Consider the following 84,680-nt stretch of genomic DNA (forward strand, 5'->3'; position numbering starts at 1 on the left):
GACTCACCCACGACGCTGGCCGAGCTGGCAGAGATCACCGGCCTGCACGACAACACGTTGCGCGGCCACCTCGATGCGCTCCATCAGGCCGGTCATGTCTCGCGTGTGCGGGTCACGCCGACCGGGCGCGGTCGCCCCGCCTGGTCGTATGTGGCCCGCGAGGCGCCCTACGCCGCCCTGGCCCTCGCCCTGTCCCGCGGCCTCGAGAACACTCCCGGCGGCACCGCCCGCGAGGCCGGCGAGTCCGGGGGGCGAGCCTGGGGTGAGCAGCTGCGCGAGCTGTTCGACATCGACGACCGGCCACCGCAGGAGCGACTCATGCTCGCCCTCGAGCACGTGGGTTTCAGACCCGAGATCTCAGCCGGCCGGACGTCCGTCAGATTGACCCGGTGTCCCTTCATCGACACCGCCCGCGTCCATCCGGAGGCCGTCTGCAGCGTGCACCTCGGGCTCATCCAGGGGGTGTTGGGTCAGTCCCTCGAGCGAGCCGCGTTGCAGCCCTTCGCCGAGCCGGGTGCCTGCCTGGTCACGCTCGCGGAGCCGGTGACGCGGGCATGACAGCAGCACGCCTCCCCGCGGCGCGAACGCTGTTCGCGCTCCCTGCCGGTCTGGCCCTGCTGGTCGGGACAGACGCCGGCCTCGGTCTCCTGGACGCGTGGCCCCCGGTGGGCTCCGGTCGCCTCGGCGAGATCCACGGCATCCTCATGGTGCTCGGCTTCGTCGGCACCCTGGTCGCCCTGGAGCGGGCGGTCGCGCTCCGCCGTCCGATCGGCTACGCGGCCCCCGCCCTGCTGGGGCTCGGGGCACTGCTGCTCGTCCCCGGGCCCACCGGCGAGATCGGCGCCTCCCTGATCACCGCCGGCGCGCTCGCGCTGTGCCTGCTCTACGTCCCGCTGTGGCGGCGCAACCGTGATGAGGCGGTCCTGGTGTCCGCCCTCGGCGCGGTGTGTGCCCTGGGCGGTGCGTTGTTGTGGCGCGGCGGGGCGGACGTCTCCCAGACCCTTCCGTGGCTGGCCGGCTTCGTGGTCCTGACCATCGGCGGCGAACGCCTCGAGCTGGCGCGCCTGGCCATGCCACCGACTGCCGGGCGCGACCTGGTCCTGCTCGGCAGCGGCCTGGCGGGCGCCATCGTGGCGGCGACACTGTGGCCGGCCGTGGGAACGCCGCTGCTGGGCGCCGCACTCCTCGCGCTGACCTCGTGGCTCGTACGTCACGACGTGTCCCGACGCACGATCAACAGTGCGGGCCTGCCCAGGTTCGCCGCCAGCTGCATGCTCGCCGGCCAGGCCTGGCTCGTCGTCGCCGGGACCATCTGGCTGCTGGCCGGCGCGACCGTGGAGGGAGCGACCTACGACGCCGTGGTGCACGCGGTCTTCCTGGGCTTCACGATATCGATGATCATGGCCCACGCCCCCTCGATCCTGCCCGCTGTGACCCGGGTGGCGCTGCCCTATGGTCCGGTGATGTACGCCCCGTGGTTGCTGCTCCAGCTCTCGCTCGTCCTGCGGCTGTGGGGCGGGGACGCCCTGGGCAGCGAGCTGGCGCGCCGCATCGGTGGTGCCGGCAACGCGATCGCGCTGCTGCTTTTCCTCGCCGTCGTGATCGTCAGCGCGATCCGCGGGGTACCCGCGAAGCCGACGGCCCCGCCGGCCGTCAGGACCGGCCCGTCGAGCGGCCTCTCGACGGGCTCGTCAGCCGAGTCGACGACCCAGGCGGTGCCGTGGTGAAGATCGCGATCGGCGCACGGGCGCCCGAGGTCGAGACCGGCTCGCGGGGGTTCTGGCCGTTGCGCGACCTGCCCGTCGTGTTCTGGCTGCTCGGTGTGACCGTCGTGTCCTTGGCCCACCCCTTCCTCCCGGTACCGCGCTGGCTGATGATCCACCTGCTCGTGCTCGGCGCGGCCGGCCACTCGATCCTGGTGTGGAGCCGCTACTTCGCCGATACCCTGGTGCGCCTGCCGGCCACCCCTCGGCGGGAGCAGTCCCAGCGCCTGCTCCTGTTCAACGCCGGCGTGCTCCTGGTCGCCATCGGCGTGCCTGCCACGCTCTGGTGGCTGGTGGTCGTCGGCGCGCTCGGCATCGCGGCCGCGGTCGGCTGGCACGTGGGGAGCCTCCTCAATGGTCTGCGCACCGGGTTCGCGTCGCGCTTCTCCAGCACCATCTGGTTCTACATCGCCGCCGGGGCCCTGCTGCTGGTCGGCATCACGCTCGGCACCTGGCTGGCGGCCCACCCGGGCGAACCACTCCACACGCGGCTGCAGCTCGCCCACGTCACGGTCAACCTGCTCGGCTGGATCGGCCTGACCGTCCTCGGCACCGTGGTGACGCTCGGCCCGACGATGCTTCGCACCCGGATCGTCGAGGGGGCGGAGAAGCACTCCCGACAGGCCTTGCCCGTGCTGCTGGGCGGCATTGCGCTGGTGGTCGCCGCGGTCTGGGCGGACGTCGTGCTCGTGGCGGCTGCCGGGCTCCTGATGTACGCCGTCGGCGTCGTGCTCGTGGTGTGGCCCCTGGTGCGAGCGGCCCGGCGCAAGCCCCCGGTCTCCTTCCCCGCGTGGTCGCTCGCCGCGGGCATGGTGTGGCTGGTCGTCCTGTTGGCGGCGCTCGTCGCGCAGGTGGCGTGGGGGGTGCTCCACTCCGGCTCGTGGCTCGAGGTCGGCAGGATCTTCGAGCAGTACACCCCTTACCTGGCCGCCGGCTTCGTGGCCCAGGTCCTGCTCGGCGCCCTGTCGTACCTCATCCCGGTGGTCATGGGCGGCGGCCCGGCCGCCGTGCGGGCCACCAACCGCGACCTGGACGCGGGCGGTGCCCTGCGCGTGAGCCTGACCAACCTGGGCCTGGTCGTCTGCGTGCTGCCGGTCCCGAGCCTGGTGCGCGTCGCCGCGTCCGTGCTCGTCCTGGCCGCGCTGGCATCGTTCGTCCCGATCCTGCTGCGGGCCATCCGACGTCGACGTACGGCGCCCGCTGGGGCCCGCGAGACCACACCGCGTCCCCCCGGCCAGACCACCGGCATGGCCGTCGTCGGCCTCGCCCTGGTCATGACCGCGGTGGCCGTCGGCGGCTCCCTGGATCCGGCCAGCCTGGGCGGACTGCCGCGGTCGGCTGCCGGCGGAGTCACTGCGACCGGGCACACGACCACCGTCACGGTCGAGGGCAAGGACATGCGCTTCACGCCCTCGAGCATCGAGGTGAGGGTCGGTGACCGGCTGGTGATCACGGTCGAGAACACCGACCCGACCGACGTGCACGACCTCGTCCTCGAGACCGGCCACGACACCGGACGGCTCGCGCCCGGGGACTCCGCGGTCATCGACGTCGGGGTGATCGGACGCAACCTCGACGGCTGGTGCTCGGTCGTCGGGCACAAGCAGATGGGCATGGTGCTGGCCATCGAGGTTGTCGGGTCCGCGGTCGCCGCCACCGACGCCGCCACGCCAAAGGGGACCGACGACCCGGCGCTCGGCGACCTCGGGTCCGACGTCCACGGCGCCGGCCACGAGATCGCGACGGGTGAGCCCGCCGACGGCACGGTCATCCCCGATCCCGTGCTGCCGCCGCTGGAGCCCGGACGCGTCCACCGACACACGTTCACCGTCACCGAGCAGGGCATGGAGGTCGCTCCGGGCGTCACCCAGGAGATGTGGACCTACGACGGGTCTGCTCCCGGACCGACGCTGCACGGCCGGGTCGGGGACACCTTCGTCATCCGGCTTGTCAACGAGGGGGCGCTGGGCCACTCCATCGACTTCCATGCCGGTCAGCGCGCGCCGGACAAGGTGATGGTGACGATTCCGCCGGGGGAGTCGCTCACCTACCGGTTCACCGCGACCCGCGCCGGCATCTGGATGTACCACTGCTCGTCGATGCCGATGAGCGCCCACATCGCCGCCGGCCTGTTCGGCGCCGTCGTGATCGATCCGCCGGATCTGCCCGCCGTCGACGCGTCCTACGTGCTGGTGCAGTCCGAGCACTACTACGGGCCCGAGGGCCAGCCGGTCGACATGGACAAGCTGCTGACCGAGGAGCCCGACGTGGTGGCGTTCAACGGCTACCACAACGCCTACGACCACGCGCCACTCCAGGTGAAGGTCGGCGAGCGGGTGCGGATCTGGCTGCTCGACGCCGGGCCCAACCGTCCGTTGTCGTTCCACGTCGTCGGCGGCCAGTTCGACCGGACCTGGTTCGAGGGCGACTGGCTGCTCGGCTCCGCCGCTGCACCCGCCCGCACCGGAGGCTCGCAGGCGCTCTCGCTGGCACCGGCCCAGGGAGGGTTCGTGGAGATGGTCTTCGACGAGCCCGGGCGCTACCCCCTGGTCAACCACGTGATGATCGACGCCGAGCGCGGCGCCCACGGCGTCATCGAGGTCACGCGCTGAGACCCCCGTCTTCCACGCGCGTCGCCCTTCGCGTGCGTGGCACTCCCCAGGCGCGGTCATCCCGGCACTGAGCCAACCGTGCTGACGAGGTCGGGACCTTCGGCCCGACCGGCTGGGCATGAGGCCACTGCTCGACTGCACGTGGGTGAGGTGTGCTGTACGGGAGGGATTGCGTCATGAGGACGATGGACAGGTCGAAGGGGTCGCAGCGGCCGCTCACGTCGACGTCGCAGACGAGCCGACGGCGGTGGGCGCTGCTCGCTCGACGCATCGGCACCGACCAGGAGATGCAGACATGAGCGCGCGCAACGTCGTCACCACCGCTCGAACCTCCCACCACAGCCCACGGCGGCTGCACCGGTGGGTGGTCGCCCATCCGGTGGCCGCCTACGCCGTCCTCGCCTACGCGCTGTCGTGGATCCTGTGGGCGCCCACGGTGATCGGCGGCGGGGGACCAGTGGTCGTCGCCCTGTTCTTCATCGGAGCGCTCGGCCCAGCGTGCGCCGCCGTGATCGTGACCCGGGCCATCGGCTCATCGCTTCGCCCATGGGCGCGGCAGGTCGTGAAGTGGCGGGTGCCGCTCAGGTACTACGTCTACGCCCTCGGGCTGCCCGCGCTGCTCCTCGGCATCGTGAACGTCGTACTGGTCCTGGCTGGCCAGGACGTCGACCTGTCCCTGCTGGGCGAGCGGCTGCCGGCCTACCTCGGGACCTTCCTGCTCGTCGTCACCATCGGTGGCGGCTTCGAGGAACCCGGCTGGCGCGGCTTCGCGCTCCCACGGCTGCAGGCCCAGCGCAGTCCGTTGAAGGCGACGTTGATCCTCGGCCTCGTGTGGGGTGGCTGGCACCTTCCGCTCTACGGACTGGGCGCTGTCGGCCCCTTCCTCTTCGTCTTCTTCTACACCTGGCTCTACAACCGCACCGGCAGCGTGCTGCTCTGCATCCTCCTGCACGCCAGCTTCACCCCCGCACTGGACCACCTGATCCTGCGCGACGACAACCTCGGCGTCGACCTCGCCATCCTGGCGACCCTCACGGCCGCCGCGGCCGCGCTCGTGGCACTCACGAAGGGTCGTCTCGGCTACGACCCGGCCACCTGCACCGACCTCGATCGAGACGAAGGGGAGGAGTCACCAGGCACCAGCTGAAGAGGGGATCGGTCAGGGCGCTGACCAGCGACCACGGGGGTGGCGTCGAGCAGCAGGGTGGGCGCTCACCATGTTCGCCGGACCGAGCCCCGGACCTACGTGGCCAGCGTCCCGTGAGGATCCCGTCCACGAGGAACGTGGGAACCGCCGCGGCCACCACCACGCCCAGGGCGACGCACAGGCGGCGGGTTGGGGGGCTCACCCCCTCGGCCGTGGCACTCGAGCCGCCGAACAGCAGCCGATGGGAGCAGGACCCTGCTCTGGCTGCTCATCGCGCCTCCCTGGGTGCGGGCTCCGGAGATGAGGAATCCCTCCATGACGCCCGTATCGCCAGTCCGCACACTCGTCATCGGCCTGAGTCGCAGGCAGTGCCGAAGGTCCCCACGCAGGCACCCGTCGGCCTCTGGGCTCGGGTTGCCGATGCGACGAGGGTGGAGGTGACTCGGAAAGGGGCCCTCGCCATGACCAAGACACGGATCAGGACAATCTTCTGGGGGAGTTTGCTCGCGGCTGCCGCCGGACTCGTCATGCTCGTGGTGACCGGTGGACTCGCGTACGCGAGCGACAGCTTCGAGATGGACGGCCCCGACGTCGTGGGGATCAGGTCGACGCCCTTCGGCTGGACCATGATCATCCTGGCGGCGACGTCGCTGCTGGTGATGCTCGCCGGCGCCGTGGGCCAGTTCGTGGCGTGGGTCGGTGCCGTGCTCAACACCGCCCAGCTCGACGACAAGACCTGGTTCGTCGTGCTGCTGGTCACCGGGGTCCTCAGCTTCGGCTTCGTGGCGATGATCGCCTACCTGATCGCTGGGCCGGACGACCGCCCGACCGCACACCGACCGCAACGACCCGACCACCATGACACGGTGACCCCCGGCCGCGCTGCCTAGCTCCGGCAGGGCGTGTCCCAGGCCTGCCCGGGTCGCCTCTCCTCCGACGGTCTGGTGTCCGTCCGGTCCCAGGACCCTGCCCACCGCTGCGGCGCGCACCATCTGGCGACCGCCGGAAGGCGGTTCACCTGACCCCGCAACGCTACGCGGGGGCCGCTGGAGCGGGTCGGGTCATCCCGCGCTGTCGTAGGCCTCGCGCAGCCAGGCCCGCACCTCGCTGTCGACCCCGCCGGGGCGCCGCAGCTCGAGGTGGTGCATCCACACCGCCGGGCTCGGGTGGGCCACCTGCTTCCACCGCGGGCTCGGCCGCTCGGTCGGCAGCGCGATCGACAGCACGGCGGGCACGTCGGAGCGCACGTACTGCCCGGGACGCCACAGGTAGGCGAACCCGCGCCGGCGTCGGAACGCGACCTGGCTGCGCGCCACCCGCACGTCGTGCGGCCCCAGCGCGTCCACCGCCGCGACGACGGCCGCCGCGACCGCAGTCCCGCCGGGCTCGCCCTCGAAGAACGCCTGGACGTCCGGGTCCACGAGATCCATGGTGGCACCGAGCCGGGCTGTTGTGCCGCGCGCGGACGGGGAGGCAGGCTTGTCCCATGGCCACCTACGACGTCAACCCGGCGGCCGTCACCCACGCGCGCAAGCTGATCGACGCCCGGCAGTACGTCCTCGACAGCGACTGGGGTCAGGTGCAGCCGCGGGCGGAGGCGGAGAACGCCTTCCTCGAGCGCCACTCGTGGGACGACTACGCGGCCTGGCACCTCGGCCTGACCGAGGGCGCGAGCGACGGGACCAAGGCGCGCTACGCGTTCGTCTACGGCGACCTGCGACGGGTGCACCGCTCGGGCCTGATCGCGTGCGTCTACCGCGCCTCGGAGTGGCGGCACAAGGCCGTCGAGCTGGCCGCCCACGACCTGCTGCAGCGCCTCGACCAGATGGCCGGGATCGACTGACCGGGGCGCTCAGCCGCGAGCGACGAGGGCGGCGAGGGCCGTCAGCGCCGCCTCGCGCTCGGTCGCGTCCACGACCGTCCAACCGTGCTCCTGCGCGAGGTCGAGCAGCTGGCGCCGTCCCTCCAGCACCAGGTCGTCGCCGCCGCGCTCCTCGATGATGCGCGACACGACGTCGGTGACCGGGGTCCGCGTCCGCTCCCGCAGCCGGGGGAGCAGCAGGTCGGGGGCGACGTCGAGCACCACGCCGACGTACGACGCCCCTGCCGCCGCGGCGGCGGCCTCGAACCGCTCGACCTGGGCCGGCGTGACGATCAGCTGGGGGAGCACCACGTCGCGCCCGGTGCCGAGGTAGGCGGTCAGCAGGGCGAGCGCGGACGCCCGGACGGCCTCGCCGGTGCCCACGAAGTCGTGCTCCCAGCCCGAGACCCACGACCGCAGCTCGTCGATGTCGCAGACGAGCATCCCCGGGTGGCGCGCGGCGTGGGCGCGAGCGAGCGTCGACTTGCCGACGCCCGAGGGACCGTTGAGGTGCAGGAGCGTGGGCACCGCCGGAGCCTACGACGCGGCGAGGCGACGTCGGCCGGGACACGCGCGGCGTACGGTTGGCCCACCCCTCGACATCGTGTATCTTGACGTCGAGACAAGTTGACGCCGGAACTAACGGTCGCCCTGCCTTCCCGTGCCTCACGGTGCGACGGCAAGATGGTGGCGAACTTAGCGATTCTTCTGAGGAGATGTGGCTGATGGGCCAGGACAGCTTCGGTGCCAAGGGCACCTTGGACGTGGACGGACAGTCCTACGAGATCTACCGACTCGACGCGGTCGAGGGCGAGGGGCTCGACGTCCAGAGCCTGCCCTTCTCGCTGAAGGTGCTGCTGGAGAACCTGCTCCGCACCGAGGACGGCGCGGACATCACCGCCGACCACATCAAGGCGATCGCCGGCTGGGACGCCAGCGCCGCGCCCGACCAGGAGATCCAGTTCACGCCTGCCCGCGTGATCATGCAGGACTTCACCGGCGTCCCCTGCGTCGTCGACCTCGCCACCATGCGCGAGGCGATGGCCGAGCTCGGCGGCGACGCCACCAAGATCAACCCGCTCGCCCCCGCCGAGATGGTCATCGACCACTCGGTGATCGCCGACGTCTTCGGCTCCGCCGACGCCTTCGAGCGCAACGTCGAGATCGAGTACGAGCGCAACCGGGAGCGCTACCAGTTCCTCCGCTGGGGCCAGGGTGCCTTCGACGACTTCAAGGTCGTCCCCCCGGGCACCGGCATCGTCCACCAGGTCAACATCGAGCACCTCGCCCGCGTGGTCATGGTGCGCGACGGCGTGGCCTACCCCGACACCTGCGTCGGCACCGACTCCCACACCACGATGGTCAACGGCATCGGCGTGGTCGGCTGGGGCGTGGGCGGCATCGAGGCCGAGGCCGCGATGCTCGGCCAGCCGGTCTCCATGCTGATCCCGCGCGTCGTCGGCTTCAAGCTGTCGGGCGAGCTGCCCGCAGGTTCGACGGCCACCGACCTCGTGCTGACCATCACCGAGATGCTCCGCGAGCACGGTGTGGTCGGCAAGTTCGTCGAGTTCTACGGCGAAGGCGTCTCCGCGCTGCCGCTGGCCAACCGCGCCACGATCGGCAACATGAGCCCGGAGTTCGGCTCGACGATCGCGGTCTTCCCGATCGACGACCAGACGATCGACTACCTGCGCCTGACCGGCCGCACCGACGAGCAGCTTGCCCTCGTCGAGGCGTACGCCAAGGAGCAGGGGCTGTGGCACGACCCGAGCGCCGAGCCGCGCTACAGCGAGCGCCTCGAGCTCGACGTCTCCACCGTGGTGCCGTCGCTCGCCGGCCCGAAGCGTCCGCAGGACCGCGTCGAGGTCAGCGTGGCCAAGGACTCGTTCCGCGCCGCGCTCGCGGACTACGTCGACGAGGGCGACTCCGACCCGGACGACGCCGCCGAGGCCACGGGCTACGACGAGGCGGTCGAGGAGTCCTTCCCGGCCTCCGACTCGCCGAGCCACGAGGGCGGCAACGGCAAGCCCGTGCACGCCGACGCCCCGAAGGACGCCGGTCGGCCCACGAAGCGGACGAAGGTCTCGCTCGACGGTCAGGAGGTCGAGATCGACCACGGCGCCGTGGTGATCGCCGCGATCACGTCGTGCACCAACACCTCGAACCCGAGCGTGATGATCGGTGCCGCGCTGCTGGCCAAGAAGGCCGTCGAGAAGGGACTGACCCGCAAGCCGTGGGTCAAGACCTCGCTCGCGCCCGGCTCCAAGGTCGTCTCCGACTACTACGACCGCTCGGGACTGACGCCCTACCTCGACAAGCTGGGCTTCAACCTCGTCGGCTACGGCTGCACGACCTGCATCGGCAACTCCGGGCCGCTCATCCCCGAGGTGTCCGCGGCCGTCAACGAGGCCGACCTCGCGGTGGTCTCGGTGCTGTCCGGAAACCGCAACTTCGAGGGCCGGATCAACCCGGACGTGAAGATGAACTACCTCGCGTCGCCGCCGCTCGTCGTCGCCTACGCGCTGGCCGGGTCGATGGACGTCGACCTGTTCGGCGACCCGCTGGGCCAGGACACCGACGGCAACGACGTCTTCCTCGAGGACATTTGGCCGACCCCGCAGGAGATCGAGGAGACGATCGCCCAGGCGATCACCTCCGACATGTTCGGCGACTCCTACGCCGACGTCTTCAAGGGTGACGAGCGCTGGCAGTCGCTGCCTACCCCGGAGGGCAACACCTTCGAGTGGGACGAGGACTCGACCTACGTCCGCCGTCCTCCCTACTTCGACGGCATGCCCGACGAGCCGGAGCCGGTCAGCGACATCGTCGGCGCCCGCGTGCTGCTCAAGCTGGGTGACTCGGTCACGACCGACCACATCAGCCCGGCCGGTGCGATCAAGAAGGACAGCCCCGCGGGCCGCTACCTCGCCGAGCACGGCGTGGAGCAGCGCGACTTCAACTCCTACGGCTCGCGGCGCGGTAACCACGAGGTCATGATCCGCGGCACGTTCGCCAACATCCGCCTGCGCAACCAGATCGCGCCGGGCACCGAAGGTGGCGTGACCAAGGACTTCACCAAGGACGGCGAGGTCACCAGCGTCTACGAGGCCAGCCAGAGCTACCAGGAGGCCGGCACCCCGCTGGTCGTCCTGGCCGGCAAGGAGTACGGCTCCGGGTCCTCGCGCGACTGGGCCGCCAAGGGCACCGCTCTGCTGGGCGTGAAGGCCGTCATCGCCGAGTCCTACGAGCGGATCCACCGCTCCAACCTCATCGGCATGGGCGTCATCCCGCTGCAGTTCCCCGAGGGCAAGACCGCCGACGACCTGGGCCTCACCGGTGCCGAGATCATCTCGATCAGCGGCATCACCGAGCTCAACGACGGCACCACCCCGAAGACCGTCACGGTCAAGGTGGAGCCCGCGCCCGGCACCGACCAGGCGCACGGCGAGGCCAGCGAGTTCGAGGCCACCGTCCGGATCGACACCCCGGGCGAGGCCAACTACTACCGCAACGGCGGCATCATGCAGTACGTCCTGCGCAACCTGCTGCGGGGCTGACCGGTGGGGGACTTCCTCGACCGCGCGGGGGCGGCCGTCGGTGACGACGGCCGCCTCCCGCTGGGGTCGATGCCCGGCTGGGACGTCTTCCCGTTCGAGCGCGAGGGCCTGCGGGCCCGCGCGCTGACGGAGTACGCCGACCCCGAGCCCGACCGCCGCAAGGCCCGGGACGACTGTCGTACGTGCTCGGCGCTCGAGGACGCGGCGCAGCTCCTGCACACCGGCGACCGGCTCGCAGTGGTCCGGCCGGCGGCGACCAGCCTGCCGTTCGTCGCCAACGTCGTCACGCGGGAGCACGTGCTGATCGACGACCTCGACGACGACGGCCACGTCGAGCTCGGCCGCCTCGTCGCGCGCACCTACGCCGCGGTGCAGGCGCTCGACGGCGTCGGCAACGTGCACATCACCAAGTGGGAGAACGGCAGCGGCCACTTCTCCATGAACGTCATGGCGCGCCCGCGCGGCGTCCTGCAGCTGCGCGGCTCCAACCTGCCGGTCTGGGCCGACATGCTGCCCGACATCCCGCAGGACGAGTACGACGAGCGTGCCCGAGCCGTGCGCGCCGCGTTGTCCTGAGAAAGTCCTCGGCCGGACCCCACCGGATCCCGCCCTCGTGTCGTGTGGACGTGTGAGGCTGTCCCGCACCCGAGGAGCACCGCATGCCCGCACCATCCGCCGACGTCGTCGACCGGCTCGAGCGCCTTGCCGCGCACGCTCCCGGCGGCGCGATCGACCCGGACGCCGTCTGGACGCACGGTCGGCGTCGGCAGCGGGCCCGCCTCGGTGCCGCCCTCGCGGCCGTCGTGGCGGTCGGTCTGCTGGGCGCGACGACGACGACGCTGCTCGTCGAACGCGCGCAGCGGGTGGAACCCGCGGGCACCAGCGAGCGGATGGTGCTTCCCGACGTGATCCGCCAGCCTGGCGGATGGGAGCCGGCCTTCCCGGCGGCCCCGGGCCGGCTGTCCGCGGTCGGTCTGGGCACGAGGTCCGGCCTGTGGTCGGACCGCAACGCCTGGTGGGGCGTCTCCGCGACCACGGGGGAGTCGCGCTTCCTCGATCTGCCCGACGCGCTCGAGCTCGGCCAGGTCGCCCTGTCGCACGACGGCTCGCGCGTGGCGTACTGGATCGCGACGCGCGCCGGCGTCGAGGCGCTCGGGCAGGCGGGGGAGAGCGCGATGCTCGCCGACGGGGTCGCCGTGCTCGACCTCGAGACCGGCGAGCGCGACGTCTGGACCATCGAGTCCGACCACGGGTTGTGGATCGGCGGCCTGGCCTGGGCGGGGGACGTGCTGTGGTGGTCGGCCGGCCCCGCGCAGGAAAGGGAGGACGGTGCGCTCACCGCACGGGCCCGGACCCACACGTGGGACCTGGGCACTGACGAGCGTGAGGACGCCACCAGCCCGGCCGCGCGCCGCGTCAGCGCCAACGGCGTCGGCGACGCACCCGGCGGCTTCGTCGAGCCGCGCGGCTCGCAGCGCCTGACCCTCGTGACCGGTGGGGAGGACCCGGCGACCGTACGGCTCGCGCTGCCGGCTGACGCGCCCTCGGCGGCCGGGACGACGGACGCGACCGTGAGCACCGACGGCTCCCTCGTGGCGGCCCTGCTGGCGCCCGACGCAAGCACCTACGACGAGTCGCCCAAGGCGGTCGTGGTCGGCGACCTCGGAAGCGGTGACGTCGCCCTGCGCCGCGTCGGCCACGAGTCGGCGCAGTCCATCGTCGGGTGGCGCTCGCCGGACGAGGTGCTCGTCGGGGGTCTCGACGACGTGGGCGACGGCCGCCCGCGTCGGGTGAACCAGGTCTGAGCGCTCGACGTGGCCACCGGTGAGCGCGAGGCGCTGCTGGAGTTCTCAGGCAACTTCCCGCAGGTCGCAGCCGAGGCGTGGACGGCGGACGTCGTCCCCGCACCGGGCGCCGCGTTCGCCCCGGACCCCCGGCTGGTCGGCCTCGGCCTCCTTCTCGCCGCGTTCGCGGGGTGGCGCGTCGCCGTAGGGCTCAGGAGGCGCCGTGACCACGCCTGACGGCTTCGCTGAGTTCGTCCTCGCCCGGCAGGCCGCACTGCTGCGGACGGCGTACCTCCTCACCGGGCACGCCCAGGACGCTGAGGACCTCGTCCAGACGACCCTGGTCAAGGTCGTGCCGCGATGGAGGCACATCCAGGACAACCCCGAGCCCTACGTCCGGCGCGTGATGGTCAACGAGAACGTCTCGCGCTGGCGTCGTCGCCGCTGGCGCGAGGAGAGCACCGACGTCCTGCCCGAGCAGCTCGCCCACGACGTCGACCACGACGAGCTGCTCGCCGTACGTTCCGCGCTGGTCGGCCTCGCGCCGCGCCAGCGTGCTGTTCTCGTGCTTCGCTACTACGAAGGGCTGTCCGAGGCCGAGATCGCCGCGGCGCTCGGGATCGCACCCGGCACCGTGAAGTCGCAGGCCCGCGACGGCCTGGCGAGGTTGAGGCAGGCGCTCCCCGCCGAGGAAGGCGCCGGTAGCCTGACGCGGTGACCGACCGCGACGGGCTGCCCGACGGCCTGACCTCGACCGCGCCGGAGCGTCCGGGGGAGCCCAGGGGCGGGGCGGGGCCTCGTCGACTGCCGCTGGTGCTCGCCGGTGTCGCGTCGGCCCTGGTGCTCGGGGCCGCCCTCGTCGCGCCGCTGGTGGACCGGGCGATCCGTGGCGACGAGCAGGACCAGCGGGCCCTCGACCTCACCCTGGTGCAGACCTGGGAGATCACCGACCGCGCGCACACCACCGAGGACGTGACCTACCCGCAGGACCCGCCCGTCGGTGGTGCCCATGCGCCGATCTGGCTCGCGTGCGGTGTCTACGACGAGCCGGTGCGCGAAGAGAACGCGGTGCACGACCTCGAGCACGGCACCGTCTGGATCACCCACGACCCCGACCTGTCCGACGCCGACCGGCAGCGGCTCGCCGACCAGCTGCCCGACAACGGCATCATGTCGCCGCGGGACGGACTGCCCTCGCCCGTCGTCGTGACGGTGTGGGGCGCGCAGCTGCAGCTCGACGGGGCGGACGACCGCCGGCTCGGGCTCTTCCTCGAGGAGTACGGCGACGGGCAGACCGCTCCGGAGTTCGGCGTCAGCTGCGCGGGCGGCACGCCGGACCCCCAGGGCGAGCTGCCGGGCCGGGGCGCCGATGCATGACTCGGTGTGTCCCTCTCGGCGGCGACGCCAGTTGTCGGATCTGTTGATGTCCGGGTGGTCGGCCTCGCTCACTGCGGTGTCGACCCGCGTCGAGGCTAGACTCGTCAAGCGTGACGCCACACGAGCTCGCGGCCGCGCTCCATGCGGCACTGATGGCCGGTCAGCATGGTGAAGACATCCGACATCTCTTCACCGACGACGCGGTCACCATCGAGCACCCGAATGCGCTCCAGCCCCGCGGTGGGCGCAGGCACCTGACGGAGATGCTGGCTGGCTCGACGGCTGGGGCTCGCTTGTTGGAGCGGCAGGAGTTCGACGTTCATCAGACGGTCGAGGCTGGCGATGAGGTGGTGTTGCGCTTGACGTGGACCGGAGAGTTGAACGAGGCCGTCGGCCCGTTCGCGGCGGGGCAGCAACTGCGCGCGCACATCGTTCAGTTCATCCGCACCACGGGTGGGCGGATTTCCGAGATCGAGACCTTCGACTGCTACGAGCCCTTCGCGTAGATCCGCGCGACACGACCTGGCCAGGAGGCAGCACCATGACGACGGAACGCACCGAACGCGTCCGGGAGCTGTATCAGGCGTTCAACGAGCGGGACCTCAACGCTGTCATCGGTGCGATGACGTCGGACGTCGAATGGCCCAACGGTTGGGAAGGCGGTCAGTTGATCGGGCGCGACAGCGTTCGCGACTACTGGGAGCGGCAGTGGGCTCAGATCCGCCCGATGACCACGGTGAGGAGCATCGGCCAACGCCCCGACGGAACGGTGGAGGCCAAGGTTCGCCTCACAGTGCGTGATCCTGCCGGCACGGTCCTGTCCCGGACCGACGCCACGCACGTCTACGTCTTCGACGGAGATCTCGTTCAGCGCATGACGGCGGTGTAGAGCAGTCCTCATCAGTCGCCCATGACTCGCGGCTCACGTCTGCTCCTGCTGGATGGAGGCAGGTGCGCGCGCCGCGACCTGCCGCCGACTGACCGTCCAGACCTACCCCGACCCTTGCGTCCGACCAGGGCGAGGTGAGTGTGTCGCTCGACAAGGACTTCACCCGCCATGACCCGGCTCCCAGTCCATGGACGCCACTGCATCGACGTCATCGTGGGCAAGGAGGCCGAACAACCGTCGCACCTCTGTGCGGTCCACCGATCGCCGGTGCGCGGCCGGGCCATCGCCGTCGACGTTCTCCCAGACAACGAGACCGCTGGGGAAGGCGCTCAGCGCCCAGCCGGACTCGTGGTGACCGACACATCAGGGTGTTCCGTATCGCTCGACGTATCCAGCTCGGCCATCAGGCTGTCCAGGTCGGCGTCCACGAAGTGCTCGCTCATCTGTCCGTTCCGATGAGCCAGCGCTGCAACCATGTGAGGCAGCATGCCTGATCGCATGCAGATACGGGGCGAACGTCCGCATCAGCGGGCCAGGAAGTCCAGCAGTGCGCTGTTGAACTCGGCGGCGTGGCTGACGTTGAAGCCGTGGGGGGCGTCCTGGACGACGACGAGCCCCGAGCCTGCGACCGCCTCGTGCGTGCGCCGGCCAGAGCCCTCGAACGGGACCGTGGCGTCGCTGTCGCCGTGGATGACGAGCGTGGGCACCGTGACCTGGGTGAGGTCGTCGCGGAAGTCGGTCGTGCCGAAGGCTTCCATGCAGCCCAGCGCCGCCTTCTGGTCGCTCTGGTGGCACAGCGCGATCGCGTCCTGGCGCTGCTCCTCGGTGACCTTGAGCTCGCCGCCGGCGGAGAAGAAGTCACGGGTGAAGCCGTCGAAGAACGTCGTGCGGTCCTCCTCCAGCCCCTTCGTCATCTCGGCGGCCGCCTCCTCGGTCAGCGGGCCGTCCGGGTTGTCGTCCCCCTTCAGCAGGTAGGGCGGCACGGCGGCCGCGAACACCACGGAGTGCAGGCGGTCCTGGCCGTGGCGGGCGATGTAGCGGGCCACCTCGCCGCCGCCCATCGAGAAGCCGACCAGGGTGACGTCCGTCAGGTCGAGCTCGGACAGCACCCCGTCGAGGTCGTCGGCCAGCGTGTCGTAGTCGTAGCCCTTGGACGGCTTGTCGCTGCGTCCGAAGCCACGGCGGTCGTAGGCCACGACCCGGTAGCCGGCGGCGCTCAGGGGGCCCACCTGCTCGCTCCAGGACTCGGCCGAGAGCGGCCAGCCGTGGATGAGGACGACGGGTCGGCCGGAGCCGCCCGAGTCCTCGACGTGGACCTTGGTGGAGCTCAGCAGGCCGGAGCTTGCGGTGACGTCAGGCACGTGGTGGTCCCTTCGTTGGGGCCCTCGACGGGAGGGCCGTTCGCTGGTGCTTCGAACGTAGGCACGAGCGCGGATGGGTCGTTCCACCCGCTGGGGTGGCCGGAGCGACGCGGCGGCCCCGTGCCCTAGCGTGGCGACATGATCGTCGCCTTCTCCCTGTCACCGATGTCCAGCGACCCGAGCGGGTCGGTCACCGACGCCGTCGCGGCCGCCGTCCGCGTGGTCCGCGAGTCCGGGCTCCCGCACGAGACCAACGCGATGTTCACCAACATCGAGGGGGAGTGGGACGAGGTGATGGCCGTCGTGAAGCGTGCCGTCGACGTCGTCGCCGAGGCGTCCCCGCGCGTCGGGCTGGTGCTCAAGGCCGACATCCGCCCCGGCTACGACGGCCAGCTGACCGCGAAGGTCGAGCGCATCGAGGAGGCATTGCGCGATGCACAGTGAGACGCGCACGTATCGCACCGGGAGCGAGGAGGTCGTCCTCGACCTGACGCAGGACGCCGTCGAGTTCGTCGCCGACCGCGGTGACGGGCTGCTGCAGGTCTTCGTGCCCCACGCGACGGCCGGCATCGCGGTGATCGAGACCGGGGCCGGGTCGGACGACGACCTGCTGGCGGCGCTGCGCGACCTGCTGCCCCTCGACGACCGCTGGCGCCACCGCCACGGCTCGCCGGGCCACGGCCGCTCGCACGTGATGCCCGCGCTGGTCCCGCCCCACTGCACGGTCCCGGTCCTGGGTGGCCGCCTCCTGCTCGGCACCTGGCAGAGCATCTGCCTGGTCGACCTCAACGTCGACAACGACGAGCGCCAGGTGCGCTGGTCGTTCCTGGAGGGCTGACCGCGTGGCGGTCGAGGTGCGCGAGGCGGGCGACGTCGACACCCCGGCCCTGGAGGCGGTCGTGGAGGCCGCCTTCGGCGGGCACGGCGTGGCGATCAACGACGTCATGGCGCGCCTGCGGGGCGCCGACGACATGGCCGTCGAGCTGGTCGCCGAGCTCGACGGCGAGGTCGTCGGCTGCGTCGCCCTCTCCCGTGCGTGGCTGGACGCCCGGGAGCGGCTCGTCGACGTCCTGGTGCTGAGCCCTCTCGCGGTGGCCCCCGACCATCAGCGACAGGGGATCGGCGCCCGTCTGCTCGCCGAGGTCCCCGGCGTGGCCGAGAGGCTGGGTGCGCCCCTGGTGTTCCTCGAGGGCGACCCCGGCTACTACGGCCGCCACGGCTGGAGCGCCGCGTCGGACCACGGGCTCGAGCGCCCCTCGCTCCGCATCCCGGAGCCCGCCTGCCAGGTGCTCCTGCTGCGCGGCCACGAGCCGTGGATGACCGGACACCTGGTCTATCCCGACGTCTGGTGGCGCCTCGACCTGGTCGGGCTCCGCGACCCCGACCTCGCCGCGCTCGAAGGTGCCGCGCCCCGACCCTGACATCATCGAACACGTGTTCGATAGACTGAGGGCGTGTTCCCAGCGCCCCAGCCCCGACAGCGGCCGACCCCGCCCCAGGGGCACCGTGGGGTCGCGCCGCCGGGGTGGCCGCGCCAGGTGCGACCTCCGGACGCACCCGACTGGGAGGTCACGGCGGCCAACTGGCTGCTCGACCTCTGTCCGCCCGACTACCGCCGGTTCTCGGGCCTGCGCCGCCACGTCGTGGTCCTGGCCCGCTTCGCCGTGCTCCACGTCGAGGCCCAGCAGCTGGCCACGCGCCGCGGCCTGAGCGAGATCCGCGGCGACCTCAAGGACGTGGCCGACGAGGCGGTCGTGCTGGCGGCGGTGCAGACCTTCCAGCTCGAGGACGCCCGCCTCCTCGGCGTACGTCGCGAGGTGGGCCTCGTCGAGGACGCCCTGCGCGGGCGTCGCTACCGGGTGCGGATGTGAGCGCTGGCTAGGGTCGCGGGATGCACTCGTTCGCCGCCGTCGCCGTCCTGGATCCCCGCGGGCGGCTGCTGATGCAGGAGCGCGACGACGACGCGCTCCACGAGCCCGGCCGCTGGGGCTACCCGGGTGGCGACCTCGAGCCCGGCGAGGGCTTCGTCGACGCAGCCGTGCGTGAGCTGGCCGAGGAGACGGGGCTCGTCGTCGCCGCTGACGACCTCGAGTCGCTCGGGGTGCGGCGCTTCCGCAGCGAGGGCTGCGGCGGGGAGGACGAGTTCGAGCTGTTCGCCGTCCGGACCTCGGCCACCGACGCCGACGTCGTGTGCGGCGAGGGCCGCCGCATGGTCTTCGTCGCCCTCGACGACGTCGACGGCCGCCCGCTGCACCGGGCCACCGAGCTGACCCTCGACGCGGTGCGCGAGTGGCGCGCGACCCCGGCGGGCGTGGACTTCGTGCAGGTGGCGCTCGTCGACCCGCGGGGACGGGTGCTGATGCAGGAGCGCGACGAGCACGCACCGGCCTGGCCGGACCTGTGGTGCCTCCCCGGTGGCGGCCTCGAGGGAGACGAGCTGCCGGTCGACGCGGCGGTCCGGGAGCTCGAGGAGGAGACGGGCGTCTCGGTGGACCCGGGCGACCTGGACGACCTCGGCCGGTTCACGATCTCCAGCCACCACGGCACCTTCCGCTACGCCGTCTTCGCGGCCCGTACGACGCTGGACGACGACGGCGTCGCGTGCCACGAGGGCCGGCAGATGGTCTTCGTCGGCCCGGAACGGCGGGCCGAGCTCGACGTCATCCCGTCCACCCGCACGATCGAGCCCCACCTGCGCGAGTGGATCGACGCCCACCCCTTCGACCCCGGCCCCGACCCGCGGCGCTTCGCCGGGGTGATCCTGGTCGACCGGCGGGGGTGGATCCTGCTGCAGGAGCGTGACGAGCACCCGCGCATCGACCCGGAGAAGTGGGGGCTGGCCGGCGGCCACGTCGACCCCGGAGAGGACTTCGAGCCGGCGGCCCACCGCGAGCTCGAGGAGGAGACCGGCCTGCGCCTGCCGGAGGGTGGGCTGCGGCTCTACCGCGAGTTCGTGGTGGACCACCGGGAGGCCTATGGCACGTGGGACGTGATGCAGGTCTTCGTCGCCGCCACCGACCTCACCGACGCCGACATCGACTGCCGCGAAGGGCGCCAGATCGTCTTCGTCGACCCCGCGGTGGCGCGTCGGCTCGACCTCACCGCGGCGGCGACCGACATCGTGCCGGCCTTCCTCGACAGCGACGTCTACGCCAGCATGGCGCGATGAGCCACCGCACCCTGACCGTCCACCCCGTCCCGTCGATGGGCGCCGAGGACGTCGTCGTCGCGCCCGACGGCACCGTCTTCACCGGCACCGACGACGGCGCCATCTGGTCGCTCGACCCGGCCACGGGGAGCACCCGCCGGGTCGCCGACACCGGCGGCCGCCCGCTGGGCCTCGAGCTGCTCCCCGACGGCGACCTCGTCGTGTGCGACGCCCGGCGTGGCGTGCTCCGGGTCACACCCGCGACCGGTGCCGTCACGGTGCTGGTCGACGGGGTCGGGGGCCGGCCGATGCAGTTCTGCAACAACGCTGCCGTCGCCTCCGACGGGACGATCTGGTTCAGCGACTCCTCGCTGCACCACGGCATCGAGCGCTGGAAGGACGACTTCGTCCAGGACACCCACTCCGGCCGGCTGGTCCGCCGCGACCCCGACGGCACCGTGGCCGTCGTCCTCGAGGGCCTGCGCTTCGCCAACGGGGTCGCCCTCGCCGCCGACGAGTCCTACGTCGCGGTGGCCGAGTGCCGCGGCCGCACCGTCGTACGCCTCTGGCTCACCGGCCCGCGGGCGGGGGAGCGCGACCACCTCGTCACCGACCTCCCGGGCTACCCCGACAACATCAGCCGCGGCAGCGACGGGCTCATCTGGGTGGCCGTGGCGAGCCCGGTCGACGGCCTGGTCGAGCGACTCGGCTCCGCGCCGATGGTGCTGCGCCGGGCGGTCACCCGCATCCCGGAGGCGCTGCAGCCCAAGCCGGCGCAGACGATCCGTGTGCAGGCCTACGACGACGAGGGCCGCCTGGTGCACGACCTCGACGTCCCGGCGCCGGAGCGGGGACCGGGCTACCACATGGTCACCGGCGTCCGGGAGCACGAGGGCCGGGTCTGGATGGGCAGCCTCCACGAGCCGTCGGTGGCGGTCCTCGACCGCCCATGAAATAGACTCCTGCCCCATGGCTCTCCTCGACTCGATCGCCTCGCCGCGCGACCTCCGTGGGCTCACCTCGGAACAGCTCGACGAGCTCGCCGCCGAGATCCGCGACGTGATGATCCGCACCGTCGCGACCAACTCGGGGCACCTCGGGCCCAACCTCGGCGTCGTCGAGCTGACGCTGGCCATCCACCGCGTCTTCGACTCTCCGCGCGACCGGGTCGTCTTCGACACCGGGCACCAGTCCTACGTCCACAAGCTCGTCACCGGGCGTCACGCGGACTTCGCGACCCTCCGCAAGGAGGGCGGCATCAGCGGCTACCCCAGCCAGGCCGAGTCCGAGCACGACATCGTGGAGAACTCGCACGCCTCCACGGCCCTGTCCTACGCCGACGGGCTCGCCAAGGCCTACGCCATCCGGGGCGAGGACCGGCACGTGGTCGCGGTGATCGGCGACGGCGCCCTCACCGGCGGCATGGCGTGGGAGGCCCTCAACAACATCGCGATCGCGAAGAAGAGCCGCCTGGTCATCGTCGTCAACGACAACGAGCGGTCCTACACCCCGACCATCGGCGGCCTCGCCACCGCGCTCACCTCGCTGCGCACCAACCCGCGCTACGAGCAGGTGCTCGACCTGGTGAAGAAGCGGCTCAACGCCGTGCCCGGCGTCGGGCACGCGGCCTACGACGCGCTCCACGCGGTCAAGAAGGGCATGAAGGACGCGCTCGCCCCGCAGGGACTCTTCGAGGACCTCGGCCTCAAGTACGTCGGCCCGGTGGACGGCCACGACCGCGCGGCGATGGAGCAGGCGCTGACCAACGCGAAGCGCTTCAACGGACCGGTCATCGTCCACGCCCTGACCCGCAAGGGCCAGGGCTACGACCCGGCCCTGCGCCACGAGGCCGACCAGTTCCACGCCCCCGGCCCGTTCGACGTCCAGACCGGGGCGGAGAAGCCCAAGGGCAAGATCTGGACCGACCACTTCTCCGAGGCGATCGTCGACCTCGGCGGCCGCCGCAAGGACGTCGTCGCCCTCACCGCGGCGATGATGCACCCTGTCGGCCTCGACGTGTTCGCCTCGACCTACCCCGAGCGCACCTTCGACGTCGGCATCGCCGAGCAGCACGCCGTGACCTCCGCGGCCGGCCTGGCGATGGGCGGGCTGCACCCCGTCTTCGCCGTCTACGCGACCTTCCTCAACCGCGCCTTCGACCAGGTCCTGATGGACGTGGCGCTGCACAAGTGCGGCGTGACGTTCGTCCTCGACCGCTCGGGCGTCACCGGCGACGACGGCGCGAGCCACAACGGCATGTGGGACATGTCAATCCTTCAGGTCGTGCCCGGCCTGCGCCTGGCGGCACCGCGCGACGTCACGCGGCTGCACGAGCTCCTCGACGAGGCGGTCGAGGTCGACGACGCGCCGACGGTCGTGCGGTTCCCCAAGGGGCCGCCGCCCGAGGACGTGCCGGCGATCGACCGTGCCGGCGGCGCCGACGTGCTCGTCCGCGCGGGTGAGCGTGACGTGCTGATCGTGGCGGTCGGCTCGATGGCGACGACCGCCGTCGAGGTCGCCTCGCGGCTGGCCGACCAGGGCATCGGCGTCACCGTCGTCGACCCGCGCTGGGTCAAGCCGGTCGACCCCGCGATCATCGAGCTCGCCCGCGAGCACCGCCTGGTCGTCAGCGTCGAGGACAACGGCCGCGTCGGCGGCTGCGGCGCCACCCTCCTGCAGGCCCTCAACGACGCCGGCGTGCCCACGCCGTTCCGGCTCCACGGCATCCCGCAGGAGTTCCTCGACCACGCCAAGCGCGACGCCATCCTCGCCCGGATCGGTCTCGACGCGCAGACGCTCGCACGCTCGATCGTCGAGGACGTCACCGCGCTCGACCGCGGGCTCTCGGTGGTCGAGGTCGACCACACCGCCTGAGCGGCGCCCGCTGCTAGCGGAACCCCGCCCCCGTCGCGGCCACGCGGCCGTCCGGGCCGTCGGCCACGACGACCGTGCACTCGGCGGTGGTCGCCTCGCACGACAGGAGGTCCTCCCGTGCGAAGCCGGCGGTGAGCCTCAAGCCGTCCGCGAGGAACGTGTCGGCGTCCAGCCACTGGTAGCCGATGACGCTGTCGTAGCCCCGTGGCGCGACGGGCGTCCAGGTGTCTCCCGACACCTCTCCGACCGCGGTCGTGTAGTAGCTGGGTGAGCCGCGCCGCGGCGACTCGCGGTCGACGACGACCGCGCGCCGCCCGTCGGGGGAGAGCGTCCCGCTCGAGCCCGGCAGGCTCCGCGTGTCCTGAAGGTCCGGTCCCGTGCGGAGCTCCGCCACCTGGACCATGGTCGTCGCCCCGTCGGTCTCCTGGGGCTCGAAGGAGCGCGCCACCTGGAGGATCTGGCCGTCCCGGACGTCCAGCACCTCGACCTCGGCACCGTCCGGAGCGGGCAGGAGCACGGGCTCCCCGTCGTCGAGGACGTTCCACGCCATCACTCCCCGGGCGTCGGTGACGTAGACGGTGCGTCCGTCCACGGCCGCGATGTCGGCGCCGCCGCCGCCGACCCGTGAGGGGTCCCTGGAGACGGGCTCACCAGGGAGCTCGGTCACGGGGACGTCGGCGCGTTCCCCCGTGGCGAGGTCGAGGACGCTCAGCGTGCCCTCGTCGGCGGCGTCCACCCAGGCGACGACGTCGTCGTCGGACACGAGCCGCCCCAGGTCGGTGTCGGCGAGGCGACCGACCTGGGTCGACTCGCCGTCCACCACGGTGTAGACGCGGGCCTGGCGGTCGGCCACGACGTAGCCACTGATCCCCTGCACGAGGGCGCTGATCCGCACCCCGGTCTCGACGGTGCGAGGACCGTCGCGGATGGTGCTGCCCACGGCGTAGGCGACGTCGTAGGAGTGCACGGCCCCGGCGACGTCTCGGTCCACGTCGTCGGCCGGCCGCAGCAGGGGGACGGCGACGACCGCGGCGACGGCGACCGACGCGGCGACGAGGCCACCCACGACGCCGCGGCGTCGGCTCCCGAGCCGTCGCTCGGCGTCGTGGACCATCGCCGCCACGTCGAGGTCGGGCGGCTCGAGGGAGTCGGCACGCTCATGCATGACGTCCTTGAGGAGTCCGGTCATCGGGTCACCACCGTCAGGTCGCGCGGGAGCAGCTCGAGGTGCTCACCGCCGTGGGAGTCGAGGGTCTTGCGGAGGGAGGCCAGACCTGCGTGCACCTGGCTCTTCACGGTGCCGACGGCACAGCCGAGCGCCGCGGCGGTCTGGGCCTCGGTGAGGTCCTCGTAGTAGCGCAGCACGATCGCGGCACGCTGGCGGGGCGGCAGGGTCTGGAGGGCGGTCCAGACCCACTCGCGGCGGACCGCGTCCTCGCCGTGCCCGTCGTGGCTCGCCTCCGGGATCGTGTCGCTCGGCCGTTCCTGCCACGACCGGCGGCGATACCAGCTGATCGCCGTCGTGGTGATGACCTTGCGGGTGTAGGCCTCCGCCCTGGACGGGTCACGCAGCCCGGGCCACGCGACGTACGTCTTGGTGAGGGCCTCCTGCAGGAGGTCCTGGGCCAGCTGGCGCTCGCCGACCATGAGGTACGCCGCGCGGTGCAGCGCGGCGGACCGGGCGGCGACGAACTCGGCGAAGTCCGCCGGATCGCGTCGTGGCATCAGTGCTCCTGGGGGAGTCGTCGGGGTCAGTCACCCGTCATGACGACTCGACCGAGGCAAAAGGTTCGGTTGCGCCCAGAGGTCGCGTCAGAGGTCGCGCTGGACGGCCTCTGGCTCCTCGCCCTGGTAGCGGCTGATGTTCCAGATCGACACCGCCAGGCCGCCCCAGAGGACGAGCATCGCGATCAGCATCATGACGATGGCCGAGGTGGACATCAGTTGGTCCTCTCTTCCTCACGGGCCTGGATCTCGGGATCACCGAGGAACGTCGTGTCCCGCCACGGGAGCCGGGCCGCCACGAAGCCGAGCAGGAGCACGGCCGCCGCGAGACCCCAGCCCAGCGTGGCGAGCATCCAGGTCGGGTAGCCCTCGTAGGGCTCCCGCAGGTTGTCGATGAACTCGTTGGCCAGGATGAACGTCAGGGCGGCGGGGGCGAAGACGCCGATCAGCCACTCCCACCAGCGGCCGACCCGGACCGAGCCGTCGCGGTTGAGGTGCTCGCGCAGCAGCCCCGTCCTCCGGAAGACCCAGGACAGCGCGAGCATGCTGACCACGGCGACCAGGAGGATGCCGAAGCGGTTGATGAAGTGGTCGATGATGTCGAGGACGTAGACCCCGGTGGTGGTGCCCAGCAGCGTGATGCTGATGACCGCGGCGGGGACGCCGACCGCCATCGAGGCCCCGACCCGCGACATCTCGAACTTGTCGCGCACCGCGGAGATGACGACCTCGATCACGCTCACGAGCGAGGTGACCCCCGCGACCACGAGCGAGCCGAAGAACAGCACGCCGATGAGGGCGCCGGCGGGCGCCTCGTTGATGATCGCCGGGAAGGCGATGAACGCCAGGCCGAGACCGTCGGTGGCCACCTCGTCGACGCCCACCCCGGCCGCGGTCGCCATGAACCCGAGCGCGGCGAAGACGCCGATCCCGGCGAGCAGCTCGAAGCCCGAGTTGGCGAACCCGACCACGAGGCCCGAGCCGGTCATGTCGCTGCGCCGGCCGACGTAGGACGCGTAGGTGATCATGATGCCGAAGCCCACGGACAGCGAGAAGAAGATCTGGCCGTAGGCGGCGATCCAGACGCTGGTCTCGCCCAGGGCGCCCCAGTCAGGCGTGAACAGCGCGTCGAGCCCCGTCGACGCCCCGTCGAGGGTGAGCGCCACGACGACCAGCGCGATGAACGCGACGAACAGCACCGGGATGAAGACCACCGAGGCGGCGCCGATGCCCTTCTGGACGCCGAGCGCCATGATGGCGAGCACCGCGACCCAGACCAGGACCAGCGGGATCGTGACACCGCTGACGAAGTCGAGGCTGATGCCGGGGTCGCCGGCCTGCAGGTAGGAGCCGAAGAGGAAGCCCTCCGGGTCGTCGCCCCACGACTTGTCGAGGGAGAACAGCGCGTAGCGGCCCGCCCACGCGATGACCGCGGCGTAGTAGACCGCGATCACGAAGCAGATCCCGACCTGCCACCACCCCAGGCCCTCGGCCGAGCGGTGGGTGCGACGGAAGGAGAGCGGTGCGGAGCCGCGGTAGCGGTGGCCGAGGCCGTAGTCGAGGAGGAGGAACGGCAGGCCGGCCGTCAGCAGCGCGACGAGGTAGGGGATGACGAAGGCCCCGCCGCCGTTCTCGTACGCCACGTAGGGGAAGCGCCAGATGTTACCGAGACCGACCGCTGAGCCGATCGCGGCGAGGATGAAGACCTTGCGCGAGCTGAACGCGCCACGGTGGGCCTCGGAGTGTTCGACGACCTGGCTCACGGTGCCTCCCTGGCGACGACGGCGGAGGGACCAGCATGGCAGAGATCGACCCTGTCGACCCCCACGGGTCGAGCGGTGTCTGAGGCGGATCGCGCGGGTCCCGGGGCCCCCTGAGGCACCGCCCGCACGCGAGTCGTACGCCGACACGCCGACGGGCGGTGCGCGAGGCGGGTCCCGTGGGCCGGGAACCCTCCTCACGCACCGCCCGGGGGACGTGCGGATGGAGCGGTGACGTCAGGCCATCAGTGGAAGCGCCTGCCGGTCGCCTTCTCCGAGATGCCGGCGACGTCGAGCAGGAAGGTCAGCCCGCCGTTCCAGAACGAGAAGCCGGCGCCCGTGATCATCGCGAGGTCGATGTCCTGCGGCGCGGCGACGACGCCCTCGTCGAGCATCAGGCGGGCCTCCTCGGCCAGGCCGGACAGCGTGCGCTCGCGCACCTCCTCGGCGGTGAGCACGACCGGGTGCTCGGGCTGCTCGAGCAGTGCCTCGACCTCGGGGTCGAGGCGGCCGTCGGGGCCGTAGTAGGCGCCCTTCCCGGCCGCGACGATCCGCTCGAGGGCGGGGGAGACGTAGAAGCGGTCGGGGAACGCGCCCTTCAGCGTCTCGTTGTTGTGCAGCGCGATCGCGGGACCGACGAGCGACAGCAGCACGAACGGAGGCATCGGCGCGATGCCGGCGAAGGCGCCGTCGGCGACGCCGACAGAGGTGCCCTCGTCGACGATGCGCCCGACCTCGCTCATGAAACGGCCGAGCAGCCGGTTGACGATGAAGGACGGGCTGTCCTTGACCAGGATCGTCGTCTTCTTCAGCGCCTTGCCCGTCGCGAACGCCGTGGCGAGCGTGGCGTCGTCGGTGGCGTCGCCCTTCACGATCTCCAGCAGCGGCATGACGGCGACGGGGTTGAAGAAGTGGAAGCCGACGACCCGCTCGGGGTGCTCGAGGTTGGCCGCCATCTCGGTGATCGACAGCGACGAGGTGTTGGTGGCCAGCACGCACTCGCTGCTGACGACCTTCTCGACGTCGGCGAAGACCGACTTCTTGACCGACATCTCCTCGAAGACGGCCTCGATCACGAAGTCGGCGTCACCGAAGGCGACCAGCTTGTCGGTCGCGCCGGACACCAGCGCCTTGTGGCGGTTGGCCTTGTCCTGGTTGATCCGGCCCTTGGCGAGCAGCTTGTCGATCTCGGCGTGCACGTAGGCCACGCCCTTGTCGGCACGCTCCTGGTCGAGGTCGGTCAGCACCACCGGCACCTCGAGGCGTCGTACGAACAGCAGCGCGAGCTGGCTGGCCATGAGCCCGGCGCCCACGATGCCCACCTTGGTCACCGGGCGGGCCAGCGACTTGTCGGGCGCTCCGGCGGGGCGCTTGGCGCGCTTCTGCACGAGGTCGAAGGAGTAGAGCGACGCCAGCAGCTCGGCGGTCTGCGACATCGCCTCGAGGGCGTCGTCCTCCGCTGCGAAGCCGGTGTCGCGGTCGGTGTCGCGCGCTGCGGCGATGAGCTCGACGGCCTTCGCCGCCGCGGGGGAGCCGCCACCGGTCTTGGCGGCGACGATGCCGCGGGCGCGCTCGATCGCTGCGTCCCAGGCCTCGCCCCGGTCGACCTCGCCACGCTCGACGACGGTCTCGCCGCGCACCACCGAGGCCGCCCAGAGCAGCGACTGCTCGAGGAAGTCGGCACCGTTGAAGACCGCGTCGGCCAGACCGAAGTCGTAGGCCGCCTGCCCGGTGAGCGTCTTGCCCTGGTTGAGCGGGTTCTCCACGATCAACGTCACGGCCTTGTCGGCACCGACGAGGTTGGGCACGAGCCACGCGCCGCCCCAGCCGGGCACGAGGCCCAGCATGACCTCGGGCAGGCCGAGGGCCGGCGCGGAGTCCATCACGGTGCGGTAGGTGCAGTGCAGCGCCACCTCGAGGCCACCGCCGAGGGCGAGGCCGTTGACGAGGCCGAACGACGTCTTGCCGCCGTCCGAGAGCTTGCGGAAGACCGCGTGCCCGAGCTCGGCGACGGTGCGCACAGCGTCGGGGCCGCCGCCCTGGATCGAGGTGAGGTCGGCGCCGGCGGCGAGGATGAACGGCTTGCCCGTCACCGCGATCGCGTCGATCGCGTCGTCGGCCAGCGCCGCGTCGATCGCGGTGTTGAGCTCGAGCAGCGAGGCCGGGCCGAACGTGTTGGGCTTGGTGTGGTCCTCGCCGTTGTCGAGGGTGATCAGCCCGATCGTCGCGCCGGGCAGCGTGACCGTGCGCAGGTGCGCCCGCGTCACGCGCTCGGCGTCGGAGACGATCGCCTGCGCGCGCTCGACCAGTGCTGACATGTCGGTGGTGCTCACTTGTCGTCTCCCTCGTCCTCGGTCGAGCCGTTCCAGTGCGGGTTCTCCCAGATCACGGTGCCGCCCATGCCGATGCCGATGCACATGGTGGTGAGGCCGTAGCGGACCTCGGGCCGCTCCTCGAACTGGCGCGCGAGCTGGTTCATCAGGCGTACGCCGGACGAGGCCAGCGGGTGCCCCATCGCGATCGCACCGCCGTAGGGGTTCACCCGCGGGTCGTCGTCGGCGATGCCGTAGTGCTCGAGGAAGGCGAGCACCTGCACGGCGAACGCCTCGTTGACCTCGAAGGCGTCGATGTCGTCGATGGTGAGGCCGGCGAGCCGGAGGGCCTTCTCGGTGGCGGGGATCGGGCCGGCGCCCATCACCTCGGGCTCGACGCCGACGAAGGCGTAGGTGACCAGGCGCATCTTGACGGGCAGCCCGAGCTCGCGCGCGGTCTCCTCGTCGGCCAGCAGGGCCGCGGTGGCGCCGTCGTTGATGCCCGCGGCGTTGCCCGCGGTGACGTTGCCGTGCGAGCGGAACGGCGTCTTGAGGCTCGCGAGCGACTCCAGGGTCGTCTCCGGGCGCATCGGCTCGTCGATGGTGGCCAGGCCCCAGCCGGCCTCGGCGGAGCGCGTCGCGACGGGGACCAGGTCGGGCTGGATCTTCCCGGCGTCGTAGGCGGCCTTGGTCTTGTGCTGGCTGCGGACGGCGTACTCGTCCACGCGCTGCTTGGTGATCGACGGGTAGCGGTCGTGGAGGTTCTCCGCGGTCTTGCCCATCACGAGCGCGTCGGGGTTGACGATCCGCTCGGACAGGATGCGCGGGTTGGGGTCGACGCCCTCGCCCATGGGGTGGCGGCCCATGTGCTCGACACCGCCGGCGATGGCGACGTCGTAGGCGCCGAAGGCGATGCCCGAGGCGGTGTTGGTCACGGCCGTCATCGCGCCGGCGCACATGCGGTCGATCGAATAGCCGGGGACGCTCTGCGGCAGGCCGGCGAGCAGCGCGGCGGTGCGGCCGATGGTCAGGCCCTGGTCGCCGATCTGGGTGGTGGCGGCGATCGCCACCTCGTCGACCCGCTCGGGCGGCAGGGACGGGTTGCGGCGGAGCAGCTCGCGGATGCTCTTGATGACGAGGTCGTCGGCCCGCGTCTCGGCGTACTGGCCCTTGGCCTTGCCGAACGGGGTGCGCACGCCGTCGACGAAGACGACCTCACGCTGTGGTCGGGACACTGGCTACTCCCAGGTGCTGAGGGGGACGGGGAGCACTCACGTTACCCCTGAGTAACAACGCCTGCCCACCAGGGCGGGTGTGTGACAGGTCACGGACGGCGACTCACTAGGCTCTCCCCATGGCCGACCGACTCGTGCACATCGTCGACGACGCCGAGGTGCTCGCCGATGCCGGTGACCTCACCCTCGTCGTCGTCCTGACCGGATTCCTCGACGCGGGCAAGTCCGCCGAGCTGGCCGCGCGGCACCTGGCCGACCTCTCGGACGGCAAGGTGGTGGCCACCTTCGACGTCGACGCGCTCCACGACTACCGCGCGCGCCGTCCACCGGTCACCTTCATCCGCGACCACTACACCGACTACGAGGCGCCGCGGCTGGTCGTCCGCGCGCTGCGCGACACCGGCGGTACGCCGTTCCTGCTCCTCGCCGGCCCCGAGCCCGACATCCGGTGGGAGGCCTTCGCCCGTGCCGTCCGCGAGGTCGTCGAGCGCTTCAGCGTGAGCCGCGTCGTCAGCATGGGCGCGGTGCCGATGGCGGTGCCGCACACCCGGCCGATCGCGATCACGCCGCACGCCAACCGTCCCGACCTCGTCCCCGGGGAGAGCCCGTGGCAGGGCGAGCTGCGGGTCCCGGCGAGCGCCCAGGCGCTGCTGGAGATCCGGCTGGGGGAGTGGGGCATCGACGCGCTCGGCTTCGTGGCGCACATCCCGCACTACCTGGCCCAGATGGAGTACCCCCAGGCCGCGCTGGTGCTCCTCGAGCACCTCGAGATCGGCGGTCACCTGACCATCGACCTGGGCGAGCTCCGCGAGGCGGCCGAGATCACCGAGACCGAGGTCGACCGCTACCTCTCCACCCACGACGAGGTCGGTGACGTCGTGCGCGGGCTCGAGCAGCAGTACGACTCCTTCCGCGAGGCCGAGGCCAACGGGTCCTCGCTCCTGTCGGGCGACGAGCCGCTGCCCACGGGCGAGGAGATCGGCAGCGCCTTCGAGGCGTTCCTGGCCGACCTCGACGACGAGTCCAAGGACCAGTCGAAGGACAACGGCGACGACGCCGGCGGCTGGGACGGCCGCTGATGGCGGGCAGCGCCGACGAGCTGGTGTCGCTCCTCGACCTCGAGACCCTCGAGGTCGACCTCTACCGCGGTGCGCAGGCACGCACCGAGCGACAGCGCGTCTTCGGCGGCCAGGTGGCCGCGCAGGCGGTCGTCGCCGCCACCCGCAGCGTGGACAGCCGCTTCGTGCTGCACTCGCTCCACTCCTACTTCCTGCGACCGGGCGACACGACCGTGCCGATCGTCTACGACGTCGAGCGCATCCGCGACGGTCGCTCGTTCGTCACGCGTCGCGTCTCCGCGCGCCAGCACGGCCGGCCGATCTACTACATGACCGCCAACTTCCAGGTCCCCGAGCCGGGCCTCGAGCACCAGGACCGGATGCCCGAGGTGCCCAGCCCCGAGCAGGGGATGCCGCTCGTCGAGCTGGCCCGCTCCCGCGGACCCGAGGCGGCCGAGCACTGGGAGCGCGAGTGGTCCGCGCTCGACATCCGCCACGTCGGCATCACCGGCCAGGGTCTGCCCGAGGATCCCGAGCACCCGGCCCGGGCCCGACTCTGGATCAAGGTCGACGGCGAGCTCGACGGCGACCCGACGGTCCAGCAGGCGGCCTTCACCTACGCCAGTGACCTCACGCTGCTCGGCGCCGCCCTCGTCCCGCACGGCATCCACATCGCCTCGCCGCGCCTGCAGCCGGCCTCGCTCGACCACACGATCTGGTTCCACCGGCCCTTCCGTGCCGACGAGTGGTGGCTCTACGACCAGTTCTCGCCGTTTGCCGGCGGGGCGCGCGGCCTGGCTCTCGCCCGGGTCTTCTCGCAGTCAGGCGAGCTGGTCGCCACCGTCGCCCAGGAGGGCCTGATCCGGCTCCGCGACGACCGCGCCTAGCGAGGGGGCCCGGGCGTCAGGCCGCGCTCGTCCGGCCCAGCAGGTGCGGCGAGCCGTCCTTCGGGTTGGTCAGCGCGAAGGCCCAGCCCGGGTCGTCCTGCCGCGCCGCGTAGCGCACCGTGCCGGGCAGGAGGACGGGCTTCTTGAAGGCCACCTCGACGGTGACGGCGTCGGGCAGCCGGTTCTCGATGGCGGCGACCGACCGGGCCAGCGTCCACATGCCGTGCGCGATCTGGCGCGGGAAGCCCAGCGCCCTGGCGGTGAGCGGGTAGAGGTGGATCGGGTTGGCGTCGCCCGACACGGCGGCGTACGTCCGCCCGAGGTCACCGGGGAGGCGCCACTCGACACCGCCGGCCGGCGGGTCCGGCACCTCCAGGCCCGGCGCCGGGTCGCCGTCGACGGACCGGCCGCGGCGCAGGTAGGTCGACGTCGACTCCCAGGCGGTCTCGTCCCCGGCGGACACCGTGGTGGTGAAGTCGAGGAGCACGCCCCTGGCGTGGGGGCGCAGGATCGCGACCGACGTGGTGACGTCGAGCGTCTCGCCCACGCCGATGGCCCGGTGGGCGGTGATCGTGTTCTCGACGTGCACCATGCCGATCGCGGGGTAGGGGAACGCCGGGTCGCCCATGATCGCCATGTGCAGCGGGAACGCCAGCAGGTGCGGGAAGCTCACCGGTACGACGTCGCGGCGCGGGAAGCCGCACACCGCGGCGTACGCGTCCACGCGGTCGCGCTCGACGACGACGGCGTCCCGGGCGTAGGCCAGCCCGGCGAACGCGCTGGCCGGGCCCTTGCGCACGCCCGGCAGCCGGTTGACGCCGGGGACGGCCGGCAGCGCGGCGCGCAGCAGCGTGGTCAGCCTCCCCGGCTCGCCGGTGAGGGTCGTCGGTGTGGGCGTGGGGGTGGGCGTGGGGGTGGGCGTGGCCATCAGGCGCCCAGCATCATCTGGCCGCAGACGCGGACGGTGTTGCCGTTGACCGCGCCGGAGCCGGGGCTGGCGAACCAGGCGACCGCCTCCGCGACGTCGACGGGCAGGCCGCCCTGCGCCATGGCGTTGAGGCGCTGGCCGACCTCACGGGTGGCGAACGGCACGGCGGCGGTCATCTTGGTGATGATGAAGCCGGGGGCGACGGCGTTGACGGTGGTGCCGTCGGGGAGCTCGTCGCACAGGCTGTCGACGAGGCCGATGACCCCGGCCTTCGACGTCGCGTAGTTGGTCTGGCCCATGTTGCCGCCGATGCCGGAGGTCGACGCGACACCGACGACGCGTCCGCCGGCGTTGAGGACGCCCGAGTCGAGCAGCTCGCGGGTGATCCGCTCGGGCGCGGTGAGGTTGACGGCGATCACGCTGCTCCAGCGGTCGTCGGTCATGTTGGCCAGCCTCTTGTCGCGGGTGATGCCGGCGTTGTGCACCACCACGTCGACGCCGCCGTGGTGCTCACGCAGGTGGTGGGCGATGCGCTGCGGGGCGTCCTTGGCGGTGATGTCGAGCACGAGGTGGTCGCCGTCGAGCTCGCCCATCAGCGTCTGCAGCTCACTGGCGGCCTGCGGCACGTCGACCCCGACGACGGTCGCGCCGTCACGGTGGAGGACGCGGGCGATCTCCTCACCGATGCCGCGACTGGCGCCGGTCACGAGGGCGACCTTCCCCGCCAGCGGTCGGTCCTGGTCGGCGACCTCGTCGGCGGTCACGGCGCCGTGGGCGCCGATGCGGACCACCTGCCCCGAGACGTAGGCCGACTTGGGGGAGAGGAGGAAGGCGAGCGTGGAGGCGATCGCCCCGTCGGCGGCAGGGGCGACGTACACCAGCTGGACGGTGCCGCCACGACCGATCTCCTTGCCGAGCGAGCGGGTGAAACCCTCGAGGGCGCGCTGAGCGACCCGCTCGGAGCCGGTGCGCTGCTCGGGCGGGGTGCCGATCACGACCACGCGGGGGCAGGTCTCGAGCCGACGCATCAGCGGGGTGAAGAACTCCTGCAGGGCGACGAGACCGGCGCTGTCGGTGATGCCGGTGGCGTCGAAGACGAGGGCCTTGGCGCGGGCCCCCTCGTCCAGGTCGGTCGCGGACGCGATGCCGAGACCGTCGAGCGTGGTCGGCAGTGCCTCGGTCAGACGACCGTGGCCGCCCAGCACGACGAGCCCGTCCACGAGGGGTGATCCCACCGACCAGCGCTCGAGCGGGGTGGGGTTGGGCAGGCCGAGGTTCTTGACGATCAGCTTGCCGATCGGGGTGGACACGAAGCCCTGGTAGCGGTCGCTCATGGTCGCGGTGCTTCCTCTTCACTGGTGGGGCTGGACGGTGCTGTCGATGTGTAACGCGTGCTGTAACTCGGAGTCCACTTTTCGTGACGTGCCCCTCCCGCCGTTGGCGGCGGGCGACTCTCCCGCAAGGATAGGAACATGCAGCCCACCACCCGCCCCGTCGCCGTCGTCGGCGGCAACCGCATCCCGTTCGCCCGGTCCAACACGGTCTACGCCGGCGTCTCCAACCAGGAGATGCTGACCGCCGCCATCGACGGCCTCGTCGACCGGTTCGAGCTGCGCGGCGAGCGGCTCGGCGAGGTCGTGGCCGGGGCGGTGCTCAAGCACTCGCGCGACTTCAACCTCACCCGCGAGTGCGTGCTCGGCTCGCGGCTGGCCCCCGAGACGCCCGCCACGGACATCCAGCAGGCCTGCGGCACCGGGCTGCAGGCCGCGATCCAGGTGGCCAACAAGATCGCCCTCGGCGTCATCGACGCCGGCGTCGCCGGCGGCACCGACACCACCTCCGACGCGCCGGTGGCGATCAGCGACAAGCTGCGCCGCAAGCTGATGAAGGTCAACTCCGCCAAGGACACCGCCAGCCGGCTCAAGGCCCTGGGGGCCATCCGCCCCGGTGACATCGGCCTCGACATCCCGCAGAACGGCGAGCCGCGCACCCGGCTCTCGATGGGCGAGCACGCCGCGCTCACCGCGCTCGAGTGGCGGATCACCCGGGAGGCGCAGGACGAGCTGGCCGCGCGCTCGCACCACAACCTCGCGCGGTCCTACGAGGAGGGCTTCCACGACGACCTCGTCACCGCCTTCCGGGGCGTCGAGCGCGACAACAACATGCGCCCCGACTCGAGCGTGGAGAAGCTCGCCACCCTCAAGCCCGTGTTCGGCAGGGGCGCGGCCGCGACGATGACGGCCGGCAACAGCACGCCGCTGTCCGACGGCGCCTCGACGGTGCTCCTGGCCAGCGACGAGTGGGCGCAGGAGCGGGGACTGCCGGTGCTCGCCCACCTCGTCGACGCCGAGACCGCGGCCGTCGACTACGTCAACGGCCACGAGGGCCTGCTGATGGCACCGGCGTACGCCGTCCCGCGGATGCTGGAGCGCAACGGGCTTACGCTGCAGGACTTCGACTACTACGAGATCCACGAGGCCTTCGCCTCACAGGTGCTGTCCACGCTGGCCGCGTGGGAGGACCCGGTGTTCTGCAAGGAGCGGCTCGGCCTCGACGCGCCGCTGGGCCCGATCGACCGCGACAAGCTCAACGTCAACGGCTCGTCGCTGGCTGCCGCCCACCCGTTCGCCGCGACCGGCGGTCGGATCCTCCCCGTCGCCGCGAAGCTGCTCGCCCAGAAGGCCGAGTCCAGCGGGACGGGCGGCCGCGCGCTCATCTCGATCTGCGCCGCCGGCGGCCAGGGCGTCGTCGCGATCCTCGAGCGCTGACCGCGCACTTCCTCGCGCACCACGGCGCTGACCGGGCACTTCCTCGCGCACCACGGCGCTGACCGGGCACTTCCTCGCGCACCACGGCGCTGACCGGGCACTTCCTCGCGCACCACGGCGCTGACCGGGCACTTCCTCGCGCACCCAGCGCGAGGAAGTGCCCGCTCGGCGGTCCGTAGCGCGAGGAAGTGCCCGCTCGGCGGTCCGTAGCGCGAGGAAGTGCCCGGTCGGCCGGATCAGGTGCGGGTGAGCCGGAACCACTCTCCGCTCCGGCTGTCGGAGCCTCGCTCGGGTGCCGACGCGTCGGCCGCCGACCCGACACCCGAGACAGCGGTCACCGTCCAGCCACGGTAGGCCCGCTCGATGTCGTGGCGGACGGCCTGCTTCGGGCGCACGGGCCAGGCCCGCGGGCCTCCGGTGCGGATCAGGATGGTGGCGTCGGGCTCGGCGAGCTCGGTGACGCCGCCCGCCATCAGGGTGCGACCCACGTCGTCGAGGCTCTGGAAGCAGCCGACGTCGAGGTAGAGGTCGAACTGGCTGCCGACACCGGAGTGGACGAGGTGCCGGACGTCGCCGATGACGAACCGTGCGTCGGCGAGCCCGTTGCGGCGCACGGCGATGTCGACGGCCTGGCGCACGTTGTCGACGCCCATGGCGTCCCAGCCGCGGTCGAGGAGGAGCTTGGTGTTGGCGCCCCGGCCGCAGCCGAGGTCGATGGCGCGGCGGACCCTGTTGGGCCGCAGCGCCTCCTCACGGTCGAGGAGGTGCGAGAGGGTAGGCCGGTCCTGGCGGCTTGCCTTCTCCCACGGGATGATTCCGGCGCGGTATGCGGTGGCGTAGCCGATGCTCATGTTCAGTTCCTGACCTGCGTGAGCGGAAAGTGCCGCTCCTCTCGGAGGGTACTCCTGCCCCGGCCCCGGGCCCGTCCGGCTGCTAGGGTCGGGGCCGATCGACATCCTTTAACGAGCCGTCCCGTGAGGCGGAGAAGGAGGTCCGGCGAGCAGATGCCTGCCCCCGACGAGACCGTGCCCGACCCAGCGACGGTGAGGGCGGACCGCACCGTCCTCGACGCCCGTGACATCTCCCGGGCACTGACCCGGATCTCCCACGAGCTGCTCGAGCGCAACAAGGGTGCGACCGACCTCGTGCTGCTCGGCCTGCACACCCGAGGCGTGCCGCTCGCGAAGCGCATCGCCGAGAAGATCGCCGCCGTCGAGGGCGCGCCGGTCGCCGTCGGCGAGCTCGACGTGACGATGTACCGCGACGACCTGCGCTCCCAGCCCACCCGGCGCGCCCACAAGACCGCGCTGCCACCGGGCGGGATCGACGAGAAGGTCGTCGTCCTGGTCGACGACGTCCTCTTCTCCGGACGCACCATCCGGGCCGCGCTCGACGCCCTCGCCGACCTCGGCCGCCCCGGCGCCGTGCGCCTGGCGGTCCTCGTCGACCGCGGCCACCGCGAGCTGCCGATCCGCGCCGACCACGTCGGCAAGAACCTGCCCAGCGCCCTCGCCGAGCGCGTCAGCGTGCGCCTGGCCGAGGTCGACGGCACCGACGAAGTGACGATCTCGTGAAGCACCTGCTGTCCATCGACGACCTCACGACCGACGACATCCACGAGCTCTTCGAGACCGCCGCCGACATGCACGACGTGCAGGGCCGCGAGGTCAAGAAGCTGCCGGCGCTGCGCGGGCGCACGGTCGTCAACATGTTCTTCGAGGACTCCACCCGCACCCGGTCGTCGTTCGAGATCGCCGGCAAGTGGCTGTCCGCCGACGTCATCAACGTCAGCGCCAAGGGCTCGAGCACGTCGAAGGGCGAGAGCCTGCGCGACACCGTGCTCACCGTCTGCGCGATGGGGGTCGACGGCCTCGTCATCCGCCACCCGGCCAGCGGCGCCGCGCTCCAGGTCAGCCAGTGGGTCGACGCTGCGGTGGTCAACGCCGGCGACGGCATGCACGAGCACCCCACCCAGGCGCTGCTCGACGCCTACACCCTGCAGCGCCACCTCGGCTCGCTGGAGGGCCGCCACGTCGCGATCGTCGGCGACCTTACCCACAGCCGGGTGTTCCGCTCCAACATCCAGTGCCTGACCCGGCTCGGCGCCCGCGTGACCGTCGTCGCGCCGCCGACCCTGATGCCCAGCGGCATCGGGGCGTGGTCGGCCGCGGCGGGGTTCGAGACGTCGTACGACCTGGACGAGGTGCTGCGCGGTGCGGGTGCGCACGGAGCGGCCGACGCCGTGATGATGCTGCGGGTCCAGCGCGAGCGGATGTCGGGGGCGTTCTTCCCGAGCCCGCGCGAGTACACCGTCGGCTACGGCCTGACCCGCGACCGGCTCGCCCTGCTCAAGCCCGACGTCCCGATCTGCCACCCGGGACCGATGAACCGCGGCCTCGAGATCGCCGCCGACGCCGCCGACGCGGCCCAGTCGGTCGTGCTGGAGCAGGTCTCCAGCGGCCTCGCGATCCGCATGGCCGTGCTCTACCACCTGCTGGCCGGGGACACCCGGGGAGGAATGGCCTGATGTCGTTGGTGATCAAGGGAGCCTCGCTCCTCGGTGAGCAGACCCGGGACCTGTACGTCGACGACGCGGGCGTGCTCGTCGACGAGGCGCCATCGGGCGCGGAGACGATCGACGCCGACGGCCTGGTCGCCCTGCCCGGGCTCGTCGACCTGCACACCCACCTGCGCGAGCCGGGCCGCGAGGACGCCGAGACCATCCTCACCGGCTCGCAGGCCGCCGCGCTCGGCGGCTACACCGCGGTGCTCGCCATGGCCAACACCTCGCCGGTGACCGACACCGCCGAGGCCGCCACCCGTGTGTGGGAGCTCGGCCGTGAGGCGGGGCTGGTGCACGTGCAGCCCGTCGGCGCGGTGACGCGCGGACTCGCCGGGGAGGAGCTCGCCGAGCTGGGGCTGATGCACCGCTCACGCGCCGCCGTGAAGGTGTTCTCCGACGACGGCAGGTGCGTCCACGACGCGCGCGTGATGCGCCGGGCGCTGGAGTACGTCAAGGCGTTCGGCGGCGTCGTCTCGCAGCACTCCCAGGACCCGTCGCTCGCCGGTCCCGCCGCGTGCTGCCACGAGGGCGAGCTGTCCGGTCGCCTCGGGCTGCCCGGCTGGCCGGGGATCGCCGAGGAGGTCGTCGTCGCGCGCGACGTGATGCTGGCTCGGCACACCGGGTCGCGGGTGCACGTCGCCCACGTGTCGACGGCCGGCTCGGTCGAGGTGCTGCGGTGGGCGAAGGCGCAGGCCAGGCAGGATGGGCACTGGGACGTCACCGCCGAGGTGACCCCGCACCACCTGCTGCTCACCACCGACCTGCTCGTCGGCTACGACCCGACCTACAAGGTCAACCCGCCGCTGCGCCCGCAGGAGGACGTCGACGCGCTGCGCGCGGCGCTCGCCGACGGCACCATCGACGCCGTCGCGACCGACCACGCACCGCACGCCCGCCACGACAAGGAGCACGCCTTCGTCGACGCGGCGTTCGGCATGCTCGGCATCGAGACCGCGCTGGGCGTCGTGCGCACGGCGCTGCCCGACCTGTCCTGGAGCGACGTCGCCCGCGTGATGTCGACGACCCCGGCGCGGATCGCCGGGCTGGCCGAGCAGGGACGGCCGCTCGAGCCGGGCTCGCCGGCCCACGTGGTGCTCGTCGACCCGGAAGCGGCCGTCACGGTCGACCGCGACGCCTCGGCCTCGCTCTCGCGCAACAACCCGTGGCACGGGCGCAGCCTGAGCTCCCGGGTCGTGCACACGGTCTACGGCGGCCGGGTGACGGTGCGCGACGGCGCGCTGGCCTGACCGGCCCCGGGCCGCCGGCGCGGGTCAGCGACGCCGGCGCGGGCGGAGCTCGAGCACGTTGTCGTCACCGCGGTCGCGCAGCGTCGTACGACCCCGGGCGACGGTGACGGTGTTGCGGTCACCGACCAGGACGACCCGGTCGGCGCGGCGCAGCTCGACGGTGTTGCCCGAGCCGGTGATGCGCGTGCGGTGGGCCTTGCGGGCCGTGAGGGCGTCGACCCCGCGCAGGCGGGCCAGGTTGACCTCGTCGGCGGTGAGCGACGAGAACGTGCTGGCGAGCTCGGCCGACTCGACGAGCCCCGAGACGGTCACGGTCGTGCCCGCGCCGGTCACGACGAGGGACCGCACGGACGGGGTGGTGATGCTGTTGCCGGGGCCGGTCACCTCGACGTCGTACAACGGCTTGGCGGTGACGGTGTTGTCGCCGCCCTCCAGGACGAGCCGGGTCGCCGCCGGCATCGTGACGGTCGCGTGGTCGGCGGTCACCCGTACGACGCCGCACGTGCCCCGCAGGTCGTAGTCCACGTCGTCCCCGGAGAGCACCGTCTCGTCGCCGACCTCGCACTGGACGGGCAGGGCGGTCCTCGCGGCCTGCGCCGGGAGCGCGGTCGTCGTCGCGACCAGGACCGTCGCGGCGGCGAGGAGGGTGGGCAGGAGGCGGTGGCGAGAGCTCACGTGCCGACCGTACGCAGGGTGGCGGGTCCGTGGGCCGTGGGATGGGTCACACGCCACCGGCGCGTCCGGTGGCCGGGTCGCGGTCGGTGAGGCAGTAGACCTGCCCGCCGGGAGCAGTGAGCACGGTCCAGTGGTCGAAGACCCGCTCGAGCCGGGCCCCGAGTCGGACGTGCTCCTCGGTGTCGGCGGCGCGGTCGGCCGTCGCGAGGTCGGGGTGGGCGCGCACGGGCCCCTCGGGCTCGTCGAGCCGCTGGAGCAGGATCCGCAGGCGTCCGTACTCGACGAGCCGGGCGAAGTGCTCCAGCGAGCCGACCTGCACGCCGCGTCCGGTCAGGTCGGACCAGAAGGCGACCTCGGCGTCCCAGTGGACCGCGGGGATGTCGAGGCAGACCTGGTCGAGGATCGTCGCACCGTCGCGGACCAGGCTCGGCTCGCCGTCGACGAGGGTGTGGCAGAAGACCAGGCCGCCGGGGGAGCGCATCACCTCGACGTCGTGGTAGGTCCACGCCGTCGAGGCACCGAGCCCGCGGGCCCGCTCGACCGTCGCCGGGCGGTCGGCGGAGTCGAGGTCGAGGTGCACGCCCGGCGGCCCGTCGACCGCCTGCACCTTGGCGTAGGCCGCACCCGCCCGGGGGAGCAGCGTGAGGAACTGGCCCTCCTCGCCGCGTCGCTCCGACGGCGTCCAGCCGGTGGCGGCCGACCAGAACGCGACGGCCTCCTCGAAGGCGTCGGCCGGGGTGTCGAGGAAGAGCTGGATCCATGCGGGCGCGCTCGTGGTGGTCCCCATGCTGCGATCCTGACACGTCGTAGGGTCGAGCGATGGACACGCATCCCGCCGACTTCCCACCGGTCGTCCCGCAGCTGCTGCACACCGTGCTCGACGCGCGCGACGTGCGCCGGGAGGCCGAGTTCTGGCGCATGCTGCTCGGCCTCGTCTACCGCGAGGGCGACGATGCGCCGGACGACGGCAGCGCGGACGACTCGGACTGGCTGGTGCTCACCCACCCCGACGGGCGCCGCTGCCTGGCCGTGCAGCAGGTGGAGCAGCTGCCGGAGAGCCGCTGGCCCGAGCCCGGGCACCCCTCGGTCTCGCACCTCGACACCACCGTCCAGTCGCGTTCCGCGCTCGACGCGGTGCACGACCTGGTGCTGGAGCTGGGCGGTGAGCTGCGTCTGGACCGAACCGACGACCCGGAGGAGCCCCTGCGGGCCTACGCGAGCCCCGAGGGCCACGTCTTCTGCGTGTTCGTCGCCTGAGCCCGGGCGGCCGGGCGCCAGGTCAGGCGAGGCCGAGCCCGCGTGCCTCCTCCCACAGCTCGTCGCGCACGCGGGGGTGGGCGGCGTGCTCGATGAGGTTGCGCGCCTGCTCGCGCTCGCTGCGTCCCCACATCCACGCGACCCCCTGCTCGGTGACCACCGCGCCGTGCTGGAACGACGTCACCGGCTCGTCGACGAGCGGCACGATCGTGGAGACGTCGGCGCGGGGGTGCCAGCTGCGCAGGGCCATGAACGCGCGCCCGCCCGGTGAGTGGCTGGCGCCGACCGTGAAGTCGGTCTGGCCGCCGAAGCCGCTGTAGATGCGGGTGCCGATCCGCGACGCGTTGGCCTGGTCGAACAGGTCGACCTGGAGCGCGGTGTTGATCGACGTCATGGCCGGCTGCCGGGCGATCGCGGCGGGGGAGTTGGTCGTCTCGGTGCGGAGCATCTGCACGCGTGGGTTGTCGTCGACCCAGTCGTAGAGCGCCTGGCTGCCGAACACGAACGACGTACGGACCGGCGTGCCGCGGTCGAGCGCACCGGCCTCCTCGAGGGCCAGGACGCCGTCGCTGAACATCTCGGTCCAGACCTTGAGGCCGCGACGCTCGAGGACGCCGGCGACCGTGGCGTCGGGCACCTCGCCGATGCCCGCCTGCAGGGTGGCGCCGTCGCCGATCTCGGCCGCGACGCGGGACCCGATCTGTCGCGCGTCGTCGCTCGGCGGGCGAGCCGCGTGGGTCGTCAGTGGCGCGTCCACCTCGACCCCGAGGTCCACGTCCTCGAGCGGCAGCACCGCGTCGCCGAAGGTCCACGGCATCCGCGGGTTGAGCTGGGCCACGACCAGCGCGCTGCGCGCCCGGGCCGCCTCCAGAGCGGCCGGCAGCACGTTGACCTCGAGGCCGAGCGACACCTGACCGTTGCGCGGCGTCGTGGTGTGCACCACCACGACGTCGGGGGCGAGGGGACCCTGGAAGAGGCGCGGGACCATCGACAGCCGGCACGGCACGTAGACCAGCCGGGGGTGGCGCCGGAAGCCCGGACCAACGAAGGTCGTCTCCGGCTCCACCCCGTCGTGGAGCGGCAGGTCCGGCTGCGCGTTGAGGGCGTGCAGCCGCGCCGCCGGCAGCTCGGCCAGCAGCGGGCCCAGCAGCGTGATGGGGGAGGCGAAGTTGCCACTCGTCACCACTCGCGGTCGCACGAGCGACGCGCAGTGCTCACGCACCTCCCGGACCGCCTGCTCGACCCCGACGACGCGCATGCGATCAGCCATGCCCCCAGCGTGGCAGCACGGCGCGGAAAACCGCTGGGCCGTCCGGCCCGGACCGCCTAGGCTGTTGGTCATCATGTGGATCCACGGCTGACCCGACTCGCGTCCGCGGCGGCGCCCCTGCGCCCGAGGCCCGGCGAGTCCTCCCTCCGATCCCTTGAGGACGTCCGCATGCCTGCCTCTCCCTCCACCCCGTCCCACGTCACCGGCGCCGGTGTCCACGCCCCGCTCGTCGTCACCGGCCTCTCGGTCGCCTACCCCGACCGCACCGTCCTGAGCGGGGTCGACCTGCTCGCGCAGCCGGGCCGGCGCATCGGCCTCGTCGGCGAGAACGGCGTCGGCAAGTCGACGTTGCTGCGCGCGGTCGCCGGCCGACTGCCGTCGCCCGCTCGGGTGAGCGGCACGATCACGGCCCCCGACGACCTGGTGCTCCTCGGCCAGGAGCCACCGTTCTCCGACTCCGCGACCGTCGCCGAGGTGCTCGCCATGACCCTGGCGCCGCTCCGGCGCGCCGTCGCCGATGTCGAGCGCCTCGCCGCCGCCGTCGGCACCCCCGAGGGCGACGCCGCCTACGAGCGGGCGCTCGAGACCGCCGTCACCCACGACGCCTGGGACGCCGACCGGCGCGCCGACGTGGCAGCGGCGCGGCTCGGCCTCGCCGGCCTCGGACCCGACCGGGTCGTCGGCACGCTGTCGGGCGGGCAGCGCACCCGGCTCGCGCTGGCCACGATCATGACGACCCGCCCGTCGTGCCTGCTGCTCGACGAGCCCACCAACCACCTCGACGACGACGCGATCGAGGTGCTGACCGGCTTCCTGCGCGAGCTGCCCGGGGTCGTGGTGCTGGCCAGCCACGACCGGGTCCTGCTCGACGACGTGTGCACCGACCTCGTGGACCTCGACGCGGGCGAGCTGGGCACGGACGGCAACGGCGGGCGGCGCTTCGGCGGCGGGTGGTCGGACTACGAGGCGGCCCGCGCCGACGCCCGGCGGCGGTGGGAGGAGACCTACGCCGCGCAGCAGGAGGAGATCGGCCGGCTGCGGGAGGCGACCCGGATCGGCACGTCGGCGATCGCGCACGACCGGGGCCCGAGCGACGGCGACAAGTACATCTACTCGTTCAAGGGTGGTCGCGTGGAGCAGACGCTCGCGCGGCGCAAGAAGGACGCGCAGCGCCGGCTGGCGGTCGCCGAGCGCAAGCAGGTCCGCAGGCCCCCGGCGCCGCTCGCCTTCCGTGGCGGGCTGACGGCGGCTGCGAGCGGACGGCTGGTGCAGGGGCGCGACCTCGAGGTCGCCGGACGGATGCAGGTGGACCGGATCGACCTCGCGGCGGGGGAGCACCTGCTCCTGACCGGGCCCAACGGGTCGGGCAAGTCCACGCTGCTCGGCGTCCTGTCCGGGCGGCTGGCGCCGACGGGCGGCACGCTGCACGTCTCGGCGCGCACGGTCCGCGAGCTCACCCAGGACCCCGAGCCCACCGACCGCACGCGCTCCGCCCTGGCGACGTACGACGACGCGGTGCGGGACCTGCCCGACGCGCCTGCCCTGCGGGAGCTCGGGCTCCTGCACCCGCGGGACCACCGCACGCCCGTCGGCCGGCTGTCGGTGGGCCAGCGGCGGCGGCTCGGCCTCGCGGTGGCGATCGCCGCTGCGCCCGACCTGCTGCTGCTCGACGAGCCCACCAACCACGTCTCGCTCGCCCTCGCCGGCGAGCTGGAGGAGGCGCTCGCGACGTCTCCCGGGGGCGTGGTGCTCGCGTCCCACGACCGCTGGCTGCGGCGACGGTGGACGGGGCCCGCGCTGCGGCTGGAGGGCTGGTGACCTCCTGCCGCGCCGCGGGCCCCACCGGTCAGGCCGAGCGACCCATCCGCACGTCCGCGGCCCCGAGGCGTGCGGCGTCGGCGGTGTGGTCGTCGGGCTGCTGCTGCGAGTCGATCTCCGCCGCGACCCGTGCGCGGTAGTGCTCGACCTCGTTCTTCGCCTGCTCGTCGCTCCACCCGAGCACCGGCGCCACCAGTGCGGCCACGTCCTCCGCGGCCGACACCCCGCGGTCGGTCGCCTCGATGGAGATCCGGGTGCGGCGGGTGAGGATGTCGTCGAGGTGCAGGGCCCCCTCCGCCTGGGCGGCGTAGCAGGCCTCCGCCCGCAGGTAGCTCGGCGCCCCCGGCAGCGGCTCGCCGAGCTCCGGGCGCTCGGCGACCAGCGCCAGGACCTCCCCGATGAGCGAGCCGTAGCGGCGCAGCAGGTGCTCGATCCGGGCGAGGTGCAGCCCCGACTCCTCGGCCAGCTGCTCCCTGCTGTTCCAGGCGGCGGCCCAGCCCTCGGCCCCCACGAGCGGGATGGTGTCGGTGCAGCACGGCGGCACCTTGCGCGGGAGGCTGTGCACGACGGCGTCGACGGCGTCCTTCGCCATCACCCGGTAGGTCGTGTACTTGCCGCCCGCCACCATCACCAGCCCGGCGACCGGCGAGACCACCGCGTGCTCCCGGGAGAGCTGGCTGGTGTCGTCGGACTCCCCGGACAGCAGCGGCCGCAGCCCGGCGTAGACCCCGACCACGTCCTCGTGCGTCAACGGCGTCTGCAGCAGCGCGTTGGCGTGGTCGAGCAGGTAGTCCACGTCGGAGCGGCTCGCCGCCGGGTGCGCGAGGTCGAGCTCCCAGTCGGTGTCGGTCGTGCCGATGATCCAGTGGCTGTCCCACGGGATGATGAACAGCACGCTCTTCTCGGTGCGGCTGATGATGCCGGTCTGCGAGCGGATCCGGTCGCGCGGCACCACGATGTGCACGCCCTTGGAGGCGCGCACGTTGATCTGCCCGCGGCCACCCACCATGTCCTGGATGTCGTCGGTCCACACACCGGCGGCGTTGATGGTCTGGCGGGCCTCCACCTCGACCTGCTCACCGGACTCGAGGTCCAGCACCCGCGCACCCGTCACCCGGTCGCCCTCGCGCAGGAAGCCGGTGACGCGGGCGCTGGTGGCGACGTGCGCGCCGTAGTCGGCTGCCGTGCGCGCCAGCATCATCGTGTGGCGGGCGTCGTCGACTTGGCCGTCGTAGTACTGGATCGCACCGACGAGGGCGTCCTTGCGCAGCGACGGGAACTCGCGCAGCGCCTGGCGCCGGGTGAGGTGCCGGTGGCTCGGCACCCCGTGGCGTCCGCCCAGCGTGTCGTAGAGGAGCACGCCGCTGCCGACGTAGAACCTCTCCCACACCCGGTGCGTGAGGGGGTAGAGGAACGGCACCGGCCGCGCCAGGTGCGGGCAGAGCCGGTTGAGGATCAGCGACCGCTCGCGCAGCGCCTCCCGCACCAGGCCGAAGTCGAGCTGCTCGAGGTAGCGCAGCCCTCCGTGCACGAGCTTGCTCGAGCGGGAGGAGGTGCCCGCGGCGTAGTCGCGCGCCTCGACCAGCCCGACGCGCAGCCCGCGGGTCGCGGCGTCGAGGGCGGCGCCGGCCCCCACGACGCCACCGCCGATGACGAGCACGTCGAGCGGCTCGCGGGTCATCTCCCTCAGGGCGTCCGCACGTTGCTGGGGGTCGAGCCTCACTGCAGTCCTGCTCATCGCGTCCTCACTCCACATCGACCCAGTCGAGGGTCCTCGTCACGGCCTTCTGCCAGCCGCGGTAGCCCTCGGCACGCTGCTCCTCCGACCACTGCGGCTCCCACCTCTTGTCCTCGTTCCAGTTCTTGCGCAGCTCCTCGCGGTCGGACCAGAAGCCCACCGCGAGCCCTGCCGCGTACGCCGCTCCGAGGGCGGTCGTCTCGGCTACCACCGGCTTGCTCACCGGCACCCCGAGCACGTCGGCCTGGATCTGCATGCACAGGTCGTTGGCGGTCACGCCGCCGTCGACCTTCAGCACCTCCAGCTTCACGCCGGAGTCCTTCTCCATGGCGTCGGCCACGTCGCGGCTCTGGTAGCAGATCGCCTCGAGCGTAGCCCGCGCCACGTGGGCGTTGGTGTTGAAGCGCGACAGCCCGACGATCGCCCCGCGGGCGTCCGAGCGCCAGTAGGGCGCGAAGAGGCCGGAGAACGCCGGCACGAAGTAGACCCCGCCGTTGTCCTCGACCTGGCGGGCGAGGGACTCGCTCTGCGAGGCGCCGCTGATGATGCCGAGCTGGTCGCGCAGCCACTGCACCGCCGACCCGGTCACCGCGATCGACCCCTCGAGGGCGTAGACCGGGGCCTCGTCGCCGAACTGGTAGCAGACCGTGGTGAGCAGGCCGTTGTCGGAGCGGACCAGCTCGGTGCCGGTGTTGAGCAGTAGGAAGTTGCCCGTCCCGTAGGTGTTCTTGGCCTCGCCGGGCGCGAGGCAGACCTGGCCGACCATCGCGGCCTGCTGGTCGCCGAGCGCCGCGGTCAGCGGCACCTCGGCGCCGAGCGGCCCGTTCGCCAGCGTCATGCCGTAGGGCTCGGGCGAGGACGAGGGCCGGATCTCGGGGAGCATCTGCCGGGGGATGTCGAAGAAGCCGAGGAGCTCGTCGTCCCAGTCCAGCGTCTCGAGGTCCATGAGCATGGTGCGGCTGGCGTTGGTGACGTCGGTGACGTGCACGCCGCCGTCGGTGCCCCCGGTGAGGTTCCACAGGAGCCAGCTGTCCGTCGTGCCGAAGACCGCCTCGCCGGCCTCGGCCGCCTCGCGGACGCCGTCGACGTTCTCGAGGATCCACTGGATCTTGCCGCCGGCGAAGTACGTCGCGGGCGGCAGGCCGGCCTTGCGCCGGATCACGTCACCGCGGCCGTCGCGGTCCAGCGCGCTCGCGATCCGGTCGGTGCGGGTGTCCTGCCACACGATGGCGTTGTAGTAAGGACGCCCGGTGACCTTGTTCCACACCACCGTGGTCTCGCGCTGGTTGGTGATGCCGAGCGCGGCGAGGTCCGAGCCGCTCATCCCGGCGCGCGCCAGCGTGGTCTTGATGACCGAGCTGGTGCGCTCCCAGATCTCGAACGGGGAGTGCTCGACCCAGCCCGCCTGTGGCATCACCTGCTCGTGCTCGAGCTGGTGGCGGGCGATCTCGTTGCCGCCGTGGTCGAAGATCATGAAGCGCGTGCTGGTGGTGCCCTGGTCGATGGCGCCGACGTAGTCAGCCATGGTGCGTTCCTCCTGTGGGTCGGGCGGTGCGATGGGTCAGGCGTGGGTGGGGGTGTGCTCGTCGGTGGGGAGCCGGCCGGCCTCCTGGGGCTCGTCCTCGTCGGGCAGGAAGAGGCTGAGCCCGCGGTAGGCGGCGGCGCCGATGAGGCCACCGATGAGCGGCGCGATCAGCGGCACCCAGAAGTAGAGCTCACCGCGCTGGTCCTCGAAGGCCGTGTCGTAGCCCGTGGCGAAGCTGGCCAGGCGGGGGCCGAGGTCGCGCGCGGGGTTGATGGCGTAGCCGGCGTTGGTGCCCCAGGCCATGCCGATCGCGACGACGATCAGGCCGATGACGATCGGGGCGAGGGTGGCGACGGGCGCGCTGTTGCGGACGTCGGTGACCGCGAGGACCAGGAACAGCAGGATGGCCGTGCCGACGACCTGGTCGAGGAAGGCGGTGCTCGTCGAGATGTCGAGCGAGCCGTTGCCGGGGAGCGTGGAGAAGATGCCCTGCGTGGCGATCGTCAGGTCGGGGTCGACGAGGGCGATGGCGTCGGCGTAGATCCCGCGCACGATCAGCGCCGCCACGAACGCGCCCGCGGTCTGGGCGATGGCGTACGGCAGCACCTTGCGCCACTCGAAGTCACCGAAGGCGGCGAGCGCGAGGCTCACGGCCGGGTTGAGGTGGGCACCGCTGATCCGCGCCGCCACGTAGACGCCGAAGGTCACCCCGAGCCCCCAGGCCCAGGCGATCGAGTCGTGGTCGCCGAGTGCGCCGTCCCCGGTGACGACCTGCGCCACCACACCGACGCCCATCAGGATCAGGATCATCGTCCCTGCGAACTCGGCGACCACCTCGCCGAGCAACGTCCTTCGTCCGAAACTGGTCATGCCCGCCAACTCCTCGAGTGTTGTCCTGCACGGGCTGCGCAGACTAGGGACGACGTGACGGGCACCACAACGGGCGTCGTTCGACATGGTCGAACGCTTCGCCGTTCGGCGATGTCGAACCCGTCGTCCCGGTCGTGTCGCAGGCATGAGTAACCTGCATCACATGCCGGGACGGGTGCAGTCGGTCGAACGGGCGGCCGCGATCCTCCAGGTCCTGGCCGTCGAGGCGCAGCCGACGCCGCTCCACCACCTCGCCGCCGCGCTCGGCCTGGCCAAGGGCACCGCCCACGGCCTGCTCCAGACGCTCAAGGACGTCGGCTTCGTGGACCAGGACGAGGAGTCCGGGCTCTACGCCATCGGCGCCGGGCTGCTGGAGCTCGCGGCACCCAAGCTGGACCACAACGAGCTGCGCTCGCGCGCGCTCAACTGGACCGACGCCCTGGCCGGGCGCACCCACCTCGCGGTCCTCGTCGGCACCCTCGAGGGGGACCACGTCGTCGTGGTGCACCACGTGCTCCGGTCCGACGAGTCGCCCGTGACGACCACGACCGGCGCGGCACTGCCGCTGCACGGCAGCGCGCTCGGCAAGGTGCTGCTCGCCCACGACCCCCGCGCGATGCGCTCCGCGCGGGCCGGTGAGCTCGAGAGCCGCACCTACCGCACCGTCGTCGACTGGCCCGCCCTCCAGCGCCAGCTCGCCGACGTCCGCGACGTGGGCTGGGCAGCCGAGGTGGAGGAGCGTGAGCCCGGGGTTGCCGCACTGGCCGCACCCGTGCGGGACCGCTCGGGCTACGTCGTGGCCGCGATCGGGGTCGAGGGCGCGCCCGACGAGCTCTGCGACACCCGGCTGCGCCCCCGCCCGGCCCTGGCGCGCCAGGTCACGGACGCCGCACGCGCGGTGTCGCGCGAGCTCGGCCACGGGCGACGCACGTGAGCCGCTCCTTCGTGGCGGCCATCGACCAGGGGACGACCTCCACCCGCTGCCTGCTCTTCGACCGCGACGGCCGGATGGTCTCGGTGGCACAGCGCCCGCACCAGCAGCACTACCCGCGCCCGGGCTGGGTCGAGCACGACGCGGCCGAGATCTGGCGGATCACCCGCGAGCTGCTGCCCCAGGCCCTCGACGACGCCGCCGTCGACCCGGGCGAGGTGGTGTCGCTTGGCGTGACCAACCAGCGGGAGACGACAGTGGTGTGGGACCGCGCCACCGGTGAGCCGGTCGGCCCGGCGATCGTCTGGCAGGACGTCCGCACGGCCGACCGCCTGGGCGAGCTCACCGACCACGTCGACGAGTCCTGGCTCGCCGAGCGCACCGGCCTGCCGCTGTCCTCCTACCCCTCGGGTCCCAAGCTGCGCTGGCTGCTCGACGGTGACCCGGCACTCCGCGAGCGCGCGCAGGCGGGGGAGCTGCTCTTCGGCACCATGGACACCTGGCTGGTGTGGAACCTCACCGGCGGGCTGCACGTGACCGACGTGACCAACGCGAGCCGCACCCTGCTGATGGACCTGCGCACGCTCGCGTGGGACCCCGAGCTGCTGGCGTGCATGCACGTCCCGGTCAGCATGCTGCCCGAGATCCGGCCCTCCATCGGTGTCGTCGGCACGACCCGTCACGGCGTGCCGGGCATCCCCATCGGAGCCCTCGTCGGCGACCAGCAGGCGTCGCTGCTGGGGCAGACCGCGTTCGACGCCGGCGAGGCGAAGTGCACCTTCGGCACCGGCAGCTTCCTCCTCCTCAACACCGGCACCGAGATCGTCCGCTCCACCTCGGGCCTCATCACGACGCTCGCCGCGAACGCCGAGGGCGAGCCGGCGACGTACGCCCTCGAGGGGTCCGTCGCGGCCGCGGGCTCCCTGGTGGAGTGGTGCCGCACCAGCCTGGGCCTGATCCGCACCGCACCCGAGATCGAGACCCTGGCGGGCACGGTCGCGGACAACGGCGGGTGCGTGATCGTGCCGGCGTTCTCCGGGCTCTACGCACCGCACTGGGAGCCGGACGCGCAGGGCACCGTCCTGGGGCTGACGTCCTACATCGAGAAGGGCCACCTGGCCCGCGCGGTGCTCGAAGCGGTGGCGTGGCAGACCCGCGACGTCGTGGACGCGATGACCCAGGACGCGGGATCGGCGATGGCCTTCCTCGCCGTCGACGGCGGGATGACGGCCAACAACCTGCTCATGCAGACCGTCGCCGACGTCCTCGACGTGCCGGTGATCCGCCCGATGATGGCCGAGAGCGTGTCGCTCGGTGCGGCCTACGCGGCCGGGCTCGCGGTGGGCTACTGGTCCGACCGGAGCGTGCTCCGCTCGCACTGGCACCGGGCCGCCGAGTGGCGCTCGGAGGTCACCGCGGACGACCGCGAGCGGGCCTACGCCGCCTGGCGTGACGCGGTCGCCCTGTCCATCGCGTGGGGCCGTGGCCAGGGCGCTCGGAGGCAGGGTCCACCACGGACGGCCGAGGTCGGCGCACCGGCGATCCACTGATAGGCTCGGCGCGGCTCGAACATCCTTTAACGATCCGTCCCGTGAGGCGGAGAAGGAGGTACGGCATGGCTCTGCCTGCCCCTGCCCAGACCCCGTCTGGCACCCGATCTGGCACCCGATCGGCGCTGCTGGTCCTCGAGGACGGACGCACCTTCCGCGGTGAGTCCTTCGGCGCCGAGGGCGAGACCTTCGGCGAGGCGGTCTTCTCCACCGGCATGTCCGGCTACCAGGAGACGCTGACCGACCCCAGCTATCACCGCCAGGTCGTCGTGATGACGGCCCCGCACGTCGGCAACACCGGCATGAACGACGAGGACACCGAGTCCTCGCGCATCTGGGTGGCCGGCTACGTCGTGCGCGACCCCGCCCGGGTCCCCAGCAACTGGCGCAGCGTGCGGACCCTCGACGACGACCTCCGCGACCAGGGAGTCGTGGGCATCAGCGGCGTCGACACCCGCGCGCTGACGCGCCACCTGCGCGAGCGCGGCGCGATGCGGGTGGGCATCTCCACGACGGAGAACGACCCCGAGCGGCTGCTGCAGCGGGTGCTGGAGTCCGGCGAGATGGCCGGCTCCAACCTGAGCGAGGCGGTCTCCACGCCCGAGGCCTACGTGGTCCCGGCGCAGGGGGAGCGGCGCTTCACCGTCGCGGCCCTCGACCTCGGCATCAAGTCCAACACCCCGCGGATGCTGAGCGAGCGCGGGGTCGAGGTGCACGTGCTCCCGGCGACGACGACCCTCGAGGACGTCAGGGCCGTCGCTCCCGACGGGCTCTTCTTCTCCAACGGCCCCGGCGACCCGGCGGCCACCACCGCCCAGGTGCAGCTGCTGCAGGACGCGCTGCGCGCCGGCATCCCCTACTTCGGGATCTGCTTCGGCAACCAGCTCTTCGGCCGGGCGCTGGGCTTCGGCACCTACAAGCTCAAGTACGGCCACCGGGGCATCAACCAGCCGGTCATGGACCGCACCACCGGGAAGGTCGAGGTCACCGCCCACAACCACGGGTTCGCCGTCGACGCGCCGATGGAGGGCTCGACGAGCACCGAGTTCGGTGACGTCACGGTCAGCCACGTGTGCCTGAACGACGACGTCGTCGAGGGGCTCGAGCTCCGCGACGCCGACGGGCGGCTGACCAGCTTCTCGGTGCAGTACCACCCCGAGGCCGCCGCCGGTCCCCACGACGCGGCCTACCTCTTCGACAGGTTCGTGGACCTGATGACCGAGCGGAAGGACGCCTGACATGCCCAAGCGCACCGACATCCAGAGCGTCCTGGTCATCGGCTCGGGGCCGATCATCATCGGCCAGGCCTGCGAGTTCGACTACTCCGGCACCCAGGCGTGCCGGGTGCTGCGCCAGGAGGGCCTGCGGGTCGTCCTGGTGAACTCCAACCCGGCGACGATCATGACCGACCCCGAGTTCGCCGACGCGACCTACGTCGAGCCGATCACGCCCGACTACGTCGAGAAGGTGATCGCCAAGGAGCGCCCCGACGCGCTGCTCGCCACGCTCGGCGGTCAGACGGCGCTCAACTGCGCGATGGCCCTCGACAAGGCCGGCGTGCTGGAGAAGTACGGCGTCGAGCTGATCGGTGCCTCCATCGAGGCCATCGAGCGCGGCGAGAACCGCCAGCAGTTCAAGAAGATCGTCGAGCAGCTCGGCGGCGAGTCCGCCCGCAGCGTCATCTGCCACTCGATGGACGACCTGCTCGCCGCGGCCGACGACCTCGGCTACCCGATGGTGGTCCGCCCGTCCTTCACGATGGGCGGCACCGGCTCCGGCATGGCCTACGACGAGGCCGACCTGCGCCGCATCGGCGGTGCCGGCCTGGCCGCCAGCCCGACCACCGAGGTGCTCCTCGAGGAGTCGATCCTCGGCTGGAAGGAGTACGAGCTCGAGGTCATGCGCGACAGCGCCGACAACAGCGTCATCGTGTGCTCCATCGAGAACCTCGACCCGATGGGCGTCCACACCGGCGACTCGATCACCGTCGCCCCGGCGATGACCCTGACCGACCGCGAGTACCAGAAGATGCGCGACCTCGCGATCGGCATCATCCGCGCCGTCGGCGTCGACACCGGCGGCTGCAACATCCAGTACGCCGTCAACCCCGCCGACGGCCGGCTCATCGTCATCGAGATGAACCCGCGCGTCTCGCGCTCGTCGGCCCTGGCCTCGAAGGCCACCGGCTTCCCGATCGCCAAGATCGCCGCCAAGGTCGCCATCGGCTACACCCTCGACGAGATCCAGAACGACATCACCGAGGAGACGCCGGCCTCGTTCGAGCCCGCCCTCGACTACGTCGTGGTCAAGGTGCCGCGGTTCGCCTTCGAGAAGTTCCCCGAGGCCGACCCGACGCTGACCACCCACATGAAGTCGGTCGGCGAGGCGATGGCCATCGGCCGCAACTTCACCGAGGCCCTGCAGAAGTCGCTGCGCTCCCTGGAGAGCAAGCACGCGCCGTTCGACTGGCACAAGGAGTACGTCGAGCTCGACAAGGCGTCGCTGCTCGAGGAGATCAGCGTGCCGCACGACGGCCGGCTCAAGAAGGTCATGGACGCCATCCGCGCGGGGGCGACCCCGGAGGAGATCTTCGAGGCGACCGCCATCGACCCGTGGTTCGTCGACCAGCTCGCGCTGATCAACGAGGTCGCCGTGCAGCTCATCGAGGCCACCGAGCTGACCCCCGACCTGCTGCGCCTCGCCAAGCGGCACGGTTTCTCCGACGAGCAGGTCGGCAAGATCCGCGGCCTGTCCGCCGACGTCGTCCGCGGCGTGCGGCACGCGCTGGGGATCCGGCCGGTCTTCAAGACCGTCGACACCTGCGCCGCCGAGTTCGCCGCCCGCACGCCCTACCACTACTCCTCCTACGACGAGGAGACCGAGGTGCAGCCCCGCGCCGAGGGCAAGGAGGCCGTGATCATCCTCGGCTCCGGGCCCAACCGCATCGGCCAGGGCATCGAGTTCGACTACAGCTGCGTCCACGCCTCGCTCGCGCTGGCCGAGGCCGGCTACGAGACGATCATGGTCAACTGCAACCCGGAGACGGTCAGCACCGACTACGACACCTCCGACCGGCTCTACTTCGAGCCGCTGACCCTGGAGGACGTCCTCGAGATCGTCCACGCCGAGCAGCAGGCGGGTCCGGTCGCGGGCGTGGTGTGCCAGCTCGGCGGGCAGACCCCGCTGGGACTGGCCCAGGGCCTCGCCGACGCGGGTGTCCCGATCGTCGGCACCACCCCGGAGGCGATCCACCTCGCCGAGGACCGCGGCGCCTTCGGCCGCGTCCTGGCCGACGCCGGCCTGCCCGCGCCCAAGCACGGCACCGCGACGTCGTACCCGCAGGCGCAGCGGATCGCCCACGAGATCGGCTACCCGGTCCTGGTGCGGCCGTCCTACGTCCTCGGCGGACGCGGCATGGAGATCGTCTACGACGACGCCGCCCTCGAGCACTACCTCGAGCGCTACGTCGCCAACGGGCTGATCAACGAGCGCCAGCCGGTGCTGGTCGACCGGTTCCTCGACGACGCGGTCGAGATCGACGTCGACGCGATCTTCGACGGCGAGGAGCTCTTCCTCGGCGGCGTGATGGAGCACATCGAGGAGGCCGGCATCCACTCCGGCGACTCGTCCTGCGCGCTGCCGCCCATCACGCTCGGGCGCGAGGAGGTCGACCGGATCCGCACCTCGACCGAGGCGATCGCCCGCGGGCTCGACGTCCGGGGCCTGCTCAACATCCAGTTCGCGCTGGCCTCCGACGTGCTCTACGTCCTCGAGGCCAACCCGCGTGCGTCGCGCACCGTGCCGTTCGTGTCCAAGGCCACCGCGACGCCGCTGGCCAAGGCCGCGGCCCGGGTGATGCTGGGGGAGTCGATCGCCGACCTGCGCGCCGCCGGCGTGCTGCCGGCCGAGGGCGACGGCGGGCACCTGCCCGACGGGTCGCCCATCGCGGTCAAGGAGGCGGTCATGCCCTTCGACCGCTTCAAGACCTCCGACGGCCGCACGGTCGACGCGCTGCTCGGACCCGAGATGCGCTCGACCGGCGAGGTGATGGGCTTCGACGCCTTCTTCGGCACCGCCTTCGCCAAGGCCCAGGCCGCGGCCTACGGCTCGCTGCCGCTGTCGGGCAAGGTCTTCGTCTCGGTCGCCAACCGTGACAAGCGGCACATGATCTTCCCGGTCAAGCAGATCGCCGACATGGGCTTCGAGATCCTCGCGACCGCGGGCACCGCCGAGGTGCTGCGCCGCAACGGGGTGCAGGCCACGGTTGTCCGCAAGCAGTCCGAGGGCGAGGGTCCCGACGGGGAGCGGACGATCGTCGGGCTGATCCGCGACCGCGAGGTCGACCTGGTGATCAACACGCCGCACGGGGCCACGAGCGGTGGCTCGCCGCGCGCCGACGGCTACGACATCCGCACCGCGGCCGTGCTCACCGACATCCCGTGCATCACCACCATCCAGGGGCTCGGCGCCGCGGTGCAGGGCCTCGAGGCGATGCGGCGCGGCGACATCGGCGTGCGCTCGCTGCAGGACTGGGCCCAGCTCGCCGCGGACTCGCGGACCGTGTGAACGTGCGGCCCTACGACGTCGTCTTCACGCAGGCCCTCACCCGGGTCGACCCCGAGCGGATCCACCACGCGGCGTTCCGCGCGATCCGGGCCGCGACGCCCCTGACCGGGCGCGCGGTCCGGGTCCCGTCGGCGCCCGTGCGCGCGCTGGGCCTGACCTTCCCGCACCCGCTCGGCCTGGCCGCCGGCTTCGACAAGAACGCCGTCGGCATCGACGGGCTCGCGGCGCTCGGGTTCGGCCACGTCGAGGTCGGCACCGTCACCGGCGAGGCCCAGCCCGGCAACCCCACGCCGCGGCTGTTCCGCCTCACCGCGGACCGGGCGATCGTCAACCGGATGGGCTTCAACAACGACGGCGCCGAGGTCGTCGCCCGGAGGCTCGCCGCCTGGCGGGCCGCGGGCGGCGACACGATCCTCGGTGTCAACATCGGCAAGACCAAGGTGGTGCCGGAGGGCGAGGCCGCCCGCGACTACGAGAAGTCGGCCGGGCTGCTGGCGCCCTACGCCGACTACCTCGTCGTCAACGTCTCATCACCCAACACCCCGGGGCTGCGCGACCTGCAGGCCGTCGAGAAGCTCGAGCCGCTGCTGCGAGCCGTACGCCGTCGGGCCGACGAGGTGCGCCCCGACCACCGCGTGCCGCTGCTGGTGAAGATCGCCCCCGACCTCAGCGACGACGACGTGCTGGCCGTGGCCGACCTCGCGCTTGTGACCGGGCTCGACGGCATCATCGCCACCAACACGACGATCAGCCGCGACAGCCTCGTCACGCCCGCGTCCCGGGTGGCGGAGATCGGTGCCGGAGGCCTGAGCGGGCAGCCGCTCACCGCGCGGTCGGAGGACGTCGTACGCCTGCTCCGCGAGCGGGTCGGGCCAGACCTCACCCTCATCGGTGTCGGTGGCATCACCACCGTCGACGACGCGCGCCGCCGGCTCGCAGCCGGGGCCGACCTCCTGCAGGCCTACACGGCGTTCGTCTACGAGGGGCCTCTGTGGCCCCGCCGCCTCGTGCGAGGTCTCGCCACGGATGGCTGACGAGCGGGAGCCGGGCCGGGGGAGCGTCCACCCCAGCGTGCACGTCGACGGCGAGGTGGTCGCCACCAAGCGCGTCGGCGGCTACCGCCACCTGACGCTGACCGCGCCCGGTGTCCCGGAGCGGTTCCGCGCGGGCAACTTCGTCGCCGTCAGCGTCGAGGGCCATGTCGCACGCCGGGCGCTGTGGGTGCACCGGGTGCGGGCGTCGAGCGCCTTCGGCCCCACGCTGGACGTCGTCGTCGAGGCGCGGGGAAGCGGCACCGCGTGGCTCGCCGCCCAGCCGGTCGGTGCCCGGATCGCCATCACGGGACCCCTCGGGCGGCCCTTCGCGCTGCCCAAGGACGCCGTGTCGTGCCTGCTCGTCGGCGAGGGCTACGCCGCGGCCCCGCTCTTCCCGCTCGCCGAGCGGCTCCGCGAGCGCGGGTGCGCGGTCTCCCTCGTCGTGTCGGCCCCCGACGAGGCGCGGCTGCTGTCGGCGCTGGAGGCGCGACGCTCGGCCCGCTCGGTCACCGTGCTCACCGCCGACGGCTCGGTCGGCCAGCGCGGCACGGTCGCCGACCACGCGGACGACCTCGTGCGCCGCAGCGACGCCGACGTCGTCTACGCCGCCGGCCCGCACGCCGTGCTCCGCAGCGCGGCCGCCGCGGCCGAGCGCGCCGGAGCCTGGAGCCAGGTCGCGGTCGAGGTCCCGACCCCGTGCGGGACCGGTCTGTGCCACGGGTGCCCGCTGCCCGTCGTCGGCGAGGACGGCGTGGAGCGGGTCGTCCGCGCCTGCGCGGAGGGCCCCGTCGTCCGCGGCGACCGCGTCCGGTGGGACGACCTGTGAGCGCCCTGACGAGCGCCGGGCTGCCCGGTCCGGTCATGGTCGCCTCCGGGTGCGGCGGCACCGGGCGCGAGCTTGAGCCCTACGCCGGTCCCGAGGGGCTCGTCGGCCTCGACCTCGTCACCCGCTCGATCACCCTCGACGCCCGCGCCGGTGGCCCCGGACCGCGCGTCGTCGAGGTGCCCGGCGGTCTGGTCAACGCCGTCGGGCTGCCCAACCCCGGGCTCGAGCACTTCCTCGCCACCGAGCTGCCGTGGCTGGTCCGGGCAGGCGCGCGCGTGCTGGTGTCGATCGCCGGCTCGACGATGGGGGAGTACGCCGACCTCGCCCGCCGGCTCAGCCGCGCACCCGGCGTCGCGGGGCTGGAGGTCAACGTCGGTGCACCCGACGAGGTCGGCGCCGGCCTCTTCGAGGTGCGCGAGCCCTTCCACTCGGCCAGCGTCATCGCCGCCGTGCGGCGCGAGTTCCCCTCCGACCGCCCCGTCCTCGCCAAGCTGCGCCCCGACGTGTCCCGCATCGTCGAGGGCGCCCGCTCGTGCCACGAGGCCGGCGCCACCGCGGTCGTGATCGGCAACGCCGTGCCGGCCGCGTTCCCCGACGGGCGGGCCGGTGGCCTCAGCGGCCCCGCCGTCGCCCCCATCGCGCTGCGCTGCGTCGCCGAGGTGCACCGCGCCCTGCCCGACCTGCCCACCGTCGGGTGCGGCGGCGTCCACGACCTCAGGTCGGCCAACGCCTACCTCGACGCCGGCGCCAGCGCCGTGCAGGTCGGCACCGCGCTGCTCCACGACCCCACCACGGTCGCCCGGCTGCGCGCCGCGCTCGCCCCTGCGGCGGGCACCGGTCCGGGCCGCCGTCCCGTCCCCGATCCCCGTCCCGAGGAGAACCGATGACCCCGTTCGGCACCCGCCTGGCCCACGCGATCGAGGAGCGCGGCCGCTTCTGCGTCGGCATCGACCCGCACGCGGCGCTCCTCCACGAGTGGGGCCTCGGTGACGACGTGGCGTCGCTGGAGCGGTTCGCGCTCACCGTGGTGGAGGCCGTCGCCCCGGTCGTCGGGACCGTCAAGCCGCAGAGCGCCTTCTACGAGCGCTTCGGCAGCCGCGGCGTCGCGGTCCTCGAGCGCGTCGTGGCGGAGTCCCGCGCGGCCGGGGCGCTCGTGCTCATGGACGCCAAGCGCGGCGACATCGGCTCCACCAGCCAGGCCTACGCCGACGCCTACCTCGACCCCACCTCGCCACTCGGCTCCGACGCCCTCACCGCGAGCCCCTACCTCGGCTTCGGGTCGCTCGACCCCATGCTCGAGGCCTGCCGGCGCCACGGCTCCGGGCTGTTCGTCCTCGCCCTGACCTCCAACAAGGAGGGGCCCGAGGTGCAGCACGCGCGCACCGAGGACGGGACGACCGTCGCCGGGAGCGTGCTGGCCCACCTGCGGGCGGCCAACGCCGATGCCGACCCGGTCGGCTCCTTCGGAGCGGTCGTCGGCGCCACCATCGGCCACACCGCGGAGGACCTCGACGTCAACGGACCGCTGCTGGTGCCGGGCTTCGGCGCCCAGGGCGGCACCGTCGACGACCTGACGCGCATCTTCGGGGCCGCGGCCCGGTGGGCGCTGCCCAGCTCGTCGCGCGAGGTGCTCCGGGCCGGCCCCGACGTCGGCGCCCTCCGCGACGCCGCCCGGCGCGGCAACGACGCCGTGCGAGGCTTGGGGGCGTGAAGCTCCTCGCCCCGGCGGTCCTGCTGGCCTGCCTGGCGGTCGCCGGCTGCTCGGGCGACGCGCACGCCGACTACTGCGAGGCGGTCGAGGACCACCAGGCCGACCTCAGCGAGGTCGCGGCGTCCGACGACGCCGGCGCGGTCTTCGACGCGCTCGACGACTACGAGGCCCTCGCCGAGGAGGCCCCGCGCGACATCGCCGACGACTGGGCCGCGGTCGTGGGCCCGCTGCGGACGCTCGAGGAGGTGCTCGCCGCGCACGACGTCGACCCGTCGACGTACATCGCCGAGGAGCCGCCGGCAGGGCTCGGCAGTGACGCCCGCAAGGACATCGAGGCGGCCGCACGGGCGGTCGGGTCACGGCGCACCGTGGAGGCGATGTCAGCCGTCGAGCAGCACGCGCTCGACGTGTGCGGCACGCCGCTGTCGAGGTAGCGCCGGCCCGGGGTGTCGTGCAGGTCACCTCGTCCCCGCAATCGAGCGGGCTCGATTGCCTGCCCCGACGCCACCTGACTAGATTGACCCGCACCCGTCCGGACCCCGTCCGCGGCGTTCCGACCGCCTGTCCGACCCGAGAAGGATCGCTTTCGTGGCCTTGCCCCCTCTGACGCCCGAGCAGCGCCAGGCAGCCCTCGACAAGGCTGCGGCCTCCCGACGCGAGCGGGCCGAGGTGAAGAACCGTCTCAAGAACTCCGGCGGGTCGATCGTCGACGTGCTCCGCGAGGGCCAGACCAACGAGGTGATCGGCAAGATGCGCGTCGTCGAGCTCCTCCAGTCGGTGCCCGGCCTCGGCCGCGTGCGCGCGCGCCAGGTGATGGAGCGTCTCGGGATCGCCGAGAGCCGTCGGGTGCGCGGGCTGGGCGTCAAGCAGGTCGCTGCGCTCGAGCGTGAGTTCGGCCCCGACGCCTCGTGAGCGAGCCCGACGTCACGCCCGGCCCCGGCTCGACCGGCACCGCCCCCACCCGCTCGCGACTGATCGTCCTCGCCGGCCCCACGGCCGTGGGCAAGGGCACCGTCGCGGCCGCCGTGCGCGAGACCCACCCCGAGGTGTGGATCTCCGTGTCGGCCACCACGCGCGCACCCCGCCCCGGCGAGGAGAACGGCGTGCACTACTGGTTCGTCTCCGACGAGGAGTTCGACGCCATGATCGACAAGGGCGACCTGCTCGAGTGGGCCGTGGTCCACAAGGCCGCCCGCTACGGCACCCCGCGCGGCCCGGTCGACCTCGCCCTCGCGTCCGGACACCCGGCGATGCTTGAGATCGACCTCCAGGGCGCCCGCCAGGTGCGGGAGACCATGCCGGAGGCGCTGTTCGTGTTCCTCAAGCCTCCGTCGTGGGAGGAGCTCGTCCGTCGTCTCGTCGGTCGCGGCACCGAGACCGAGGCCGAGCGGGAGCGCCGGCTCGAGACCGCACGGGCCGAGCTGGCCGCCGAGAGCGAGTTCGACGTCACCATCGTCAACCACGAAGTTCACGCCGCTGCCGACGAGTTGGTAGCCTTGATGGTTGGACCAGCTCCATCCACATCTGACTAGCGAGGCACCCACACCGTGGCATCTCCCACCATCGCCGCCGAGGGCGTCACCAACCCCTCGATCGACGACCTGCTCACCAAGACCGACAGCAAGTACAAGCTGGTGCTCTACAGCGCCCAGCGTGCCCGCCAGATCAACGCCTACTACTCCCAGCTCGGCGAGGGCCTCCTCGAGTACGTCGGCCCCCTCGTCGACACCCACGTCCAGGAGAAGCCGCTCTCGATCGCGCTCCGCGAGATCAACGACGACCTCCTGACCTGCGAGGACATCGACCCCGCCGCCGAGGCCGCCGCTGCCGAGGCTGCTGCCGGCGACGCGACGGAGTGACGCGAGCCTTCGATGAGTGAAGGGCGCCGCCCTGAGGAGGTTGCGCAGCAACCGTCCCGAAGGGTCGTCCTGGGGGTCTCGGGCGGCATCGCGGCCTACAAGTCCTGCGAGCTGCTGCGCCGGTTCACCGAGTCTGGGCACGACGTCACCGTCGTGCCCACGGCCTCGGCGCTGCAGTTCGTCGGCGCCCCGACGTGGTCCGCCCTGTCGGGCAAGCCCGTGGCCACCGACGTGTGGACCGACGTCCACGCCGTGCCGCACGTCCACATCGGGCAGCAGGCCGACGTGGTGGTGGTCGCACCGGCCACCGCCGACCTGCTGGCCCGCGCGGCCCACGGCCTGGCCGACGACCTCCTCACCAACACGCTCCTCACCGCCCGGTGCCCGGTCGTCTTCGCGCCGGCCATGCACACCGAGATGTGGGAGCACCCGGCCACCCAGGCCAACGTCGCGACCCTGCGTGAGCGCGGCGCGGTCGTCATCGAGCCGGCCGTCGGCCGCCTCACCGGCGCCGACACCGGCAAGGGCCGCCTGCCCGAGCCCGCCGAGATCTACGAGCTCGTGCGCGGGCTGCTCGACCGGGGCGCCGACGCCACCCAGGACCTCGCCGGTCGCAAGGTGGTCGTGTCAGCCGGCGGCACCCGGGAGTACCTCGACCCGGTCCGGTTCATCGGCAACCGGTCCTCGGGCCTGCAGGGCTACGCCCTGGCCCGCGCGGCCGCCTCGCGGGGAGCCCACGTCACGCTCGTCAGCGCCAACGTGACCCTGCCCGACCCGGCCGGCGTGAGCGTCGTACGCGTCGAGACGACCGAGCAGCTGCGCGAGGCGGTCGTCACCGCGACCGCCACGGCGGACGCGGTCGTGATGGCCGCCGCCCCGGCCGACTTCCGGCCCACCGCGGTCAGCGAGGCCAAGATCAAGAAGGCCGACGACGGGTCGGCGCCCGCGATCGAGCTGGCGCAGAACCCCGACATCCTGGCCGAGATCTCCCACGACCGGGCCCGCCCCGACGCGGTCATCGTGGGCTTCGCCGCCGAGACCGGCGACGCCACCGGCTCGGTGCTCGACCTCGCGCGGGCCAAGCTCGCCCGCAAGGGCTGCGACCTCCTCGTCGTCAACGACGTCAGCGGGGGAGCGGTCTTCGGCAGCGCCGACAACGAGGCGGTCGTCCTGGCCGCCGACGGAGCCGCCGTGGAGGTGCCCCGCGGGTCCAAGACCGCGCTGGCCCACGTCATCTGGAACGAGGTCGCCCGGCGATTCGCCGGGTGAGACACGCGTCCCGGATGCTGGTCAGCAGGTAGGTTTCATCCAACCGTTCCAGAGAAGAATCGAGAGCAACGTGGCTGGACGCCTCTTCACCTCCGAGTCCGTGACCGAGGGGCACCCGGACAAGATCGCCGACCGGATCAGCGACTCCGTCCTCGACCACCTGATGGCCGCGGACCCCGACAAGGCCAACCTGCGCGTGGCTGTCGAGACGCTGCTGACCACCGGCCTCGTCGTGGTCGCCGGTGAGGTGCGCACGGGTGCCTACGCCCCGGTCGCCGACATCGTCCGCAAGGCGATCCTCGAGATCGGCTACGACTCCTCCGACAAGGGCTTCGACGGCCACACCTGCGGCGTCCAGGTCGCGATCGGCGCCCAGTCGAGCGACATCGCCGCCGGCGTCGACGCCGGTCACGAGTCCCGCGTCGGCTCCTCCGAGGACGAGCTCGACAAGCGGGGCGCCGGTGACCAGGGCCTGATGTTCGGCTACGCGTGCGACGACACCCCCCAGCTCATGCCGCTGCCGATCACCATCGCCCAGCGCCTCGCGCAGCGCCTGACCGAGGTCCGCAAGGACGGCACGCTCGCCTACCTGCGTCCCGACGGCAAGACCCAGGTCACCATCGAGTACGACGAGAACGACCGCCCGCTGCGCATCGACACCGTCGTCCTGTCGACCCAGCACGACCCCGACATCGAGCACGCCCGGCTCGAGGCCGACGTCAAGCAGCACGTCATCGACGCGGTGCTCGCCGACGTCGACCTGCCCTCCGAGGGCTACCGGATGCTCGTCAACCCCACCGGCACCTTCGTCATCGGCGGTCCGATGGGCGACGCCGGCCTCACCGGCCGCAAGATCATCGTCGACACCTACGGCGGCATGGCCCGCCACGGCGGCGGTGCCTTCTCCGGCAAGGACCCGTCCAAGGTCGACCGCTCGGCCGCCTACGCCATGCGCTGGGTCGCCAAGAACGTCGTGGCCGCCGGCCTGGCCAGCCGCTGCGAGGCGCAGGTCGCCTACGCCATCGGCAAGGCCGCGCCCGTCGGCGTGTTCATCGAGACCTTCGGCACCGGTGTCGTCCCGGACGAGAAGATCCAGGACGCCGTCCTCGAGGTCTTCGACCTCCGCCCGGCCGCGATCATCCGCGACCTCGACCTGCTCCGCCCGATCTACGCCCAGACCTCGGCCTACGGCCACTTCGGCCGCGAGCTCGCCGACTTCACCTGGGAGAGCACCGACCGCGCCGACAAGCTGAAGGCCGCCGCCGGCATCTGACCGGGCGCGCGCCCTCGTGGTGGACTCCCCGCTCGAGCGGGGAGTCCGCCACTCGGTGGGGGTTGCAACCCCCTCCAGGTGACGGACTTCCCCACCAGGTCCGACGGTCGGTGGGCGCTGACACAATCGCCCCATGACGTCGCACGAGGCCCCGGAAGCAGACATGCTCCCGGGGCTTCGTGCTGCCGTCGACGACGCCCGGGCCAAGGCGGCCGCCACCCGGCGCCGCAAGGCCGCGGCGTGGCAGCCCGCGGAGACCGACCCCGTCGCCCGGGTGCTGGTCGACATCGCGCTGGCCCACCTCGACCGCCCCTTCGACTACGCCGTGCCCACGGCGATGGCCGAGACGGCCGTCCCGGGCGCCCGGGTGAAGGTGCGCTTCGCCGGTCAGGACGTGGACGGCTACGTCGTCGAGCGCGCCGGCAGCACCGACCACACCGGCACCCTCCAGCCGCTGCGGCGGGTGGTGAGCCCGGAGCCGGTCCTCGCACCCGAGATCGTCCGGCTCAGCGACACGCTCGCCCGCAGGTACGCCGGCGCCCGCTCCGACGTGCTGCGCCTGGCCGTGCCACCCCGCCACGCCGCCACGGAGAAGGTCGCGTCCCCGCCCGCACCCGACGCGCCCGCGGTCGAGGCGGCCCCATCCTGGTCCGCGGTCGAGCACGCCGACGCCTTCCTGCGCCACCTCGGCACCGGGCAGGCGCCCCGGGCCGTGTGGGCGGCAGCGCCGGGCGACGACTGGCCCGCGATGGTCGCCGAGGCCGTCGCGACGACGTACGCCGCCGGGCGGGGCGCGCTCGTCTGCGTCCCGGACCGGCGCGACGTCGCCCGCGTGGACGCGGCTCTCTCGCACCTGCTCGGGGAAGGGCACCACGTGTGCCTGACCGCTGACGGGGGACCGGCGGCGCGCTACCGCGACTTCCTGGCGGTCTCGCGCGGCGCGCGGCGGATCGTCGTCGGCACCCGCTCCGCCGCCTTCGCCCCGGTGCACGACCTCGGGCTCGTCGTCCTGTGGGACGACGGCGACGACCTCCACGCCGAGCCCCGCGCCCCCTACCCGCACACCCGCGAGGTGCTCCTGCTGCGCGCCGAGCAGCAGGGCACCGCGGCGCTCCTCGGCGGCGTGGCCCGCACGCCGGAGGCCCAGCAGCTCGTCGCCACCGGCTGGGCACACGAGCTGGCGGTGCCGCGCGAGGTGCTGCGGCGCCGGGCCCGCGTCGAGGTCGTGCCGGCCGAGGACCGCTCCGTCGGCACGCGCGTCCCGCGCGCCGCCTACGACGCCATCCGCCGCGGTCTCACCAGCGGCCCGGTGCTCGTGCAGACCCCGCGCGCCGGCTATGCTGCCTCGCTGGCCTGCGACACGTGCCGCGCCCCCGCCCGGTGCGCCGTCTGCACCGGCCCCCTGGTCGTCGACGGTCCTGCCGTGCCCCCGCACTGCCGGTGGTGCGGCCACGTCGAGCCTGCGTGGGCCTGCTCCACCTGCGGCGGCCGCGGCCTGCGCGCCCCCGTCCGCGGAGAGGCCCGCACGGCGGAGGAGCTGGGCCGGATGTTCCCCGGAACGACGGTCCGCAGCTCCAGCGGCGACCGCGTCGTCGACCATGTCGGTGCGGCGGCCGACCTCGTCGTCGCCACCGTCGGCGCCGAGCCCGTCGCCGACGAGGGCTACGCGGCCGTCGTCGTGCTCGACACCTGGCTCAGCCTCGCCCGCGACGACCTGCGCGCCGCCGAGGAGGCCCTGCGCCGGTGGCTCAACGCGGCGGTGCTGGTGCGTCCCGGTGGTCACGTCGTGGCCGTCGGGGACCCGGCCCACCCCGCGCTGCAGGCCCTGGTGCGCTGGGACCCCGCCGGCTTCGCGCGGCGCGAGGCCCACGAGCGCTCGCAGGCGCACCTGCCGCCGGCCGCCCGGCTGGCGACGGTCACCGGCGACCTGGGCGCCCTCGACGACGTGCTGCACCTGCTCGACCTGCCCGACGGCGCCGAGGTGCTCGGCCCGGTCCCGGCGGACGACGAGCACCGGGTCCTGCTCCGGGTCCCGCGCGCGAGCGGCGAGGCGCTCTCCCGCTCGCTCGGCGACCTCCAGCGGGTCCGCTCGGCCCGCAAGCTCGACCCGGTCCGCATCCAGGTCGACCCGCTGACCATCTGACGACGAGGCCACCCATGCGCGCCGGTGCGGGCTGGTGGCGACCGGCCATGACGTCGCGTGGGCGCCTCCCTAGACTTGGCCACTGCTCGATCGTCCCCAGCCCAGCCGAGCGAAGGAGCTCCGTGGCCGTCCAGCCCATCCGTCTGTTCGGAGACCCCGTGCTGCGCCAGCGCGCGGTGGAGGTGGACGACTTCGACCGCGAGCTCCGCCAGCTCGTCACCGACCTGACCGACACGATGCTCGCGGCGCCGGGCGCGGGACTCGCCGCCCCGCAGATCGGGGTGGGCCTGCGGGTCTTCACCTGGAACGTGCACGGCGAGGTCGGTCACCTGGTCAACCCCTCGCTGGAGCTCTCCGACGAGACGCAGGACGGCGCCGAGGGCTGCCTGTCGCTGCCCGAGCTCACCTACGACTGCCTGCGCGCGCTGTCGGTCGTCGCCACCGGCTTCGACATGCACGGCGAGCCACAGCGGATCGAGGCCTCAGAGCTGCTCGCCCGCGCCATGCAGCACGAGACCGACCACCTCGACGGGATCCTCTTCATCGACAAGCTCGACACGGTCGCGCGCAAGGCGGCGATGAAGGAGATCCGCGAGTCCGACTGGTTCGGCCTGGAGCGGCCGACGGTCAGGTTCAGCCCCCACCCGACGAACGGATTCGCCCGATGAAGGTCACCAGCTGATGCGCGTCGTCTTCGCCGGCACCCCGGAGGTCGCCGTGCCCGCCCTCGACGCGATCGCCGCCAGCCGGCACGAGCTCGTCGGCGTCGTCACCCGACCCGACGCTCCGAGCGGCCGCGGCCGCAGGCTGGTCGCCAGCCCGGTCGCGCAGCGGGCCGAGGAGCTCGGCGTACCCGTGCTCAAGCCCGAGCACCCTCGCGACCCCGACTTCCAGGAGGCGCTCGCCGCCCTGCGTCCCGACGCGTGCCCGGTCGTGGCCTACGGCGCCCTGCTGCCGCAGTCGGCGCTCGACCTCGTGCCGCACGGCTGGATCAACCTGCACTTCTCCGTCCTTCCGTCCTGGCGCGGCGCCGCCCCGGTGCAGCACTCGCTGTGGGCCGGCGACGAGGTCACCGGCGCGACGACCTTCCGCATCGTCAAGGCGCTCGACGCCGGACCGGTCTTCGGCGTGATGACCGAGACGATCCGCCCGACCGACACCGCCGGCGACCTCCTCGCGCGCCTGGCCGAGGGCGGCGCGGGCCTGCTGGTGCAGACCCTCGACGGGATCGAGGACGGCACGCTCGAGGCCCGGGAGCAGCCCGAGGACGGGGTGTCCTTCGCCCCCAAGATCCTCGTCGAGGACGCCCGGATCGACTGGACCCACCCGGCGGTCGCCATCGACCGGCAGGTGCGCGCCTGCGACCCGGCCCCCGGCGCCTGGAGCACCTTCGAGGGCCAGCGCATCAAGATCGGACCGGTGCGCCCCGTCGACCGCGAGCCGCTCGAGCCCGGCGTCCTCGAGGTCACCAAGAACGCCGTCCTCGTCGGCACCGGCACCGCGCCCGTGGAGCTGGGCCAGGTCAAGCCGTTCGGCAAGAAGCAGATGGCAGCCGCCGACTGGGCGCGCGGCGTACGCCTGGAGTCGGGCGTGCGCCTCGGTGAGCAGGACGCCACGTCGTGAGCGTGCCGGCGCGTCCGGAGGACGTCGACGAGATCTGCGGCAGCCTGCCGGAGACCGAGCTCGGCGTCTCGTGGGGCGACCGGCCCACGTGGAAGGTCCCGCGCGGCGACAAGGGCAAGGGCTTCGTGCTCTACCGCGCGCCGCACCGTTCGGCGGTCGACCCCGCGACGGGGGAGATGTACGACGACCTGGTCGTGATCACGACCCCGACCGAGGTGGAGAAGCACGCGCTGGTCGACGACGAGTCCACGCCGTTCTTCACCATCGACCACTTCAAGGGCTACAGCGCCGTGCTCGTGCAGCAGTCCCGGCTCGGCGAGATCGGCCGCGATGAGCTCGAGGAGATCATCACCGACGCCTGGGCGGCCAAGGCGCCGAAGCGGCTCGTGCGGGAGCACCTCGGTGAGTGACCGCCGCCGCCCCGTCGACAAGGCCCGCCGCGCGGCGCTCGACGTGCTCACTGCCGTGCGCACCGACGACGCCTACGCCAACCTCGTGCTGCCGCAGGTGCTGCGCAAGCACGGGCTCCAGGGCCGCGACGCCGCGCTCGCGACCGAGCTGGCGTCTGGCGCCATCCGCATGCACGGCCTCTACGACGCCGTGATCGACGCCTGCCTGACCAAGCCGCGGCTCCAGCCCGAGGTGCGCGACGTGCTGCGCCTCGGCACCCACCAGCTGCTGTCCATGCGCGTCCCCGACCACGCGGCCATCTCGACCAGCGTGGACCTCGTCCGTGCCACGGTCGGCCACGGGCCGGCCGGGCTGGTCAACGCGGTGCTGCGCGCCGTCAGCCGTCGTGACCTCGCCGCCTGGGCCAGCGAGGTGGCCCCGGACCGGCAGGACGCCCCGCACGCCCACCTCGCCGTCGCCCGCTCCCACCCGCGCTGGGTCGTCGAGGCGCTCGGCGAGGCACTGACCGCACGCGTGGGCTCCGACGACGAGCTCGACGCGCTGCTGGAGGCCGACAACGCCCCGCCCCGGGTGACGCTGGTCGCCCGGCCCGGGATGGCGACGGTCGAGGAGCTCGAGGCCTCGGGCGGCACCCGCACCGGCCGGTCGCCGTACGCCGTCACGCTCGCGGGCGGCGACCCCGCCGCAGTCCCCGCGGTCGCGGAGGGACGCGCCGGCGTGCAGGACGAGGGCTCCCAGCTCGTGGCCCTCGCGCTCGCGGAGGCCACGGTGGCCGGACGGGACGAGCGGTGGCTCGACCTGTGTGCCGGCCCCGGCGGCAAGGCGGCCCTGCTGGCCGCGATCGCCGCCCAGCGCGGAGCCGTGCTGGTCGCCAACGAGCGGCAGCCGCACCGCGCCGCGCTCGTCGCCTCCGCGCTGCGTGCCGCGCCGGACGGCGCGGCCCACGTGCTCGCGGGCGACGGGATGCGCCCCGCCTGGGTGCCGGGCACCTTCGACCGGGTGCTGGTCGACGCGCCGTGCTCGGGCCTCGGTGCGCTCCGTCGGCGTCCCGAGTCGCGCTGGCGGCGTACGCCGGGAGACGTCGAGGAGCTCGTCGCCATCCAGCAGGTGCTGCTCGACGCCGCGCTGGAGTCGGTGCGACCGGGCGGGGTCGTGGTCTACGCGACCTGCTCGCCCGTGGTCGCGGAGACGAGCGACGTCGTCGAGGCGGTGCTGGGCCGCCGCGGCGACACCGACGAGGTCGACCGGTTCCAGCTGTGGCCGCACCGCGACGGCACCGACGCGATGTTCGCGGCCACCCTGCGGCGACGGGCCTGACCCGGCCGTCCCCAGTCGTCCCCGGTCGTCCTCAGTCGTCCTGCAGGTGGCGCAGGTAGGCCCACGGCTCGGCGAGGTAGCGGCGCCAGTGGTCGACGACCTCGAGGTCGTCCCACGCCGACTCGCGCAGGCCCCACGGCCCGGCCTCCAGGATCCTCGCGCCCGGCATGGCGGCGAGCACGGGGGAGTGGGTGGCGCAGAGGACCTGTCCGCCGCGAGCCACCACCCGCTGCAGCGTCGCGACGAGGCCCAGGGTCGAGGAGAACGACAGGGCGGCCTCCGGCTCGTCGAGGCAGAAGAAGCCCCGCCCCGTGAACCGCGACTCGAGCACCGCGAGGAACGACTCCCCGTGGCTCATCTCGTGGAAGGCGACGTCAGCGTCGCCGGTGGTCCTGGGGTGGTCCTCGATGTAGGAGTACCAGCCGTGCATCGTCTCGGCGCGCAGGAAGAACCCCCACTTGCTGGCCCCGGGGCCCCGGACGAGCTGGAGGGCGTCGCTCAGCGGCGACTCGGTGGCCCGGGTGGAGTGCCGGCTGTGGGTGCTGCCGCCCTCGGGCGAGAGCCCGAAGGCGACGGCGACGGCCTCGACCAGCGTGGACTTGCCGGACCCGTTCTCGCCGACGAGGAAGGTGACCCCGGGGGCGAGGTCCAGACCGTCGCGCAGCACCTGGGCGACCGCCGGGACGGACGCGGGGTAGCTGCCCGGCTGCAGCACGTGGTCGGCCCGCGCCTCGACCCGACGCACGGGGTGGCGGGCGACGTCGGGACCCCGCAACGGCATGCCACCCAACCTAGCCGTCCCCGCGGACAGCCCGGACGCGACGCCGAGGCCGGTGGCTCACCCGCACGGGGCCACCAATTGGGGTGACTTCCACGCGTGGATGGTTCCCATCCCTTGCCGTGACCAGCATGATGGAGGCAGCTCGGCGCACCGGAGGGGTGTGCCGTGTCACGGGGAGCAGGAACTCATGCACGTGCGCAGCATCATGACGGCCGTGGCCGCCACGACCTTGACGATGACCTTGGGGACGACCCTGGTCACCGGTCCCGCGCACGCCGCGGGGGGCACGCGGACCCTGTCGGGTCCGGCGACGGGCGACCCCGACGCCTACCTCACCTACGTCGGCTGTGCCGACCTGCTGGCTCCGGCCGCTGCTCCCGCCTCCCGGATCAACCTCGGCCCCTACACCGCGCCGCTCGGACGCCGGTCCCTCGGACTGGTCCCGTCGGGCGCCGGCAGCGCAGCCGGCCCCTACACGGCCTTCGGCTCGCTCGCCGGCCTCGACGCCTCCGTCGCGGTCGCCGCCACGGGCGGCAGCTCCGGTGTCTCGTGGGTCATGGCCGTGACCCGGACGAGCCCGCCCGGCACCGCCTGGCGCGGTCGGGCGGCCGTGTCGGCCCCGGCCGGCTCCTGGACGACGGTCTCCTCCGCCGCACTCGCCTACGACTGGTCACTCGTCGACCTCGCGTCCGGTACCACCGTCGACCGGGTCGGCTCGGCCACGCCGGCGCAGTTCGCCGCCGATCACGGCGACGGCACCGGCTTCGCCGTCACCGGCTTCGGCTGCGACGGCAAGGCCTTCAACCTCGACGCCGTGCGCGCCTCGGGCTCGACCTTCGACTTCGAGGGCGTCGCGCTGACGACCAGCGTCGCGGCCGGCCGGCAGCAGGCCGAGCCGGGGCAGGACGTGGAGCTCACCGGTCGGGTCACCGACGCGTCCGGCCGGGTGACCGGCGACCCGCTCGTGCTCGAGTCGCGGGCGCCCGGTGGGCAGTGGAGCCCTGTCGGCAAGCCGGTCCTCGCGGGACGCGACGGCGTGGCGCGTGCCGTCGTACCCGTCACGGAGACCACCGAGTTCCGCTGGCACCGCCCCGAGAGCCAGTACGCCGACGAGGGCTGGTCAGACTCCGTGACGGTGACGGTCGAGAAGCCGCAGGAGCCCCCGGCGCAGCAGCCCGACCAGCCCGGCCAGCCAGGCGAGCCCGGCCAGCAGGACCAGCAGGACCAGCAGGACCAGCAGGACCAGCAGGACCAGCAGCCCGACCAGCAGCCGTCCGAGGCCCCGACGCCGCAGTGACGGCAGGCGCTGTCGTCGCCCGCGGCTAGGCTCCCGACATGGCGTCGCCGTTCATCGAGCTCGAGGTCGACGACCGCGTCGTCAAGGTCACCAACCCCGACCGCGTCTACTTCCCGCCCTCCGAGGCGTCGCCGAGCGGCGCGACCAAGCTCGACCTCGTGCACTACTACCTGGCCGTGGGCGACGGGATCGTCAACGCGCTCTTCGAGCGTCCCTGCATGCTGCACCGGTTCCCCAAGGGCCTGGCCGGCGACAAGGTGCACCAGAAGCGGCTCCCGGCCGGCGCTCCCGACTGGGTCGAGACCGTCCAGCTGTTCTTCCCGCGCTGGAAGCGCACCGCCGACGAGCTGTGCGTGACCGAGCTCGCCAGCGTGATCTGGGCGGTGCAGATGTCCACGGTCGAGTTCCACCCGTGGAACAGCCGCCGCCCTGACACCGAGAAGCCCGACGAGTGGCGCATCGACCTCGACCCGGGCCCGGAGTGTGACTGGGCCACCGTGCAGCGGGTGGCCCACGTCGCGCACGAGGTGCTCGACGAGCTCGGCGCGGTCGGCTTCCCCAAGACCAGCGGCGGGTCGGGCATGCACGTCTACGTGCGGATCCCGCCCGACCACGGCTTCCAGGACGTACGCCGCGGCGCGCTGGCGTTCGCGCGGGAGGTCGAGCGACGGGCCGGGGGAGACGTCACCACGGCGTGGTGGCGCAAGGACCGCGACCCCGCGCAGCTCTTCGTCGACTACAACCAGAACGCCCGCGACCACACCATCGCCGCGGCCTACTCGGTCCGCGGCGTGCCGGAGGCGCGCGTGTCCGCGCCGATCCGGTGGGACGAGGTCGACGACTGCGTGCCCGACGACTTCACCATCTTCACGATGCCCGAGCGCTTCGCCGCGATCGGCGACCTGCACGCCGACATCGACGACCACCCCTTCGACATCGCGCCGCTGCTGGAGTGGGCGGCACGCGACGAGGCCGAGGGCGTCGAGGCACCCCCGGAGCCGGAGGAGGCCGACCAGCCCTGACGGGCTAGCGGGACGAGGTGTCGGCCGCGGCCCGCACCCGGTCGTCGAGGAGCGCCAGCGCGGCCGCCGCGAGGACCCCGTCCGCGCACAGCGTCGGTGCGGCCAGGAGGAAGACCTCCCGGTCGCACCACTCCACCCGGTCGACGCCGGGATGCCCGGCCAGCGCTGTGTCGAGGTCGACCTCGGCGCCGTCGTCCGTGTCGTCGTAGTGGGCCCGCGCGTCGTCGTAGACGCCGAGGCTCCACGTCAGGTCCGCCGGCGCGTCGGGGACCTGCTCGTCGTCGCGAGCAGGCTGCACCGAGAGCCCGCCCGGGTGCAGCAGGTCGGCGACGGTGACGGCCTCCGGCTCGATGCCGACGTCCTCGGCGAGCGCGGTCGAGAAGGGCACGACCGTGCCCATCAGCTCGTCGTCGAGGTGTCGGGTGCAGGCGCAACCGGGGCGCTGCGGTGGCTGCCAGGTGGTGGCCGGAACGGGCTTGCGGCGGGAGAAGAGACCCATGTCCCGATCCTCGCCCGCGCGATCGGCGCCTGTCAGGTGAACGACACAGCCGGCGCACAGGTCGTCCTCATCGTCCTCTCACCCTCGCGGCCTAGCGTCGAGGCATGCACCAGCACAGCTCGGCCCAGCCACGCACCGACCGGGTCGCGGTCGTCGTCAACACCGCGGCGCGACGAGGAGCGCGGGCGCTCCCGCTGGTCGAGGCGGCGATGCGCGGCGTCTCCGACGACGTCACGGTGCACCCGGTGCACGGCGGGCTCGAGCTGGTGGAGGCGCTGGAAGACGCGGTCGAGTCCGAGCCGGACCTGCTCGTGGTCGGCGGCGGTGACGGCACGATCGGGTGCGCGGCGGCGATGGTCGCCCACACCTCCAGCACCCTCGGCGTCCTGCCGCTCGGCACCGCCAACGACTTCGCCCGCACGCTGGAGATCCCAGGGGACCTGGCGGCCGCGGTCGACACGCTGCTCCACGGCCACGTCGTCGACGTCGACCTCGGGCGCGTCGACGGCCGGGCCTACCTCAACGTCGCCTCGGTCGGCCTCTCGGTCGCGGTCACCCAGCGCCTGACCCCCGCGCTGAAGCAGCGGCTGGGGCGCCTCGCCTACCCGGCCGCCACGCTCGCTGCCTACCGCTCCCACCGCCCGTTCGCGGCCCGGCTCGAGCTGGCCGACGGCTCCGTGCTCGACCTCGCCGACCTCATGCAGGTCGCGGTCGGCAACGGGCGCCACTACGGCGGCGGGCTCACTGTCGCACCCGACGCGTCCATCGACGACCACCTCCTCGACGTGTACGCCGTCGAGCAGGGCCGGCTGCGCGACCACGTCTCCGTCGCGCGGCTGCTCCGCACCGGACACCTCGTCGAGCACGACCGCGTGCACCACGTGACCACCCGCCGCCTGCGCCTGGTCACGGACGAGCCGCTCCCGGTCAACCTCGACGGGGAGATCGCAGCCACCACGACCGCGACGTTCGAGGTCGACCGCAACGCGCTCCACGTCGTCGTACCTGCCGGGAGCCGTGCCGCGCGCCTGGACGGCCGCCGGGGTCACTAGGCTCGCCCCGTGGGCATCCAGATCACGCCGAGCATCCTCAACGCCGACCTGTCCCGCCTCGCCGACGAGGTGGCCCGGATCCCCAGCGCCGACTGGGTGCACGTCGACGTGATGGACAACCACTTCGTCCCCAACCTCACCCTCGGACTGCCCGTCATCGAGGCGCTCGCCAAGCACGCCACCCAGCCGCTCGACGCCCACCTGATGATCGAGGACGCCGACCGGTGGGCCCCGGCCTACGCCGAGGCAGGGTGCGGTTCCGTCACGTTCCACGCCGAGGCGGCCAAGGCGCCCGTACGTCTTGCGCGGGAGATCCGCGCCCAGGGTGCCCGCGCGTCGATGGCGCTCAAGCCTGCGACGCCGATCGAGCCCTACGAGGCGCTGCTGCCCGAGCTCGACATGGTGCTGATCATGACCGTCGAGCCCGGTTTCGGCGGCCAGAAGTTCCTCGACCTGTGCCTGCCCAAGATCCGCACGGCGCGAGAGCTGATGCGCAAGCACGGCGTCGAGACGTGGCTGCAGGTCGACGGCGGGGTCTCGCTGGAGACCATCGAGCGGTGCGCCGAGGCCGGCGCCGACGTGTTCGTCGCCGGCTCGGCGGTCTACTCTGCCGACGACCCGGACGCGATGGTGCGCGAGCTGCGGGATCGGGCCGAGGCAGCGAGCGCCTGATGCAGCGCTACGAGCGGCTGTGGGAGCGTCTCCTCACGCTGCTCGGCACGCTCGGTGAGGTCGACAGCTCGACACCCGGCCGGCTACGGCTGACGGTCGACCGCCACGACGTCGAGATCGTGATGACCGAGGCCGAGTGGGACGAGCTGGTGAGGATCCCTCATGGGTCCTTCGCCGGGGGTGCGTTGCACCTGCTGCACGCGCTGTCGCGGGCGCAGTCGATCGACGCCCCGTTCCTCGTGTACGACACCTACGAGCTGCACGCGAGCGCGACTCCGCGTAGTCCCCTTCGGGCCGAGATGGAGGCGGACCGTCGCCGGGTGGAGGAGTACCTACGGACGCACCCCGGCGCGAAGGTGCAGTGGCGTGCCTTCCCGCCCGGCAGCGAGCCGACGTGAGCCGCCCGGCGACGGTCGACGACATCCACGCCACGGCGCGCGCGATGCCGCACGTCACCGTCGTCCGACCGGAGAAGAACCCCGTCTACCAGGTCGGCGGCAGGTCGTTCGTCTTCTTCCGGACGCCGCGCCCGGATGCGGTCGACCCCAGGACGGGCGAACGCTACGACGACGTCGTCGTGATCTGGGTCGCCTCCGAGGGGGACAAGCAGGCGCTGCTGCAGGACGAGCGCCTGCCGTTCTTCACCACCGAGCACTTCGACGGCCACCCGTCGGTGCTGCTGCGCACCTCCCGGGTCGGGGAGATCGAGCGCGACGAGCTGGTCGAGATCATCGAGGAGGCCTGGCTCGCACAGGCGTCGGAGCGTCGCGGCCGGGCCTGGCTCGCGTCGCGCGACCTGGAGCCGTAGGGGCTGGTCCGTAGATTGCAGGCATGACCGAGTCCGTGTGGGACTACCCGCGGCCGCCGCGGGTGGAGCCGAGCACCGAGCACGTCGTCGTCACCCACGGTGGTGCCGTCGTCGCCGACACCCGTGCCAGCCTGCGGGTGCTCGAGACCAGCCACCCGCCCACCTACTACCTGCCGGCGTCCGACTTCACCGGGGGACTGCTCCGCCCGGGCCAGGGCACGTCGTGGTGCGAGTGGAAGGGCCAGGCCACCTACTACGACCTCGTCGTGGGCGACGCGGTGCTGCCGGCCGTCGCGTGGACCTACCTGTCACCGTCCAAGGGCTACGAGGCCCTGGTCGACCACGTCGCCCTCTACCCGGGGCGGGTCGACCGGTGCACGGTGGACGGCGAGGTCGTCCAGCCGCAGCCGGGCAGCTTCTACGGCGGCTGGATCACCTCACGGGTGACCGGACCGTTCAAGGGCGGCCCGGGCTCGTCGGGCTGGTAGCCCTCCGCGGCCGGCCCACGTCCTCAGTGGAGACCGCGGTCGTTGACCTGCTGGCTGGTCAGGTGGGAGCCGTGGCGGGCGTGCTCGTCGGCGCGCCGCTGGTCGTCCATCAGGGTCTCGCCCTCGAGCTGGTCGCCACGCGACTGCACCTGCTCGAGCCGCGTGGCCCAGGTGCCGACGTCGCGGGCGACGTCGTCGAGCCGCGCTGAGGGCAGGACGATCGCATCGCCCTCGCTGCGCAGTCCGGGCTCGACCGAGGCGAGGCCGTCGGCCTCGTACGTCGTCAACGGCCGCGTCAGCCTGATCCGGACGGGATAGGTCTCCCGGTCCACGTCCGCCGGGTCGACCGCGAGCTCCACGATCCCGAGTGCCGCCTTGTGCCTGCGTGTCGCCATCTGCCTCGTCCCCCTCGCCGGGACCGGGGCGGCCCCGCTCCCAGCAGTCGACCACGGCGTACGGGCGATGTCCATGGGGTCCGCGCCCCGGGCGAGCCGCCGACAGGGCTCAGCCGGCGAAGAGGGTCAGCCGCTGCCGGATGATCTTGCGACGCAGGACGACACGACGCTTGCCGTCGTTGCCGATGCGCAACCGGTCGAGCTCCCAGCCGCCGTGCTCGGCGCGCTCGACGAGCACGCGGGTGACGACGTTGCGGGAGAAGTCCTTGGGCAGCACGAGCGTCTCGAACTCCCACTCCACCCCGCGCCCCGGTGGGCGGCGCTGCATCCTGGCCATCGTCTCTCCCGTCTCCTCGAGGGGGGTGCTTCTCAGTCTGCCGACACGTCGTCGAGCGCGTCGATGATCTCCCGGGGCAGGGCCAGCTCCTCGATGCCGAGGGCGCCCTTCAGCTGGGCGGCCGTGCGGGCGCCGACGATCGGGGCGGTCACGCCGGGGCGGTCCCGCACCCACACGAGCGACACCTCGAGCGGCGACCAGCCGAGGCCGTCGGCAGCGCGGGCCACGGCCTCCACGATCCCGCGGCCGCGCTCGTCGAGGTAGGCGCCCACGAAGCGGGCGAAGTGCTCCGTGGCGGCGCGCGAGTCGGACGGCGTACCGGTGCGGTATTTCCCAGTGAGCACACCCCGGCCCAGCGGCGACCAGGGCAGGATGCCGAGCCCCAGGGCGCGCGCGGCCGGGACCACCTCGTGCTCGACGTGGCGGTTGAGGAGCGAGTACTCGACCTGGGTCGAGGCCAGCGGCACCCGCCCGGGGACGGCCCGCTGCCACGTCGCGGCCTGGGCGGTCTGCCAGCCGGTGTAGTTGGAGACGCCGACGTAGGAGGCACGGCCGGAGGTGACGGCGAGGTCGAGCGCGCTGAGCGTCTCCTCCACCGGTGCCTCGTCGGTCCACACGTGGACCTGCCACAGGTCGACGTGGTCGACCCCCAGGCGCTTCAGGGACGCATCCAGCGTGGACAGCAGGTGGCCGCGCGAGGTGTCGGTGACGCGCTCTCCGGTGCGCCGGGAGATGCCCGCCTTGGTGGCCAGGACGATCTCGTCGCGGGCGACGACGTCGCCGACGAGCGTCCCGATCAGCTCCTCGCTCGCACCGTCGCCGTAGCCCGCGGCAGTGTCCAGGAGGGTCCCGCCGGCCTCGGCGAACGCGATGAGCTGGTCGCGCGCCTCGTGCTCGTCGGTGTCGCGGCCCCAGGTCATCGTGCCGAGGCCGAGCCGGGAGACCTTGAGCCCGGTCGCGCCGAGCGAACGCTGCTGCATGGGGGTGAGGGTAGCCACGGGTGGTGCGCGGACCGCAGGGGACGCGCCCGTAGGCTCACGCCCTGTGATCGATCTCCTCAAGGCAGTGGTCCTCGGCGTCATCCAGGGGCTGACCGAGTTCCTGCCGATCTCGAGCAGCGCGCACCTGCGCATCTTCCCGGAGCTGTTCGGCTGGGGGGACCCGGGAGCGGCGTTCACGGCCGTCATCCAGATCGGCACCGAGCTCGCCGTGCTCATCTACTTCCGCAAGGACATCTGGCGCATCGGCAGCGCCTGGGTGCGGTCGCTGTTCCAGGCCGAGTACCGCGGCACGTTCGACGCCCGGATGGGCTGGTTCATCATCGTCGGCTCCCTGCCGATCGTCGTCCTCGGCGTGCTGCTGAAGGACGTCATCGAGGAGGACTTCCGCAACCTGTGGATCATCGGGACCACGCTCATCGTGATGGGTGTCGTCCTCGGCATCGCCGACCGCGTCGGTCGCACCGACCGTCCGCTGGGCAAGCTCACGCTCAGGGACGCGGTGCTGATGGGTGTCGCCCAGGCGCTCGCCCTGATCCCCGGCGTCTCCCGCTCGGGCGCGACGATCTCGATGGGTCGGTTCCTGGGCTTCGAGCGCGAGGCGGCGACCCGGTTCGCCTTCCTGCTGGCGATCCCCGCCGTCGTCGGCGCGGGCCTCTTCGAGCTCAAGGAGATCCCGCACGGGGAGAACGCCTACGGCTGGGCGCCCACCATCACCGCCACCGTGGTCTCGTTCGTCGTCGGCTACGCCGCCATCGCCTGGCTGCTGCGCTACGTCAGCACGAGGTCCTACACGCCCTTCGTGGTCTACCGGATCGTGCTCGGCGCCGGCACGCTCATCCTGCTCAGCGCCGGAGTGCTGACCGCCTGAACGTGTCGGCCAGCAGCGCCAGCGCCACGACCTGGGTGAGCGCGACGACGGCGACGAGCGCCGGCACCGACCGTTCGTAGAGCCAGCCCGCGGTGACGCCGCCGACGATCGCGAAGAGTCCCTGGACGCCGGCGAAGACGCCGTAGGCCGTGGCACGGCGGGGCGCCTCGACGAGGTCGGCGACCACGGCCTTGACGGTGGAGTCCTGCACGCCCTGCGCGACGCCCCACGCGACGACCCCGGCGAGGACGGCGACCAGCGCGGAGCCGAGCGCGAGGGCGGGCACGAGCGCGACCAGGACCGGGACGAGGAGCAGCACCCGCGGACCGGTGCGGTCGAAGACCGACCCGACGGCGAGCGCCGCCACCGCCTCGACCGCCATGGCCGCCGCGTAGACCACCGGGACGGCCGCGACGGGCAGCAGGCCGTCGACGGTGAGGTGGTAGCCGATGATCCCGAAGGTGACCAGCGCTCCGGTCGTCAGCGAGGCGGCGACGGCGTAGCGGAAGAAGTCGGCCGGCAGGCCCGCCCCGACGACCTCGGCCCACCAGCCGCGGCGGTCGGCCGGGTGCTCGGCCGGCTGCTGCTGGGTCGCAGGCGTGGGGGAGTCGTCGTACGCGCTGGGGTCGGGCACGCGGCGCCGGAGGGTGAGCAGCAGCACCATGGCGACCGCGCCCGGGACGGCGAGCACGGCCATGCCCCACCACAGCGACGCGACCGCGACGACGCCGGCCACCACGAGCGGGCCGGCGAACGCACCGACCTGGTCGAGCGCCTTGTGGACCCCGAAGCCGCGTCCGCGGCCCACTGCGGTGGCGACGTGGGCGAGCAGCGCCGACTTCGACGGCGACCGGATCGCCTTGCCGAGGCGCTCGAGCAGGATCATCGTGGTGGCGAACGCCAGCCCGGCGGCGCCGAGGCGCGGCGCGAGCGCGAGCAGGGGCACGCAGACCGCGGTGAGGCCGTAGCCCAGGATCGTCAGCGACCAGTAGCGCCCGGTGCGGTCGGCGATCGGGCCGAAGGCCAGGCGCATCACCAGCGCCACGGCCTCGCCCGCGCCGGTGACGAGCCCGACGACCACGGCCGAGGCCCCCAGGGCGGCCAGGACCGGCCCGTAGACCGACCGGGCGCCCTCGTAGACCATGTCGGCGGCGAGGCTCACGAAGCCGAACCACCACACCACCCGCCACGCGCTGGGAGCGGACCGGACAGGGCCGCTCACAACCACCCGGACCTCTTGAACCAGGCGAACAGCCCCAGCGACACCCCGACCATCAGCATCAGGGCGAAGGGGTAGCCGTAGGTCCAGTGGAGCTCGGGCATGTGGTCGAAGTTCATGCCGTAGATGCCCGCGATGAGCGTCGGCACCACGATCAGCGCCGCGCCCGCGGAGATCTTGCGCATGTCCTCGTTCTGCTGGACCGAGATCCGCGCGAGGTGGGCGTCGAAGGCCGTCGACAGCAGGACGTCGAGGTTGTCGACCACCTCCGACACGCGCTGGAGGTGGTCGGACACGTCGCGAAAGTAGGTCGCGGTCTCGGCGGTGATGCGGTCGTCCACGCCCATCGCGAACTTGCGCATCGGCTCGCGCAGCGGCATGACGGCTCGCCGCACCTCCGCGATCTCGCGCTTGAGGACGTAGATGCGGTTGGAGTCGTCGGTGCGGGCCTCGGAGAAGACGGACTCCTCCACCTCGTCGACGTCCTCCTCGAGGGCCTCGCCGACCTTCTCGTACTCGTCGACGACCCGGTCGCAGATGGCGTAGAGGACGGCCATCGGGCCGTGCTCGAGCACCTTCGCGCGGTGCTCGAGGTCGCGCCGGGCCGTCGCGAGGTCGATGCCCTGGCCGTGCCGCACGGTCACCACGAAGTCCTGGCCGACGAACATGTTGATCTCACCCGTCTCGACCGCGTCCTCCTCGTCGACGTACCAGAGCGTCTTGAGCACGAGGAAGAGCGTGTCGCCGTAGCGCTCGAGCTTGGGGCGCTGGTGGGAGTCGCCGGCGTCCTCGACCGCCAGCGGGTGCAGGTCGAAGGTCCGGGCGATCAGGTCGAGCTCGTCGGGACTGGGGTCGTGGATGCCGATCCACTGGAAGTCGCCGGGGTCGCAGGGCACGCGGGCCGCCCCCAGGCTCTGGTCGTCAGCGTCGCCGCCGAGCGGGACCCGCTGGCCCTGGTGGTAGAGCGCGTTGTCCACGATCACAGGCTGAGGCTAGCCCCACTAACCTCTGGAGAATGCCCACCGTCATCCTCGTGCGTCACGGCCGGTCGTCGGCCAACGCCACCGGAGTCCTCGCCGGGCGGCTGCCCGGCGTCCACCTCGACGACACCGGCGTGCAGCAGGCGGTCGCGGTCGGCGAACGCCTCGCGGGCGTACGCCTCGCGGCGGCGGTGACCAGCCCGCTCGAGCGCTGCCGGGAGACGTGCCGGGAGATCACCAGCCGGCAGGGGGAGCGGCTGCGCGCCGGGACCGACCGGCAGCTGTCGGAGTGCGACTACGGCGACTGGCAGGGGCGCTCCCTCAGGGACCTCGCGAAGGAGAAGCTCTGGAAGACCGTGCAGGCACAGCCGTCGGCGGCGACCTTCCCGGGCGGTGAGTCCATGCGTGCGATGCAGGACCGCGCGGTCGCGGCAGTACGACGCCACGACGCGCGGGTGGCGGCCGAGCACGGCGACGACGCCGTGTGGCTCGCGGTGAGCCACGGCGACGTCATCAAGTCGATCCTCGCCGACGCGCTCGGCACCCACCTCGACCTCTTCCAGCGCATCCACGTCGACCCGGCGTCGGTGTCGGTGGTGCGCTACACCGAGTCGCGGCCCTTCGTGCTCGGCACGAACACCCACGCCGGCGACCTGTCCTGGCTGACCCCGGCGAAGAAGTCCCGGCGAGGCTCCCGCACCCGGCGCTCGGACGCCGAGGTGGGCGGCGGCGCGGGGCCGCAGGCCGAGCCCCAGCCGCAGGGGTCCTAGGGTGAGTGACATGCCCGTCGTGCACCGTTTCGACCCGCCCGAGCGCTTCGTCGCCGGCACCGTTGGCGAGCCCGGCCAGCGCACGTTCTTCCTCCAGGCCCGCGAGGGCGCACGCCTGGTCAGCGTCTCGCTCGAGAAGCAGCAGGTGCAGGCGCTCGCGGAGCGGGTCGACGAGCTCCTCGACGAGCTGATGCGGGCCGCCGGGGGTGACGTGCTGATCCCGGCGATCGCGCCGCGCGACCTCACCGACACCCAGCCCCTCGAGCAGCCGATCGAGGAGGAGTTCCGCGCCGGCACGATGACGTTGTCGTGGGACGGCACCGACGAGCGGGTGGTGATCGAGGTCTTCCCGTTCACCGAGGCGGCGGTGGTCTCGCCCGAGCAGCTCCAGGAGGACCTCGAGGACCTGCTCGAGCCCGAGCCCGACGAGATCTTCCTCGTCCGGATCACCGCCGCCGCAGCGCGGTCGTTCGTGGAGCGGGCGTTGTCCGTCATCGGGGCCGGTCGTCCCGACTGCCCGTTCTGCGGCGAGCCCATTGACCCGGACGGACACCTGTGCGTCCGCGCCAACGGCTTCCGGCGCCGTGATCCCTGATCCTCCCGACGGCTTCCCGACGGGGGAGCTCACGCTCCACGGCCGGGTGCTGCCGGCGTCCAACGCCACCTTCGTCGGCGAGCTCGGCGGCGTGCGGGTGGTCTACAAGCCGATCGCGGGGGAGCGTCCGCTGTGGGACTTCCCCAACGGCACCCTCGCCGCCCGCGAGGTGGGCGCCTACGCCGTCTCCGAGGCGCTCGGGTGGGACATCGTGCCGCCGACGGTCCTCGGTGACGGGCCGCACGGGCCCGGCATGGTCCAGCTGTGGCGCGACGAGGTCGAGGACGCCGCGCCCGTCGACATCGTGGCCGAGGGCGAGGTCCCAGCCGGCTTCCGCCACGTCTTCGACGGCCTGGACGCCCACGACCAGGCGGTGTCGCTGGTCCACGAGGACAGCCCCCCGCTCCGCCGGATGGCGCTGTTCGACGTCGTGGTCAACAACGCCGACCGCAAGGGCGGGCACGTCCTGCCGATGCCCGACGGCCACCGCCACGGCGTCGACCACGGCCTGACCTTCCACGTCGAGCACAAGCTGCGCACGGTGCTCTGGGGCTTCGTGGGGGACGCCATCTCCGCGGAGGAGGCCGACGGGCTGCGCACCCTCGCCGCCGCACTCGACGGCGCCCTGGGGACGACGCTCTGCGGCCTGCTGACCGACGAGGAGGTCGAGACCACGACGCGGCGGGTCGCCCGGCTGCTGGCCAGCGGCACGTTCCCCGGCCCGCGGTCGTCGTCGTACCCCGTCATCCCCTGGCCGCCCTTCTGAGACGCGCAGCGGCGACCGGGCAACGAGGTCGGCGCATGGGCGCGGCCAGACCGAGCAGCCGCGTCCGGCCGTGTCGAGATCGAGACGTGCACCAACACACCAACGCCTCCCGGGCGGCCGATAGGCTGCCGACATGCGCGCCTGGTCGTCCCCCGACGTTCCCCCACTCCCCGTGCGGGGCCCCGTCGTGCGGGTGCACGACACCGCCAGCAGCGCCCTCGTCGAGACCCGGCCCGAGGGCCCGGCGCGGATGTACGTCTGCGGGATCACCCCCTACGACGCCACCCACATGGGCCACGCGGCGACCTACGTCGGCTTCGACCTGCTGCACCGCGCCTGGCGCAACGCCGGGCACGAGGTGACCTACGTCCAGAACGTCACCGACGTCGACGACCCGCTGCTCGAGCGGGCCGCCAAGGTGCACGTCGACTGGGCCGAGCTCGCCGAGCGCGAGACCCAGCTCTTCCGCGACGACATGGAGGCGCTGCGGGTCCTGCCGCCGGCGCACTACACCGGAGCGGTCGAGTCGATCCCGCAGGTCATCGAGCTGATCCAGCGCCTGGAGGAGGTCGGCGCGGTGTATCGGGTGGAGGAGGACCTCTACTTCTCAGTGACCGCCGACGACGCCTTCGGCTCGGTGTCGGGGCTCGACCGCGACGCGATGCTCGAGATCTTCCCCGAGCGCGGCGGTGACCCCGACCGCGAGGGCAAGAAGGACCCGCTCGACTGCCTGCTGTGGCGTGCCGAGCGACCCGGTGAGCCGGCGTGGGACAGCCCGTGGGGCCCCGGCCGGCCCGGCTGGCACATCGAGTGCTCGGCGATCGCGCTCGACCACCTCGGCTCCGCCTTCGACGTCCAGGGAGGCGGCAGCGACCTGGTCTTCCCGCACCACGAGATGTCGGCGGGCCACGCGCAGGTCGCCCACCCGGGCGAGCGCTTCGCCCGCGCCTACGCCCACGCCGGGATGGTCGCCTACGACGGCGAGAAGATGTCGAAGTCCAAGGGCAACCTCGTCTTCGTCTCCGCGCTGCGCCTGAGCGAGGTCGACCCGATGGCCATCCGCCTCGTGCTGCTGCGTCACCACTACCGCAGCGACTGGGAGTGGACCGACGACCAGCTCTGGGACGCCGTCGACACCCTCGCCGACTGGCGCCGCGCGCTCGCGCTCGGCTCGGGGGCTCCGGCGCTCCCCGTCGTCGAACGCGTGCTGGCCGCCCTCGCCGACGACCTCGACGCCCCGACCGCCGTCGCCGCCGTCCAGGAGTGGGTCGAGGCGACCCTCGGCACCACCGGCCTCGCCGACACCTCCGACCCCGAGGCCGCGGCGACCGTCCACCGGCTCCTCGACGCCGCGCTCGGGCTCTCGCTCTGACCTGCCCGCCGCCCGTGGGCGGTGGCTGAGCGGCTTTCCGCGGCCTCGGAATGCGGCTGACGCACCGCCGCGCGGCGTGTCGTCGTACGGCGCGCCCGTGGGCGGTGGCTGAGCGGCATTCCGCGACCTCGGAATCCGGCTGACGCACCGCCGCGTGGCGTGTCGACGTACGCCACGCCGGCCCGCGGTGCGTGAGGAGGAATCCGCAGTTCGAGAGTCCCCCTCAGGCACCGCCAGCAGCGCTCAGTCGGTGTCGCGCCGCTTGAGGTAGCGCTCGAACTCCCGGGCGATCGCCTCGCCGGAGGCCTCGGGGAGGTCGGCGGTGTCGCGGGTCTCCTCGAGCGCACGGACGTAGTCGGCGACGTCCTCGTCCTCGGCGGCGAGCTCGTCGACGCCTCGCTCCCAGGCCTTCGCGTCGTCGGCGAGCTCACCGATCGGCATGGGCGCCTCGAGGAGCTCCTCGAGCTGGCCGAGGAGGGCGAGGGTGGCCTTGGGGCACGGCGGCTGGGCGACGTAGTGGGGGACCGCGGCCCAGTAGGAGACGGCCGGGATGTCGAGCTGCGTGCAGGCGTCGTTGAAGACGCCGACGATGCCGGTCGGGCCCTCGTAGGTCGACTGCTCGAGCACGAGGCGGTCGACGAGCTCGGGCTCGGTCGCGGTGCCGGTCACGGGGATCGGCCGGGTGTGCGGGGTGTCGGCGAGGAGGGCGCCCAGCGTCACCACCAGCTCGGCACCGAGGTCGTCGCACGCGGCCAGGAGCTCGGCGCAGAACTGGCGCCACTTCATGTTGGGCTCGATGCCGCGCACCAGGATCACGTCGCGCTCGAGCTCGGCCGGCCGGGCGACGGCGATGCGGGTGGTGGGCCAGGTGAGACGGCGGTGGCCGTTGTGGTCGGTGCCGATGATCGGCCGGTTGACCTGGAAGTCGTAGAACTCCTCGGGGTCGATCGCACCGATGACGTCGGCCTTCCACTGCTCGATGAGGTGGTCCACCAGCCCGGAGGCGGCGTCGGCAGCGTCGTTCCACCCCTCGAAGGCCGCGATCACCACGGGGGACACCAGGTCCTGCACGTCGTCGAACTCGATCACCAGCCCAGCCTAGGTGTTGTCCCCACGGAGGTTGGGCACGCGGTCGGCCGGTGAGAGGCCTTGGAGCGCGGTGTGGCCGCGGTGGTGATTGTAGTGATGGATCCAGGTCGGGTAGGCGGCGACGCGGTCGGCTTCGCAGCGGTACTC

87 protein-coding genes and 1 pseudogene (1 of these 88 only partly in view) are annotated in these 84,680 nt (G+C 72.7%); 61 read left to right on the forward strand and 27 right to left on the reverse strand.

Translation table 11 applies throughout. The features are described 5' to 3' along the window. The 6 genes from NCI01_RS17665 to NCI01_RS17685 all read left to right on the forward strand — a co-directional run. Positions 1-558: the 3' portion of a helix-turn-helix transcriptional regulator gene (locus NCI01_RS17665; RefSeq protein WP_254182804.1), read on the forward strand. It extends 87 nt beyond the left edge of the window; 558 of the gene's 645 nt are visible here — the last part of the coding sequence; its start codon lies off the left edge, out of view; the stop codon is at positions 556-558. Continuing rightward, the gene (locus NCI01_RS17670) at positions 555-1,727 is read left to right on the forward strand and encodes a DUF8744 domain-containing protein (RefSeq protein ID WP_254182805.1); all 1,173 of its coding nucleotides are present in this window, start codon (positions 555-557) and stop codon (positions 1,725-1,727) included. Before NCI01_RS17665 ends, NCI01_RS17670 begins: the two co-directional genes overlap by 4 nt. Beyond that, a complete protein-coding gene (locus tag NCI01_RS17675; protein ID WP_254182806.1) occupies positions 1,721-4,375 on the forward strand; it encodes a multicopper oxidase domain-containing protein in 2,655 nt (884 codons plus the stop codon). The genes NCI01_RS17670 and NCI01_RS17675 overlap by 7 nt, the downstream gene beginning before the upstream one ends. Before the next feature lie 176 nt (positions 4,376-4,551). Beyond that, on the forward strand, positions 4,552-4,674 hold the full coding sequence (locus NCI01_RS22390; RefSeq protein ID WP_302182227.1) for a hypothetical protein: 123 nt from the start codon (positions 4,552-4,554) through the stop codon (positions 4,672-4,674). Then, complete coding sequence (locus NCI01_RS17680; protein ID WP_254182807.1) at positions 4,671-5,522, forward strand: CPBP family intramembrane glutamic endopeptidase; 852 nt, start codon at positions 4,671-4,673, stop codon at positions 5,520-5,522. Before NCI01_RS22390 ends, NCI01_RS17680 begins: the two co-directional genes overlap by 4 nt. Positions 5,523-5,983: 461 nt before the next feature. After that, the gene (locus tag NCI01_RS17685) at positions 5,984-6,412 is read left to right on the forward strand and encodes a hypothetical protein (RefSeq protein ID WP_254182808.1); all 429 of its coding nucleotides are present in this window, start codon (positions 5,984-5,986) and stop codon (positions 6,410-6,412) included. A 171-nt stretch (positions 6,413-6,583) separates the two neighbouring features. Here NCI01_RS17685 and NCI01_RS17690 read toward each other — a convergent pair whose 3' ends face one another. After that, positions 6,584-6,943, reverse strand: a complete 360-nt coding sequence (locus tag NCI01_RS17690; protein WP_254182809.1) for a DUF5655 domain-containing protein — start codon at positions 6,941-6,943, stop codon at positions 6,584-6,586. A gap of 65 nt (positions 6,944-7,008) precedes the next feature. On the opposite strand from NCI01_RS17690, the gene NCI01_RS17695 reads away from it, so the two are divergent. After that, on the forward strand, positions 7,009-7,365 hold the full coding sequence (locus NCI01_RS17695) for a hypothetical protein (RefSeq protein ID WP_254182810.1): 357 nt from the start codon (positions 7,009-7,011) through the stop codon (positions 7,363-7,365). A gap of 9 nt (positions 7,366-7,374) precedes the next feature. On the opposite strand, the gene NCI01_RS17700 is transcribed toward NCI01_RS17695, so the two are convergent. After that, positions 7,375-7,911: an AAA family ATPase gene (locus NCI01_RS17700; protein WP_254182811.1), complete on the reverse strand. Its 537-nt coding sequence runs from the start codon at positions 7,909-7,911 to the stop codon at positions 7,375-7,377. Between the two features lie 197 nt (positions 7,912-8,108). Here NCI01_RS17700 and NCI01_RS17705 point away from each other — a divergent pair, with 197 nt between their 5' ends. The 8 genes from NCI01_RS17705 (at position 8,109) to NCI01_RS17740 (ending at position 14,990) form a co-directional block, all read left to right on the forward strand. Further along, positions 8,109-10,940, forward strand: a complete 2,832-nt coding sequence (locus NCI01_RS17705) for an aconitate hydratase (RefSeq protein WP_254182812.1) — start codon at positions 8,109-8,111, stop codon at positions 10,938-10,940. Between the two features lie 3 nt (positions 10,941-10,943). After that, positions 10,944-11,516 (forward strand): hypothetical protein, encoded by a 573-nt coding sequence (locus tag NCI01_RS17710; RefSeq protein ID WP_254182813.1) that lies wholly within the window; start codon positions 10,944-10,946, stop codon positions 11,514-11,516. Between the two features lie 83 nt (positions 11,517-11,599). Then, positions 11,600-12,745 (forward strand): hypothetical protein, encoded by a 1,146-nt coding sequence (locus NCI01_RS17715; protein ID WP_254182814.1) that lies wholly within the window; start codon positions 11,600-11,602, stop codon positions 12,743-12,745. A gap of 9 nt (positions 12,746-12,754) precedes the next feature. Further along, entirely contained in the window at positions 12,755-12,961 is a 207-nt protein-coding gene (locus NCI01_RS17720) for a hypothetical protein (RefSeq protein WP_254182815.1), read from the forward strand. Then, complete coding sequence (locus tag NCI01_RS17725) at positions 12,948-13,442, forward strand: SigE family RNA polymerase sigma factor (protein ID WP_254182816.1); 495 nt, start codon at positions 12,948-12,950, stop codon at positions 13,440-13,442. The genes NCI01_RS17720 and NCI01_RS17725 overlap by 14 nt, the downstream gene beginning before the upstream one ends. Beyond that, complete coding sequence (locus NCI01_RS17730) at positions 13,439-14,101, forward strand: thioredoxin-like domain-containing protein (RefSeq protein WP_254182817.1); 663 nt, start codon at positions 13,439-13,441, stop codon at positions 14,099-14,101. The genes NCI01_RS17725 and NCI01_RS17730 overlap by 4 nt, the downstream gene beginning before the upstream one ends. 110 nt (positions 14,102-14,211) lie before the next feature. Further along, positions 14,212-14,607: a nuclear transport factor 2 family protein gene (locus NCI01_RS17735; protein ID WP_254182818.1), complete on the forward strand. Its 396-nt coding sequence runs from the start codon at positions 14,212-14,214 to the stop codon at positions 14,605-14,607. A 35-nt stretch (positions 14,608-14,642) separates the two neighbouring features. Next, complete coding sequence (locus NCI01_RS17740; RefSeq protein ID WP_254182819.1) at positions 14,643-14,990, forward strand: nuclear transport factor 2 family protein; 348 nt, start codon at positions 14,643-14,645, stop codon at positions 14,988-14,990. Positions 14,991-15,514: 524 nt separating this feature from the next. Here the strand turns inward: NCI01_RS17740 and NCI01_RS17745 are convergent. Further along, positions 15,515-16,351, reverse strand: coding sequence for an alpha/beta fold hydrolase (locus NCI01_RS17745; RefSeq protein WP_254182820.1), 837 nt, complete (start codon positions 16,349-16,351; stop codon positions 15,515-15,517). A gap of 138 nt (positions 16,352-16,489) precedes the next feature. Between NCI01_RS17745 and NCI01_RS17750 the strand changes: the two genes are divergently transcribed. The 7 genes from NCI01_RS17750 to dxs are packed head-to-tail and all read left to right on the forward strand — an operon-like array spanning position 16,490 to position 22,373. After that, positions 16,490-16,795: an MTH1187 family thiamine-binding protein gene (locus NCI01_RS17750; RefSeq protein ID WP_254182821.1), complete on the forward strand. Its 306-nt coding sequence runs from the start codon at positions 16,490-16,492 to the stop codon at positions 16,793-16,795. Then, a complete protein-coding gene (locus NCI01_RS17755; protein WP_254182822.1) occupies positions 16,785-17,189 on the forward strand; it encodes a YjbQ family protein in 405 nt (134 codons plus the stop codon). Before NCI01_RS17750 ends, NCI01_RS17755 begins: the two co-directional genes overlap by 11 nt. Positions 17,190-17,193: 4 nt before the next feature. Then, positions 17,194-17,772 (forward strand): GNAT family N-acetyltransferase, encoded by a 579-nt coding sequence (locus NCI01_RS17760; RefSeq protein ID WP_254182823.1) that lies wholly within the window; start codon positions 17,194-17,196, stop codon positions 17,770-17,772. A gap of 33 nt (positions 17,773-17,805) precedes the next feature. Further along, the gene (locus NCI01_RS17765; protein WP_254182824.1) at positions 17,806-18,222 is read left to right on the forward strand and encodes a hypothetical protein; all 417 of its coding nucleotides are present in this window, start codon (positions 17,806-17,808) and stop codon (positions 18,220-18,222) included. Positions 18,223-18,242: 20 nt separating this feature from the next. Continuing rightward, positions 18,243-19,520, forward strand: coding sequence for an NUDIX domain-containing protein (locus NCI01_RS17770; RefSeq protein WP_254182825.1), 1,278 nt, complete (start codon positions 18,243-18,245; stop codon positions 19,518-19,520). Next, a complete protein-coding gene (locus NCI01_RS17775; RefSeq protein ID WP_254182826.1) occupies positions 19,517-20,452 on the forward strand; it encodes an SMP-30/gluconolactonase/LRE family protein in 936 nt (311 codons plus the stop codon). The genes NCI01_RS17770 and NCI01_RS17775 overlap by 4 nt, the downstream gene beginning before the upstream one ends. 16 nt (positions 20,453-20,468) lie before the next feature. After that, the gene (gene dxs / locus NCI01_RS17780) at positions 20,469-22,373 is read left to right on the forward strand and encodes a 1-deoxy-D-xylulose-5-phosphate synthase (RefSeq protein WP_254182827.1); all 1,905 of its coding nucleotides are present in this window, start codon (positions 20,469-20,471) and stop codon (positions 22,371-22,373) included. Between the two features lie 13 nt (positions 22,374-22,386). Here the strand turns inward: dxs and NCI01_RS17785 are convergent, their stop codons facing one another. From NCI01_RS17785 to NCI01_RS17810, 6 genes are all read right to left on the reverse strand, one after another. Continuing rightward, on the reverse strand, positions 22,387-23,562 hold the full coding sequence (locus NCI01_RS17785; RefSeq protein WP_254182828.1) for a hypothetical protein: 1,176 nt from the start codon (positions 23,560-23,562) through the stop codon (positions 22,387-22,389). Then, the gene (locus NCI01_RS17790; protein WP_254182829.1) at positions 23,559-24,098 is read right to left on the reverse strand and encodes a SigE family RNA polymerase sigma factor; all 540 of its coding nucleotides are present in this window, start codon (positions 24,096-24,098) and stop codon (positions 23,559-23,561) included. Before NCI01_RS17790 ends, NCI01_RS17785 begins: the two co-directional genes overlap by 4 nt. A gap of 87 nt (positions 24,099-24,185) precedes the next feature. Next, complete coding sequence (locus tag NCI01_RS17795; protein ID WP_254182830.1) at positions 24,186-24,314, reverse strand: methionine/alanine import family NSS transporter small subunit; 129 nt, start codon at positions 24,312-24,314, stop codon at positions 24,186-24,188. After that, on the reverse strand, positions 24,314-25,861 hold the full coding sequence (locus tag NCI01_RS17800) for a sodium-dependent transporter (protein WP_254182831.1): 1,548 nt from the start codon (positions 25,859-25,861) through the stop codon (positions 24,314-24,316). The genes NCI01_RS17795 and NCI01_RS17800 overlap by 1 nt, the downstream gene beginning before the upstream one ends. Before the next feature lie 242 nt (positions 25,862-26,103). Next, positions 26,104-28,191, reverse strand: a complete 2,088-nt coding sequence (locus NCI01_RS17805; protein ID WP_308213233.1) for a 3-hydroxyacyl-CoA dehydrogenase NAD-binding domain-containing protein — start codon at positions 28,189-28,191, stop codon at positions 26,104-26,106. Next, a complete protein-coding gene (locus NCI01_RS17810; protein WP_254182832.1) occupies positions 28,188-29,405 on the reverse strand; it encodes a thiolase family protein in 1,218 nt (405 codons plus the stop codon). Before NCI01_RS17810 ends, NCI01_RS17805 begins: the two co-directional genes overlap by 4 nt. Before the next feature lie 119 nt (positions 29,406-29,524). Between NCI01_RS17810 and NCI01_RS17815 the strand changes: the two genes are divergently transcribed. Both NCI01_RS17815 and NCI01_RS17820 read left to right on the forward strand, forming a co-directional pair. Further along, positions 29,525-30,484 carry a proteasome assembly chaperone family protein gene (locus NCI01_RS17815; RefSeq protein WP_254182833.1) on the forward strand — a complete coding sequence of 320 codons (960 nt, stop codon included), beginning with the start codon at positions 29,525-29,527 and terminating at the stop codon, positions 30,482-30,484. Beyond that, complete coding sequence (locus NCI01_RS17820) at positions 30,484-31,350, forward strand: acyl-CoA thioesterase (RefSeq protein ID WP_254182834.1); 867 nt, start codon at positions 30,484-30,486, stop codon at positions 31,348-31,350. Before NCI01_RS17815 ends, NCI01_RS17820 begins: the two co-directional genes overlap by 1 nt. A 16-nt stretch (positions 31,351-31,366) precedes the next feature. Here NCI01_RS17820 and NCI01_RS17825 read toward each other — a convergent pair whose 3' ends face one another. Both NCI01_RS17825 and NCI01_RS17830 read right to left on the reverse strand, forming a co-directional pair. After that, positions 31,367-32,278, reverse strand: a complete 912-nt coding sequence (locus NCI01_RS17825; protein WP_254182835.1) for a MaoC/PaaZ C-terminal domain-containing protein — start codon at positions 32,276-32,278, stop codon at positions 31,367-31,369. Further along, entirely contained in the window at positions 32,278-33,612 is a 1,335-nt protein-coding gene (locus NCI01_RS17830) for a 3-oxoacyl-ACP reductase (RefSeq protein ID WP_254182836.1), read from the reverse strand. Before NCI01_RS17830 ends, NCI01_RS17825 begins: the two co-directional genes overlap by 1 nt. 138 nt (positions 33,613-33,750) lie before the next feature. Between NCI01_RS17830 and NCI01_RS17835 the strand changes: the two genes are divergently transcribed. Further along, positions 33,751-35,046, forward strand: coding sequence for an acetyl-CoA C-acetyltransferase (locus NCI01_RS17835; protein ID WP_254182837.1), 1,296 nt, complete (start codon positions 33,751-33,753; stop codon positions 35,044-35,046). A gap of 236 nt (positions 35,047-35,282) precedes the next feature. Here the strand turns inward: NCI01_RS17835 and NCI01_RS17840 are convergent, their stop codons facing one another. Then, positions 35,283-35,897 carry a class I SAM-dependent methyltransferase gene (locus NCI01_RS17840; RefSeq protein ID WP_254182838.1) on the reverse strand — a complete coding sequence of 205 codons (615 nt, stop codon included), beginning with the start codon at positions 35,895-35,897 and terminating at the stop codon, positions 35,283-35,285. Positions 35,898-36,050: 153 nt separating this feature from the next. On the opposite strand from NCI01_RS17840, the gene pyrR reads away from it, so the two are divergent. The 3 genes from pyrR to NCI01_RS17855 are packed head-to-tail and all read left to right on the forward strand — an operon-like array spanning position 36,051 to position 38,856. After that, on the forward strand, positions 36,051-36,620 hold the full coding sequence (gene pyrR / locus NCI01_RS17845) for a bifunctional pyr operon transcriptional regulator/uracil phosphoribosyltransferase PyrR (RefSeq protein ID WP_254182839.1): 570 nt from the start codon (positions 36,051-36,053) through the stop codon (positions 36,618-36,620). Beyond that, positions 36,617-37,573: an aspartate carbamoyltransferase catalytic subunit gene (locus NCI01_RS17850; RefSeq protein WP_254182840.1), complete on the forward strand. Its 957-nt coding sequence runs from the start codon at positions 36,617-36,619 to the stop codon at positions 37,571-37,573. Before pyrR ends, NCI01_RS17850 begins: the two co-directional genes overlap by 4 nt. Further along, positions 37,573-38,856: a dihydroorotase gene (locus NCI01_RS17855; RefSeq protein WP_254182841.1), complete on the forward strand. Its 1,284-nt coding sequence runs from the start codon at positions 37,573-37,575 to the stop codon at positions 38,854-38,856. The genes NCI01_RS17850 and NCI01_RS17855 overlap by 1 nt, the downstream gene beginning before the upstream one ends. A 24-nt stretch (positions 38,857-38,880) precedes the next feature. Here NCI01_RS17855 and NCI01_RS17860 read toward each other — a convergent pair whose 3' ends face one another. Together NCI01_RS17860 and NCI01_RS17865 are read right to left on the reverse strand one after the other, a co-directional pair. Further along, positions 38,881-39,531, reverse strand: coding sequence for a DUF3060 domain-containing protein (locus tag NCI01_RS17860; RefSeq protein WP_254182842.1), 651 nt, complete (start codon positions 39,529-39,531; stop codon positions 38,881-38,883). A 46-nt stretch (positions 39,532-39,577) separates the two neighbouring features. Continuing rightward, positions 39,578-40,318 carry a VOC family protein gene (locus NCI01_RS17865; RefSeq protein ID WP_254182843.1) on the reverse strand — a complete coding sequence of 247 codons (741 nt, stop codon included), beginning with the start codon at positions 40,316-40,318 and terminating at the stop codon, positions 39,578-39,580. Positions 40,319-40,350: 32 nt separating this feature from the next. Here NCI01_RS17865 and NCI01_RS17870 point away from each other — a divergent pair, with 32 nt between their 5' ends. Further along, positions 40,351-40,788 carry a VOC family protein gene (locus NCI01_RS17870; RefSeq protein WP_254182844.1) on the forward strand — a complete coding sequence of 146 codons (438 nt, stop codon included), beginning with the start codon at positions 40,351-40,353 and terminating at the stop codon, positions 40,786-40,788. Between the two features lie 22 nt (positions 40,789-40,810). Here the strand turns inward: NCI01_RS17870 and NCI01_RS17875 are convergent, their stop codons facing one another. Then, on the reverse strand, positions 40,811-41,974 hold the full coding sequence (locus NCI01_RS17875) for an acetyl-CoA hydrolase/transferase family protein (RefSeq protein WP_254182890.1): 1,164 nt from the start codon (positions 41,972-41,974) through the stop codon (positions 40,811-40,813). A gap of 252 nt (positions 41,975-42,226) precedes the next feature. On the opposite strand from NCI01_RS17875, the gene NCI01_RS17880 reads away from it, so the two are divergent. Then, positions 42,227-43,876, forward strand: coding sequence for an ABC-F family ATP-binding cassette domain-containing protein (locus NCI01_RS17880; protein ID WP_254182845.1), 1,650 nt, complete (start codon positions 42,227-42,229; stop codon positions 43,874-43,876). Between the two features lie 28 nt (positions 43,877-43,904). Here the strand turns inward: NCI01_RS17880 and glpD are convergent, their stop codons facing one another. The 3 genes from glpD to NCI01_RS17895 are packed head-to-tail and all read right to left on the reverse strand — an operon-like array spanning position 43,905 to position 48,009. Further along, complete coding sequence (gene glpD, locus NCI01_RS17885) at positions 43,905-45,632, reverse strand: glycerol-3-phosphate dehydrogenase (protein ID WP_254182846.1); 1,728 nt, start codon at positions 45,630-45,632, stop codon at positions 43,905-43,907. Beyond that, the gene (gene glpK / locus NCI01_RS17890) at positions 45,622-47,139 is read right to left on the reverse strand and encodes a glycerol kinase GlpK (RefSeq protein WP_254182847.1); all 1,518 of its coding nucleotides are present in this window, start codon (positions 47,137-47,139) and stop codon (positions 45,622-45,624) included. Before glpK (NCI01_RS17890) ends, glpD begins: the two co-directional genes overlap by 11 nt. Positions 47,140-47,175: 36 nt before the next feature. Further along, positions 47,176-48,009 carry an MIP/aquaporin family protein gene (locus tag NCI01_RS17895; RefSeq protein ID WP_254182848.1) on the reverse strand — a complete coding sequence of 278 codons (834 nt, stop codon included), beginning with the start codon at positions 48,007-48,009 and terminating at the stop codon, positions 47,176-47,178. Positions 48,010-48,154: 145 nt separating this feature from the next. Between NCI01_RS17895 and NCI01_RS17900 the strand changes: the two genes are divergently transcribed. The 19 genes from NCI01_RS17900 to NCI01_RS17990 all read left to right on the forward strand — a co-directional run bounded on the left by NCI01_RS17900 (position 48,155) and on the right by NCI01_RS17990 (position 68,522). After that, complete coding sequence (locus tag NCI01_RS17900; protein WP_254182849.1) at positions 48,155-48,943, forward strand: IclR family transcriptional regulator; 789 nt, start codon at positions 48,155-48,157, stop codon at positions 48,941-48,943. After that, entirely contained in the window at positions 48,940-50,490 is a 1,551-nt protein-coding gene (gene glpK, locus NCI01_RS17905; protein WP_254182850.1) for a glycerol kinase GlpK, read from the forward strand. The genes NCI01_RS17900 and glpK (NCI01_RS17905) overlap by 4 nt, the downstream gene beginning before the upstream one ends. Before the next feature lie 65 nt (positions 50,491-50,555). Next, the gene (gene carA / locus NCI01_RS17910; RefSeq protein ID WP_254182851.1) at positions 50,556-51,728 is read left to right on the forward strand and encodes a glutamine-hydrolyzing carbamoyl-phosphate synthase small subunit; all 1,173 of its coding nucleotides are present in this window, start codon (positions 50,556-50,558) and stop codon (positions 51,726-51,728) included. A 1-nt stretch (position 51,729) separates the two neighbouring features. Further along, positions 51,730-55,056 (forward strand): carbamoyl-phosphate synthase large subunit, encoded by a 3,327-nt coding sequence (gene carB / locus NCI01_RS17915; RefSeq protein ID WP_254182852.1) that lies wholly within the window; start codon positions 51,730-51,732, stop codon positions 55,054-55,056. Between the two features lie 2 nt (positions 55,057-55,058). Further along, positions 55,059-56,090 (forward strand): quinone-dependent dihydroorotate dehydrogenase, encoded by a 1,032-nt coding sequence (locus NCI01_RS17920; protein ID WP_254182853.1) that lies wholly within the window; start codon positions 55,059-55,061, stop codon positions 56,088-56,090. Further along, entirely contained in the window at positions 56,083-56,916 is an 834-nt protein-coding gene (locus tag NCI01_RS17925; RefSeq protein ID WP_254182854.1) for an iron-sulfur cluster-binding protein, read from the forward strand. Before NCI01_RS17920 ends, NCI01_RS17925 begins: the two co-directional genes overlap by 8 nt. Then, entirely contained in the window at positions 56,913-57,803 is an 891-nt protein-coding gene (locus NCI01_RS17930) for a nitronate monooxygenase (protein ID WP_254182855.1), read from the forward strand. The genes NCI01_RS17925 and NCI01_RS17930 overlap by 4 nt, the downstream gene beginning before the upstream one ends. After that, on the forward strand, positions 57,800-58,627 hold the full coding sequence (pyrF, locus tag NCI01_RS17935) for an orotidine-5'-phosphate decarboxylase (protein WP_254182856.1): 828 nt from the start codon (positions 57,800-57,802) through the stop codon (positions 58,625-58,627). Before NCI01_RS17930 ends, pyrF begins: the two co-directional genes overlap by 4 nt. Next, positions 58,624-59,061 carry a hypothetical protein gene (locus tag NCI01_RS17940; RefSeq protein WP_254182857.1) on the forward strand — a complete coding sequence of 146 codons (438 nt, stop codon included), beginning with the start codon at positions 58,624-58,626 and terminating at the stop codon, positions 59,059-59,061. Before pyrF ends, NCI01_RS17940 begins: the two co-directional genes overlap by 4 nt. Positions 59,062-59,215: 154 nt before the next feature. Next, positions 59,216-59,539, forward strand: a complete 324-nt coding sequence (gene mihF, locus NCI01_RS17945; RefSeq protein ID WP_191280582.1) for an integration host factor, actinobacterial type — start codon at positions 59,216-59,218, stop codon at positions 59,537-59,539. Then, positions 59,536-60,159: a guanylate kinase gene (gene gmk / locus NCI01_RS17950; RefSeq protein ID WP_308213234.1), complete on the forward strand. Its 624-nt coding sequence runs from the start codon at positions 59,536-59,538 to the stop codon at positions 60,157-60,159. Before mihF ends, gmk begins: the two co-directional genes overlap by 4 nt. A gap of 15 nt (positions 60,160-60,174) precedes the next feature. After that, entirely contained in the window at positions 60,175-60,486 is a 312-nt protein-coding gene (gene rpoZ, locus NCI01_RS17955) for a DNA-directed RNA polymerase subunit omega (RefSeq protein WP_172261153.1), read from the forward strand. A 12-nt stretch (positions 60,487-60,498) separates the two neighbouring features. Further along, positions 60,499-61,755: a bifunctional phosphopantothenoylcysteine decarboxylase/phosphopantothenate--cysteine ligase CoaBC gene (coaBC, locus tag NCI01_RS17960; RefSeq protein WP_254182858.1), complete on the forward strand. Its 1,257-nt coding sequence runs from the start codon at positions 60,499-60,501 to the stop codon at positions 61,753-61,755. A 70-nt stretch (positions 61,756-61,825) separates the two neighbouring features. Continuing rightward, positions 61,826-63,028, forward strand: a complete 1,203-nt coding sequence (gene metK, locus NCI01_RS17965; RefSeq protein ID WP_254182859.1) for a methionine adenosyltransferase — start codon at positions 61,826-61,828, stop codon at positions 63,026-63,028. A gap of 133 nt (positions 63,029-63,161) precedes the next feature. Then, complete coding sequence (locus tag NCI01_RS17970; protein ID WP_254182860.1) at positions 63,162-65,171, forward strand: primosomal protein N'; 2,010 nt, start codon at positions 63,162-63,164, stop codon at positions 65,169-65,171. 122 nt (positions 65,172-65,293) lie between these two features. Further along, a complete protein-coding gene (gene def, locus NCI01_RS17975; RefSeq protein ID WP_254182861.1) occupies positions 65,294-65,839 on the forward strand; it encodes a peptide deformylase in 546 nt (181 codons plus the stop codon). Positions 65,840-65,852: 13 nt separating this feature from the next. Further along, positions 65,853-66,794, forward strand: coding sequence for a methionyl-tRNA formyltransferase (gene fmt / locus NCI01_RS17980; protein ID WP_254182862.1), 942 nt, complete (start codon positions 65,853-65,855; stop codon positions 66,792-66,794). After that, positions 66,791-67,204 carry an MmcQ/YjbR family DNA-binding protein gene (locus NCI01_RS17985; protein WP_254182863.1) on the forward strand — a complete coding sequence of 138 codons (414 nt, stop codon included), beginning with the start codon at positions 66,791-66,793 and terminating at the stop codon, positions 67,202-67,204. Before fmt ends, NCI01_RS17985 begins: the two co-directional genes overlap by 4 nt. After that, entirely contained in the window at positions 67,197-68,522 is a 1,326-nt protein-coding gene (locus tag NCI01_RS17990; RefSeq protein ID WP_254182864.1) for an RsmB/NOP family class I SAM-dependent RNA methyltransferase, read from the forward strand. Before NCI01_RS17985 ends, NCI01_RS17990 begins: the two co-directional genes overlap by 8 nt. A gap of 31 nt (positions 68,523-68,553) precedes the next feature. Here NCI01_RS17990 and NCI01_RS17995 read toward each other — a convergent pair whose 3' ends face one another. Beyond that, positions 68,554-69,303 carry an AAA family ATPase gene (locus NCI01_RS17995; protein ID WP_254182865.1) on the reverse strand — a complete coding sequence of 250 codons (750 nt, stop codon included), beginning with the start codon at positions 69,301-69,303 and terminating at the stop codon, positions 68,554-68,556. Positions 69,304-69,490: 187 nt separating this feature from the next. Between NCI01_RS17995 and NCI01_RS18000 the strand changes: the two genes are divergently transcribed. Both NCI01_RS18000 and ligD read left to right on the forward strand, forming a co-directional pair. Continuing rightward, positions 69,491-70,600 carry a hypothetical protein gene (locus NCI01_RS18000; protein ID WP_254182866.1) on the forward strand — a complete coding sequence of 370 codons (1,110 nt, stop codon included), beginning with the start codon at positions 69,491-69,493 and terminating at the stop codon, positions 70,598-70,600. Positions 70,601-70,638: 38 nt separating this feature from the next. Beyond that, positions 70,639-71,622, forward strand: a complete 984-nt coding sequence (gene ligD / locus NCI01_RS18005) for a non-homologous end-joining DNA ligase (protein ID WP_254182867.1) — start codon at positions 70,639-70,641, stop codon at positions 71,620-71,622. A gap of 4 nt (positions 71,623-71,626) precedes the next feature. Here the strand turns inward: ligD and NCI01_RS18010 are convergent, their stop codons facing one another. Further along, positions 71,627-72,121 (reverse strand): hypothetical protein, encoded by a 495-nt coding sequence (locus NCI01_RS18010; protein WP_254182868.1) that lies wholly within the window; start codon positions 72,119-72,121, stop codon positions 71,627-71,629. Positions 72,122-72,225: 104 nt separating this feature from the next. On the opposite strand from NCI01_RS18010, the gene NCI01_RS18015 reads away from it, so the two are divergent. Genes NCI01_RS18015 through NCI01_RS18035 form a run of 5 tightly spaced genes read left to right on the forward strand, consistent with a single transcriptional unit; the run spans position 72,226 to position 75,141 of the window. Continuing rightward, on the forward strand, positions 72,226-73,173 hold the full coding sequence (locus NCI01_RS18015; protein WP_254182869.1) for a lipid kinase: 948 nt from the start codon (positions 72,226-72,228) through the stop codon (positions 73,171-73,173). A gap of 9 nt (positions 73,174-73,182) precedes the next feature. Next, complete coding sequence (gene rpe, locus NCI01_RS18020) at positions 73,183-73,845, forward strand: ribulose-phosphate 3-epimerase (RefSeq protein WP_254182870.1); 663 nt, start codon at positions 73,183-73,185, stop codon at positions 73,843-73,845. Next, positions 73,845-74,243 (forward strand): hypothetical protein, encoded by a 399-nt coding sequence (locus NCI01_RS18025; protein ID WP_254182871.1) that lies wholly within the window; start codon positions 73,845-73,847, stop codon positions 74,241-74,243. The genes rpe and NCI01_RS18025 overlap by 1 nt, the downstream gene beginning before the upstream one ends. Continuing rightward, the gene (locus NCI01_RS18030; protein ID WP_254182872.1) at positions 74,240-74,653 is read left to right on the forward strand and encodes an MmcQ/YjbR family DNA-binding protein; all 414 of its coding nucleotides are present in this window, start codon (positions 74,240-74,242) and stop codon (positions 74,651-74,653) included. The genes NCI01_RS18025 and NCI01_RS18030 overlap by 4 nt, the downstream gene beginning before the upstream one ends. 23 nt (positions 74,654-74,676) lie before the next feature. Beyond that, the gene (locus tag NCI01_RS18035; protein ID WP_254182873.1) at positions 74,677-75,141 is read left to right on the forward strand and encodes a DUF427 domain-containing protein; all 465 of its coding nucleotides are present in this window, start codon (positions 74,677-74,679) and stop codon (positions 75,139-75,141) included. Between the two features lie 23 nt (positions 75,142-75,164). Here the strand turns inward: NCI01_RS18035 and NCI01_RS18040 are convergent, their stop codons facing one another. The 3 genes from NCI01_RS18040 to NCI01_RS18050 form a co-directional block, all read right to left on the reverse strand. Continuing rightward, complete coding sequence (locus tag NCI01_RS18040; protein WP_254182874.1) at positions 75,165-75,536, reverse strand: hypothetical protein; 372 nt, start codon at positions 75,534-75,536, stop codon at positions 75,165-75,167. A gap of 109 nt (positions 75,537-75,645) precedes the next feature. Beyond that, on the reverse strand, positions 75,646-75,873 hold the full coding sequence (locus tag NCI01_RS18045) for a DUF5703 family protein (RefSeq protein ID WP_254182875.1): 228 nt from the start codon (positions 75,871-75,873) through the stop codon (positions 75,646-75,648). Between the two features lie 32 nt (positions 75,874-75,905). Continuing rightward, complete coding sequence (locus NCI01_RS18050) at positions 75,906-76,853, reverse strand: aldo/keto reductase (protein ID WP_254182876.1); 948 nt, start codon at positions 76,851-76,853, stop codon at positions 75,906-75,908. A 64-nt stretch (positions 76,854-76,917) separates the two neighbouring features. On the opposite strand from NCI01_RS18050, the gene NCI01_RS18055 reads away from it, so the two are divergent. Then, complete coding sequence (locus NCI01_RS18055; protein WP_254182877.1) at positions 76,918-77,742, forward strand: undecaprenyl-diphosphate phosphatase; 825 nt, start codon at positions 76,918-76,920, stop codon at positions 77,740-77,742. On the opposite strand, the gene NCI01_RS18060 is transcribed toward NCI01_RS18055, so the two are convergent. Beyond that, positions 77,717-78,964, reverse strand: coding sequence for an MFS transporter (locus tag NCI01_RS18060; RefSeq protein WP_254182878.1), 1,248 nt, complete (start codon positions 78,962-78,964; stop codon positions 77,717-77,719). The two genes, NCI01_RS18055 and NCI01_RS18060, sit on opposite strands and share 26 nt — an antisense overlap. Next, a complete protein-coding gene (gene corA / locus NCI01_RS18065; protein ID WP_254182879.1) occupies positions 78,961-79,944 on the reverse strand; it encodes a magnesium/cobalt transporter CorA in 984 nt (327 codons plus the stop codon). Before corA ends, NCI01_RS18060 begins: the two co-directional genes overlap by 4 nt. Before the next feature lie 32 nt (positions 79,945-79,976). Here corA and NCI01_RS18070 point away from each other — a divergent pair, with 32 nt between their 5' ends. The 4 genes from NCI01_RS18070 (at position 79,977) to mshC (ending at position 83,444) form a co-directional block, all read left to right on the forward strand. After that, positions 79,977-80,711 (forward strand): histidine phosphatase family protein, encoded by a 735-nt coding sequence (locus tag NCI01_RS18070; protein ID WP_254182880.1) that lies wholly within the window; start codon positions 79,977-79,979, stop codon positions 80,709-80,711. Between the two features lie 10 nt (positions 80,712-80,721). Further along, positions 80,722-81,306, forward strand: coding sequence for a DUF3090 domain-containing protein (locus tag NCI01_RS18075; RefSeq protein ID WP_254182881.1), 585 nt, complete (start codon positions 80,722-80,724; stop codon positions 81,304-81,306). After that, positions 81,296-82,072: an SCO1664 family protein gene (locus NCI01_RS18080; RefSeq protein WP_254182882.1), complete on the forward strand. Its 777-nt coding sequence runs from the start codon at positions 81,296-81,298 to the stop codon at positions 82,070-82,072. The genes NCI01_RS18075 and NCI01_RS18080 overlap by 11 nt, the downstream gene beginning before the upstream one ends. Positions 82,073-82,205: 133 nt before the next feature. Continuing rightward, positions 82,206-83,444 (forward strand): cysteine--1-D-myo-inosityl 2-amino-2-deoxy-alpha-D-glucopyranoside ligase, encoded by a 1,239-nt coding sequence (mshC, locus tag NCI01_RS18085; protein WP_254182883.1) that lies wholly within the window; start codon positions 82,206-82,208, stop codon positions 83,442-83,444. A 243-nt stretch (positions 83,445-83,687) separates the two neighbouring features. Here the strand turns inward: mshC and NCI01_RS18090 are convergent, their stop codons facing one another. After that, positions 83,688-84,533: a PAC2 family protein gene (locus tag NCI01_RS18090; RefSeq protein WP_254182884.1), complete on the reverse strand. Its 846-nt coding sequence runs from the start codon at positions 84,531-84,533 to the stop codon at positions 83,688-83,690. A gap of 9 nt (positions 84,534-84,542) precedes the next feature. Further along, positions 84,543-84,680: pseudogene (locus NCI01_RS18095) on the reverse strand (IS481 family transposase); the annotation flags it as partial.

Origin of the sequence: Nocardioides pinisoli (assembly GCF_024199985.1) — a bacterium.
Lineage (GTDB): Bacteria > Actinomycetota > Actinomycetes > Propionibacteriales > Nocardioidaceae > Nocardioides > Nocardioides pinisoli.

What these genes read in the sequence shown, in the direction of transcription:
- NCI01_RS17670 (WP_254182805.1), top strand. Translation starts at nt 555, where the DNA reads ATGACAGCAGCACGCCTCCCCGCGGCGCGAACGCTGTTCGCGCTCCCT.
- NCI01_RS22390 (WP_302182227.1), top strand. Translation starts at nt 4,552, where the DNA reads ATGAGGACGATGGACAGGTCGAAGGGGTCGCAGCGGCCGCTCACGTCG.
- NCI01_RS17680 (WP_254182807.1), top strand. Translation starts at nt 4,671, where the DNA reads ATGAGCGCGCGCAACGTCGTCACCACCGCTCGAACCTCCCACCACAGC.
- NCI01_RS17685 (WP_254182808.1), top strand. Translation starts at nt 5,984, where the DNA reads ATGACCAAGACACGGATCAGGACAATCTTCTGGGGGAGTTTGCTCGCG.
- NCI01_RS17695 (WP_254182810.1), top strand. Translation starts at nt 7,009, where the DNA reads ATGGCCACCTACGACGTCAACCCGGCGGCCGTCACCCACGCGCGCAAG.
- NCI01_RS17705 (WP_254182812.1), top strand. Translation starts at nt 8,109, where the DNA reads ATGGGCCAGGACAGCTTCGGTGCCAAGGGCACCTTGGACGTGGACGGA.
- NCI01_RS17715 (WP_254182814.1), top strand. Translation starts at nt 11,600, where the DNA reads ATGCCCGCACCATCCGCCGACGTCGTCGACCGGCTCGAGCGCCTTGCC.
- NCI01_RS17740 (WP_254182819.1), top strand. Translation starts at nt 14,643, where the DNA reads ATGACGACGGAACGCACCGAACGCGTCCGGGAGCTGTATCAGGCGTTC.
- NCI01_RS17750 (WP_254182821.1), top strand. Translation starts at nt 16,490, where the DNA reads ATGATCGTCGCCTTCTCCCTGTCACCGATGTCCAGCGACCCGAGCGGG.
- NCI01_RS17755 (WP_254182822.1), top strand. Translation starts at nt 16,785, where the DNA reads ATGCACAGTGAGACGCGCACGTATCGCACCGGGAGCGAGGAGGTCGTC.
- NCI01_RS17770 (WP_254182825.1), top strand. Translation starts at nt 18,243, where the DNA reads ATGCACTCGTTCGCCGCCGTCGCCGTCCTGGATCCCCGCGGGCGGCTG.
- NCI01_RS17775 (WP_254182826.1), top strand. Translation starts at nt 19,517, where the DNA reads ATGAGCCACCGCACCCTGACCGTCCACCCCGTCCCGTCGATGGGCGCC.
- dxs (WP_254182827.1), top strand. Translation starts at nt 20,469, where the DNA reads ATGGCTCTCCTCGACTCGATCGCCTCGCCGCGCGACCTCCGTGGGCTC.
- NCI01_RS17785 (WP_254182828.1), bottom strand. Translation starts at nt 23,562, where the DNA reads ATGACCGGACTCCTCAAGGACGTCATGCATGAGCGTGCCGACTCCCTC.
- NCI01_RS17790 (WP_254182829.1), bottom strand. Translation starts at nt 24,098, where the DNA reads ATGCCACGACGCGATCCGGCGGACTTCGCCGAGTTCGTCGCCGCCCGG.
- NCI01_RS17795 (WP_254182830.1), bottom strand. Translation starts at nt 24,314, where the DNA reads ATGTCCACCTCGGCCATCGTCATGATGCTGATCGCGATGCTCGTCCTC.
- NCI01_RS17815 (WP_254182833.1), top strand. Translation starts at nt 29,525, where the DNA reads ATGGCCGACCGACTCGTGCACATCGTCGACGACGCCGAGGTGCTCGCC.
- NCI01_RS17820 (WP_254182834.1), top strand. Translation starts at nt 30,484, where the DNA reads ATGGCGGGCAGCGCCGACGAGCTGGTGTCGCTCCTCGACCTCGAGACC.
- NCI01_RS17825 (WP_254182835.1), bottom strand. Translation starts at nt 32,278, where the DNA reads ATGGCCACGCCCACCCCCACGCCCACCCCCACGCCCACACCGACGACC.
- NCI01_RS17830 (WP_254182836.1), bottom strand. Translation starts at nt 33,612, where the DNA reads ATGAGCGACCGCTACCAGGGCTTCGTGTCCACCCCGATCGGCAAGCTG.
- NCI01_RS17835 (WP_254182837.1), top strand. Translation starts at nt 33,751, where the DNA reads ATGCAGCCCACCACCCGCCCCGTCGCCGTCGTCGGCGGCAACCGCATC.
- NCI01_RS17840 (WP_254182838.1), bottom strand. Translation starts at nt 35,897, where the DNA reads ATGAGCATCGGCTACGCCACCGCATACCGCGCCGGAATCATCCCGTGG.
- pyrR (WP_254182839.1), top strand. Translation starts at nt 36,051, where the DNA reads ATGCCTGCCCCCGACGAGACCGTGCCCGACCCAGCGACGGTGAGGGCG.
- NCI01_RS17855 (WP_254182841.1), top strand. Translation starts at nt 37,573, where the DNA reads ATGTCGTTGGTGATCAAGGGAGCCTCGCTCCTCGGTGAGCAGACCCGG.
- NCI01_RS17865 (WP_254182843.1), bottom strand. Translation starts at nt 40,318, where the DNA reads ATGGGGACCACCACGAGCGCGCCCGCATGGATCCAGCTCTTCCTCGAC.
- NCI01_RS17870 (WP_254182844.1), top strand. Translation starts at nt 40,351, where the DNA reads ATGGACACGCATCCCGCCGACTTCCCACCGGTCGTCCCGCAGCTGCTG.
- NCI01_RS17880 (WP_254182845.1), top strand. Translation starts at nt 42,227, where the DNA reads ATGCCTGCCTCTCCCTCCACCCCGTCCCACGTCACCGGCGCCGGTGTC.
- glpD (WP_254182846.1), bottom strand. Translation starts at nt 45,632, where the DNA reads ATGTGGAGTGAGGACGCGATGAGCAGGACTGCAGTGAGGCTCGACCCC.
- glpK (WP_254182847.1), bottom strand. Translation starts at nt 47,139, where the DNA reads ATGGCTGACTACGTCGGCGCCATCGACCAGGGCACCACCAGCACGCGC.
- NCI01_RS17895 (WP_254182848.1), bottom strand. Translation starts at nt 48,009, where the DNA reads ATGACCAGTTTCGGACGAAGGACGTTGCTCGGCGAGGTGGTCGCCGAG.
- NCI01_RS17900 (WP_254182849.1), top strand. Translation starts at nt 48,155, where the DNA reads ATGAGTAACCTGCATCACATGCCGGGACGGGTGCAGTCGGTCGAACGG.
- carA (WP_254182851.1), top strand. Translation starts at nt 50,556, where the DNA reads ATGGCTCTGCCTGCCCCTGCCCAGACCCCGTCTGGCACCCGATCTGGC.
- carB (WP_254182852.1), top strand. Translation starts at nt 51,730, where the DNA reads ATGCCCAAGCGCACCGACATCCAGAGCGTCCTGGTCATCGGCTCGGGG.
- NCI01_RS17925 (WP_254182854.1), top strand. Translation starts at nt 56,083, where the DNA reads ATGGCTGACGAGCGGGAGCCGGGCCGGGGGAGCGTCCACCCCAGCGTG.
- pyrF (WP_254182856.1), top strand. Translation starts at nt 57,800, where the DNA reads ATGACCCCGTTCGGCACCCGCCTGGCCCACGCGATCGAGGAGCGCGGC.
- coaBC (WP_254182858.1), top strand. Translation starts at nt 60,499, where the DNA reads ATGAGTGAAGGGCGCCGCCCTGAGGAGGTTGCGCAGCAACCGTCCCGA.
- NCI01_RS17970 (WP_254182860.1), top strand. Translation starts at nt 63,162, where the DNA reads ATGACGTCGCACGAGGCCCCGGAAGCAGACATGCTCCCGGGGCTTCGT.
- fmt (WP_254182862.1), top strand. Translation starts at nt 65,853, where the DNA reads ATGCGCGTCGTCTTCGCCGGCACCCCGGAGGTCGCCGTGCCCGCCCTC.
- NCI01_RS17995 (WP_254182865.1), bottom strand. Translation starts at nt 69,303, where the DNA reads ATGCCGTTGCGGGGTCCCGACGTCGCCCGCCACCCCGTGCGTCGGGTC.
- NCI01_RS18000 (WP_254182866.1), top strand. Translation starts at nt 69,491, where the DNA reads ATGCACGTGCGCAGCATCATGACGGCCGTGGCCGCCACGACCTTGACG.
- ligD (WP_254182867.1), top strand. Translation starts at nt 70,639, where the DNA reads ATGGCGTCGCCGTTCATCGAGCTCGAGGTCGACGACCGCGTCGTCAAG.
- NCI01_RS18010 (WP_254182868.1), bottom strand. Translation starts at nt 72,121, where the DNA reads ATGGGTCTCTTCTCCCGCCGCAAGCCCGTTCCGGCCACCACCTGGCAG.
- NCI01_RS18015 (WP_254182869.1), top strand. Translation starts at nt 72,226, where the DNA reads ATGCACCAGCACAGCTCGGCCCAGCCACGCACCGACCGGGTCGCGGTC.
- NCI01_RS18025 (WP_254182871.1), top strand. Translation starts at nt 73,845, where the DNA reads ATGCAGCGCTACGAGCGGCTGTGGGAGCGTCTCCTCACGCTGCTCGGC.
- NCI01_RS18035 (WP_254182873.1), top strand. Translation starts at nt 74,677, where the DNA reads ATGACCGAGTCCGTGTGGGACTACCCGCGGCCGCCGCGGGTGGAGCCG.
- NCI01_RS18040 (WP_254182874.1), bottom strand. Translation starts at nt 75,536, where the DNA reads ATGGCGACACGCAGGCACAAGGCGGCACTCGGGATCGTGGAGCTCGCG.
- NCI01_RS18045 (WP_254182875.1), bottom strand. Translation starts at nt 75,873, where the DNA reads ATGGCCAGGATGCAGCGCCGCCCACCGGGGCGCGGGGTGGAGTGGGAG.
- NCI01_RS18050 (WP_254182876.1), bottom strand. Translation starts at nt 76,853, where the DNA reads ATGCAGCAGCGTTCGCTCGGCGCGACCGGGCTCAAGGTCTCCCGGCTC.
- NCI01_RS18070 (WP_254182880.1), top strand. Translation starts at nt 79,977, where the DNA reads ATGCCCACCGTCATCCTCGTGCGTCACGGCCGGTCGTCGGCCAACGCC.
- NCI01_RS18075 (WP_254182881.1), top strand. Translation starts at nt 80,722, where the DNA reads ATGCCCGTCGTGCACCGTTTCGACCCGCCCGAGCGCTTCGTCGCCGGC.
- mshC (WP_254182883.1), top strand. Translation starts at nt 82,206, where the DNA reads ATGCGCGCCTGGTCGTCCCCCGACGTTCCCCCACTCCCCGTGCGGGGC.